The following is a 115,343-nucleotide window of genomic DNA, read 5'->3' on the forward strand; positions in this document are numbered from 1 at the left end:
TAGGTGTGGTCATCCAGAAACACCGTCAACAACTCACCGGAATGGATCAACATCGCATCCAGTTTGTTGCGTGCCAGCACCTGCTGCGCCCGTTGTTGCAACGTGGCGATATGCGCGTGATACAAGGTCTTCAGTGAATCCATTGACGTCTCTCCAGTGTCGCGAAATGGCCGCAAGTTTAGCATACCCCTTGCGCAGATGCCGAAGTCGGCGGAGCTGTGATCTTGTTAGCAAATAAACAAAGAGCAGTTTGCAAATAATTAACATCACTCCCACACTCACGATCATCTGGTATGACCAGATCACCTTTCGCGGTTTCAGGAGACGCACATGCTCTACCAAGGCGCTAACCTTACTCTTCACTGGCTGGACGATGGCATCGCCGAGCTGGTTTTTGACGCTACAGGCTCGGTCAACAAGCTCGATACGCAAACTGTCGCCAGCCTGGGCGAGGCCATTGCGGTGCTGGAGCAGCAGCCAGAACTGCGCGGCCTGCTGTTAAGCTCCGCCAAACCGGCTTTTATTGTGGGCGCGGATATCACCGAGTTCCTTTCTCTGTTTGATGCACCGACCGAAAAACTGAGCCAGTGGCTGAGTTACGCCAACAGCATCTTTAACCGTCTGGAAGATTTGCCGGTACCTACTCTGGCCGCCATTGACGGCTATGCGCTGGGTGGCGGATGCGAATGCGTACTGGCAACCGATCTGCGTATTGCTACTGCGGACGCCCGTATTGGCCTGCCGGAAACGAAACTCGGCATCATGCCAGGCTTTGGGGGCAGCGTGCGATTGCCGCGTCTGCTGGGGGCCGACAGTGCGCTGGAAATTATTGCAGCGGGCAAAGATGTCGATGGCAATGCTGCCCTGAAACTCGGTCTGGTCGATGCGGTGGTGGCTCGCGAGAAACTGCGCGAGGCGGGTATCACGATGCTCAAAGCGGCCGCCACTGATGGCAGCTGGCGTGCGCGCCGGGCACCGAAACTGGCTCCGCTGAAACTCAGCCCGATTGAAGCAGCCATGAGCTTCACGATTGCAAAAGCGATGGTGCTGCAGACCGCAGGTAAACACTATCCCGCTCCGCTGATGGCAGTAAAGACTATTGAAGCGGCGGCCAGTCTTGGCCGTGATGATGCGCTGAAACTTGAAACCGCGGCATTTGTGCCGCTGGCGCAGTCTGATGAAGCCCGCGCACTGGTCGGCATCTTCCTCAACGACCAGTACGTGAAAGGCCTGGCGAAAAAGCGCGGCAGCGAAAGCGGCGCACCGTCTCAGGCGGCGGTACTGGGCGCGGGCATTATGGGTGGCGGCATCAGCTACCAGTCTGCGTGGAAAGGCGTGCCGGTCAGAATGAAAGATATTAATTCACAGGCGTTAACGCTGGGAATGAATGAAGCCAGCAAGTTACTTAATAAGCTGCTGGAGCGCGGCAAAATCGACGGTAACAAACTGGCCCGTGTGATTGCCACTATTCAGCCCACACTGGATTACGCCGGTTTTGACCAGGCCGATGTGGTGGTGGAAGCGGTGGTTGAGAACCCGCTGATCAAAGCTAAAGTGCTGGCAGAAACCGAACAGCATCTGCGTGAAGACGCAATTCTGGCCTCCAATACCTCGACCATTCCTATCAGCCAGCTGGCGCAGGCGCTGCAACGCCCGGAAAACTTCTGTGGCATGCACTTCTTCAATCCGGTGCCGCGTATGCCGCTGGTTGAAGTGGTGCGTGGCGAGAAAACCAGTGAAGCGACGCTGAGTAAAGTGGTGGCCTGGGCCAGTAAAATGGGCAAAACGCCGATCGTGGTGAATGACTGTCCGGGCTTCTTTGTGAACCGGGTGCTGTTCCCCTACTTCGCTGCTTTCAGCCTGCTGCTGCGCGACGGCGCTGATTTTCGTCAGATTGATAAAGTGATGGAAAAACAGTTCGGCTGGCCAATGGGTCCCTCATGGCTGCTGGATGTGGTAGGCATCGATACCGCACACCACGCGCAAAGCGTCATGGCAGATGGTTTCCCGGATCGTATGAAGCATGACTATCGCGATGCGATCGACCTGCTGTTTGATGCCGGTCGTTTTGGCCAGAAAAATGGCAAAGGCTTCTGGCGCTGGGAAGAGGATAAAAAGGGCAAGCTAAAGAAAGTGCCGGATGCAGAGGTGGATACACTGCTGCAACAGGTCTGTCAGCCCGCGCGGGTCTTCAGTGACGAAGAGATTCTGAACCGCATGATGCTGCCGATGCTGAATGAAGTGGTGCGCTGCCTGGAAGAGAAGATTATCGCTTCGCCGGCAGAGGCGGATATGGCACTGGTCTATGGCCTCGGCTTCCCGCCGTTTCGTGGTGGTGCTTTCCGCTACCTCGATACCCTGGGCAACAGCAATGTGGTCGATCAGGCCCGGCGCTACAGCACGCTCGGCGGCCTGTATGCCCTGCCTGCGCTGCTGGTGCAGAAAGCCCATCAGCATGAAAGCTGGTATCCCGCCGCCAAACCGATTGATGAAGCCGCGCTGAAAAGCGCCTGAGGGCAAGAAGATGGAAAATGTGGTGATTGTTGATGCGGTACGTACGCCAATGGGACGTTCAAAAGGCGGCGCTTTTCGGAACGTGCGCGCTGAAGATCTCTCTGCGCATCTGATGCGCGAAATTCTGAGCCGCAACCCGGCGGTGAACCCGGCCTCGCTCGACGATATCGTCTGGGGCTGCGTACAGCAGACGCTGGAACAGGGATTTAATATCGCACGTAACGCCGCGCTGCTGGCCGAAATTCCGCACTCCGTACCGGCCACTACCGTCAACCGGCTGTGTGGTTCTTCCATGCAGGCGCTGCACGATGCGGCCCGCGCCATTATGGTTGGCGATGCGCAGTGCTGCCTGATTGGGGGCGTGGAGCATATGGGACACGTGCCGATGAATCATGGTGTGGACTTTCATCCCGGCCTCGGCCGCACCGTCGCTAAAGCCGCGGGCATGATGGGCTTAACCGCCGAAATGCTGGCGCGTATGCACCATATCAGCCGTGAGCAGCAGGATGCGTTTGCCCTGCGTTCGCACCAGCGCGCATGGCAGGCCACTCAGCGTGGGGATTTCGCGACAGAGATTGTCGCCACCTATGGTCACGACAGCGACGGCATTCTCAAACGCTATGATTTCGACGAGGTGATCCGCGAGGAGACCAGCGCCGAAGGACTGGCGGCGCTCAAACCCGCCTTTGATCCGGTGAATGGCACCGTCACGGCGGGAACGTCGTCGGCGCTGTCAGATGGCGCGGCCGCCATGCTGATCATGAGTGAATCACGTGCCCGTGAACTGGGGCTGACGCCACGCGCACGTATCCGCAGCATGGCAGTGGTCGGCTGTGATCCGTCAATCATGGGCTACGGACCGGTACCGGCCAGCAAACTGGCATTGAAACGCGCTGGACTGAGCGTCAGTGATATCGACGTGTTTGAGCTGAACGAGGCCTTTGCCGCGCAGACACTGCCCTGCATCAAGGACTTAGGTTTGCTGGAGCTGATGGATGAAAAGGTCAATCTGAATGGCGGCGCGATTGCTTTAGGCCATCCGCTGGGCTGCTCCGGTGCGCGCATCAGCACTACGCTGCTGAACATTATGGAACGACGCGATGCCCGATTTGGTCTCGCCACCATGTGCATCGGACTGGGTCAGGGGATCGCGACCGTATTCGAACGTCTGTAATACGTTGAGTCTTACTTTGTCAGAGTTACCCGCCGTAAACCGGCGGGTTTTTTCTGTCTGCTACAGGCTGCTACCGGGAATCAGATAAAGGCAAACGCATCGCCATACATCTGTGATTCCACTGCGCCACGCTCGGCACAAAAACGATCGCGGGCAATCTTCGCCATCTCAAAACGTCCGGCGATGTAGATCTCATGCTCGCTCAGCGTGCTGAAGTCCTGCATCACAGCCGTCAGGACCGTGCCTGAACGACCCTGCCAGCCCGCTTCGGGCTGCTCGACGACCGGGATTACCTTCAGATTCGGGTGCTTCACCGCCAGCGCATCCAGCTCGTCCATATCGTACAGATGCTTGAGTTCACGTCCGCCCCAGTAAATGGCGATATCGCGCTCTGGCTGTTCTGCCAGTGCAGTAAGCAGAATGGAACGGGCATAGGAAAAACCGGTGCCGCCTGCAATCAGTATCAGCGGTTTGGTGCTCTCTTCGCGCAACCAGGCATCACCATGGGGCATATCAACCGTGATCTGGCGGTCGTTACGGATGCGATCCATAACGGCCATGGCATAGAGGTTAAGATCGGACGCCCCGATATGCAGCTCAATGATATCTTTTTCCATTGGCGTTGAGGCCAATGAGAACGGACGCTTATCGCGTTCATCCATCACTACCATCAGATACTGTCCCGCGCGAAAACTGAATTCCGCTTCAGGGATCAGGCGAACGCGATAGACCGTGTCGGTAATCGCCTCAACTGAAGTTACTTTACAGCTTAACGTTGTCATGCGTTCCCTCTGTCGGGTCGTCTTTATGGTTGTGCTCGCCATCAACGCTGTGGCGGCTGATCAAAAATACCTAGCTCATCCCAGATAGCATCAATGCGCGCGGTGACCGCAGGATCTTTAACAATAGGGGTACCCCATTCACGCTGCGTTTCACCTGGCCACTTGTTGGTCGCATCCATCCCCATCTTCGATCCCAGCCCGGAAACAGGCGAGGCAAAATCGAGATAGTCGATGGGGGTATTTTCCACTAATACCGTATCGCGGGCCGGATCCATACGCGTGGTGATCGCCCAGATCACGTCGTTCCAGTCACGCGCATTAACGTCATCGTCACACACAATAACAAATTTGGTGTACATGAACTGCCGCAAAAACGACCAGACGCCAAACATGACACGTTTGGCATGCCCTGCGTACTGCTTTTTAATGGTCACAACCGCCAGGCGGTATGAGCAACCTTCAGGCGGCAGATAGAAGTCCACGATCTCCGGGAACTGCTTCACCAGAATCGGTACCAGCACTTCATTCAGCGCCACACCCAGCACCGCAGGTTCATCCGGTGGACGGCCAGTGTAGGTAGAGTGATAAATAGGCTTATGGCGCTGCGTAATGTGCGTCACCGTAAACACCGGGAAGCTATCTACTTCATTGTAGTAGCCAGTGTGGTCACCGTAAGGTCCTTCCGGTGCCATATCGCCCGCTTCGATATAGCCTTCCAGCACAATTTCCGCACTGGATGGCACTTCAAGATCGTTCGAGAGGCATTTCACGACTTCGGTTTTATTGCCGCGCAGCAGCCCGGCAAACGCATATTCTGACAGCGTATCCGGCACTGGCGTGACGGCACCCAGGATGGTGGCGGGATCGGCACCCAGCGCCACCGACACCGGAAAACGCTCGCCCGGATGCGCTTTCGTCCACTCCAGAAAATCGAGCGCGCCACCACGGTGCGACAGCCAGCGCATAATCAGGCGATTTTTGCCAATCACCTGCTGCCGGTAGATACCGAGATTCTGCCGCTCTTTGTGCGGCCCGCGCGTCACGGTCAGTCCCCAGGTAATCAGCGGTGCCGCGTCGCCAGGCCAGCACTTCATCACCGGAATACGCGTCAGATCGACTTCATCGCCGCTGAACACCTCTTCCTGACAGGGTGCATTGCGCACGCGTTTAGTCGGCATGTTCAGGACCTGCTTAAACTGCGGCATCTTATCGAACAGATCCCGGAAGCCTTTTGGCGGCTCCGGCTCTTTCAGGAAGGCCAGCAGTTTACCCACTTCACGCAGTGCGCTGACCTCCTCCTGGCCCATGCCCATTGCCACGCGCTTTGGCGTACCGAACAGATTGCACAGTACCGGCATGTCATACCCTTTCGGGTTTTCGAACAGCAGAGCGGGGCCACCGGCACGCAGGGTGCGGTCGGCAATTTCGGTCATTTCCAGTTCAGGGTCAATCGACTGGGTAATGCGCTTTAGCTCACCGCGCTGTTCGAGCAGCGCGAGAAAGTCTCTTAAATCATGATATTTCATGCGGCTTTAGCTTTCCGGCCAGAGTGAATCGGCCATTATAGGTCTGATTAAGCGGATATGCTGAGGTTTATACGGCAGCCTGTTAAGCTGATAGCCTTTTCCCGCCCCTGTTCTGCTGCCAGCTGCCATGTTAAGAAAAGTCTCAGTTTATTTTCTCTGCGGGACGCTTTACCCTGCCCCTGCGCTATAACTCTGGCAACAGGTTTGCTATTCTTAGCGTCCATTCAATGGGAGCAGTTATGGAATCCTGGTACTTACTCTATTGCAAACGTGGACAGCTATTGCGCGCGAAGGAGCATCTGGAGCGGCAGGAAGTGCATTGCCTGAGTCCGATGATCGCTCTGGAAAAAATCGTGCGCGGCAAACGCACCACGGTGAGTGAGCCACTCTTTCCAAACTATCTGTTTATCGAATTCGATCCGGAAGCGATTCACACCACGACGATCAGCAGCACGCGCGGTGTCAGTCACTTCGTGCGCTTCGGCACCACGCCCGCGACCGTGCCATCGGCCGTGATTGAAGCACTGGAGACCGACGTCCCACAGATTCTGCTTGATCCTGAGACCCCCCAAAGCGGCGATGAAGTGGTCATCACCGAAGGAACGTTTGAAGGGTTGCGCGCTATCTTTGCCGAACCGGATGGTGAAACACGCTCGATTCTGTTGCTTAATCTGCTCAACAAGCAGGTAATGCGCAGCGTGGATAACAAGCAGTTCCGCAAGCTTTAAGCCAGTCTGAACAACGTCCGCGCATTCTGATCGATGCGGGTCGCCAGCTCGTCGACATTCTCGCCACGCCATGTCGCCACCTGATGCACAATATGCGGTAAAAAGCAGGGTTCATTCCGGCGTGAGGTCGGGCGTGGACGCATATCGCGCGGCAGCAGATAAGGCGCATCGGTTTCCAGCAACAGACGATCGGCCGGAATCAGTGGCAGCATTTCGCGCAGCTCCAGACCACGACGCTCATCGCATACCCAGCCCGTAATCCCTACCGATAATCCCATGGCCAGACAGGCTTCCAGTTCGTCACGCGTGCCGGTGAAGCAGTGGATCACTGCACCTGGCAGTTTTGACAGCCAGGGTGCAAGCACTGCAGCGAAACGCGCATGGGCTTCACGGCAGTGAAGAAACACCGGCATATTGAGTTCCGCCGCCAGCGCCAGCTGCGCGTCAAATGCATACTCCTGCTGCTCATGCGCCGACAGATTGCGGTTGAAATCGAGTCCGCACTCACCGATAGCCACCACTTCCGGTTTTTCAGCCAGGCGACGCAGGGTGCTGGCAATTTCCGTGGACCATTCGCTGGCATGATGAGGGTGAATGCCTGCGGTGGACCAGCAGAAGTCAGGTTGAGCTTCAGCCAGTCGCTGAGCATGCTGGCTCTCCAAGGCATTCGTGCCTGTAATAAGCATCCCGGTGACGCCCGCATCACGCGCGCGTTTAACCACCTTTTGCCGGTCGGAGGCGAATTGCGTGCTGGTCAGGTTTACACCGATATCAAACATAATTTTTCCCACTGTTTATAAACAAAAACCGCCCATCAGGGCGGTTTGGCTTGATCGCTTCCCGCCTGTGCGGGTAACGCTGTCAGCATCAGGAGTCGCTGTTCTCGTCCTCATCCTGTGACCGGCGGCCTTTACCCACATAGTAACGGGAAAAGAATACGCCGACTTCAAACAGGCAGTACATCGGAATAGCGAGCAAAGTTTGGGAAAAAACATCCGGCGGTGTGAGCATCATCCCGACAACGAAAGCGCCGACCAGAATATAGGGACGTTTCTTCTTCAAATCTTCCGGGTTGGTGATTCCGGTCCAGCAGAGCAACACAATCGCCACGGGTACTTCAAACGCCACACCAAATGCCATAAACAGCGTCATGACAAAATCGAGGTATTTGGCAATATCCGTTGCGACGGTGACGCCGATGGGGGCGGTCTTGGTGAAAAAACCAAATGCCAGCGGGAAGACCACAAAGTAGGCAAAAGCGACGCCGAAATAGAACAGGAATGTGCTGGAAAAGAGCAGTGGCATAACCAGCCTGCGCTCATGCCGGTAAAGCGCCGGGGCGACAAACGCCCAGACCTGATAGAGGATAACCGGCACCGCAAGAAATACCGACACAATGATAGTCAGCTTAATTGGGGTGAAAAACGGTGAGGCCACATCGGTCGCGATCATGCTGGAACCGACCGGCATCTGGCTGATCAGGGGGGCCGCGACCAGCTGATAGATGTCATTGGCGAAGAAAACCAGCACCAGGAAAATCGCTAATACCGCGATGATGCAATTCAGTAGTCGCTTACGCAGCTCAATCAGATGACTGATGAGCGGTTGGGTATCTTCAACGGCCATTATCGTTCATCACTTGCAGAAGAGGAGGGTGCGGAAGTACGCGCAGAATCAGTCGGTCTGGCAACATCAGCAGCGGGTACCTGTGCCGGCGCACTGGCCACGGCAGAGGGTGCAGCAGAAGGTTTTACAGCCGTGCCAGAGTCTGAAACGGGAGCGGGTGCCTGTGGCGGGGCGCTGGCCTGATGTTCTGCAGTAGCCGGCGTCGCCGAAAGCTCAGCAGTGCCAGGCTCAGATGCGTTCACCGCCTCAGAATTGCGCTCAGGCGCAGGCCTGTGCTGGGCTGAATGAATGGTGTTTGCCTCGTCTTCCTCTTTTTCAATGTCGATGCTCTGACTGACCGAGCGTTTCATTGAATCCGCCGTTTTACGCAGCTCTTCCATCGACTCTTTCAGCTCAGGTGAGAGCGTGCCGCGGCTCGCTTCCTCCACCTTTTTCAGGCTATCCTGCAGCTCCTGCAGCTTGAGCTCCTGCGCGAGCTCATGTTGTACATTGGCTGCCAGCGAACGAATCGCCCTGATCCAGCCGACTACGGTTTTCACCGCAACCGGTAAACGTTGCGGGCCGAGTACAATCAGCCCGATAACGAACACCAATACCAGTTCACTAAAACCAATATCGAACACGGTTTACACCTGCTTGTCGTTCTTGGCGTCTTCTTTGGTAGCCGAAGTTTGCTGTTTATCAGCCAGCGTTTTAGCCGCGAAGTCAGCATCCTGCTCTTTCGGTTGATCCTTTTTATCGTCCTCGTCACCCATGGCTTTCTTGAAGCCACGAATCGAAGACCCTAAATCTGAACCCAGATTACGCAATTTATTGGTACCGAACAGAAGTACAACAATGACGGCAATGATTAACAATTGCCAGATACTGATACCGCCCATGATATAGCCTCTAATATTCTGTGAAAACGATGAGGTAATGCACCACAGAGAGCCCTTTTCAACCGGGCCTGAGCCAGCGACATTACCTTTTTTTAGACGGACGTGACAATCAGTTTGTCTTACGCCAGCCGATTAACCAGGAGACGATTCCCGCTGCCATCAAGACAGCCGGGAAAAAGTCCCAATCCGGTCGGGTGAGCAGCACGGCCGTTCCGCTTAACAGCAACGTTGCACCGACACCAAACAGGTAACGCGCCTGATGATGGCGGACGCGCTGCGCGTTCATATCGCCCACTAATTTATCGACACTGTGCCGTAAAAGTTTGTGCTGGCGCAGGCTGTCGTAAAAGAGTTCTGGCAACTCGGGCAGCTTCTCAGCCCAGAATGGCGCTTTCTCTTTCACCGCACGAATAATGGCAGGCAAACCGACCTGATCCTTAATCCACTCTTCCAGGAACGGCTTGGCTGTCTTCCACAGATCGAGTTGCGGATAGAGCTGACGGCCAATGCCTTCCACATAAAGCAGCGTTTTTTGCAGCAGGACCAGCTGCGGCTGCACTTCCATATTGAAGCGGCGTGCGGTGTTAAACAGGTTCAGCAGCACATGCCCAAAGGAGATTTCAGCAAGCGGTTTTTCGAAAATCGGTTCACAGACCGTACGAATCGCAAACTCGAAATCTTCAACGTTGGTATCGGGCGGTACCCAGCCTGAGTCAACGTGCAATTCCGCAACCTTACGGTAGTCACGGTTGAAGAAGGCGATAAAGTTTTCCGCCAGATAACGCTTATCTTCTTTGTTCAGCGAACCCACGATACCGCAGTCAATGCCGATATATTGCGGGTCTTCCGGACGTTCGTAGCTGACAAAGATGTTGCCCGGATGCATATCCGCATGGAAGAAACTGTCGCGGAAGACCTGGGTGAAGAAGACCTGCACGCCACGCTCAGCCAGCAGCTTCATATTTACGCCATGACGTTCCAGGGTAGCAACATCTGAAATCGGAATGCCATAGATGCGCTCCATCACCATCATGGTTTCGCTGCAATAGTCGGAATAGACCTCCGGCACATAGAGCATGCGGCTATCTTCAAAATTCCGGCGCAGTTGAATGGCGTTGGCCGCTTCACGTAACAGGTTTAGCTCATCAAGCAGGGTTTTCTCATAATCGCGCACCACCTCGACCGGACGCAGACGGCGTCCATCCGGCAGCAAACGTGGAACCCAGCGTGCCAGGCGATAGATCAGCCTCATGTCCGCTTTAATCACCGGCAAAATATCGGGGCGAATCACTTTGATCACCACTTTCTTGCCAGTCGATTTCAGCGTGGCGGTGTGAACCTGCGCAATAGATGCCGACGCCAGTGGTTTAATATCAAAATCATCAAACCAGGTTTCAATCGGCGCACCCATTGAGGCTTCAATCTGCGCTTTAGCTTTGACGCCATCGAAGGGCGCAACCCGGTCCTGCAGGATCGCCAGTTGATCGGCGATCAGCGGCGGGAAGAGATCCCGACGGGTCGACAGCATCTGGCCAAACTTGATCCAGACGGGACCCAGTTGCTCCATCGCCATGCGCATACGTGCACCGATGGGCTCATGCTGATGCAGATTCGGGATCCAGAAAACAGAGCGACGCCACAGGCGAAACAGGAAAGTGAGGCGTGTCTGAGGTATCAGTTCATCAAGGCCATAGGTCAGAAACACCTTCATGATCAGATATAATCGGCGGATCTCTCCAAAACTCATTTTGCCTCCAGCTGCGCCAGACGCGCATTAAGCGCCTCAAGCGAACGTTCCATCGCGTCGACCTCCTCAGAAAACCAGGCTAATTCCAGTGAGCCAGGCGCAACACGCCACTCTTCGGTTAAGGCCTGTCCGAGATAATCCTGGCGACGCTGCACTTCACCTTTGAAAAAACGGAATGCCTGTTGAGAGCGCTGGCTGATGCCCTGTGCGGCGATATCGCCCACCCAGGGAGCCAGGTACTCTGCCGGATCCAGCTCTGCCAGATCCATCAGCGCGGAGAATTGCTGCACTACCTGCAGATCGCCTTCAACCTGCAGTTCACCGCTGCGGATCAACGGCGTCAGCTGCTGGCGATCGCGCAGCTTCGGCAGGGTTTTCAGCGAGGTGATCACTGTGCAGTCACTGCGATCCTGCCAGTCCGCTAATACATCCAGTTGCTGTTCACTGAAGACCAGCACCAGCGGATAAGAGAACTCATTCAGGCGCAGCGTCAGCACTTTGCCATTCAGGCGCTGGCGCGCCGGTTTCAGGCCGCGATCGCGATAGAGAATACGGTTCAGCGCCGTTTCCAGGCCCGCGGTAATCAAGGGCGTCAGATTCATTACCATCTCACTCAGAACTTAAATCCACGATGCAGCGCGACAATGCCGCCGGTCATATTGGAGTAAGTGGTATTTTCAAAACCGACATCGTTCATCATCGCTTTCAGGGTCTCCTGATCGGGATGCATGCGGATCGATTCGGCCAGATAGCGATAGCTCTCTGCATCCTGCGCCACCAGCTGTCCGATACGCGGCAGAATGTGGAACGAGTAAGCGTCATACGCTTTGCTCAGCGGATCCAGTACAGGCTTAGAGAACTCCAGCACCAGCAGACGTCCGCCCGGCTTAAGGACGCGGAACATAGAGGCCAGCGCCTTCTCTTTTTCCGTGACGTTGCGCAGACCAAAGGAGATAGTAATGCAATCGAAATAGTTATCGGGGAAAGGCAGAGCTTCTGCGTTGGCCTGTACGTAACTCACATTGCCAACCACGCCCTGATTGCGCAGCTTTTCACGGCCCATCTTCAGCATGGAGCTGTTGATATCAGCCAGGACAACCTGACCCGTTTCGCCCACCAGGCGAGAGAATTTAGCGGTCAGATCGCCGGTACCGCCAGCCAGATCTAACACGCGCTGACCGCGACGTACGCCGCTGCTGTCAATGGTAAAACGCTTCCAGATACGATGAACGCCAAACGACATCAAATCGTTCATCAGGTCATATTTTGCCGCTACGGAGTGAAATACGTCCGCGACTTTGTCAGCTTTTTCGCTTTTGGCGACCGTCTGAAAGCCAAAATGGGTAGTTTCCTGCTGTGATTCATCTGCCATCGGTTTTACCTGCTCCACAAACAATACTTCCCGAAGTGTATCAGAGTCACGGAAGCCAGGCACGCTGCGCCCGTACTATTCGTGGAGGCGTCTCACACGCTGCTCACTCTCATCTGCATCCCTGTCGTCATCTGCGTCCTCATCCGCCCGATTTTCCGGCATGGCTCGTTCCGCCAGTTGCGGGTTGATGGGCCGTTTGATCTCCACGCCCAGTGCGCGAAATCCTTCCGTCTGCGCAATCAGGTTGCCGCGCCCTTCTGCCAGCTTTTTCATCGCTTCGCGATAGCTGTTCTGCGCCTTATCAAGACTGTGGCCAATGCCGCTCATGTCATCGACAAACAGCCGCATTTTGTCATAGAGCCGGGTGGCCCGATCGGCAATACGCTGCGCATTGCGGCTCTGATGCTCATAGCGCCACAGATTATTAATGGTCCGCAACGCCACCAGCAGCGTGGTAGGGCTGACCAGCATGATGTTCTGCTGCAGCGCCTCGCCAATCAGCTCAGGCTGGCGGTCAATCGCCAGCAAAAAGGCGGGTTCAACCGGAATAAACATCAAAACATAATCCAGCGATCGTAAGCCGGGCAATTGCTGATAGTCCTTTCGTCCCAGCAGGCGAATGTGTGCCCGCATGGCAGCGACATGCTCCTGAATCGCCTGCTCACGTTCAATCTCATCATCCGCATTAAAGTAACGCTCATAGGCCACCAGCGTCATTTTGGCGTCTACCACCACATCTTTGCCCTGCGGCAGACGCACGATCACATCCGGCTGCATCCTGCCCTGCTGTTCTGACTGAATGCTCACCTGGGTTTCATATTCGTAGCCTTCGCGCAGCCCGGAGGCTTCCAGTACCCGGCTCAGCACGACTTCACCCCAGTTGCCCTGGATTTTATTGTCGCCCTTCAGCGCTTTGGTCAGGTTAAGGGCCTCCTGCGCCATCTGCGCATTCAGCTGCTGTAACTGCCGGATTTCATGGGTCAGGGTGTGCCGTTCGCGCGCTTCTGCGCCGAAGCTCTCATGCACCTGACGACGAAAGCCATCAAGCTGCTCACGCAGCGGACCAATCAGCCCGTCCAGGCTCTGGCGGTTCTGTTCATCGACGCGACGGCCGCTGTTTTCGAAAATACGGTTGGCGAGGTTTTCAAACTGAGCGCTGAGGCGTTGTTCGCTGTTGGTCAGCAGTCGCTGTTTCTCTTCAGCGGCAAAACGGGTCTCTTCAAGGCGGATGGTCACTTCGCGCAACTCCGCTTCCTGCGCGCTGTTGACCTCCAGCTGATTGCGCAGTTCACGATTGAGCTGTTCACTTTCATTGCGCCAGTAATCAAGCTGTTGCAGCCGCTCATTGGCGCCGCTCAGCGCGCCGTGAAGCTGACGCAGTTCCTGCTCACGCTGCTGCGTCTGCTGCTGAAGCTGCTCGATTTGCTGCTGCTGGCGCTGTTGCGCCTCTTCCTGCAGACGGCGCTCGGTCTGGAAACTGGCGACCTGATGACCGGCCCGTAACTGTGCCAGCATCCAGCCAATCCCTAACCCGGCAAGCGCCAGACAGGCGCTGATGATGATGTGCTGATCCATGATTTCCCCGTGACTCAGGCTGCTGAGGGAAAAGGTAGAGTCGCACTGTATGAATGTCCAGACAATTTTAGCCAGACTCAGCGTCTTACAGAGCCGCCACCGTCAGCTTTCCAGCCTGCCACTCATCAATCAGGAAAAACGGCATCGGCAGCAGCCATTCACCTTTTTTAACCTGTGCCAGATAGTGCCAGGTTGTTTCGCCGGACGTGATCGCGACACGCTGTCTGCTTCCCTCCGCGGCGCTGGATTTGCCGGTCATACTGGCAAAGCCCGCATTGCTGCCAACGTGGAAATGCGGCGTATTCCAGCGTACAGGCGTATGGTCAGGCCACGGCTGGGCCTGATGAAACTGAAACAGCTCATCATGGCTCAGGAGGCTTTCACGCACCGTCGGCCACAGCGCAAGCTTAAGGAAATACTGATCGGTGAAGCGTTCGCTTCCCTGATACTGCGCAATGAAATCGCGCATCGCCTGTTCCACACCCCGGAAAACGCCGTGACAGCCGCCCCACATCCCTGCCAGCAGCAGTTCGGTATGGGAGAAGTAGTCACGCATATGGTGGAACCAATAAGGTGACACCAGCCAGGCGTTAACCGCCGCGGCTTCGCGCTCCGAGAGCAGCGAGTCAGCATCGCGCACGATAAAGCGCTTCACCGCCGGATCGTCGAGCACCAGAAAACGCCACAGGGTTGGATACACGATTTTTTCGTGAGACATATCGAACAGCTGGACGTGCGGCTGGTCAAGGCGCTGCCAGACATGCTGCGGCACGCTCTCATCCAGGTAGATGCGACAGACCCAGCCGGGATAGAGCTCAGGGGCGACTTCGACGTTTTTAATCAGGGTTTCACAGTAGCGAGGCTGATCGCCATACAGGCAGAAGGCGATGACATTCTGCTGCGGCTGACTGAGATCGACAGGCTCAGGTTGTGGAGCGGGAAACGCCATGCGCTGTCCCTGACTGAAACGCGCATCAGAACGCATCAGAGACGCCAGACCGTAACGGGCGACCTCTTCTTTTTTATTCAGCCAGCCACACACTTCGGTCAGGCCATCCAGCCAGGTTTCAGAGGCTGTAGCCTGCACAGCGGGCGGTGACTGATAAATCTTCTGGTAGATTTTGTACGCTTTATTGTGCTGACCCAGACGCAACAGACAGAGCGCGTAGTCGCTCAGCACCTGCATCTGATTTGGCATTGAGCGCAGCACCTCTTCGCAGCACTGGGCTGCCAGCGCATAGTCGCCCTGTTGCATGGCGGCACGGAAACGTTCAGCGCTGCGTTCCAGCCGGGCACTGAGTGCGGCAGGATTAGCGCCGGGGAGAGGACGTCGGACAGGAATGGTGTTGCGCATAAACACTCTCAGGTTTAACTGATGATACGCGCCGTTAACGACCAGCAGCAGGTTTTGAGTCTGGACAAAAACCTGCTGCCTGACGCGGCTTACAGCAAGCGACGCGCCGCTTCGACCACAATCTTCACTGCGTCACTTTCTGTCTGTTTCATGGTGACCGCATCCGGGATCTCTTTCTGCGTGCGGTTCACTATCACGCCCGCCACCATGCCGGCTCGCAGACCCTGGCTGGCGCACATGGTTAACAGTGTAGCGGATTCCATCTCATAGTTAAGCACGCCCATTTCCTGCCACTCTTTCATCGAACCTTTGAAGCGACTGACGACACGACCTGAGACGGTGTCGTAACGCTCCTGGCCCGGATAGAAAGTGTCAGAAGAGGCGGTGATACCGATATGGGTCTTTGCGCCACAGGCTTCTGCGGCGGCAACCAGTGCAGTAGTGCAGGCGAAATCTGCCACTGCCGGGAATTCCATCGGCGCAAAATGCAGGCTGGCACCGTCCAGGCGAACAGATGCGGTCGTCACCAGTACATCGCCAACATTGATATGTGGCTGGATCGCGCCAGTGGTTCCGACACGCAGGAAGGTGCGCACGCCGAGCTGTGCCAGCTCTTCCACGGCAATCGACGTTGAAGGACCGCCAATACCGGTTGAGCAGACCACAACGGGTTTCCCCTCAATTTTTGCCAGCCATGAGGTAAATTCACGGTGTGAGGCGAGATGCGTGGCATCGTCCATCAGTCCGGCAATTTTCTTCACACGCTCCGGATCGCCCGGCACAATCGCCAGGGTGGCGCCCTGCAGATCGGCTTTAGTCAGGCCAAGATGGAAAACGTCAGACTGTGTCATTTTTCAGACTCCTGTTAAGGGAAGGTAGCGCGCCACTCTACGCCAGCACGCCCGATAAATATGTGACAACATTCACTTAAGAAAATGAAAGTTACATTTTCCGCCAGATTAATTGTGACTGACATCACACAATCATATCTTCCTTGTCCGGATAGCCCTTCGCGAGGCTGTGTCTGGGTCAGCGCAATGTTAAAGAGGTGGATGATTTTATTCGCTGCTGATTCTGTTACCCGACACCTGGCGCGCAGGCTTAACAGCCAGGCTATAGTTACGTGATTGCGCAAATGCTTGCACGGAGAGAATAATGAAAACCAGTGATAATATGACACAAAAACCGGCGACGAGCGGCTTTGCCCCTGCCGTGCAGCCCACCGCCTCTACGACCATCATCACCGAAAGCCCGGCCATTCACTCAGGTGAAACCTCAGTGCCAAGCCAGGGCGAAAACATGCCGGCATTTTTTGCAAAGCCTCACGCAGCAGAAGGCCCGTTGCCTGTCGTCCTGGTGGTGCAGGAGATCTTTGGTGTGCATGAACACATTCGGGATATCTGCCGCCGTCTGGCACTGGAAGGCTATCTGGCGATCGCGCCCGAGCTCTATTTCCGCGAAGGCGATCCTTCTGAATATAATGATATCCCGACGCTGTTCAGCGAGCTGGTCAGCAAAGTGCCTGACACCCAGGTGCTGGCAGACCTCGATCATGCCGCTAACTGGGCGGCACGCAATGGCGGCGATATCCGTCGCATGGGCATCACCGGTTTTTGCTGGGGTGGCCGCATCAGCTGGCTCTATGCCGCGCATAACCCACAGCTGCGCGCTGCAGTTGCCTGGTATGGACGACTGACCGGTGAGCGCACGCTGAAGCAGCAGAAGCATCCTATTGATATTGCGGTCGATCTGAGTGCACCGGTGCTAGGTTTGTATGGTGGCCAGGATGATGGCATTCCACTGGAGAGCGTCGAGCAGATGCGCCAGGCGCTGCATGCCGCCAATGCGACCGCCGAGATCATCGTCTACCCCGAAGCGGGACATGCGTTTAATGCTGATTACCGTCCGAGCTACCATGCTGAATCAGCGAATGATGGCTGGCAACGCATGCTGGCCTGGTTCAGGCAGTATGGTGTGGCATCAGAATAGATGAAAACAGGGGCGCTTCTGCGCCCCTGTTTTTTGCCACCAGACCCCTTTCCTACGCCGTCTCACCACGCAGTTTCTTCGCCGCCGTCACCATATTCGCCAGCGCCTGACGTGTCTCCGTCCAGCCTCGTGTCTTCAGACCGCAGTCAGGGTTTACCCACAACCGCGCTTCCGGAATTCGTTTCGCCGCCTTCAGCAACAGCGCTTCTATCCACGCCACGCTGGGCACATTAGGCGAGTGAATATCATAGACGCCGGGGCCGATTTCATTCGGATACTCGAAATCTTCAAACGACGCCAGCAGGTCCATGTCAGATCGTGAGGTTTCAATCGTGATCACATCGGCGTCCAGGGCTGCGATGGCGTCCATAATGTCGTTGAACTCGCAATAACACATATGCGTGTGAATCTGGGTTTCATCCCGTGCGACCGCCGCATTCAACCGGAATGCTTCCACCGCCCAGTTCAGGTAGGCCGCCCACTCAGACTGATGCAGCGGCAGACCTTCACGCAGTGCCGGCTCATCAATCTGAATAATCCCGATGCCCGCCTTCTCCAGATCTTCCACTTCATCGCGCAGCGCCAGGGCGATCTGCTTCGCGATGATTTCACGTGACACATCTTCACGCGGGAATGACCAGCAGAGAATCGTCACCGGTCCGGTCAGCATCCCTTTTACCGGTTTGTCAGTCAGCGACTGGGCATAACGGGCCCATTCCACGGTGATCGCCTCCGGACGGCTGATATCGCCGATAATGACGGGCGGTTTCACACAGCGAGAACCGTAACTCTGCACCCAGCCATTCTGAGTAAAGACAAAGCCGTCCAGATGCTCGCCGAAGTACTCAACCATATCGTTACGTTCTGCTTCACCATGCACCAGCACATCCAGCCCCAGCCGTTCCTGCTCGGTAATCGCCTGTTTGATGTGCTCCGCGATGCCTGTGCGATAATGGTTACTGTCGAGACGACCCTGCTTAAAGTCGAGGCGCAGGCCGCGAATTTCCGTGGTCTGTGGAAAAGAGCCGATGGTCGTGGTGGGCCATGCAGGCAGATTGAAACGCTGACGCTGCAGCACTGCCCGTACCGGGTATGCGCTCAGGCGTTCACAGTGCTGTGGCGTGATGGCCGCCAGACGCTGGCCCACCGCCACATTATGCACACGGCGGGAGTGAGCACGGGCGCGCACCGGTGCGCTCCAGGCGTCCAGCGTCGCCGCATCATTGTTGTTAAGTGCCTGACTCAGCAGTGAGAGCTCGGTACATTTCTGCAGCGCAAAGGCGAACCAGCTTTTGACTTCATCATCCAGCCGGGTCTCGACGCCGAGGTCGATCGGGCTGTGCAGCAGCGAGCAGGAGGAGCCGATCCACACCTGTTCACGCTGGGTGATCAGCGGTTGCAGACGACTAAACCAGCGGCTCAGATCGGCACGCCAGACGTTACGTCCGTTGATCACACCAAGCGATAGCAGCCAGCTGGCGGGGAGTTGCGGATTCAGCTGCTGAATATCATCACGGCCATGGACCAGATCGACATGCAGGCCCTGCACCGGCAGCTTACGAATCACATCAATATTCTGCCCGATGCTGTCAAAGTACGTGGTCAGCAGTAGCTTGCTGTGGCCCTGCAGTGCGTCATAGGCCAGCTGAAAAGCGTCGCGCCACGTTTGCGGCAGTTCCAGCGCCAGGGCGGGTTCATCAATCTGAACCCATTCGATGCCGCGCTTTGCCAGCTCCGCCAGCACCTGCTGATAGACCGGCAGAATCGCCTCCAGCAGCGACAGACGTTCAAACGGCTCGCCTTTGACTTTACCCAGCCATAGATACGTCACCGGCCCCAGCAGCACTGGCTTGATCTTGTGGTCCAGTGCCAGCGCCTCATCGACCTCGTCCAGCAGCTGAGTCCAGGTCAGTTTAAATGTCTGGCCCTGGATAAATTCCGGCACGAGATAGTGATAGTTAGTGTTAAACCATTTGGTCATTTCTGCCGCCGCCGCAGGCTCGCCAGTCGGGGCGCGACCGCGCCCCACGCGAAACAGCGTATCCAGATCAACGGTGCCCTCCTGGTTCTGATGACGCGCAGGCACATTGCCCAGCATCAGGCTGGTGGTCAGCACATGATCATACCAGGCGAAATCGCCAACCGGCAGCAGATCGACGCCCGCCTCTTTCTGATGTTGCCAGTGTCGCGCTCGCAGTTCGCGGCCCGTCGTCATTAGCGCCTGCTGCGTGCTGTCGCCCGCCCAGTAACTCTCCAGTGCTTTTTTCAGTTCACGGTGCAGGCCAATTCGGGGAAAGCCGAGGGTATGGTTGAGGATAGTCATGTGCTGTTCTCCAGATAATCTTTCACTTTGGCTTAAATGGGCAGCCAAAGATGTTTAGCCGTCCAGATGTTTACACTGCTATACTCTGCGGGTACTGTATGTTGCTCAAGCGCAATATGTTCACTTTCGATGTGAAGGACTCTCATGATCGAACTCAAGCACCTGCGGACGCTTCAGGCTCTGCGCAATACGGGATCGCTGGCGGCAGCAGCAGCCCAGCTTCATCAGACGCAATCGGCGTTGTCTCACCAGTTCAGCGATCTGGAGCAGCGGCTGGGATTCCGCCTGTTCGTGCGTAAAAGTCAGCCCCTGCGCTTTACGCCGCAGGGCGATATTCTGCTGCAGCTGGCAGAGCAGGTGCTGCCACAGATTCAGCAGGCTTTGCAGGCCTGCCATGAGCCGCATCAAACCACGCTGCGGGTGGCGATTGAGTGTCATAGCTGCATTCAGTGGCTGACCCCGGCGCTGGATAAATTCCGTCAGAGCTGGCCGCAGGTGGTGATGGATTTTAAATCGGGCGTGACCTTTGATCCCCAACCCGCACTGCAACAGGGTGAGCTGGATGTGGTGCTGACCTCCGATATTCTGGCGCGCTCTGGCCTGTTCTACTCACCGATGTTCGATTATGAAGTGCGGCTGGTACTGGCGACGGATCACCCGCTGGCGCAGGTTGAGCAGATTTCGCCGGAAGATCTGGCGGATGAGGTGTTAATGATCTATCCGGTGCAGCGTCAGCGTCTGGATATCTGGCGCCACTTCCTGCAGCCCGCAGGCGTCAGTCCGGCCCTGAAAAGTGTGGATAACACCCTGCTGATGATTCAGATGGTTTCGGCACGGATGGGCATTGCCGCGCTGCCCCATTGGGTGGTGGAGAGTTTTGAGAAGCAGGGTCTGGTCGTGACCCGCACGCTGGGCGATGGCCTCTGGAGCCGTCTTTATGCTGCCGTACGCGAAGGGGAACAGCGTCAGCCGGTGCTGGAAGCCTTTATCCGCTTTGCGCGTCAGCACGCCTGTGAGCACCTGCCTTTTGTGCGCGATGCCGCGCTGCCCGGAGCCGTGTTACAGCGGTAATCCGACCGGCACAAACCTGCGCGAACGCGGGCAAAATCCCCTATAATGCGCAGCCTGTCGACTGACCATGAGAAGATCTCACCATGACTAACAATGATATTCTGCGCAGCGTGCGCTACATGCTCAATCTGAGCGATGCCAAAATGGTGGAGATTTTTGCGCTGGCGCAATGTGACGTACCGGTAGCGGATATTCAGGCGTGGCTGAAAAAAGATGATGATGCGGCGTTCCGTCCCTGCCCCGATGTGCTGATGGGTTATTTCCTGAATGGCCTGATCTTCTACCGTCGTGGTAAAAGCGAAGATGCTCCTGCGCCGTCGATTGAGCGCAGGATGACGAACAACATCTTCATGAGAAAGCTGCGCATCGCTTTTGATCTGAAAACCACCGACATTCCTGATGTCCTGAAGCGCGTGAATTTTACCGTCTCACAGGCTGAGATTGGCGCAATTTTCCGCAAACCTGACCATAAGAACTATCGCGAATGCGGCGACCAGATTCTGCGTAACTTCCTGAAGGGGCTGGCGATGATTCAGCGCCCTAAGAGTGAGAAGCCAGCCTGAGTTCGTGCTTTCCAGTCGGAAACGGCGGGTTGCTGCGTAAAGACGGCGTGAATCCATCCCTGGCGCCTCGACCGCCGCATTCTTGCGGCGGACGCTTTACTTCTCAACCCGCCTTCCCCTCCTTCATATTCCTTACGAAACCCTGGTTTGGCAGCGATGATGCTGTGAAGTCTTCAGGGCTGGCACGTCAGAAGAGCGAAGCGTCCGGGCCAGGGATGGCCCGGCCGATCCACAGGGATGTGAGATTTCTTCGCGATCGGACGCGCCAGCCCGGGAGGCCGCAGTCCGGCTACAGCAACGGTTTGTCCCAGCACCCAATGATTACCGGTCACTACGCCCCACCACCCAGCGCTTATGCACCCACAGCGAGGCGAGGATCACCAGCGCGCCTGCAATAAAGCTCGGCCAGTGCGGTTTCTCCTGCCAGATAGCCAGATTCACCAGCAATCCGGCGGGAACGTGCATGTTATTCATAATGCCCAGCGTGCCAGCATCGACCTGCGTCGCACCGTAGTTCCACATAAAATAGCCGAGACCGGAAGCGGCGATGCCCAGCCAGACCAGAATGCCCCACTGCAATGAGGTGGTCGGCAACTTCTGCGGATTGCCCCAGGCACACCAGGCGATCACTGCAATTAACACCGCACCCAGATAGAACCAGGAGAATGCCGTGTGCTGCGGCATAGGACGGGTCTCCTGCAAACGCTTATAGCCCACCATTCCCGCCGCAAAGCAGATGTTTGCCAGCTGTACTAATAGCAGGCCAAACCAGAAATGATCGCTGACTTTGTCATAGCGAATAATGGCTGCGCCAGCCACCGCCAGCAGGGCGCTGAAGATATAGCCGATGCGCAGCGGACGACGGCTGATCAGGTCATAAATCAGCGTCACATAGAGCGGCGTCATCACCGTAAACAGCAGGAACTCTGACACGCTAAGATAGAGGTAAGCTTCGAAGCTCAGCAGATACATCACTCCCAGCTGCAGCATCCCGACCAGCATATAAAGCAGCAGCGTTGAAGGGCGATGGCCACGCCAGCGCAGGAACGGTAAAAACACCAGCGCAGCCAGCGCCAGACGCATCAGTACAGAGAACCAGCTGTCTACCTGTCCGGCAAGGTATTCGCCAATCAGGCTGAACGAAAAGGCCCACAGAATGGTGGTAATAATCAATAAAAACACGGCGACGACCCTGAAATGAACAGGCTGTCAGTGTAAACAATGTGCCACTTTCAGGCTGTGAAATCTGGTTGACATGTGATTATAAACCAGGCAATCAGAAGGTCTGCTGGATAGACTGCTTACACTCAATGACATAACTGTCGACGTAATGGATTTTCAGCCAGATAAAATGCGCGAAATAATCCATGGCGTGATCACTTTCGCTACAGAATGTAATAAAACTGTAACAAATGTGTCATTCATCACAGTACCGTTGTGCAACTAACACTATTCTTTGCGCGAAATGGAACATTCTGTATCCATTTTGTTCTGCTCTTTTCCTGCCCCAACCTGCTGGGAATTAAAAACCATAATGTGCCCTGGAGGGCCTCACTGATGCTGAGCATTTTTAAACCTGCACCACGTCAGCCGCAGGTGGCGGAGGATCACGTTGATCCGCTCTACCGTCGCCTGCGCTGGCAAATTTTCATCGGGATCTTTTTTGGTTACGCGGCCTACTACCTGGTCAGAAAAAACTTCGCACTCGCCATGCCCTATCTGGTGGAGCAGGGTTTTTCACGCGGCGATCTCGGCTTTGCCCTGTCCGGTATTTCCATTGCTTACGGCTTTTCAAAATTCATCATGGGCTCGGTCTCTGACCGCTCAAACCCGCGCGTATTCTTACCGGCTGGCCTGATTCTGGCAGCAGCAGTGATGCTGATTATGGGATTTGTTCCCTGGGCGACGTCCAGCATCATGGTGATGTTCGTGCTGCTGTTTGTCTGCGGCTGGTTCCAGGGCATGGGCTGGCCACCCTGTGGACGTACCATGGTTCACTGGTGGTCGCAGAAGGAGCGCGGCAGGATTGTCTCGGTCTGGAACTGTGCGCATAACGTGGGCGGCGGTATTCCGCCGCTGCTGTTCCTGCTCGGCATGGCCTGGTTCAACGACTGGAAAGCAGCACTTTACATGCCAGCGTTTGGAGCGATTGCCATTGCAATTCTGGCCTTTGCGCTGATGCGCGATACGCCGCAATCCTGCGGTCTGCCGCCAGTTGAAGAGTATAAAAACGACTATCCGCCTGACTACGATGCCAGCCACGAAGAGGAGCTGACGGCAAAACAGATCTTCATGAAGTATGTGCTTCCGAATAAGCTGCTGTGGTACATCGCACTCGCCAACGTCTTTGTCTACCTGCTGCGCTACGGCATTCTCGACTGGTCGCCGACCTATCTACGCGAAGTAAAACACTTCACGCTGGATAAATCGTCGTGGGCCTACTTCCTGTATGAATATGCGGGGATTCCGGGCACGCTGCTGTGCGGCTGGATGTCAGACAAAGTCTTCCGCGGTAATCGCGGTGCGACCGGGGTGTTCTTTATGACACTGGTGACCATCGCGACCGTGGTCTACTGGCTCAACCCGGCGGGCAATCCTGGCGTCGACATGGCCTGTATGATCGTGATTGGCTTCCTGATCTACGGTCCGGTGATGCTGATTGGTCTGCACGCGCTGGAACTGGCACCGAAAAAAGCGGCGGGAACGGCCGCGGGCTTCACCGGCCTGTTTGGCTATCTGGGTGGATCGGTCGCGGCCAGCGCCATTGTCGGTTACACCGTCGATTATTTCGGTTGGGATGGCGGCTTCATGGTAATGATTGCTGGCTGTGTACTGGCAGTTATCCTGCTGTTACTGACCATGGTCAGCGAACATAAACACAAAAAGACCCTTGCCTGACGGCATGAAAAAAGGGCCGGGTAACCGGCCCTTTTTACGCTGACGGCTTAAGCCAGATAGAGCATGCGAAGCGTCTGCGGCACCGCATCATCGGCATTCGAACCAATCACCTCCAGCGCCGGCAGTGTATCTTTCAACCGCTGATGGGCATTCTGCATGATATAGCCCTTACCCGCCATGCTCAGCATCTCCACATCATTCATGCCGTCGCCAAAGGCGATGCAACTTTCCAGCGTGTGACCCAGCGTTTTCGCCACGGCTTCGAGCGCATGCCCTTTCGATACGCCGCCCGCCATCACTTCCAGACAGGTCGGCAGCGAGAAACTGACATTCACCCGATCGCCCCAGCGCGCTTCAATCGCCTGCTCCATCGGAATCAGATGCTCGGGATTTTCGCAGGTGAAGAAAACCTTGCTGATGTTATCAGTTGGCAGCAGACCCGGCTCATAGACCTGATAGTTGAACACCGACTCACGGAAATAGTCCTGTTCCGCCGGGCTTGAACGGCTGACAAACCACTCATCGTCGCGGTAAACGTGCGTCAGAATATCGCTGTGATGATATTGCAGGCCAAACAGATCGCTGGCGATATCCTCATCCAGATTATGGCTGAACACCAGCTCGCCCGCAGCGTTGTGCACGCGCGCACCGTTTGAGGTGATCATATAGGCCGGAATCGCCAGGCTGTCGCGCATCTGTCCGACATCAATATGATGACGGCCAGTGGCGAACACAAAGTGAATATCTTTCGCGACCAGTTGTTGCAGCGTTTCACGCGCAAAAGGGGTCAGACGATGTTCGGGGGAGAGCAGCGTGCCATCCAGATCGGATGCAACGATGTGATACATGAAAACCTCGGGTATTTGATTCTGCCGGCTTTAACCGGTCGGATATATAACGTCAGTGGTGCGATGAAAAGAAGTCGACCACTGCATTGAGTGCTTCAGCTCGCATCTCGTCCTTTTCAAACAGGATCTCATGACGCGCACCGTCGATCACCCGTGGCTTATTGCCCTCACACGGATGACCCGCCGCTGCCATCGCGGCGCAAAAAAGGTCCTGCGAACGATTGTCGACCACCCGATCATCGCTGGCCTGTAACAGCAGCAATGGCGTGGTGATCTTATCAACCTGACTGATAATGTTCCGACCCGCATGGACGCCTTCACGCACCCAATGGTAGGTTGGCCCGCCCACGCGAATCGCCGGATCGTCCGCATAAAAACGCAGGTTTCGCCGGTAACGTTCGGTGCTGTGCGTCAACCGGTTAATACCAAACGGATGCGCGCGCCAGCGTCCGGTGCCCAGCGCATAGCCATCGCGCATGGCCGGGCGTTTCTCCGCCCAGTCCAGGATCCGATGGGCAAGGAATGAGGGCAACGGCAAGGCAATGCCAAACATCGGTGCCACTAACGCTGCCGCATGAAATGCCTGCAGCTGGCGTGCCAGAAACAGCGTTAATATTGCGCCGCCCATCGAGTGAGCCAGCGCATAGCGCTGCTGGTAATGGCCGCTGACTATCTCTTTCAGATAGAGCGTCTCAAGATCGTCGACATAATGGGTAAATTCCGCTACGTGACCACGGTGTGTATCTTCCAGCAGGCGATCGGAACGCCCCTGACCACGATGGTCCAGAATCACCACATCAAATCCGCAGTGAAACAGATCGTACGCCAGCTCAGGATATTTTATGTAACTCTCGATGCGTCCCGGCACAATCAGGATCACACGCTTGTGTTGCGGTGATGTGAAGCGGACATAGCGCAGCGTCAGATTACCCACACCGGTAAACTCACGCTCTTCACGGCTGTGCCAGAAATCGAGCAGCGGCCCGGTGGCGAAGGCAGCAAACGCTTTTTCCCGTCGCAGCCAACTGGCTTTATGTTGATTCATTCGCCCTCCTGATGACCGGATACAGAGTCCTGCATGCCCTGCGCAGGCCATAGCGCCGCGCTTATTTCTGGCGTATTGTGTCACAATTCCGCTACTAAAGAGAGCCTGACCCATGACCATCGAATGGTGGCTGACCTACCTGCTTACTACCACAATCCTGAGCCTGTCGCCCGGTTCCGGCGCAATCAACACCATGAGTACCGGTATCAGCCACGGCTATCGCGGCACGGTAGCGTCCATCTCCGGTTTGCAGGTCGGCCTGGCACTGCATATCGTGCTGGTCGGTATCGGTCTGGGCGCGCTGTTTTCTCAGTCGCTGCTGGCATTTGAAATTCTGAAATGGGCCGGTGCAGCCTATCTGGTCTGGCTGGGTATTCAGCAATGGCGCTCCGCGGGTGGCATCGATCTGGATGCGGTCGCCAAAGCGATGCCGCGTCGTCGCCTGTTCAAACGCGCCGTACTGGTTAACCTGACCAACCCGAAAAGTATCGTCTTTCTGGCCGCCCTGTTCCCGCAGTTTATCCAGCCGCATCAGCCGCTGTTTATGCAGTATCTGGTGCTGGGCGTAACCACCGTAGTGGTCGATATCATCGTGATGATTGGCTACGCCACGCTGGCCACACGCATTGCTGGCTGGATTAAAGGCCCAAAACAGATGAAGTTAATGAACCGTATTTTCGGTGGGCTGTTTATGGCTGTGGGCGCGCTACTGGCCAGTGCCAGAAAGATCGCTTAAGACCTTATGCGCCGACACACTGAGGTCGGCGCAAACACTTCCTGTTTAATCCCTTCTTCCCAGGTGCAGCTACGGCGCAGTCAGTGGCACTGCACGCAACACCATGATGCCAGGCTTCGACCGCATATATTCCCTGAATGGCGCATCGACAACTTTGCGATTAGCAGCCAGCGAAGAGGCGTTCCTGAACCACAACCGGCCATCATGTCGGACGGCAATCCCGGCATGTGAGACATCCAGCCCCTGAGCAGTGGTGTAAACCCCAATATAATCGCCGGTCTGGATCTGCTTCAGCACCTGCAGGGTTATCGCGCGGGCCGGAATGTAAGTTATGCGACGTGGAATCACCCCCAGACCGGGCAGCCGTTCTTTTCCGCTGGTCTCACGATTCAGTTGCTTCACCACCGTCACCGCATCCGGGCTAAGCGTGCGGGTGATGTCATCGGCATTGCGCGGGCTCTCAGCGAACCAGTCCGTAAAAAAGTGGCGACGTTCCAGGTAGCTGACTTTACCACCCGCGTAGCGGGTGCGAATCAGGTTAGCTTCAAAGCTGGCACGATCGTGGCTGCGGCTCAGCGCCTGAACGTAATCAAGCAGTGTGAAACAATCTACTCCGTTGAAATTTATCACCAGCGCTTCTGGCGTATCGGGCGAGCCGATCAGCGTATCCGCCTGGTAAGGTGTCTCGAGAAAAGTGGCTGAGATCTGGTTAATCCTTTCACCCTGTGGCTGATCTGACGCCCCAGGTGCCTGCGCCAGGATAGCCGCCACACTGTCCCTTTTCGCCGGAACAGGGGCGGGGGAATGGGCAGCATCAGGCGAGGCGCAGGCGCTGATGCAGGCCGTGATTAACAGCAGTAACAGGGGTTTTACTCTCATCATCATCTCCATGAAAAATAGTCCGCCGGTACGACCATACCGGAGGTGATGTTTTCTTTAATTAACGAATGATGACTATTTATATGCGGTTGCGACAGAGAGGCATCAGCAGGCGCAGAGTGTGACAGTCGTCACACAGGCGACGTTCAGAGAGAGGCGACAGCGCGTGAAATTTCTGCCGGATGCGCAATGCGCTCTCCGGCATAAGGGCTCAACGGGAAATAATGAGGTGGATACCAAAACCGGCAAACAGGACGCCTGCCATGCCATCAACCCATTTCGCCAGTCGCTGATAGCGGGTGCGGATCCACGGCAGTGCAAAGATGGCCGCCACCAGGGTAAACCAGGCAAAGGTTTCACCGACAATCAGCAGGAACAGACCCCAGCGCTCAGCCGAACCGACATCGTCGCCGACAAATAGCGAGAAGACGCTGCCGAAGTAGATAATCGCTTTGGGATTCGACAGGTTGGTCAGCAGGCCCTTGAGAAAGCTCATTCCACGTTTCGGCAACTCAACTACCGGCTCATCCTGTTGCGGCTGTTTATGACGCTGACGTGCCGAGCACATCAGCTGCCAGCCCATCCACAGCAGATAAAGTCCCCCGCCGACCATGATGATCTGGTGCAGCCAGGCCATTTTTTCCAGAATCAGATGTAGCCCCATCAGTGCCACGCCCGCCCAGACCACGATGCCAAGCGTAATGCCCAGCACACCCATCATTGCCTCCTTGCGGGAGCGGCTGGCGGCAGTCTGTGACACAAAAAAGAAATCGGGGCCGGGGCTCATCAGCGCCACCAGATGAACCAGCGCCACGGTTGCGAATAACATCAGCATGGTTGGTGTCCTTTATTCTTCATCATCAAGATGCTCTTTGATCATCACCAGGAAAGGTTTGCCAAAGCGCTCCAGTTTGCGGTGACCCACGCCGTTGACGCTGAGCATCTCCGACGCGCTGACCGGCATCTGTTCTGCCATCTCTATCAGTGTGGCATCATTGAACACCACGTAAGGCGGAATATTCTCTTCGTCGGCGATCGCTTTACGCAGCTTACGCAGCTTGGCAAACAGTTTGCGATCGTAGTTGCCACCCTGAAACTTCGCCGGACTACTGCTTTTTGTTTTCGCGGTGATTAAACGCGGCACTGCCAGCATGAGAGGCACTTCGCCGCGCAGCACCGGGCGTGCTGCTTCGGTCAGCTGTAGCGCTGAGTGCATAGCAATATTCTGCGTCACCAGCCCCAGATGGATTAACTGGCGTAACACGCTGACCCAGTGTTCATGGCTCTGATCTTTGCCCAGCCCATAGACCGGCAGTTTGTCATGGCCCTGCTCACGGATACGCTGATTATTAGATCCGCGCAGCACCTCAACGATATAGCCCATACCAAAACGCTGGCCTACGCGGTAGATGCCGGAGAGCGCTTTTTGCGCTTCAACCAGACCGTCATAACGTTTAGGGGGATCGAGACAGATATCGCAGTTGTCACACGGCTGCTGGCGACCCTCACCAAAGTAGTTCAGCAGCACCAGACGACGGCAGGTCTGTGCTTCGGCAAACGCGCCCATCGCGTTGAGCTTGTGGCGCTCAATATCCTGCAGCGGTCCCGGCACTTTCTCTTCCAGGCATTTACGCAGCCAGGCCATATCGGCCGGGTCGTAGAGCATCATCGCTTCGGCGGGCAGGCCATCACGCCCGGCTCGTCCGGTTTCCTGATAATAGGACTCGATGTTGCGCGGAATGTCGAAGTGGACCACAAAACGGACGTTGGGCTTGTTGATGCCCATGCCAAAGGCCACCGTCGCGACCACGATTTGCAGATCATCACGCTGGAAAGCTTCCTGTACCCGGCCACGCTGTTCGCTGTCGATTCCGGCATGGTACGCCCCGACGCTGAACCCCCGGCTTTGCAGTCGCGCAGCGGTGTCTTCCACCTTCGCCCGACTGTTGCAGTAGATGATGCCGCACTTGCCGCGCTGATCCTGAACGTAACGCAGCAGCTGATCGGTGGGCTTGAATTTCTCTACCAGCGTGTAGCGGATATTGGGCCGGTCAAAGCTGCTGATCTGGATCAGCGGATCCTGCATATGCAGCAGGTTAACAATGTCGTTGCGGGTGGTTTCATCGGCGGTCGCGGTCAGCGCCATCACCGGTAATTCCGGGAAGCGCTGACGCATCTTCCCGAGCGCGCCATATTCCGGGCGGAAATCGTGGCCCCACTGAGAAATACAGTGCGCTTCATCCACCGCCAGCATCGCCGGTTGCCAGTGCGCCAGACTTTCCAGGAAATTATCCATCATCAGGCGTTCAGGGGCGATATAGAGCAGCTTAACCCGACCCGTGCGGCAGTCAGCCATCACCGCCTGCTGCTGATCGCGCGTCATGGTGGAGTTGAGATAGGCTGCCGCCACGCCATTCGCCAGCAGCTGATCAACCTGATCTTTCATCAGCGAGATCAGCGGCGACACCACCAGCGTCAGCCCCTCGCGCACCAGCGCCGGGATCTGATAGCAGAGCGATTTACCGCCGCCGGTGGGCATGACCACCAGACAATCGCGCCCGCTCAGCGCCTCATTAATGATCGTCTGCTGACCGGGACGAAAATGCTGGTAGCCGAAGGTATCCTGCAATACCTGCTGCGCCAGCGCTTCCTGATTAAGAACTGCCGAGGTTGCCACGCGATTCCTGTCTTACGTTAGGGATTAAAACAAGTCGTTAAGTGTTACACCCACACCCAGACGCGTCTGGCGATGGTTGTAATCGATCAGTGATTCACCGTAACCGCTAAATACCTGAGTATAGAAGCGGACATGCTCACTGATAGGGTAACTCCAGCCCATCGTCGCGCCGCCATAACCGCTGTTCCAGTTATAATTGCCTTCGACGCTGAAGATACTGTCGCCGAGCCGGTAGCCCACTTTGGCACGGTAGTAACCCATATATTTGGTGATATCAGGGTTATCATCGCTGCTCTCCCCTTCCGGGATGCGATACCAGGGTTTGATTTCCGCCAGGAAGTTACCGTTTTCTGCCATCAGACGTGCATAGACGCGGTTCCAGCTACGTGAGGTGGGATCGCTTCGTCCATTAGATTGGTGATTCAGACCCAGTTCGATATCACGCAGTGTCCAGCCACCCAGCGAGTAGTCGGTCGCCCAGCCCAGGAAAATCTGCGGCTCATAGTTGGTCTCACGGAAGGGCGATGACTCCGCGCTATTCGACAGCTGCCACCAGGAGCGCTGGGTGTAAGAGGCTGCCAGCACCGAGTTGTCGCCCAGAATACCGCGCCACAGTGGAAACGCCAGGCTGAGCTGGAATTTCACTTCATCTTTGCGGGCATTCTCTCCCCAGTTATAGGAAGAGATCGCCTCTTTATTAAGGTCGCTGGTATAGGTGTAGAGCAGATAGTTGTTCTCGTAAGGATAGAGAACAAACGGGTTATCATGCTTCTCCAGCAGGTTAGCAATAATGCTGCCCTGCACCTGTGGCGCGTCGTGAACCTCTTTAATCCGGGCTTCATCCGCCTGCGCCAGTGCAGGAAATATCAACATTGCCGCCAGCAAGGCGCGATGCTTACGCATATAATTCTCCGGTGAGCAGCTGCGTATCAGAATAACTGAAAGGGTGTCGTAAAAAGCAGGCCATTCTACACGCAAATGGCAGTGAGCATGAGTGCTGATTTCTTAAACTGGAAACACCCTCGCAGGCGGAATAGAATACACAACTCGTTTATGTTACGCGCCCCTCTGGCCCGATTTTTTCAGGACACATCATCATGTCATCACCCGTGCTGACACAGCAGGACGCTCGCCAGCTCGTCGGCGAAATTTTCGTTTATCACATGCCGTTTAATCAGGCACTGGGCCTGGAGCTGATGCGTCTTGATGCAGACTACGCAGAAATTAGCTTCAATAACAAAACCATGCTGGTAGGCAACCAGGCGCAGCAGATTCTGCACGGCGGCGTTATCGCGTCGGTACTGGATGTCGCGGCGGGCATGGTCTGCGTCAGTAATGCGTTAACCCGCCAGGAAAGCATCAGCGAAGCGGACCTGCGCCAGCGTCTGTCGCGCATGGGCACCATTGATATGCGTGTTGACTATCTGCGTCCCGGACGCGGCGAACGCTTCACTGCCACCAGCAGCCTGCTGCGCGCCGGTAACAAAGTCGCCGTGGCTCGCGTAGAGCTGCACAATCAACAGGGCGACTATATCGCCACGGCTACCGCCACCTATCTTATCGGCTAACCACGCCACTGAATGGATCGCATATGGATACGCAACAAACCCGGCAGGGCGTTGGCTTTGCACTGGGCGCTTACTTTATCTGGGGCATCGCGCCCGCCTATTTCAAGCTGATAAAACAGGTTCCCGCGACAGAAATCATGACGCACCGGGTGATCTGGTCTGCACTCTTTATGCTGTTACTGATTACCCTGAGCCGCAGCTGGCCGGGCGTTCGCAGCGTGCTGCGCCAGCCTAAAAAAGTGCTGATGCTGGCGCTGACGGCAGTGACTGTCGGCGGCAACTGGCTGCTGTTCATCTGGGCGGTCAACAATCAGCATATGCTGGAAGCCAGCCTCGGTTACTTTATTAACCCACTGATTAACGTGGTGTTCGGCATGCTGTTTCTGCGCGAACGTTTTCGCCGCCTGCAGTGGCTGGCCGTGCTGCTGGCAGCCGTCGGCGTGCTGGTGCAGCTGTGGCAGTTTGGATCATTACCGATTATTGCGCTGGGCCTGGCGCTGAGCTTCGCCTTCTACGGTCTGATGCGCAAAAAGATTCAGGTCGATGCGCAGAGCGGCATGTTGATTGAAACCCTGTGGCTGTTTCCGCTGGCGGCAATTTATCTGTTTGGCTTTGCCGACAGCGCCACCAGCCATTTATCCGCTAATCCGCTGAGTCTCAACCTGAAGCTGATCGCGGCCGGCATTGTCACCACCATTCCGCTGATGCTGTTTGCGGCGGCCTGCAGCCGGCTGCGCCTCTCCACCGTGGGCTTCTTCCAGTACCTCGGCCCGACGCTGATGTTTGTGCTGGCAGTGGTGTTTTACGGTGAAACCATCACGCCAGACAAGCTGGTCACTTTTGCCTTCATCTGGCTGGCGCTGCTGGTGTTTGTCTGCGATGCAGTGGCATTTTCATTCCGCTCCCGTTCCCGTGCGCGCGTAGCGTGAAATAAAGCGCGCTAAAGCCGGGCCGGTCAGCAGGATGGTAAAGAGACGCAGGGTCTGCATCGCCATCACAAACGCCATGTTGACCTGGGTTCCGGCCGCAATAATCGCCACCGTGTCCAGTCCGCCTGGACTGGTGGCGAGATAAGCCGTCATCAGATCGATATCCAGCATACGCGTCAGCATCCACGCCAGCCCGCCACACAGCAGCATCAGCCCGAAGATTGAAGCCAGCATCTGCGGCAGCGTGCGCAGTGCCAGCAGAAAGATCGGACGGGTAAAACGCAATCCCACGCTCCAGCCAATCAGTGCATAGGCCACGGCCAGCAGCCATTCCGGCACCTGTAATACCGCCATATGGCTGCTGTTCAGTGCCGCACCCGCCAGCGCGGGCAGCAGCAGCGCGCCAGAAGGAATGCGCAGTCGTGTGCCCAGCCACGCGCCCGTCAGCATCACGACCAGGGTAATAGTAAAGCCGCGATTCAGCGCGGGGAACCAGAGCGGCGAAACACTGTGGGCTTCATCGCCCAGTCCGATGCGCGCCACCAGCGCGGCCGCTGAGGCAACAAACAGCACCCGAAGATACTGCATAAAAGCAACCAGCCGGACGTCAGCTCCAAAGTCCCCCGCCATCGCCACCATGGCCGATGCACCGCCGGGCGACGACCCCCAGGCACCGGTCGGGCCAGGCAGATGACTGAAACGTACCAGCAAAAAACCGGACAAGCCGCTGGCCGCCAGCGTCAGCAGTAGCACCGCCAGCACGATCGGCCAGTCCTGAATCAGTGGTGTCAGAATCGAAGGCGACAGGCTCTGGGCAATCATGCAGCCCAGCACGGCCTGAGCAAGCAGAAAGAACCGTCTGTCAATGCGCAGCGTAGCACCCGACAGCCCCATCACCACACCCACAATCATCGGTCCCAGTAACAGCGCGGCGGGCACATGGAAATAGTGCAGCACCGCACCCAGCAATACGGAGATAAGCAGCAGCAGCGTCCACTGCGCACGCAACGAAAAAGCGTCCATAAGAAGTTAATTAATTGTAAAAACAGGAGGGTCAGAGTACGCAGAAATCGGGACGGGAGCCAGCAGAACGGGCCATCTGAGATGGCCCGTGGCTTTTTTAAAGCCAGTTTTTACGCTTGAAGTAGAGATAAGGCGCCAGTCCGGCCAGAATCATCAGGCCGATAGCCGCAGGATAACCGAAGCTCCATTTCAGTTCCGGCATAAACTCGAAGTTCATCCCGTAGCTGGAAGCGACCAGCGTTGGCGGCAGAAACACCACGGAAACCACCGAGAAGATCTTGATGATGCGGTTCTGTTCGATGTTGATAAAGCCCATCGCCGCCTGCATCAGGAAGTTGACCTTCTGGAACAGTGATTCGTTATGCGGCAGCAGCGATTCGATATCGCGCAGAATTTCCCGCGCCTGCTCCAGCTGATTGCCCGGCAACCGCGCTTTACGCACCAGGAAGTTCAGGGCACGCTGAGTATCCATCAGGCAGAGACGTACTTTCCAGCCGATATCCTCCAGTTCCGCGAGCCGCGACAGCGCCTGATCGTACTCTTCGCCCTGCTGACCTTCCATGATCACCCGGCTGAGTTTCTCCAGCGCGCTATAGATGTTTTCAATTTCGTCCGCCAGCTGTTCGATTTTGGTTTCAAACAGGTCGAGCAGCAACTCAAAGGCATTGCCGTCGATGAGGGTCTGGTTACGGGCGCGCATGCGATAGAGGCGGAATGCAGGTAGTTCACGTTCGCGCAGCGTGTAGAGGCGGCCTTCACGGATGGTGAACGCCACGGTGGAGTTACCGGCGTGGTCGTCAGCATCTTCATAGAAGAAGAAGGAGTGGATATGCAGACCGTCTTCATCTTCGAAGAAGCGTGCCGAAGCCTCGATATCTTCCAGCTCAGGCCGTGTTGCCAGGCTCTGACCCAGCTCTGATTGTACGCGGTCACGTTCGCCCTCTTCCGGCTCGATAAGATCGACCCAGACGGAGGTAGTCAGTTTGTCGTTTTCGTCTTCCAGCTCCAGTCGCGTCAGGCGGCTGTGATCCAGTTTAAATGCGCTCAGCATAGCAATACTCCCCATTGCAGACTAAATGGGACAAGGCAGTCCGCCGTTCCTCAACATGGAACGTACGGCCTGAACACGGAAACAGAGTTTCAGAGATAAATCAGTGCTGACTCGTGCGACGGAATCAAAAAGGGAGGTCGCTGATAACCGCTAAGGCTACCCGCGTAAAGAGGTAGCCTTAGATGTTATTCCTGGTATCCAGGTCATTGAGCCAGCATCGACTGGGCGTGTCCAAGGCATTGTCCTCTCATGATAATAGTGGGCGCATGTTACGCTGAGACGAAAAAGCCGTCAACCGGACGCTAAATCGTTTCCAGCTTCGCGTAAGCCGCCACTAGCCACTTGATTCCCTGCCCCTGAAACGCCACCTGCAGGCGGCTGTGCTCACCGCTGCCTTCCAGATTAATGATGGTGCCTTCGCCAAATTTCGCGTGATGAACACGCTGACCCAGCGCGAATCCGCTGTCATTTTTGGTCACCGGAGCACCCATACGCTGATGACTTACCGGACGGCTCACGCTGGCGCGCAGACGCACTTCTTCGATGCACGCTTCGGGCAGTTCGCCGATGAAACGGGAAGGCCGGTGATACACTTCCTTACCATAGAGTCGGCGGGTTTCAGCGTAGGTCAGTGTCAGCTTCAGCATGGCACGGGTCACGCCGACATAAGCCAGACGACGCTCCTCTTCCAGGCGACCGCCTTCATCCAGCGACATCTGGCTCGGGAACATCCCCTCTTCCATGCCGACGATAAAGACCTGACTGAACTCCAGCCCTTTTGCCGAGTGCAGCGTCATCAGCTGAACCGCATCCTGCCATTTGTCTGCCTGACCTTCACCCGCTTCCAGCGCCGCATGGGATAAGAAGGCCTGCAGTGGCATAAGATCTTCATCTTCATCCTGATAGCTGAACTGGCGTGTCGCCGTCACCAGTTCCTCAAGGTTTTCAATACGCGCCTGGCCTTTCTCACCTTTTTCCTGCTCATACATCAGCCACAGACCAGAATCTTTGATGACCCGGTCGGTCTGAACATGCAGCGGTAAATCGGCCGTTTCGGTAGCCAGTGAATCGACCAGCTCACAGAAGCGTTGCAGCGCAGATGCGGCACGGCCAGCCAGCGCGCGGCTTTGCAGCAGTTCGCGCGTTGCCTGCCACAGCGTCATCTGACGCTCACGTGCCGTCTGACGCACCACGTCGAGCGTACGATCGCCCACGCCACGTGTCGGGGTGTTTACCACGCGCTCGAATGCCGCGTCGTCATTGCGGTTCGCCATCAGACGCAGATAGGAGAGCGCATCTTTGATCTCCTGGCGTTCGAAGAAGCGCATGCCGCCATAAATACGGTACGGCATACTGCTTTGCAGCAGCGCCTCTTCCAGTACACGCGACTGGGCGTTGCTGCGATAGAGAATGGCGCAGTCGTTGAGCGCGCCGCCGTTCTCCATCCAGACCTTGATGCGGTTAACCACAAAGCGTGCTTCATCAAGCTCATTAAAAGCGCAATAGATAGAGATCGGTTCGCCATCGCTGCCTTCGGTCCAGAGCTCTTTACCCAGACGGCCATTGTTGTTGGCGATCAGGGCGTTGGCAGATTTCAGGATGTTATTGGTTGAGCGGTAGTTCTGCTCCAGACGGATGGTTTCCGCGCCGGGGAAGTCCTGCAGGAAGCGCTGAATATTCTCGACCTGTGCGCCGCGCCAGCCGTAGATCGACTGGTCATCATCGCCCACGATGATGACACGACCACTGTCGCCTGCCAGCATCCGAATCCAGGCGTACTGAATGTTGTTGGTATCCTGGAACTCATCCACCAGGACGTTGGTGAAACGCTCGCGGTAGTGATTAAGGATGTGCGGCTTGTTGAGCCATAGCTCATGGGCACGCAGCAGTAGCTCGGCGAAGTCGACTAAACCGGCACGGTCACAGGCTTCCTGATAGGCCTGGTAAATGCGCAGCCAGGTCTGCTCAATGGGGTTGCCGTAACTTTCAATGTGCTTTGGCCGCAGGCCTTCATCTTTTTTACCGTTGATGTACCACATGCCCTGACGTGCAGGCCACTGCTTGTCATCCAGGTTCATGGATTTAATCAGGCGCTTGAGCAGACGCAGCTGGTCTTCACTGTCGAGAATCTGGAAATCCTGCGGCAGACCGGCGTCAAGGTGGTGGGCGCGCAGTAAGCGGTGCGCCAGACCATGGAAGGTCCCGATCCACATTCCGCCCTGACTGGTGCCGATCAGATGCTCGATACGGTGACGCATCTCCGCGGCCGCTTTGTTGGTAAAGGTCACCGCCATAATCGAATAGGGTGAGCAGTTCTCCACGGACATCAGCCAGGCAATACGATGCACCAGCACCCGCGTTTTACCACTGCCCGCACCTGCCAGCACCAGCAGGTTACTGCGCGGAGCCGCAACGGCAGCGCGCTGATTGTCATTCAAACCATCGAGCAGTTCAGAAACGTCCATAAGCACCGTTTACCAGAGAAAAAGCGTTGTCGTCGCGCTGTTTATTCCACCTGCCGCAAGGCATTATCACTGCCAGTCAGGCGGCAACACAGATGCCGGAAAAAGTACGGCGGCCAGGCAGAAAAAAAGGAGACGACTGGATAAATTTACAGCCATTATAGCAGTGAGGTGAGTGATGCCAACCGCGAAATTTCGACATGCGGCAACAGGCGCGCAGCCGGGATATGCATCAGGTTGCCCTGCCGCAGGTTTATCCAGCAGGCCTGTAATCCGCAGCGCAGTGAACCCGCGACATCGGTGGTGAGGTCATCACCCACATGCAGAATATGGTGTGGTGCGATATCAAGGCGTTGCGCGGCAAGCTGATACATATCCTGCCACGGCTTAGCGCGTCCATCCGGCCCGGCCCGCAGCGTAAACTGAAAGTAATGCGCAATACCCATTTTTTCAGGGCAGGCATTACCGTTGGTGACCGCCACCAGCGGGATTTTTTCCGCCAGCACTTTCAGCGTCTGATGCGTCTCATCCGGCATCTCGACCTGACTCCGCCACGCATGGAAGACCGCCATTACGTCTGCTGCACCCGCTGTCGCTTCAGCGGCAGAGAGGCCGACATTCAGCATCGCCAGCTTTACCGAACGGCGTCGCCACTCCGAAACATCATGATAGATTTCAGGCTCACGCTGCAGCAATTCGTCACGCAACTGCTGATAATCCTGCGGCGTGAAGTCACGCAGCGCTGGATGATAGGCCTGCAAAGCGGCATGGGATTCAAGGGTGGTGCGACGGATCACCGGGTAGTTATCGTAAAGCGTGTCATCAAGGTCGAAGGTCATGGCTTTTATGGCCGACAGCGGACGATAAAACTTCATTCGTTCTTTCCTCGTTTGGCGCGGGGATGCGCAGCGTCATACACTGAAGCCAGATGCTGGAAGTCGAGATGGGTGTAGATCTGGGTCGTCGACAGATTGGCATGCCCCAGTAACTCCTGCACGGCACGCAGGTCGCCGCTGGATTCCAGCAGATGCGTGGCAAAAGAGTGTCGCAACTTATGTGGATGGATATGGCTCGCCACACCCTGTCTGATGCCCCATTCGGCAAAGCGCTTCTGCACGTTTCGTGGCGAAATGCGGTTGCCGCGCGTCGACAGAAACAGCGCATCATCCTGACCGCCGAACGTTTCACGCAGCGGCAGCCAGTGCTGGATCCAGGTGACCGCCGTGCGGCCAATCGGAACCCGGCGCTCTTTGCTGCCCTTACCCACGACCCACACTTCACCGGAATCGAGATCGACATGGCGGCAATCCATATTTACCAGTTCAGAGAGACGCAGACCGCCACCATACATCACTTCCAGCATCGCCCGGTCGCGCACCGCCAGCGGATCGTCAAGGTCGATCTCCAGCAGCTGATTCACTTCATCAACATCGATATTTTTAGGAAGATGGCGCGCTTTACGTGGCGTCATTACCCCTTTGGCAGGATTAGCGGAGAGCAAACCCTGACTCACCTGCCAGTCGAGAAAACTCCGGAGAGCGGAGAGGCGCAGCGCAAGGCTGCTGGCAGAGAGGCCGGCGCGACGGCTGCGTGCCGCCATACTGCGTACCTGCGCTGGTTCCAGTGATGTCCAGCTGCTGAGCTTCATCTCATCCGCAATCGCCAGCAGCGCGGCAAGCTGTCGCGCATAGCTGCTCTGGGTTAACGGACTAAGCTGGCGCTCCACTTTCAGGTAGCGCAGAAATCCGTCGACGGCTTCCTGCAGCGCGCTGCTCATGCGCGTTCAACCCAGCGGGAAAGCAGACCAGGCATCATCTGTGACAGGTACTGTAACAGCAGTGTCCCCATGCCCGATTGGTAGTGCTGGCTATCGCGACTGCTGAACACCAGTACGCCGAGATCGCCCTCTTCGCCTATCAGCGACATGGCAACCGAACCGATCGCTTTGGCCTGCGGCAGCAGCAGCAGCAGTTCCGGCCCATTAATATTACCAAGATAGTGATGCTGGTTGCCGAAGCGCTGAATACGCAGCGGTTCAAACGCCTGACGCGACAGGCTCAGTTGAAAGAAATCGGAGGGCGCGCCCAGCAGCCATTTATCGCTGAACAGCCGCACATTGGCACCCGCCAGGCCCAGCTCTCGCGCCCAGCGATGCAAGCGGTTAAGCATATCCTGCAGCGAGTCAGCTGCGGCCAGATGGCTTTCCAGCGAAAGCAGACGGTCAAACAGTTCGTGGTTCGCGCTGGCCTGTTCCATCAGCAGAGTGATCTCTTCTTCCAGCTGCTGGATGTGGTTGCGTTGCCGTGCCATATGCCACTCGACCAGTGAGACGCTGCCGCGCACCGGGTGCGGCACGGCCATCTGTTCAACTTCGCGGGCATTGCGAATGAAGAAATCGGGATTCTGCCGCAGATAATGACTGACGGCCTGATCGTCCAGCAGAACCGAGGTGTCAGCCTGCTCTTCGATATTTTTCATAGATGAATAAACCCATCGTAGACGTGTGTCGCAGGTCCGGTCATGTAGAGCGGCTGACCGGCACCTTTCCAGGAGATATGCAGCGTGCCGCCGGGCAGATCGACACGGACGTCAGGTGCCAGAATGCCCTGCTGAATGCCGCATGCAACGGCAGCACAGGCGCCACTGCCGCACGCCTGTGTTTCACCCGCTCCGCGTTCGTAGACGCGCAGGCGGATATGTTCGGGATTGATGATCTCCATAAAACCGACGTTGACGCGATCCGGAAAACGTTCGTGGCTCTCCAGAATCGGGCCCAGCAGTTCAACCTGGGCGGTTTTAACACTCTCCACCTGGATGACGCAGTGGGGATTACCCATCGACACCGCACCCATCATCACCGTCTGCTCGGCCACGCGCAGAAGATAAAGATTTTCGGCTTTGTTCGCGCGGAACGGCACCTGCTGAGGCTCAAAGTTGGGCTCGCCCATGTTCACGCGCACCTGATCGTCAGGTGTCACGGTCAGGACCATGCGGCCATTCTGGGTGCTGACCCGGATATCGGTTTTGTTAGTCAGCCCTTTAAGCTGAACAAAGCGGGCAAAGCAGCGCGCGCCGTTGCCGCACTGGGCTACTTCACTGCCGTCGGCGTTGAAAATGCGATAGTGGAAATCGAGATCGGGATCGTAAGGCGGTTCAACAATCAGCAGTTGATCAAAACCGATCCCCTGATGGCGATCGGCCAGTCGACGGATCAGTTCCGGTGAGAAGAAGACGTTTTGTGTCACCGCATCCACAACCATAAAATCGTTGCCGAGACCGTGCATTTTGGAGAACTGCATTTTTTGCTCCGCCGGATAAGCCATCAGATTAGTTCGCTTGTGAGCCTGAATTACCGGTAACCAGCCCACCCACATCGGCTTTAGTCGCATCCGCTTTCTGGCGTTCGGTCGGCGCTTGTTGTTTCTTCGGCTGATCCTTCGGTGGGAAGTAGAGCGGTCCTTTCAGACCACAACCTGCAAGGCTGGTTACTGCCAGTGTCATGGCCAACAGGCTTATTACTTTCTTCATTCTTTATGCTCTTCATGTCCTTTACCTGGATGCTTATCATCGCAGTTGAAGGTGGAAAAGCAACAGGAAATCCCCGCTAATAGCGTGAACCGGGTGACAAGCCAGAAAGATAGCGGCTACCTGCAGAACGCAGGCAGCCCGTCAGCATCAATGCACCTGATAGCGCGGTTGATAGTCGCCGTTGTCGTTGTCAGGCTGCGTCGTACACAGCTGCGTCAGCGTCTGACTACGGAACGGAATGACCTGGAAGCGCTCACCCGTGTTCACAATCTGATAGAACTGCGGCAGGTTGAAGTTGATAAAGCTCGACCCATAGGTAAAGCGATCGTGTGATGAAGAGTAGAAACGGCTGACGTCGCGCACCAGCTCCTCCTTGCTGCCTTCACAGTGATGATAGACCTCAACCCGATTAGTCTCATCGAGAATATAGATATTGAAGCCGCGCTCATCTGTAGTGTTTTCAAAGAAGAACTGAATAATGCCTTCGCTGGCATAGCCGTTGACCACCGGTGGCAGTGGCGTCTGGTTCGTTTCGACCTTGATCGACAATCCGTGCAGTTTGTTGTTAGAAATCGCGCCATAAAATTCCACCGCGTTTTCCAGTTTCTGCACTGAGACACTCATGCGTTCAAAGAACAGGCCCCAGGTTTCGCCTGCCATGCGCAGCGCTTTAAAGCGGCCTGGCTCCTGACGTGTGCTGGAGAGACGGAGCTCAATGCACTCTGAGACCAGCTGCTGCACGCGCGTGCGGATCAGGCCGCGCAGATGCTGGCTGTAACAGAACACTTCCACCGTATCCGGCGGTGCGGCATCCTGATGCATCTTGCCGAGAATGGTTTTCAGCCCTTCGATCATTGCCTGTTCACCGCTGAAGTGCAGTGTACGCACCTCATTCCAGGAGTTGCGATAGAGCAGATCGATGCTGCCAATCAGACACTGCTGCTGCTGGCCAAAGCTAAAGACATCCAGCTTGCGGAAGTCGAAGTGCACCACCTGATTGCGGAAGGCTGCCGTCGGGTCATGCTCAAGGTTAACAATAATCGCCAGGTGGCGTATTTCGCACGGGCTGTAGAGCGCTTTTGGAGTCGGCGAAGGCAGACGCAGCGGGAAGTGGCTGGAAACATCGTTAACCAGCTCCTGCAGACGCGCCAGATCGCAAATCTCATTGCCTTTAATATGCAGCCGGGTTTTGCGGGTCAGCAGGCCATTGAACCACGCCCACGCCACCAGCTTGTTCAGGTAGCGGTTATATTCCAGCGGCTGATGGCTGATGATCGAGTTCATATCCGGTGCCTGGTTGTAGAGATACCAGCCGGAACGGTTGGCACGGCCAGGCGGCACATGAATAAAGGTCAGATTCGGTTCAGAGAGATCGGGCGAAATCTGCGGATTTACCAGCGTCACTTTGCCCGGCAGCGCTTCAAATGCGGCATACAGTTTACGGGTCAACACACCGATATCCTGCGGGCTGGCGCTGACGCTTAAGTTATTGCGACGGGCAAAGCGGATCAGGTTGCGATAGCTCTGCATCATCGCATCCAGCAATTCGTTATGGGCTTCACGTACCCGCTCGATTTTCCACTCGGCACGGTTGTCCAGAATAGCAATCTTCTCTTCGTTCCAGCCCCACTCTTTTACCAGCTGCGATAAAATTTCACGACGCCAGCCGGTGCGATGCTGATGATCTTCGGTGCTGAGCTTTTCACACACTTTGAGATAGAAACAGCGACGCACCAGGTCAAGGCGCGGCTGATCGTCAACGCTGGTCAGGTAGTGCGTCACGCGCTCCAGCATCATGCAATAAGGATCCAGTCCAAAGCAGATGATTTCACCGTCGTGCAGGCGCTGTTTGATATCCATCGCCAGCAGCTGCGTGTTCGGGTATTCCCAGCTGTAGGCTTCCAGCAGCAGCGTTTTCAGCACGGCTTTATAAGGCGAGTCGATGCTTTTATAGAGCTGCCACAGGCTGGCACCGAAATACTCTTCGGCTGATAGCGTGCCGAGGCCGCCCAGATCGAGCCACTCATTAGGCGTCAGCACGCCTTTGGCGTACAGCGACATCACATAGTCGTCGTAATGATGCTCTTCTTCGCCAGGCACCATATTCCACAGGATGCGTTTGCCCGCCATACGAACCGCGGTACGATAAAACTCATCCAGCAGTAAAATGTGTTGGGTTGAGCCGCAATCTTCACCGCCCAGGCTGCCGCTTTCATTGTGACGGAAGCGGTTCTCATCAATCAGGAAGAAACTGACTTCCACGCCCATTGAAACGCACCACTTTTGCAGCAGCGTGCATTTGCGCTGCAGATTCAGGCGCTCTTCATTATCAAGCCAGGATTGATGGCAGACCCAGATATCGAGATCCGAGACGCTGTTCTGGCCGACCGAGGAGGTACTGCCCATGGAATAGATCGCCGTGATCGGCATTTCGCCTTTCGGCGCATCAGCGTGGCGCAGGTCGCTGTCGCCGGTAAGATCGGCCAGCAACTGGCGCTGATTTTCATCAGGCGTGTAGAAGCTGATGCCATGTGGAACGCTACCTTCAAGGTAACCCGGCATCTGAGGATGTTGATAATGTAATAAGGTTGGCAGCAGACTGTAGACGCGCTGGAAAGCGGGTCCCATGGCAGCCAGCGCACGATCAACGCGCAGCTGGTTAATTGCATCCAGTCTCTGTTTCAGTGTCTCAATGTAGAGGTACAAGACGTTTCGCCTGATTGTCCCAGTGTTTAAGCACCCTGTTTCCACGCTCTGCCGCTTATTAAAGTAAAAAAGTGGGCAGATAATTGCTGGAAACGTGATCAATCTAACACTCGCCAGATTGACCGTAAAGAAAGTTGCGCTACTTAACAGTTTAGCACGTTCTTACCAGCTTCCCGCCTTTTCAGCACTGGTTCCCACGTTATGGCTTGATAAACCGGGCCTGAAACCACGCGCAGGCCGTTTTCAATCCGTTGAAACTGACAGTATTCACCCAGAGATGATAGGATATTCAGTGAACGATAAAAATGGTTAACAGCATGTTAGACAAAATTTTCAGAATTGCTACAAGACAAAGCCCGCTCGCATTATGGCAGGCACATTATGTACAGCAACGCCTCATGAGTGCCCATCCGGGATTGCGCGTTGAGCTGGTGCCTATGGTCACGAAAGGTGACATTATCCTTGATACGCCGCTGGCAAAAGTGGGCGGCAAAGGACTGTTTGTCAAAGAGCTTGAGCTGGCGATGCAGGATGGCCGTGCCGATATGGCCGTGCACTCAATGAAGGATGTGCCGGTCAGTTTTCCTGAAGGTCTGGGCCTGGTGACCATCTGTGAGCGCGATGATCCGCGCGATGCGTTCGTTTCTCATCATTATGACTCTATTGACGCGCTGCCACAGGGTGCCATTGTTGGCACATCCAGTCTGCGTCGTCAGTGCCAGATTAGCGCGCGCCGTCCGGATCTGGTTATCCGCTCGCTGAGAGGCAACGTGGGCACCCGCCTCGGCAAGCTTGATGCCGGTGAGTATGACGCGATTATTCTTGCCGTCGCCGGGCTGAAACGTCTGGGACTGGAAGACCGCATTCGACAGGCAATGCCTGCCGAAGTTTCCCTGCCTGCCGTGGGTCAGGGTGCAGTTGGCATTGAATGCCGTCTGGACGATAGCGTCTTAATTAACCTGTTACGGGCGCTGAATCACGACGACACCGAAGTCTGTGTCAGAGCGGAACGCGCTATGAATACCCGCTTAGAGGGCGGCTGCCAGGTGCCCATCGGCAGTTTCGCGGTGCTGGAAGGCGATGACCTCTGGCTGCGCGGCATGGTCGGCGCACCGGATGGCCAGGTGATGGTCAGCGGCGAACGTCGTGGTCCACGCGCGCAGGCAGAACAGATGGGCATTTCACTGGCCGATGAGCTGCTGAATGGCGGCGCCCGTGAAATCCTGAAAGAAGTTTACCAGGGGCAGCCGCCGACATGACCATCCTGGTGACGCGCCCGGAACCCGCAGCGGCAGAGCTGGTGTCACGCCTGCATGCCCTTGGCAAACAGGCGTGGAGCCTGCCGCTGATTGAGTTTTCGCCGGGCGCGACCCTCGCCTCTCTGCCCCAGAAGCTCGCCGGACTTCGTGCTGGTGACCTCGTCTTTATCCTTTCTCAGCAGGTTATTCACTACGCACAGCACGCGATCAAAGCATGGCCTACTGAGCTGGACTATTATGCAATTGGTCGTAGCACCGCGCTGGCGTTTCACACCGTCAGCGGACAGCAGGTGACCTGGCCTCATGCTCATGAAACCAGTGAGGAATTGATCAAAATAAACACGCTTCAGCAGATTGCCGGTAAGCGTGCGTTGATCCTGCGTGGCGATCCCGGTCGCGAATTACTGGCAGAGACATTAACCCGGCGAGGTGCTGAGGTTACGTTTGCTGCCTGTTACCAGCGCTGCCAGAAGCATTATGATGGGCCAGTCGAAGGCCGCCGATGGCGCAATCGCGGTGTCTCTGTGCTGGTGGTGACCAGCGGTGAAATGTTACAACAGCTCTTTTCGCTCTTCCCCGCAGTTGATCGCGAGGAATGGCTGCTCCACTGCCGGCTGATTGTCGTCAGTGAACGTTTGGCTACCCTGGCCGCTGGATTAGGTTGGCAGGATATTCAGGTAGCCGATGGTGCCGATAACGATGCGCTGCTGCGCGCGTTACGCTGAACTTTAACAATGGGATGTGCCACATATGACGGAACAAAAAGACTCCTCCGCCATGGTTGAAGAAACCACCCCAGCGGTCGACCGCTCTCCTTCCAGCAACAGCACACCAGCGCGTAATGCGAAAAATGGTGGCATGGTGTTGGGAGCCGTTGCGATTGTCATTGCGCTGGCGATTGGTGCGGGTTTATACCTTAACGGGAAACATCAGGCTGATTTACAGGCACAAACCAATCAGAAGCTGAGCGATCAATTAAGCGCGTTGCAACAGCAGGCCAGCAGCGATAAGCAGCAGCTGACACAGCAACTGAGTGGCGCTGAAACCGCGTTGCAGACTGCCCAACAGCAGCAGAGCGCATCAGCAAAAGAGCTGGAAACCCTGCGTGAAAAAGTGGCCGTCATCTCTGGTAACGACGTGCGCAGCTGGTTATTGGCACAGGCGGACTATCTGGTGAAACTGGCGGGCCGTAAACTCTGGAGCGATCAGGATGTCACGACCGCCGCTGCACTGCTGAAAAGCGCCGATGCCAGCCTGGCCGATATGAATGATCCCAGCGTGATGAATGTGCGTCGTGCGCTGACTCAGGATATCAGCAACCTCTCTTCCGTCACGCAGGTCGACTACGACGGCGTGATCCTCAAGCTGAATCAGTTGTCGAACAACGTCGATAATCTGCGTCTGGCCGATAACGACAGCGATGATGCGCCGATGGACAGCGATGGCGGCGAACTCTCAGGTTCCGTGCGCGAATGGCGTCAGAACCTGGTGAAAAGCTGGCATAACTTTATGGATGATTTTATTACTATCCGCCGCCGCGATAACACCGCACAACCGCTGCTGGCACCGAATCAGGATGTTTACCTGCGTGAGAATATCCGCTCGCGTCTGCTGATTGCTGCTCAGGCCGTACCGCGCCATCAGGATGAGATTTATAAACAATCGATCGACACCGTGTCCGCCTGGGTGCGCGCCTGGTACGACACCAATGATGCCGCCACTAAAGCCTTCCTTGCTCAGCTGGATGAGCTGAGCCAGCAGAATATCAATATGGATCTGCCGGATAACCTGGAAAGTCAGCCATTGCTGGAACAGCTGATGCAAACCCGCGTGCGGAACCTGTTAGCGCAACCGTCTGCCGCTGCTAATCAGCAGGGAGGCTAAGCATGCTTAAGGTATTTATCCTCTTTATCCTGCTGATTGCGGGCGTCGTGCTGGGACCCATGATTGCCGGTCATCAGGGCTATGTGTTGATTCAGACCGATAACTGGAATATCGAAACCAGCGTTACCGGCCTGGTGATTATCCTCATCCTGAGCCTGCTGGTGATTCTGGCCGTGGAATGGCTGCTGCGCCGCGTGCTGCATACCGGAGCACGTACCCGTGGCTGGTTTACCGGACGTAAACGCCGCCGCGCCCAGCGTCATACCCAGTCGGCGCTGATGAAGCTGGCAGAAGGCGACCACCGTCAGGTGGAAAAACTGCTCTCTAAAGATGCCGATCACGCCGATGTGCCGGTAGCCAACTATCTGCTGGCAGCCGAAGCCGCCCAGCAGCGTGGTGATGAAATTCGTGCCAATCAGCATCTTGAGCGTGCTGCTGAGCTGTCGGAAAGCAACACCATCCCCGTGGAAATTGCCCGCGCACGTATTCAGCTGGCCCGTAACGAAGATCACGCTGCACGTCACAGCATTGACCGATTGCTGGAAGTCGCTCCGCGTCACCCTGAAGTGCTGCGCCTGGCCGAACAGGCTTATGTCCGCACTGGCGCCTGGAGTGCACTACTGGATATTCTGCCTGCTATGCAGAAGTCACAGGTTGGCGATGAACTGCATCGCGATGCATTACAGCAGCAGGCCTGGCTGGGTCTGATGAATCAGGCGATGGCAGACCAGGGCAGTGATGGCCTGAAGCGCTGGTGGAGCACGCTGAGCCGCAAGACCCGTCAGGATACGACCCTGCAGGTAGCTATGGCGGATCATCTGATTGAGTGCAACGATCACGACACCGCGCAGTCGATCGTACTGGATGGACTCAAACGTCATTATGACGATCGTCTGGTGTTGTTGATGCCTCGCATCAAAAGCGGTAATCCGGAAGCGCTGGAGAAGGCATTACGCCAGCAGATCAAACAACATGGCGCAACGCCGTTGCTGCACAGTACGCTGGGACAGTTGCTGATGCGTCATGGCGAATGGCAGCAGGCGGCTGACGCGCTGCAGCAGGCGCTGGCACAGCGTCCGGATGCCTTCGATTATGCGTGGCTGGCAGATGTGTATGATCGCCTGCATCGTCCGGAAGAGGCCGCGAAAATGCGCCGTGAAGGATTGCTGCTGACGCTGAAGAATAATCCTAACGTCTGATATTTCAGACAGGATAAAGCCGGGCTCGCCCGGCTTTTTTGTGCCTGCAATCTGCCAACCTGTTTTTGCAGGCAAAAAAAACACCTGCCATTGGCAGGTGTAAGATCAGGTCGGTAAGACAACCGGGAGGTACCTGACTCAACGTGGTGTCTGTTAACCCTGTAAGACTTACGCGATACAGGCAGGCAGACAACAGGTACCTAAAATTGGCTCTGCATCATTCCCAGGTTTATGTCGCATCAGCAAACATAAGAGGTGGAATGAGCATCTACAGCAGAAGTATTGCACAAGCCGTGCCAGGTTAAGGTTTATTTTTAAAGTTACTATAAATCAACAGCTTAAGTTGATCGCTAAATCTTTCTTCAGCGACTTACGGCAGAAAGTGTCGGTATCAGGTGACAGTAGGCATTTTCTCTGTCTCTGAATGGAGACAGCAAGGTCGGTTTCTCTGTTAACTCAACAATAACAATGACTTATTTGTCGGCAATTCACGACGCTGTCGCTCCTGCTCGTATTGCGAACGGAATCAAAGCATCGTAACTCTGGTTACAATGGATAAGCTCACAAGCTGCCCGCGCTCACCGCTGTACGGCTTCAGGGAGCATAGGCCTTCCCGATCTGACTGTGTTTTCTAAGCAGGTTCGCACTGATAGCAACGCTATCTGGCTGTGCCCGGCCCAGCCTCCTTCGGCGGTCCCTATCCTCTTTCTGCAGACGAAAAAAAACCTGTCTTTTCAGACAGGTTTCTAAAATGGTCGGCGAGAGAGGATTCGAACCTCCGACCCACTGGTCCCAAACCAGTTGCGCTACCAAGCTGCGCTACTCGCCGATTTTTTTAACTGTTTTGCCTGGTGCGAAGAGAGGGACTTGAACCCTCACGTCCGTTAAGACACTAACACCTGAAGCTAGCGCGTCTACCAATTCCGCCACCTTCGCGTTTCCCAGCAAAATCTGGGGTGGCTAATGGGACTCGAACCCACGACAACTGGAATCACAATCCAGGGCTCTACCAACTGAGCTATAGCCACCACAATACTTAATGTCACAAGTTTAAAACCTGCAGCATTTAAATCTCTACTGCCAACCGCGGTAAATCAACCACCGAAGCTCATGCGCACAAACGATATGGCGCGCCCGACAGGATTCGAACCTGAGACCTCTGCCTCCGGAGGGCAGCGCTCTATCCAGCTGAGCTACGGGCGCGTAGCGCCGTTGCGGATGTGCATACTAGAGATAAGCGCCCACTGTGTCTAGTGCTTTTTAAATAAAAAGACGCGTTTGATTACGCTTTGTGCACTTTCTCGACAAATAGTGCATTTCCTCACTCACAACGCCTAAAAATGCGGCATTTATCAGCAATATCAGAGATCGCCGCGCCAGTGGTAGCGCAAATATTTAAGCAGTTTTAATTGCCTGCGCAGGCGGCTCGGCTGTCGAATCAGACGATAGAGCCATTCCAGCCCCAGTCGCTGCCAGATTTTAGGGGCGCGCTTCACATGGCCGGTGAAAACATCGTACGTTCCGCCCACGCCCATATAGAGCGCTTCAGGCCAGTGCGCACGGCACGCCAGCATCAGCAGCTCCTGACGTGGCGATCCCAGCGCTACGGTCACCAGCTTCGCGCCGCTGGCTGCAATTCGGGCAAACAGTGCATCCTGATCGGCTGGCGCAAAATAGCCATCCTGCGCCCCGACAATATTCACATTCCACTGTCGGCGTAACTTATTACAGGTCTCATCCAGCACCTGCTGACGGCCGCCGATTAGAAACACCGGCGTCCCTTCCCGCCCGGCGCGCTCCATCAGCGCTTCCCATAAATCTGCACCCGCAATGCGCTGCACTGACGCCTGCGGATACTTTTTACGAATCGAACGCACAATGCTGATGCCATCGGCGTAGGCATATTCCGCCTGCGCCAACAGCGTGCGTAATCCCTCATCCCGCTCAGCGGTCAGGATTTTCTCCGCATTAATAGCGACTAAAATACCGCTGCGAACGCGCTGCGGCGGCATCAGAAAATTTACCGCCGACGGCATGTTTTCGAAGCCATACAAATCAACGCCGCGAATACGGTACTGCGGCGTCTCAGTTAACGTTGTCATATCTCTCGTCAGTCCAGAGGTTAATCAGAACGGGCTGTGCAAAACCCGCCTGCTGCGGTCGCGAACTAAGCCTGCGCGATCAAGAAACCAGAAAAGTAATTTAGCCATGCCCAGGCAGGCAGCAAAAATGATACAGAAAAACACCACGCGAGAACCGAACGCATCAAGACCTTCGCGAGCCAGTACGATCATGTTAAACACCGCGCCAAAACAGAAGCTTTGCAGGATGGCGCCCGTGTACCGGTTGGTTTCAAGGCAGCCACGCTGGTAGATCGCATCAAAGGCTTTAATAATCATCCCTACCGCAACGGCCCCGAGTGGAATTGCCCAGACGCCGCCCATCACCACCAGTGACCCGATTAGTGTGGGTGAAATCGCCAGACCAGAATGGTTGTTCAGCACGTCCCAGGTGAAGTAGTTCGCACTGTTTAATACCGCCAGTGGCCGATCCGGCCAGAGCCAGGATGGAATGAAAACGTAGAAATCACGCCACAGCGGTGCCAGCCCCTGAAACTCAATGCGGGCGTAGTTATCCAGCAGCAGGGCGAGATTCTCCCACGGCGAGAAAGTATCACGCGTCAGATAGAGGAAGGTATAAAACGCTTCATCACCCATTACGTCGAGGTTATAGCGGCGCAGCGCCAGCCAGAACATCCCCGCAATCGCCAGTACGCCCGCTGTTGCCAGCATCCACAATGTGATCCAGCCACGGGTAATCCCGATGAACAGGAACAGGGCAAACGCAATAATGATATTGGCGCGGGTGCCGCCCACCAGTGCGTAGGTCAGCAAACCAAAGGCAACCGTCACCACCAGGAACAGCAGCCAGTTGCGGCGCGTCGGACTCAAAAAGTAGGGAATCAGCATCGCCGGGATAAAGAAATAGAAGAAGCGCTTGAGCGCCACACCCGACACTTCGCTGGAGAAAATCTGGTTATAGGCGGTCAGACGGAACAGCAGAAAACCGTTGTGAATGAAGAACACCGTCACGGTTCCCAGCGCCACCAGCGCCAGAATTATACAGGTCAGGTGGGTTTCAACCCGATTCATCTGCAGCCAGGGCTTCGCAGGAGGCGCACTGGCAGGTTTCAGACGCACTTTATAACTGACGTAATAAATGGCGTAAAACGCCGTCGCCGACAGCAGCGCCTCCAGCAGATTCTCCACCGGCACAACCTCAACATTAAAGCGAAACACCAGCACGGAGGTCAGTGGGAAGCCGAAATAAAAGGTCAGTAAGAACAGCAGCGTGAAGAAGAGATGGAAGTTAAAACGGACGCGCTTAAACTCTCGCCAGGTCAGCGTCAGAATAAAAACCAGCGACAGCAGATAGACCACCAGCAGGCCACCAAACTGCATCAGACTCATGACAATTCCCCTTCGCTGAGCTGTAACGCTGCCCGCCAGCCTGCCAGATAAGCCGGCGCAAAAAAGGCGATTGCCTGTTTATCACAGCGCATCAGTTGACGGCGAGCCTCGGCGATCACTGCGGGCGACAGCGTGTCTTCGCTGAACAATACCGGAAGCTGCTGTTCTGCTACATCATGCCAGAACGGATTTTTGCGGGTCAGTATAAACGGCACGTTGGCCTGGATCAGCAGACAGAGTGTTCCCACCCCCTGCTGACGCTCAAACATAAAATAGCCGACATGGCAGCGCGCCAGCAGCGCTAAGTAATCATCAAAGGCCAGATTTTCCCGCATCAGATTCACCTGTCCGTTCGGGAAGAGTGCCTCTGCTGCGGACTGAATCTGGCTGATGTAAGCCTCATTGCCTGGCGGATAGCCTAGCGGCACCTCGATACGCACCTGCTCGCCAAACTGCGCGTGAATCGCTTTTAAGCCTTCGATGTGCCGGTTACTCGGATCGCCCGAGTTGCCCAGCAGCACCGTAAACGGCTCTGACGGCGCAGACTCAACGGCGGTGGCGGGCATTCGGGTCGGGAAATAAAGCAGTGAACCGGGAACGCGGCGATGACGCTGCTGGTAATGATGCAGGTCGCCACGGGTCGCGAAAACCTGTGCAACACGCCCCTGCGCTATACGACGAACCAGATAGAACAGGCGAAACTTCAGGCTGCGCGAATCTTCATAGAGATCGGCGCCCCAGACATGCCAGAAAAGCTGTGAACGGCGCAGCCTGCCGCTGAGTAATGCCAGCCAGATCCACGGATTAAACTGACCGTGACAGAAAAAACGCTGCTGACGATTTCTGGCTCGCTGCAGCAGCGCCTGCGACAGCGCTTTCTTGCTGGTGAAGCACTCGATCTGCAACGCACTGAACGGAGCAAGGCTCTCAGGCCGCTGGGTCACCACCATAAAATGACGTGGCGAAGCCACAGGCTGCTCAACGCTAAGTACATCGTTGAAAAAGCGCAGCACCGTAAGATTGTGGTGGGGGATGTCCGATCCTAAAACGTGAATTAAAGTCATTTTTTCCGGCAGTAAACAATAAAAGCGCCACAGCACAAGGTGAAGTAAGCCATATAGGTAAACATATAGGCCTGCGCCGCACCCGTCGCGCCCTGTAACGGGATCAACCAGCGTGAGAACAGGGTCAGCAACAGAAACTGGCTGATCTCAGTCAGAACATAAAAGCGCAGTGAGGCTTTGGCGATAACCAGATATCCGAAAACATAGGCACCGACTTTAAAAACATCGCCGCACAGCTGCCAGACAAAGAGATCGCGCATCCCACGAAATGCCTCAGAGAACAGCAGGCTGATGGCGAAATCCCGCAGCACCCAGACGCCAAAGCTGGCAACCGCCACGGCAGGCAGTACAAAGCGCAATGCACGGCCAATCTCACGCGCGATGTCGCGTTTATTGTCGAGCCGCGCCAGCGTCGGCAGCAGCCAGACGCTAAACGTCGCGGTAATAAACTGCAGATAGGCATCGGAAATGCTGGTGACGCCCTGCCACAATCCGACCTGCGCCCATCCTTCCTGCTCTGCCAGCAGGTTACGCATCAACACCCAAGCGACCGGCAGGGTCACGGCCGTGATCAATGCCATCAGGGTATATTTTGCCAGATTGCGTGCCAGCTCAGGATGCCATTGCGGGCGCAGCCAGCTCAGCGGCAGAGGCGCGCGACGTTTCAGCATCATCAGCGCAGGCGGCAGCAGCAAGGCTGGCACCAGCGCGAGGCCAATCAGCGCTCCCTGATAACCCCCCAGCCACCAGCAGAGTACATAGCCCGCCACGCCAGTCAGGCTGCCGAGAATCAGTGCCAGCGCATTACCGCGCGCGTCGCGGTAGCCCTTTAGCAGCGCCAGGGTAAAGTTGGCCCAGGCGATACCGAGCTGAAGAAAGGCGACGACGCGGATGACACCCTGATAGCGGTCGTGGCCAAACAGCGCGGTGCTGACCGGTGCTGCCGCCAGCAGAAACAGCAGCGCCAGCACGCCAGAAAAGCCCAGCACCATGGTCGATGCCGTGCCCACCATCGCCCGCAATTGACCGGGCTGCTGCTGATACTGCGCCACATAGGTAGTAACGCCGTTAAAAATGCCCGCGCCCGCCAGCACACCCAGCACGGTGATCAACTGACGGAAGTTCCCCGCCTGGCCGACCCCCTCAGGTCCGAAGCTGACCGCCAGCAACTTGACCACCAGCAGACCGGCCACAATTTTTACCAGCGTAGACGATGCGGTCCACACTGAGGCTCTGGCTAATGACATCAGGAAAAGAAGCTCAGCAGTGAGCTGATAACCGTGCTCTGGTTATTGTCGGACAGGTTATAAAACAGCGGCAGGCGCAGCAGACGTTCACTTTCCTGCGTGGTATAGCGGTCGTCGCCGACAAACTGCGAGAAACGCTCACCAGCTGGCGAACTGTGCAGCGGAATATAGTGGAACACCGTCAGTATCTCGGCTTCTTTCATCCAGTTGATCAGCGCCTGGCGATCGTCCTGATCGCGCAGTTTGATGTAAAACATGTGCGCATTATGTTCACAGCTGGCGGGGATCACCGGCAGGCTGATTCGACCCTGAGCCGCCAGCGGCTGGAGTGCCTCATAATAGCGCTGCCAGATGCGTAACCGCTGCTGGTTGATGCGCTCAGCGGCTTCCAGCTGCGCCCAGAGGTAGGCCGCCTGCAGATCGGCCATCAGGTAGCTCGACCCCATATCGCGCCAGGTATATTTATCGACCTGACCCCGGAAGAACTGGCTGCGGTTAGTGCCTTTTTCCCGCACAATCTCGGCGCGCTCGACCAGGCCGGCGTCGTTGATGAGTGTCGCGCCACCTTCGCCACCGGCAGTGTAGTTTTTGGTTTCGTGGAAACTGAAGCAGCCAATGTGACCGATGGTGCCAAGCGCGCGCCCTTTGTAGCGTGACATTACCCCCTGCGCTGCATCTTCAATCACAAACAGGTTATGCCTGGCCGCCAGCGCCATAATGGTGTCCATTTCACAGGCCACGCCTGCGTAATGCACCGGCACGATGGCGCGGGTTTTTTCAGTGATGGCGGCTTCGATTAGCGTTTCATCAATGTTCATAGTGTCCGGGCGCACATCGACAAACACGATGCGCGCGCCGCGCAGTACAAAGGCGTTGGCGGTTGAGACAAAGGTGTAGCTCGGCATAATGACTTCATCGCCAGGCTGCAGATCGATTAACAGCGCCGCCATCTCCAGCGAAGCGGTACATGAAGGCGTCAACAGCACTTTTTTGCTGCCAAAACGCTGCTCCATCCACTGCTGACAGCGACGGGTAAATCCGCCGTCGCCGCACAGCTTGCCGCTGTTCATCGCCGACTGCATATACTCGATTTCTGTGCCCACAATCGGGGGCGCATTAAATGGAATCATGACCTTTCCTGTAAAACCAGTAGGCAGTGCTGTCGAGCCGGGCACCGCTGCGTAAATAGAGGCGCATCGCCGTGAGATTACTGAGCTGTGTAGCAACCCGAAGCTGAGCCAGCTGTCGTACCCGCGCCCAGTCCGCCGCCGCCAGCAGCAGTCGCTGACCCAGTCCCTGGCCCTGTGCGTCAGGCAGCACGCCCAGCAGACCAATGCGGGCATCGCCGTCCACCGCGCGCAGCGACACAAATCCCTGCAGCTGACCGGTGGCGTCACTGGCTACCAGGCACTGATCGTCAAACGTTCCACGCACCGCATTCTCAATCCACTGCGCATAGAAGCGTCCGCTGGCGTCTGGCGCATACCAGGGCGCGCGAAAACGGCTCTGGCTGAAAAGCTGCGACGCTGCATCGCGCAGTAGCGGGATTTGTGCTTCACGCGCAATGCGAATCCCCGCCTGCCGCTCCGTCTCTTTAACCGCCAGCGTCAGGTCTGCTTCGCCTTCAGCCAGCTGGAACTGATGCTGTTGCAGCGTATCAATCAGCGCCGTCTCACTGGCCGCGACTTTCATCTGCATCAGCGCACAGGGATGATGCAGTGCCTGTTCCAGCGGCATATCACCCTGCGGCTCCAGCCGCACAGTCTCAACACCGAAGAATGCGCTTTCCCAGCTTAGGGGATTAATACTGACGTGGACGGGCATGTAATAAATCCAGCAGGTATTGGCCGTAGCCGGTTATTGTCAGCGCTTTACCGGCGGCACGCAGCTTGTCATCACTGAGCCAGCTGTTACGCCAGGAGCCGATCATGCCAGCCGTCTAAGCGGTAAAACGCACCAGAGCCGAGCCGATAAAACCGGCACCGCCCGTGATCAGAAAGCGCTTCATCGCCAGACACCTTTGGTGTCGACGATCCAGTTCTGCTGAACGTCGGCGGCATCCATGGCGCGGAAGCCACGGTGATCGACCAGCATCACCAGAATATCAGCCTGGGCCAGCGCCTGCTCGCAGGAGACCAGTTCGGCCCTATCCGCCAGAGCGTCCGCAAGTTGCTCAATATGGGGTTCAACCACCCAGGTTGTGCCGCTGTGCCATTCAGCAATGTTCTGCGCCACACCTACGGCCGGGCTTTCGCGCAGGTCGTCGATATTCGGTTTAAAGGCCAGGCCAAAGCAGGCGATAGTGATATCGCTGGCACGTTTGCCGGTCTGCGTCAGACAGTCCGCCAGCGCAGTTTTCACCTGGTCCAGCACCCACTGTGGCTTGGCGTCATTCACCTCACGCGCGGTGCGGATCAGGCGGGCTAATTCAGGATTCTGCGCCACGATAAACCAGGGATCAACGGCGATACAGTGGCCACCGACGCCCGGGCCAGGCTGCAGAATGTTGACGCGCGGATGGCGATTTGCCAGCGCAATCAGTTCCCAGACGTTGATGCCCTGATCGGCACAAATCAGCGACAGCTCATTGGCAAAAGCGATATTCACGTCACGGAAGCTGTTTTCCGTCAGCTTACACATCTCGGCGGTGCGGGCGTTGGTCTCAACGCATTCGCCTTTTAAAAACAGCCGGTAGAGTTCGCTGGCGCGAGCGGAACAGGCCGGCGTCATGCCGCCAATCACCCTGTCGTTGTTGATCAGCTCAACCATCACCTGGCCGGGCAGCACGCGCTCCGGGCAGTAGGCGACAAAAATATCGGGCGCCTCTCCGTGCTGCGGAAAGCGCAGGTCGGGACGCGCCGCCGCCAGCCAGTCAGCCATCTGTTCGGTACTGCCCACTGGTGAGGTTGATTCCAGGATGACCAGATCGCCCTTCTTCAGAACCGGCGCGATCGACTCCGCCGCCGCTTTCACAAAGCGAAGGTCGGGCTGATGTTCATCTTTGAAAGGCGTCGGTACGGCGATCAGAAAAGCGTCAGCGGCTTCAGGCTGCGTAGTGGCGCGCAGGTCGCCACGTGTGACAGCCGCATGCACCACCTGATCTAAATCGGGTTCCACGATGTGGATCGCGCCACGATTGATGGTTTCAACGGCACGCGCATTGATATCCACGCCCACCACTTTTTTTCCCTTTGAGGCAAAAACGGCTGCCGTCGGCAGCCCAATGTATCCCAGTCCAATCACGGAGATGGTTTCAAAACTCATAATTCGGCTCTGTTATCTTTTAAGGCTTGTAAAATTCGACCACAGGCTTTGCCATCGCCATACGGATTATGGGCGTGGCTCATAGCCTGCCAGGCAGCGTCGTCACTCAGTAATTGGCTGACACTGGCCACGATTCTGGCAATATCTGTTCCCACCAGTTTGACGGTACCGGCATCGACCGCTTCAGGCCGCTCAGTCGTGTCACGCATCACCAGAACCGGTTTACCCAGCGAAGGGGCTTCCTCCTGAATGCCACCGGAATCGGTAAGAATCAGCCAGGCGCGGTTCATCAACCAGACAAAGGGCAGATACTCCTGCGGTTCAATCAGGATAATATTCTCAATGCCGCTGAGTATCCGGTTAACCGGCTCGCTGACATTAGGGTTGAGGTGTACCGGATAGACAATCTGCGCTTCGGGATGCTGGCGGGCGATCTGCGCCAGCGCACTGCAGATACGTTCAAATCCACCGCCAAAGCTTTCTCGCCGGTGGCCGGTGACCAGCACCAGTTTCTTATCCGGATCGAGAAACGGATAGCGCGCCGCTAACTGTGCATTCAGATTGCTGTCATCCAGCACCCTGTCGCGTACCCATAGCAGCGCATCAATGACCGTATTCCCGGTCACGATGATGCGCGCATCGGGCAAATTTTCCTGCAACAGATTCTGCCGCGATTGTGAAGTTGGCGTGAAATGCAGACGGGCAAGATGGCCGGTGAGCTTACGGTTACCCTCTTCCGGCCACGGCGAGGCGAGATCGCCGGTACGCAGACCGGCCTCAACATGTCCTACGGGAATTTGCTGATAAAAAGCCGCCAGGCTCGCCGCCAGCGTTGTGGTGGTATCGCCATGCACCAGCACGATGTCCGGTTTGAAGTCGAGCAGGACAGTTTTCATGCCCTCTAAAATGCGGCAGGTAATCTCGGTCAGCCCTTGCTCAGGACGCATAATATTGAGATCGTAGTCCGGTTCCAGCTTGAACAGACGCAGCACCTGATCGAGCATTTCGCGATGCTGTGCAGTGACGCATAGCCGCGATTCAAAAGCGGGATCCTGCGACAATGCCTGAACCAGCGGCGCCATTTTAATCGCTTCGGGGCGAGTACCAAATACCGTCAGAACTTTCACACTGTTTCTCTCACTCATGCGTGTCTGACATCAGACGCGGACGACGTGCCAGCGCCACTCCTGCGCCTGTTAATGCCCCAACGGCACCCCACATAATCATCATGAACAGACGTCGCGGACTGTCACGTGATACCGGCTCTTCCGGCGTACGCAGGTAACGGTAGGTCTGGAACTTGCTGTTCAGTTTTGGCCCGGTCTGCAGCGTGGTCAGCATGGCTCTGTTCTGATCATAGCTGATATCAAAGCTCGGCCCGGTGGCGCGCAGGGTATCAAGTTGTCCCTGTAAAACAGGCTGGCCCAGCAGGAATAGATCGCTGTCCGCCAGGTTCTCACCGACTTCGCGCGTCTGTTTCTCATTGATGCCCTGCTGGCTGGCGATCTTCAATGCCTGCTCCAGCCGATGCTGCTGGCGCTCAAAGACCGCGTTAGCCACATCTTCCTGACGTTTCACCTGCGCCTGCAACTGGTCGCTACGCGCCCGCCAGGCGCCTTTTAACTCATCATTCAGATGACGCGCGGCGCGCTCACTGGCGTAGGCGATGTACTGACGCAGCAGATTGTTGGCGTCGCCAGCGGTTTCCGCTTTGAGTTTGACGTTATCAGGCAGGTTATGTGCCGCGTCAGCGGGCGTGAACAGAATATTGCCGATCATATCGTCGAGCAGCGCGGCATCGTTATGTGCATTGCCGGTTTTACGACTTTTGAAGTAATCCGTCTGCTGCCAGAACTCACGACGTGTATCCCACGAGGCGAGTTGCATGGTGAACTCCTGATAGACCTGATCCATCACCGTCGGTGACGGCGCAGCCAGGGTCAGGGCGTTGTTACGCACATCCAGATTGGTCAGGAACTGCTGCTGCGCATAGTAAGAACCCAGCATGTTCACCGTGGGACGATCGGTGATCGCTGTGGTGCTCCAGACCTGTTTCAGCAACAGTGTCACCAGCCAGGCGACCAGAGCAAATAGCAGCGCCAGCCCGACAATCCAGCGCTTGCCACGCCATAAACGGCAGCTCAGGCCGCGAATATCCAGTTCGTTGTCCACAACGTCAGAATGCATGGCAGAGGTATCCTTTAATCAGCATCGGGTTCATTTGTTTTTTGCATCGCGGTAATGACTCAGGCGACGCTTGATGCGCCGGATACGTCGCGCCACGCGCCACGCATGTTTCAGGCAGTAGCCATAAACCATAAAGGCGCCCAGGAACAGCAGCAGCATCACCCACTCCGGGATGAACGCCAGATACTCACCCAGCACACCGATACCGGCAAGGATGGCCGCCGCCACGGTGATCAGCACAAAGGCCTGACGCGAGGTAAAGCCGGCGCGCATAATCAGATGGTGGATGTGCTGGCGGTCAGCCGAGAACGGACTCATGCCTTTACGCAGGCGACGATACATAATCGCCACCATATCCATCAGCGGAATGGCGATAAGCCACAGGGCGGTAACGGGCGTAATGGGATGGCTCAGACCCTGCGTTGTTTCCAGCAGAATCCAGATAATGGTGAACCCGATCATGGTACTGCCGGCATCGCCCATAAAGACTTTGAAGCGACGGCCAAGGAAACCGAGGTTAAGCAGAATATAAGGAAGCGTGGCGGCAATCATCGCAAAACACCACATCGCAAGGCTGGTCTGGCCGTCGAAGTAGAGGATGATACCCATAGCGGCAAAGGTGACAGAGGAGAGTCCGCCCAGCAGACCATCGATCCCATCCACCATATTAAAGGCGTTGATCGCGGCCCAGACGGCAAATAGCGTCAGCACATAGCCAAAGGGTCCGACAATAAGCTCGAACGGGCCGGCGATAAAGCCCAGGCTAAGCAGATAGAGTTTTGCGCCAAACATCATCACCAGGGCAACAATGGCCTGTACTACCGCGCGGAATTTGACGCTGATGTCGAAGCGGTCGTCCAGTGCACCAACCAGCACCAGAACACCGGCGCAGCCCAGATAAAGCAGCGCATGTGGCAGGTAATAGTTGGTAATGGCAAACGTGAAGCAGATACCTGCGAACACAGAAATGCCGCCCACCAACGGAATGGCGCCATGATGGCGTTTACGTGAGTTAGGCTTATCAACTAAACCAATTTTTTTAGCTGCTTTTCGAGCAAAAAAGAGGAAAGCCAGGGAAAAAAGAAAAATTAAACCAAGCTCAGTACTCATAGTGAGTAAATTCACGTTAAACGCTCTCAGCTAACATCCCGCACAACAATACGCGAAAAAACGCGCCGATCGCTGTGTCGGATTCCGAATTCTGCATAAAGAGACAGACGAATGGTCAAAAATTCGCCATCACTACCACAGTCATTATAAATGCTCCTGCCAGTGTTCAATCCTATAGCTCACAAATGAAAAACGCCACGTTGAGACGTGGCGTAAGGTCGATTTTCTACACATTTGAACTAAAAAAGCCGAATCTGTGGTCCGGCCTGGCAGTATCGGATTATGAACGCTTCATCATGTCGAAGAATTCATCGTTGGTTTTGGTCATCGCCAGCTTGTTGATGAGGAATTCCATTGCGTCGATTTCGCCCATTGGGTGAATGATTTTACGCAGGATCCACATCTTCTGCAGCTCTTCCTGGGAAGTAAGCAGCTCTTCTTTACGTGTACCGGAGCGATTGTAGTCAATCGCAGGGAAGACACGTTTTTCAGCAATTTTACGGGCGAGATGCAGTTCCATGTTACCGGTACCTTTAAACTCTTCGTAAATGACTTCATCCATCTTCGAACCGGTATCAACCAGCGCGGTCGCGATGATGGTCAGGCTACCGCCCTCTTCCACGTTACGTGCAGCACCAAAGAAACGCTTTGGACGATGCAGTGCGTTGGCATCCACACCACCGGTCAGGACTTTACCTGAAGCAGGAACTACGGTGTTGTAGGCACGCGCCAGACGTGTGATTGAGTCGAGCAGGATGATGACGTCTTTCTTGTGTTCAACCAGACGCTTGGCTTTCTCGATCACCATTTCAGCAACCTGAACGTGGCGTGAAGCTGGCTCATCGAAGGTTGAGGCGATAACTTCACCTTTCACCAGACGCTGCATCTCCGTTACTTCTTCCGGGCGCTCATCGATCAGCAGCACCATCAAAGTACAATCCGGATAGTTGTATGCCAGGCTCTGCGCAATGTTCTGCAGCAGCATGGTTTTACCGGCTTTCGGCGGTGCAACGATCAGACCACGCTGACCACGACCGATCGGCGAAGCCAGATCCAGTACGCGAGCGGTTAAATCTTCCGTTGAGCCATTACCCCGCTCCATACGCAGACGTTTATTTGCGTGCAGCGGCGTGAGGTTTTCGAACAGAATCTTATTACGCGCGTTTTCCGGCTTGTCGTAGTTAACTTCGTTAACTTTCAGCAGCGCAAAATAACGTTCACCTTCTTTTGGTGGACGGATTTTGCCAGAGATGGTGTCACCCGTGCGGAGGTTGAAGCGGCGGATTTGGCTGGGAGAAACGTAGATATCATCAGGGCCGGCGAGGTAGGAGCTGTCTCCGGAACGGAGGAATCCAAATCCATCCTGAAGAATCTCCAGCACGCCATCACCGAAGATGTCTTCGCCGCTTTTCGCGTGCTGCTTCAGGATTGAAAAGATAATGTCCTGCTTACGCATGCGAGCCTGATTTTCCAGCCCCATATTTTCGCCGAGAGTAATCAGCTCAGCAACCGGCGTATTCTTTAATTCGGTAAGATTCATAGTGATGGGTTCTTAAACTCGGGGTAATACTCGGAATGTTTGTCGTGAGTGGTATGGCAACTAATCCATGCCGTTAATGGCTCTTTTCGGCTCTTCCCGACGATCATCGTATGGAATGGCGATCGGTATGCAGGGAGATGTCCGAATGTGATGCCAGAGTTGGAGCTAACCGTAAGATTGCTGAACCGTTCTATCTTTATAAGGTACAGGGCGACAGGGTTCAACAAGGGAAAACTTTAGATGCTAACTACAAGGTAAGTTCGTAATGCAGTGTTGGTAACTTAGCACGCCTGAAAGTGAACGTCCAGCAGCAGGAGATAAATTCACCACTGCCAGACGTTCAGTCCTGAATTACGCCAGATTGGCGTTCAGGAACTCTTTCAGCTGGCCTTTAGACAGCGCGCCCACTTTGGTCGCGGCGACTTCGCCATTTTTAAACAGCAGCAGCGTCGGGATACCACGAATGCCATACTTCGGTGCCGTGCCTGGGTTATCATCAATATTCAGCTTAGCGATGGTCAGCTTGCCATCATACTCTTCTGCAACTTCATCAAGGATTGGCGCGATCATTTTGCAAGGACCACACCATTCAGCCCAGAAATCTACCAGTGTAACGCCGTCGGCTTTCAGCACGTCGGTGTCGAAACTGTCATCAGTCAGATGAACGATTTTATCGCTGCTCATGTTTTACTCCACAAGATTATGCCTGGCGAATTGGCGTAAAATATACCAATGTTGGTTGACTTTATTTCATCGGATACGCTTTCGTAAAGCGATAGTAAGCTGATATTCTACCACACTATGAGCAAAACACACTTAACTGAACAGAAGTTTTCCGACTTCGCCCTGCACCCAAAAGTGGTGGAAGCCCTTGATACTAAAGGCTTTCAATACTGCACGCCGATTCAGGCGTTAGCTCTGCCTTTTACGCTTTCAGGGCGTGATGTCGCAGGCCAGGCGCAAACCGGTACCGGCAAAACGATGGCGTTTCTGACGTCAACGTTTCATCATCTACTCTCTCATCCTGCGGCGGAAGGTCGTCAGGTTAACCAGCCAAGGGCATTAATTCTTGCGCCGACGCGTGAACTTGCTGTGCAGATTCATGCAGATGCAGAACCCCTTACCGCCTCAACCGGCCTGAAACTGGGTCTCGCCTATGGCGGAGACGGTTATGACAAACAGCTGAAAGTGCTGGAGCAGGGCGTTGATATTCTGGTGGCTACCACCGGTCGCCTGATTGACTACGCGAAGCAGAATCACGTAAACCTCGGTGCCATTCAGGTCATGGTGCTGGACGAAGCCGATCGCATGTTCGATCTCGGCTTTATTAAAGATATCCGCTGGCTGTTCCGTCGCATGCCGCCGGCCACTCAGCGTCTGAGCATGCTGTTCTCAGCGACTCTCTCCTACCGCGTGCGTGAACTGGCGTTTGAGCACATGAACAGTGCTGAATATGTGGAAGTGGAACCGGAGCAAAAAACCGGCCATCGCATTCAGGAAGAGCTTTTCTACCCGTCTAACGAAGAGAAAATGCGCCTGCTCCAGACCCTGCTGGAAGAGGAGTGGCCCGATCGCGCCATTATCTTCGCCAACACTAAGCACCGCTGTGAAGATGTCTGGGGCCACCTGGCTGCAGATGGACACCGTGTCGGCCTGCTGACTGGCGACGTTGCTCAGAAGAAGCGCCTGCGCATTCTGGATGACTTCACCAAGGGTGATGTGGATATTCTGGTCGCGACGGATGTTGCGGCTCGCGGTCTGCATATCCCGGCTGTGACCCACGTCTTTAACTACGATCTGCCAGATGACTGTGAAGATTATGTTCACCGTATTGGTCGTACTGGTCGTGCGGGTGCCAGCGGACACTCAATCAGCCTGGCCTGTGAAGAGTACGCGCTGAACCTGCCTTCGATTGAAGAGTATATTGGCCACAGCATTCCGGTCAGCAAGTACAGCAGCGAAGCGTTGTTAACCGATTTACCGCCACCTAAGCGCCTGCAACGCAGCCGTACCGGCAGTGGCCCGCGTCGCGGGGGAAATAACGCCAATCGTCGCGGTGCTCCACGCAATAACAACCGTAAACGTTCAGGTTAGGGCACCATGCTAAGCGCATCGTCACTTTATGCAGCGATTGATTTAGGATCTAACAGCTTTCATATGTTGGTGGTGCGCGAGGTCTCTGGCAGTATTCAGACCGTCGCAAAAATTAAGCGCAAGGTTCGCCTTGCTGCCGGTCTGGATAAAAATAACCTGTTGTCAGCCGATGCGATGTCGCGTGGCTGGCATTGCCTCAGACTCTTCTCTGAACAACTGCAGGATATCCCCCCCGATCAGATTCGCGTAGTGGCGACCGCTACGCTGCGTCTGGCTGCCAATGCGCAGACCTTCCTCGACACGGCTCAACAGATTCTCGGCTGTACTATCAACGTCATCAGCGGTGAAGAAGAGGCGCGCCTGATTTATCAGGGCGTGGCCCATACCACCGGCGGTTCCGACCAGCGTTTAGTGGTTGATATCGGCGGCGGCAGTACCGAGCTGGCCACCGGCGATGGTTCGCATGCGTCGGTGTTGTTCAGCCTGTCGATGGGCTGTGTGACATGGCTGGAGCGCTTCTTCAGCGATCGACACCTGGGAAAAGAGAATTTTGAGCAGGCCGAACAGGCGGCGCGTGAGATGATCCAGCCCATTGCAGCGCAACTGCGTGAGCAGGGCTGGCAGGCCTGTGTCGGTGCATCAGGCACGGTTCAGGCGCTGCAGGAGATCATGGTGGCGCAGGGCATGGATGAGCGCATCACGCTGAATAAACTGCAGCAGCTGAAGCAACGCGCCATCCAGTGCGGCAAACTGGAAGAGCTGGAAATCGAAGGGCTGACGCTGGAACGGGCACTGGTGTTCCCCAGCGGCCTGTCGATCCTGATTGCCATCTTCCAGGAGCTCAGCATTGATAGCATGACGCTGGCGGGCGGCGCACTGCGGGAAGGACTGGTCTACGGCATGCTGCATCTGCCCATCGACCGCGATATCCGGACCCGCACGCTGCACAACGTCCAGCGCCGTTTCAGCATCGATGTTGAGCAGGCAGACCGCGTGCGTCAGCTGGCAGAAAGTTTCTTCCGTCAGGTTTCTACACCGTGGAAGCTGGATCAGCGCTGTCGTGAGCTGCTGCTCAGCGCCTGCGCGATCCACGAAATCGGCCTGAGCGTTGACTTCCGTCATGCGCCACAGCACGCGGCGTATCTGGTACGTCACCTCGACCTTCCCGGTTTCACACCGGCGCAGAAGAAGCTGCTGGCCTGCTTGCTGCAAAACCAGAGCGGCAGCATCGACCTGGCATTGCTGACTCAGCAAAACGCCCTGCCGCCGCGTCTGGCGGAACGGATGTGCCGTCTGCTGCGACTGGCGATTATTTTCTCCACCCGCCGTCGCGATGACACTCTGCCTGCTGTGCGGCTACAGGCAGACGACGATGCCCTGCATCTGACCCTGCCCGCAGGCTGGCTGGAGGCGCATCCACTGCGCAGTGAACTGCTGGAGCAGGAAAGCCACTATCAATCTTACGTCCACTGGTTATTAACGCTGTCGTAATCTCGTAACCATACCCGCCTGAGGCGAATCTCCTTCGCCTCACGCCACATTTAACTCTTTTTCGCCTTATCCAGCATCGCTCTCAGCCCCGCCACCCGACTCTGCCCGGTTTTCATGCGCTCTTCCGCACTGACCACTTTGCGTTCGGTTTCCCATTGCAGGTCGTCCTGCGGCAGTTCCAGCAGAAAACGACTCGGTTCTGGCCGGACTAACTCGCCATATTGCCGGCGTTCGCGACACAGGGTAAAGGTCAGCTCTTTCTGCGCCCTTGTGATCCCCACGTAAGCCAGGCGACGCTCCTCTTCGATATTGTTCTCATCGATGCTGCTCTGATGCGGCAGGAGTCCCTCTTCCATGCCCACCAGGAACACATAGGGGAACTCCAGCCCTTTGGAAGCGTGCAGCGTCATCAGTTGCACCTGATCCAGCTCTTCATCGCTTTCACCGCGCTCCATCATGTCGCGCAGGGTAAAGCGCGTCACCACCTGCGCCAGCGTCATCGGCTCATCAATATCACTGCCTTCCAGCATTTCGGTCATCCACTGAAACAGCGTGTTGACGTTCTTCATCCGCATTTCGGCAGCTTTTGGACTGCCGGAGGTTTCGAACAGCCAGCTTTCGTAATCGATGCCGCGAATCAAATCGCGTACCGCGTTCACCGGCTCCCGTTCGGTGAGCTGGATAATCTCATTCAGCCAATGGGTGAAGCGCTGCAGATGCTCCAGACCACGGCCGCTCAGCGTCTGCCCCAGGCCGACATCGAAACTGGCGTTGAACAGGCTTTTGCTGCGCAGATTGGCCCACTCACCTAGCTTCTGCAACGTAGCCGGGCCAATTTCGCGGCGTGGTGTATTGATGATACGCAGAAACGCGCTGTCATCTTCAGGATTGGTCAGCACGCGCAGATAGGCGAGCAGATCCTTGATCTCCGGCCGGGAGAAGAACGAGGTGCCACCAGAGATGCGATAAGGGATACGGTTCTGCATCAGAAACTTTTCAAAGGTTCGTGACTGATGGTTGCCGCGATAGAGAATCGCGTAATCTTTGTACTGTGTTTTGTTGATAAAGTGATGCGCGATCAGTTCGCCGGTCACCCGCTCCGCTTCGTGCTCTTCGCTGTTAGCGGTCAGCACTTTCAGTTCGCTGCCCTGCCCCAGCTCGGAAAACAGGCGTTTTTCAAAGACGTGCGGGTTATTCGCAATCAGGATATTCGCCGCTTTCAGTATGCGCTGCGAAGAGCGGTAGTTCTGCTCCAGCTTCACCACCTCCAGCGCCGGGAAATCCTGGTTCAGCAACACCAGATTCTGCGGCCGCGCGCCGCGCCAGGAGTAGATGGACTGATCATCGTCGCCGACCACTGTAAAGCGCGCACGTGCGCCAACCAGCAGTTTGACCAGCTCATACTGGCTGGTGTTGGTGTCCTGATATTCATCCACCAGCAGATAGCGGATACGCTGCTGCCAGCGTTCGCGCACCTCCTGATTACGCTGCAGCAGCAGCGTCGGCAGCAGGATGAGGTCGTCGAAATCAAGCACATTGCATGACTTAAGATGCTGGCTGTAGAGGGCATAGCAGTGGGCAAAAATAGCATCCTGCTGCGAGCGTGCCAGCGCGGCGGCACCCTGCGGATCGATCAGATCATTTTTCCAGTTTGAGATGGTGGAGATGAGCTGCTGTAGCAGCGTCTTATCCTCTTCCAGCCACTCTTTTGTCAGCTCTTTCAGCAGAGCGAGCTGATCCTGATCGTCGAACAGGGAGAAGTTAGACTTCATGCCCAGCGCCGCCGTTTCGCGTTTGATGATCTCCAGTCCCAGCGTATGGAAAGTCGAGATCAGCAGGCCGCGTGCCTCTTTGCGGCCCAGCGTCTGCGCCACACGCTCTTTCATTTCTCGCGAAGCCTTATTGGTAAAGGTCACTGCAGCAATATGGCGCGCCTGATAGCCGCATTCACGAATCAGGTGGGCAATTTTATTGGTAATCACGCGGGTTTTGCCCGATCCCGCGCCCGCCAGCACCAGACAGGGACCGGTAACAAATTCGACGGCACGTTGTTGGCTGGGGTTTAAACGCATAAAAGAAATCGCCTGATTGAATCAAAAGAAAGGGGTTTATACTGGGCGGCAATTATACACAACCGAGATACCAACATGGCGAAAACCGCGGCGGCTTTACACATCCTGGTCAAAGAGGAAGCGCTGGCAAAAGAGATTCTGGCGAAACTGACGAAAGGCGGCAATTTTCAGGAGCTGGCAAAGAAGCACTCAACCTGTCCTTCCGGCCGTAAAGGGGGCGATCTGGGCGAGTTCCGTCAGGGACAGATGGTGCCGGCCTTTGATAAAGCGGTCTTTACCTGCCCGCTGCTGACGCCCTACGGGCCGGTAAAGACCGGCTTTGGTTATCACATTATCAAGGTGCTCTACCGCAACTAGTTACTTCTTCTGCTTCATCTGCTGCAGGACGTTGCTGCACTGGTTGTCTTCATTATCGCTTGGCGAGATCAGTGCCAGCAGCGCCGCTGCCGGACCCACAACCGCGCCCAGCGCCACGGCAGCGGCACCACGCGCCAGCAGCGGTCCCGCTTTCACGCCCGCATCAGGATTTTTAAAGGTGCCACGCACATAGAGCGGCGAACGCAGCGTCACAATGCGGATGCCTTTACTCTCCGGATTCACCGACAGATCCAGCCGCTCACTGGCGAAGTTTGCGTTGCCGGACACATTGATAATCGCGTTCTCGGTATCAAACACAAACAGGTTAGGCGTTGCCACACCATTCTGCAGCTTGAGATCGGTGGCGGCGCAGTTGATGCGCACCTGGTCATCGCCAAACAGTTTGCCCACCACGTAGTTACCGACGTTGAGTCCGGCAATCTCCATCAGGCTGCGGCTGATCAGACCATCATTCATCAGCAGCTTAAGTTGCCCGTTACTGGTCGCCAGCAGATCGGCCACGGAGTTACCGGTGCCGGTAAAGCTGGCATCGCCGTTAAGCTGGCCGCGGCTGTTCTTCATCGCCTCCACCTTCGGGAAGAGCTGACGCAGCTGCAGCTTACGGACATGAAGATCAACCCGACCACGCATCGGCGAGTGATCGCCCTCCAGCCGGATAGTGCTGTTGAGATTGCCGCCCGCCACACCAAAGCGCAGCGGGTCCAGCAGCAGATCGCCGTTTTTCAGCTGTAAGTGGGTATAGAGATCGCTTAACGGCAGTGAATTACTGTGTTCAATCCGTTTGCCGCTGAACTTCACGTCGGCGTCCATCACGTCCCAGTTTTTGGTCTCGAACTTATCGTGCGGCAGCACGCGGTCGGCGGGCTGATTCGATTTCTCACCGCGACGGGCTTTGGCCTGCGCGGTTTTATCACTGCCTTTGCCGGAGTTCACGCCAATCAGCGGCCCCAGATCGGCCATACGCAGCTGCTCAGAGGCTAGCTCGCCACTGAGTGTCGGGCGAGGTTTGACCTGACTGTAGATCAGCGAACCATGAATATCGCTGTCGCCGATGTGCCCATTGAATTTCTCATAGCGGTAGACAGCGCCCTTTTCGCCACTGAATTTAGCAATCAGATGGCCGTCGGTTTCATAGGGCGGTGTGTCAGGCAACAGGACGCCGGTCAGGCCATAGAGATTCGCCAGCGTATCCCCCGAGAAGCGCAGTCGCACGTTAAGCCCGCCGAGATTCATCGGGTCCTGCAGACCGCCGGTCACCTGAACGCGCGTGGTGCCGTTGCGCACATCGGCCTGAATCGGAAACGGGGTGTTCTGACTGCGTAGTGAGAGCATGCCGCCAATCTTACCGTCGCCGCTGAGTGACTCATTGTTATAAGTGCCTTTCGCCTGCCAGCCAAAGACGAAGTCGCCTGCGCCCTTCTGCTGGTCATTGCCTCCGGCAATCTGCGTATAGGGCACCGGTTTGCCCAGCGGATTGACCTGCACCGTGACATCGGCATGGTTAATGGCGTCGCGATAACGGATTTGTCCCTGATCAAACAGAATATTATCCAGACGGAAGGACCAGGCAGACGGCGCGGCACTCTTCTCATCTTTGCCGCTATCGGCAAGCGTAAAGGTCCAGTTATTCTTTTTATCGGCGGTCTGGATCAGTCGGGCATCAGGACGCTGCAACTTAATCCACGGGATGAAGAGTTCTTTGTGCAGCAGCGACAGCGGCGACAGGGTGGCGTCGACACGCTGCAGATGCACCATGGTGACGTCAGAAATGTCAGGCGGATTACCCAGCATAATATCTTCCGCATGGATCTGCGGCCACGGCACCCAGCGCCGCCAGCCAGCCTCGTCGCGATTTCGTGCCCAGTCGATGCCCAGATCCCCGCGTATCGCAAAGGGACGGTTTAACTCGGTTGAGACTTTCTGATTGATGGTGGGCTTCAGGCGATTCCAGTCAAAGGTCGCGATGATGACGATAATCACCACGATCAACAACACCAGAATTCCTGCTATCCAACTGACTATTTTTCCAGTACGCGACATTACGCTTTCTCCTTGCACATTCACGGTCTGCGTTAAAGATAGTCGAGACCGCGCGCAACGGCATCAGGGAAGCTGGAGAGTGAGATGATTCAATTCGGAAAAGGGGATCGGACGCGAAAAGTAGTAGCCCTGCGCAGCAACAGCGGGCGATGCTTTGACCTGCTGCCACTGCGCTTCCGTCTCCACGCCTTCAACAATGACGCCATGGCAATATCGATTGATCAGCGCCAGCAGCATGGAAAAAAGGTCGCGCCCTTCATGGGTCGTGCCCAGCATGATAAACAGGTCGCGCGACAGCTTGATGTAATCATATTTCAGTTCAGTCAGCGCCGAAAAATTCGCCATACCCGAACCGAAGTCATCCAGCCACAGCGGTCCCAGTTCAGGTATTTTTGCCACCTTCTCTTCCAGCGGCAGCGCCTGATGCTCGGTGAGTTCAAAGCGTATCCAGGGCAGCCGGGCAATAAGCTGGCGAATAGCAGGTCGATGCTGAATGGCGAGCAGTGAGGGACCGTCAATGTTGACCGAGGCGACGACATCATTGCGTTCAAAAAACGCAGTCCATTCTGCGAGCAGTTCAAGCTGCTCATACACGACGTTCAGGCGCTGAGCAATGTCGAGTCCGGCAAACCAGGCTTCAGGCGAGAGATTCCGCTCTGGCGCCATGGGATGATAAACGGCGGTCAGCAGTTCAATGGCGAGTAACCGACCGGTTACCCGATAGATCGGCTGAAACCGATAGCGTCGATGACATTGCTGCCAGAAGAGCGAGGTTTCCGGCGGAAGATTAAGGTCGGTTGAAGACGGCAGCCATTGGCTAAAGCTCTCCATCACTATGCTATTTTCCTGGTTGGTAACAGGCCCCCAAACGGGTGGCTGCAGCGATTATCAAAAGTGTCTGTGATAAAGAGATGAACGGCCTGGCGATATGAAGCGGCGAGTTTATCAGCCGTTCCGCTAACATAATCGGCTAAACAGGCCGATGTTAGCCGCTCTTATCAGCCAGAATGGGGCCGTTTCCGACCTTAAGTTAAATTAAAACAGCGTTTTAAAAACATTTGACGTCTGCCATACCAGACGCGAGACTAGGGCGATATTTCACTACAGGTCTGAAACCATGACGCAGAAGAAAATCGCCATCATTGGCGAATGCATGATTGAGCTGTCCGAAAAAGGTGAGAACATTAAACGTGGCTTTGGCGGCGATACACTCAACACCGCCGTTTATCTCGCCCGCCAGGTTGATGAGCAGCAATTGCGGGTCGATTATGTCACTGCGCTGGGGACGGATTCGTTCAGCGATCAGATGATCGCGGCCTGGCAGCAGGAGAAGGTGAATACGGATCTGATTCAGCGCCTCGATAATAAGATGCCGGGCCTGTATGTGATTGAAACGGATGACGATGGCGAGCGTACTTTCTGGTACTGGCGCAGTGATGCTGCCGCGCGTTACTGGCTGGATAGCCCGCAATCTGCGGACATAGCCGAACAGCTGTCGCACTACGATTATCTCTATCTTAGCGGGATCAGTCTGGCGATTCTGCCGCCTGCCAGCCGTGAGAAGCTGATGGCGCTACTGGCCCGTTGCCGGTCAAATGGCGGCAAGGTGATTTTTGATAACAATTACCGCCCGCGTTTATGGGCCGATCGGGCCACTGCGCAGGCTGCTTATCGCGCGATGCTGAACTGTACCGATATCGCCTTCCTGACCCTGGATGATGAGCATCTGCTGTGGGGCGAAGAGCCGCTGGAAGAGGTTATCGCCCGTACCCGTCAGGCCGGTGCCAGCGAAATCGTGATTAAGCGTGGTGCCGACTCCTGTCTGGTGGCCACCGGCGACACGCCGCTGATTGATGTACCTGCGGTGCGTCTGGCGAAAGAGAAAGTGATCGATACCACCGCTGCCGGTGATTCATTCAGTGCCGGGTATCTGGCGCGCCGTCTGACTGGCGCCTCAGCTGAGTCTGCTGCACAGCGCGGACACCTGACGGCCAGCACCGTGATTCAGCATCGCGGCGCGATTATTCCGGCAGAGGCGATGCCTGACTGACAGGCAGAGCGGCAATACAGGCACTGATAATGCCGATGCCATAAAAATGCGCCCCTAGGCGCATTTTTTTTGCTGGCAACCTGTGGCTGGTTCGCTGTCCGGACAAGACGGGCAACTCAGGAATGGCTGATGATGAGACTGGCCCTTAAGTCTCTCAAGCAAGGCGGCTGTAACCCTGGCGCTAAAATCATTATGTCGCCTTAACAGCAGACAGCGTGATATCCGGTAAATTGCGACGAGTAAAGCGGACCGTGCCAGCCATTTACCTTAAGCTGCAAAATAGTAATTAATAACGGACTTCATGCGGCAATCCTCTTTAACCTCGCTTATAATTTAATGATTAAAATTAATCATTTATACAAACAGATCCATCACCAGGCATAGTCCGAATATGGTCAGATTTGCCTTTTTCGGATGGACGACCGCCTGAAAAAAGACCATCTTTTAATCAAAAGACAGCAGGACGCTGTTCTCTCCGGCCGCGAACAAAACAATTAAAATATTCCCCGCATCAGGATCTATTTATGCACACAGAGATTATTAATATCTGGCCACACGGTGATGCGCCAGGCGCCAGCGATTCGCGCGCAGAGCCGCAGATCGTCGATATGGCAAAAGAGTATGAGCCTTACGATCGCGCAGCAACCGGCGTACGTTGCCCGGAGATGGCGATCTGGCATCCGATTGAATCAAACGGGATCACCCTGCTGGTTGCACCAGGCGGTGGCTATCAGCGCGTGATGATCGATCGTGAAGGCAGCGCCCTGGCGACCTTCTTTACGTCGATGGGTTATACGCTGGCGGTCATGACTTATCGACTGCCCTATGACGGGCATCACGAAGGTCCCGATGCGCCGCTGGCTGATGCACAGCGCGCAGTTCGCGTTCTGCGTGATCGTGCACAGCGTGGTCTGAACGGTAAATACATTGTGATGATGGGCTTTTCGGCGGGTGGCCACGTGGCGGCCAGTCTGGGGACCCGTTTCGCAGAGAAACTTTATCCGGTGCAGGATGGCGCAGAGAACTTCTCGCCGCGTCCGGATGCGATGATACTGGTCTATCCGCTGATCAGCATGCGTGATGGCATTGCCCATGAAGGTGCCAGAACCCGCCTGCTGGGTGCGTGGCCGGATCAGAAAACCATTGAAGCCTATTCAATGGAAACCCGGGTTCATCCGCTGGTGCCACCGACACTGCTGATCCACGCCGCTGACGATGATGATGTCTCAGTGAATCACAGCATGGCGTTTTTTGGTGCGCTGCGTGAGCATAAGGTTCCGGCAGAGGTACATTTCTATCAGAAAGGGGGGCACGGATTTGGTATCCGTGGCGTAGCAGATTTGCCCCTCGCCAGCTGGCCGATGTTAGTGACCGAGTGGCTCAGGGCAAAAACCTGATATTACGCAGCTGGCGGAACGTCTTTGACGTTACTATCCGGCGGACTGGCTTCAGTGCTGGTCGCCGGTGCCGCTGGCGGTGACATCACTTTATCCCAGCTGTTTTGCAGGCTCTTCACGTTGGTTTCCGCTTCGCCTTCCGGCTGGATCAGAACCATCATCAGTTCCTGCGTCAGTTGCTGGCGCAGCTCCTGGTTCAACTGTTCACGGGTCAGGCCGGCCAGGAAAGTCTGACGCAGCTTCTGATACTGCTCAGGCGCAATATCGACCACGGCGTTCTGCTGAGATCGCAGGCGCTGGCTCATCAGCACGTCGGTATCAGTGCGGGCATAGGTGGTAAACAGCTTATTCAGCTCCAGCAGCTTCTGCGCCATCAGCGCATCAAATTCCTCCTGCGGAATGCCTTTATCACGCACGTTCGCCAGCTCGCGCGCCACCAGGTTCATATTCTGCGCCAGATTGTCGTTGCGCCCGTCCATGTTGATCGAGCACTGCGCACGCTGATAGAGCACACGGCAATCAAATCCGACCTGTATGCCCTGTGCCTTGCTGTCGCTGAGCGCACGCTGAACATGCCAGAACAGGGCTTCACGGGCCAGGTCGCCCTGCCAGTAACGTTGCAGATTCTGGGAGTCACGAATCGGCTGCCACGGCGTATCCCACACCAGTGAGAGACGATCCTGCGTCATGTTGCTGCTGACCAGATTCACCGGCTCGTGCGGCAGCGGCGACAGAGTCGGCAGTGGCGCAGGCGTTTCACGCTTGCCGGTTAATGCCGAGAAGGTTTTGTTGATCTGCTCAGAGAGGTTGCGGCTGTCGACATTCCCTACCACGTAGAGCGTCATCGCATCCGGGGTGTACCACTGATGATAAAAATCGTTGAGCTGAGTTAAATCGACGGGTGCGCGCGGTTGTGCTGCGGGATCGTGCGCCAGCAGCGCAGAACCTTTCAGGCGGTAGCGCCACCAGACATCCTGAGAATCTTTCGGCCAGGTCGCGACCGGATCGGAGGCTGTCAGCGCGGTATTGACCACCTGTTCAGTGATAGCCATATTGCCCGCCGTGGCCGCCAGCCAGTTCAGCGCCTCTTTCAGCAACTCGGGGCGGTTATTCGGCAGACTCAGATTATATTGGGTGGAATCATAGGAGGTGATGACCGGCGGCAGCGGGTGCTGAGGATCCATCGCCTGTTGCCATAAAGCACGCTGTTGATTGTTATCGAGCGCGGTGTTGTGCACCATCGCCAGGCGCGGCAGCAGATGGCTGAAGCCGGTCTGCTGCGAACTCTCCACCAGCGAACCGGTGTTCACCACCAGCCGCAGTTCAATGCGGTCGCTTGGACGTTGCGGTGTGGCCAGTAACTGCCAGTTAAATCCATTATCCAGCTTGCCTTCCTGCCAGGCCGGATCGGGTTGCAGCGTTTCTGCCTGGAGACCAAAGCTGCCTGCCAGCACTAATCCACCAACCAAAAGTCGAATTCTGGTGCCCTGCATGTGAACCCCTACTCAAATAATTCAAATATCGTTATCACTGGCGCATATTGCCGCTGTTATTAACGAATCGGCTGGCGCCGAATCGCGCTGTTATCCAACAACAAAGTGTTTGACCACAGGAAGCGCAGGATGTCGCGTAACGAAGTGAAAAACGTCAAAAAAACAAGTGGGGTTTATTATGCAAATGCCCGCTGTCAGGGCAAGCGACAGCGGGCATTTGTGGGAATTTAAGTGAAATTCAATGATTAAATTGAAGATTCAGACGCTTTATTCTCCTTATTCCGGCCTGCCAGCGTATCAGTCAGCTGTTTGTGATCCAACTGGTCGACCCACTTCGCCACCACCACGGTCGCCACACCGTTACCGATCAGGTTGGTCAGCGCACGGGCTTCGGACATAAAGCGGTCAATACCGAGAATCAGCGCCAGACCCGCCACCGGCAGATGTCCCACCGCAGAGAGCGTCGCCGCCAGCACGATGAATCCGCTTCCGGTTACGCCCGCCGCCCCTTTGGAAGAGAGCAGCAGCACCACCAGCAGCGTAATCTGATGGAAGATATCCATGTGTGCATTGGTCGCCTGAGCGATAAATACCGCCGCCATGGTCAGGTAAATCGAGGTGCCGTCGAGGTTAAAGGAGTAACCGGTGGGAATCACCAGCCCGACTACCGACTTTTTGCAGCCCAGCTTCTCCATCTTATCCAGCATGCGTGGCAGCGCAGACTCAGATGAGGACGTCCCCAGCACAATCAGCAGCTCTTCTTTGATATAGGCGATGAACTTAAAGATGCTGAACCCGGCGAACAGACGCGCAATCAGCCCCAGCACAACCACCACAAACAGAATACAGGTGATATAGAAGCAGATGATCAACTGGCCGAGCTGCACCAGTGAACCCACGCCATACTTACCAATAGTGAAAGCCATTGCGCCAAATGCCCCGATCGGTGCCAGACGCATGATCATATTGATAATGCCGAAAACTACTTGTGAGAAGCTTTCAATCACGTTGAAAATCAGCGTGCCGGTTTTGCCCAGACGATGCAGGGCAAAACCAAACAGAATGGCAAACAGCAGTACCTGCAGAATGTTGCCGCTGGCAAAGGCGCCAATCACGCTGTTAGGAATAATATCCAGCAGGAAAGCGACGACACCCTGTTGCTCTGCCTGCTGGGCGTACATCGCCACAGCTTTGGCATCCAGCGTGGCAGGATCAACGTTCATCCCGGCACCTGGCTGCACCACGTTCACTACGATCAGGCCGATAATCAGCGCGATGGTACTGACAATTTCAAAATAGAGCAGCGCAACCGCGCCGGTCCGTCCTACCGCTTTCATGCTTTCCATGCCAGCGATGCCGGTGACCACGGTACAGAAAATTACCGGGGCGATAATCATCTTGATTAACTTAACAAAGGCATCTCCCAGAGGCTTCATCTGGGTCCCTAACTCCGGGTAAAAATGGCCTAACAAAACGCCGATGCCAATCGCCATCAGCACCTGGAAATAAAGGCTTTTAAAAAGTGAGGTTTTCATAAACAGGTGTCCACTAACGCCGTGAGGTGATGTTGTCGGATTCGTTATTGTGACGGTCAGGCAACACAGGCAGCGCCTGACAGTAACCCGAAAATAACACTCTGTTTACGTGATTAATACAGGGTGACAAACGCCCAGGAAACCCTGGGATCGTATTTCTGAACTGAAACGCTTCAGCACGGGGTTTTGTAACTAAAATTCTCGCAAAATCAATGAATCAGGCAATTATTGCGGCAGTGAGGAGTTTTCAATCCACATCTGATTGAATCGGGCCAGAGGCAGGGCTTCAGCATAGAGATAACCCTGTCCGATAGCGATACCACGCGCCACCAGCCAGTCGCGCTGCTCCGCAGTTTCAACGCCTTCGGCAATCACTTCCAGATGGATAATCTCGGCGATGGCCGCCACGATGCGGACCATGGTGTCGTCATGCGGCAGCGCCGCCACAAAGCTGCGATCCATCTTTAGCTTGTTCACCGGCAATGCTTTCAGCTGATGCAGATAGTTCAGGTTGGAGTAACCCATGCCAAAGTCATCCAGCGCCACAGCGACACCGGTCTGCTGCAACAGTCGCAATATCGACATCGCCTGTTCCGCATTTTCAAGCTGAGCCGTCTCTGTCACTTCCAGCACCAGCGTATCGGGTGCGATGCGATGGCGCGTCAGCAGGGATTGCAGATGGGAGACCACGCCAGTATCACGGAGTTGTACAGCGGACATATTTACACTCAGCGGCAGCATAATGCCCTGTCGCTGCCAGCCTGCCAGAATGCGGCACGCCTCTTCAAATACCCATCGGCCAATCGCGCTGATCACGCCAATCTCTTCGGCGCCGGCAATGAACTCTTCGGTCAGACCATAACTGCCATCTGGCTGGCGCATACGCAACAGCGCTTCCGCGCCGGTTAACGTGCCGGTGCGCATATCGACCTGCGGTTGCAGATAAAGCGCGAACTGCTCATCGTGCAGCCCCTGCAGAATGTCATGTTCCTGTGTCAGACGTTTCTGCGCACGCTCGGTCAGCGCGGCGTCAAAGAACAGGATCTGATTTTTGCCCTGATGACGGGCCGACATCATCGCCGAGGTCGCGCGGTCAAGCAGCTCATTCGCACTCAGCGGCCGATCGTCGCGCAATGCCAGACCGATGCTGAGGTTAGGGCGCAGTTGCAGCTGATGCAGATTAACCGGCTGATTCAGGCGAATCATCATATTGCGCGCCAGACGCAGCGCGCGAAACGGATTACTGGCACGCTTCATTAACAGGACAAAGTCGCTGGTCCCGGTCTGCGCCAGAAGAGTATGGTCATCCAGGGTATGACGAATCTTCTCCACCAGCGTCAGCATCAGCGTATCGCGCTGCTCATCGCTCAGTACGCCGTTAGCTTCCTGCAGAGTTTCAATACGAATCACCATCAGGCCCAGTGGCTGTTCAGGATGACACATGAACTGTTCGACCAGCGCCAGAAACAGGGTACGGTTGGGCAGATCGGTGACAGGAAAATGGGTGGTCAGCCGGCTCATCTCGTCATGTATCGACTCCAGCACCTGCTGATTGCGGTTGTAGCTGCGCACCAGCATGCCGATTTCGTCATCGCGGTGGCTCTGCGGCAGCGAAAGTTTGTGCGTCAGAATCGACTGCGGCGGCAGCTCCTGTAGCTCACGGGAGAGATTGCGCAGCGGATGTACCACCAGCCGGTTAATACACCAGCTAATCGCCACAGACAGAATCAGCGCCAGCAGCAGATAGGTGATAATCATGGTCGAGAGCGTGCTGAGGATAAACTGGTAGACGCGCGTCGAGTTAGCCTGCAACACCAGATAGGCCAGTGGCTTCGGCATCCCGGTGTTTTCGACGGAATAGAGCGGCAGAGTAATCTGCACCGGCAGCTCAAACAGGCGGGCGACCAGACGCGGCACCGGTTTTTCCACCTCGAAGTCGGCATGCAGTGCCTGGAACGCATTCGGTAGCACCACATCGGCGCGCGATAAAATACCGGCCGGTTTCAGCGAGTGAAGAATGCGTTCGGCCTGAGAAATATCGGCGCGCAGCACGGCTTCCGACAACGGCTGGCGGACGGTATGCGCGATATTCTCCATCTGCTGGGCGTAGTCAATCCTGCGCTGCTGCACAAAATGAAACAGTTGGATGACGATAAAGATGCTGATGGTGATAACCGCAACCAGCGAAACTGTCGCCATCTGCTTTATCGTAAGTGACCGGCTTACGCGCAAAAATTCTCTCCTGACGATGAAAAAAGCCCAGATAGCAGACAGTACAATGCCCGCCAGTATATCTCATAAACTGACTTTTTTACCGTCTGAAAAGTCCGGCTTTTTCCCGGTCGGGATTATTTAAAATCTGCGTAAGGCACCAGCGGCTGTGGCGGCATGTCCAGATCCCCTTCCCAGCCTCCGGCTGCATAGCGCACATAGAGCAGACCGTGGCTCGGGGTATAATCTTTCGCCTGCTGAATATCAACACCTGCCCCAACAAACCAGCCCGATGTCAGCCGCCGCTCAACCACCGCCTGTAGCGTGTAGCCGATACCCCCGCCGGCGCTGCTGGCAGAAGAGGGATTGCTGGCAAGTGCGAAGCCAGGATTGACCGGATAACGCTGCTGCGCATCTGTTTTCGAATGTGACCACGAAACTGAACCGCCCAAATCAAATGACCAGTTCTCTGTACGCTGCCGCCAGGTGACCGGCACAGCAAAGGAGAGATATTGCTGCGGACTGTAGTAGCCGCCCTGGCCGAAGGTGTAATCGCTGAGATCCTTCTGATAGTGCCAGAGCATGCTGTTCAGCCCGACGGTCGCACGGCGGTTATCGCTGTTGATCAGCTTGTAGTAATAGCCGCCCATCAGGCGTTCGCGGCTGTTATCGGCAACATTTTTACCGGTTATCTGATGCGCACTGATGTCGCCCCAGACGCCATGCGCCCCGCCCTGATCGTAACTCAGCCCGATGCTGCCGCCCGTAGCCACCACGCCGCCCCAGCTTTTACCCCCGCTGGCTGCCGGATCGCGCGTCCCGGCATAGGAAAGCAGCGAACTGGCAATCGGCCTGCGTGAGGCGGTCAGCGTCACACCCAGCTGTTTCACGTCGGTTTTCCAGCTCAGGCCGCCTGTCCAGTTAGTGACTTCGAAACCCAGCGGCGTAGTGCCGAGGTCGGCAGACCAGATCGCATTATGCCAGCCAGCGGCCAGCGCCGTGCCTTTGTCTCGCTGGTGAGTCTGAGAATTACAGCCGCCGGAATTCGCATCGTCACAGCTGCCAAACTGTTCGTCGAAGCTGCCATTACGGGTGGTAAAGGTTCCTGCGGAGACGTCAACCTGGTCGAGCCGGAAAAAGCCGCGCCCACTGGCAAACGGATGTTCCGCCTGCAGCATGGTGGTGTGCGCCGTAAAATCAGAGATGCCGCCCGTGCCGCTGTTGCGTGAATAGTCCTGCTGCACCGTCAGTGTGGTTTGCTGCTGACGGTAGAGATCGGCCGTGTCGCTGCGCAGGCTGCGTTTCAGCCAGTCATCCTGCGGATCGCTGCGGGTGGCGCGGCTGATATTGCCACTGCTATCCATACCGCTGGCCGTCATCGCCTGACGATAATCGGCCAGCGCCTGTTCAGGCTGCTGCTGCACACGCTCAAGCCGTGCCGCATCACGAAACACCAGTGCCTTGTCCTGTGAAGGCGGCAGCGAGGCGGCGCGCTGTTTCAGATCGGTAAACAGCACCGCAGCCCGCGTGGTTTCACCCACCGCCTGCCACGCCAGCGCAGCACGGCGATCTGCATTCACAGTCGCCTGCACCGGCGGTTGTTGCGCCAGAGCCAGTCGTGCTTCGCTGTTGCGCTGCAGGGCTACCAGCGCATCAATCCGTCCCAGTGCCGCATCGCCGTTGCCCGGCTCACGCGACAGCACCTGCTGATAGCTCGTCAGCGCCTGCTGCGCATCACCACGTGCCAGTGCCCAGTCGGCCAGCGTCAGGTCGCGTCGGCTGGAAACCGGCTGCTGATCAAGCAACGTCACCGCCGCCTGCTCCTGACCTGCGGCACGCAGTACCTCGGCCTGCGCAAAGATCTGATTCTGATTCAGACGATCAGCCAGCTGGTGCATATCGCTGCTCCACTGCGCGTCAGGCAGACGGTGCAGCGTGGCCATAGCCTCGCTGTCGTTATCGTTGCCCGAGAACCAGAGTGCGGTCGCGTAAAGTGCAGTCGCGTCCTGCGGATGCTGCTGAAGGACCGCGCGCATCACTGCATTCGCCTGCGGCACGTCACCACTATTACGCAACGCGCCAGCCAGCCGGTAACTGAGCCAGACGTCATCTGGTGCCAGATCCCGTGCCTGGCGATATTTATCTGCGGCCTGCGACCAGCGAGCCTGCTGCGCCAGTGCATCCGCCTCAGCGCGCAGGCTATCGCTGCGCAGCGTCCGGATGGTGTCGGCCAGCGCGCGCTGTTGTGCGACGGGTAAGGTATTAATAAATTCCAGCTCGCGGGCGGGTGACGCCGCCTGATAAAGCCCGGCCAGCCGACGCACTGCGGTGATGTTCGTGCCATCAAGCCGTCGCGCATTCTGCCAGAACTGTTCAGCCGCGGTCGTATCTTTGCGCGCCATCGCCACATCGCCCAGGCCAATCAGGGCATAGCTGTCGCTACTGTCATACTTTTGCGCTGCGCGATAGTGCTGTTCTGCACCCTCAATGTCCTGCTTCGCCAGCGCTTTATCACCCTGCTCTATCGCCAGCCAGTAGCGATTGCTCTGCAGCAGCGACTGCCATTTGCCGATCAGTGTGCTCTGCTGACCCGCTTTGATGGCGCGTTCCAGCCAGATAATCGCCGCTTCGCGGTGACCCGCGCGGGCCTGGGTCTGCCCCATTGCACCCATTAATTCGGGATCATCGGGATTGGCTTTCAGCGCCCGATCAAGGGTGACCATTGCGTTGTTAACATTGCCTGCGTCAACCAGCGCCAGGGCACGCGTCCGTTCGCGGTAAGCGGGATCGGCCAGCATCGTCTGCTGCTTCGATAGCGCCTCCGTGCCCTGCTGATAGGCATCACCCTCGGTGAAAACGGCCAGATAAGCCTTTAGCTGTGCCACGCTGCTATCGCTGACTGGCTGATCCCTGATCTGCTGCAGCCAGAGATCGGCGGCGGCGGCACGCCCGCCATTGCTGTTTGCCAGCTTTTTCAGTTGAGCGATGGCCTTTTCTGGCTGCTGTTGCGTAAACGCCATACGGGCAATCTGTAGCTCAACCCCGATATTGCCCGGATAGCGTTGTTCCAGAGCCTGAAGCTGCTGATAAGCCCTATCCTCCTGACCGGGAAGACGCGCCAGCAGCCGCCAGTACTCCAGAGCGGTGTTCGGATCGGGAAAGACGCCGTTGAACAGCGCATCGTAGGCACTTTTCGCCTCCGTCAGGCGGCCAGACGTGGCCAGCAGGCGCGCCTGCTGCAACTGCTGCCGTCCATCGGATGACGTCAGCGCCAGGCCGACGGCTGATTCACGCGTCTCTGCCGAGTCTGGTGCGACCTTTTTCAGTTGATCCAGCAGCAACTGCGCGCCGGGAATATCGCCCTGGTGCAGCGCCAGCCGCAGACGCGCTGCCAGCACCTGCGGATTATCGGGATCGATCTTCTCAAGCCGATAGAGCGATTGCTGTACCAGATCGTATTTATTGGTCGACTCGCCGGTGCGGACCTGCGCCAGCAGCCACTCGACCGGCGAGACTTCTGGTCCGTCAGTCGGTGCGGCCAGCCCCGGCAGCGCACTTAGCGCACCGAGCAGCATGCCCGCCCGCAGCACCTGAGCGTTATTCATCTTCATCCAGTAAACGACGACGGGTAATAATTCGCATCAGACGCCAGGTCATCAGCGCGAACAGCACCACCACAAAGAGTGCGCAGAGTGCCAGCCAGAAGGGATGGGTCGAGAGTAGCGACCAGAGACGCTCCCACCACGGCAGATGACCGACGTAGTAGCTCTCGCCAACCCGCAGACTGTTAACTCCTGACTCGCGGATAATCGCGGTGGAGCCAGACATTGCGCCACGCTTATTGCTGTCACTCATTGCCTCGTTGAGCAGTTGCCAGCCACGCGGCGTGCCATCCGCGAGCAGTGCAACCACGCTGCGCTGATCGTAAAACGGTGACTGGAAGCCGATCACCGTTGCCAGCGGGCCGCGGGAGCTGATGGCAACGGTGCTTTCTGCCGTCTGATCGCGACCACTTTGCGGATTCATCGGCGGCGTGATCCGTCGCACAGGTTCTTTCAGCCAGCTGGCGGTGGCGTCGACCAGCGCCGGGATCCGCTGTTCATCCTGAAGATCGTTGGGGATGACACCGATCATCAGCAGATCCACATCCTGCGTCTTCGCCGTGGCCCAGTCATCGGTCAACTGAACGCGCAGTGCCGGATAGCCGGTCTGTGCGCCACTATTGCCCATCGCATTCAACAATGTGCTGACCTGCTGGACGTCTGGTTTTGGCGGCATCAGCACCAGAGTTTGCGCCAGATCGGCATAACGGCTGAACGGGAAGCCCGCATTTGCCCAGGCACGCAGTGACGGCATTTCGATGTAGTGGCGATAGCCAGAAAAATCGATGCTGGAACTGTCGTCCACCACCACATGATGGCCGACCGGCGTCACGGTTTCACAACGCCCGTCAGCGTTGCCACCAATAAAGGTGTTGGCATAGTCAAAATCGAAGCGCAGCTGGTTCACCACACCCAGACGTAAAGCCGGAATCAGCAGTTCATGGTTTTTGTCCAGCATTCCCTGAATCAGGGGAATATGCAGCAACTGCTGACCGGCCGTGTTTTTAGGCGGTAGCGGATAATCCTGGATGAACTGATTATTCAGGTTCACCGCCAGCCGTGAGCCATCCGACTGGAAAGGCGCGGTATAGCGATAGCTCAGATCCATGTCAATGCCGCGCGCGCGAACCAGAAAAAGATCGGGCGGCAGATTCAGCGTCAGGCTGATGGGATTAGGCTGTACACCATCAGACTGCAACTGATTCTCATACTGCGTCAGCTCAGCAAAAGTAGTGCGACGATCGGTTCTTACCCAGTTGGGTGCATCATACGCCTGGCGTGGGGAGAGCAGCTTAACGCTGTCGATGGTTGAGATATCACCGCGCAGCAACAACTCACCCTGCGCAATGCCCTGTACCGCTGTCAGTAAATCGTCGTCGTTGCGTCCCAGGATCAGCAGCATTTTTTCATAGGGACTGTCAGGCTGACTTATTATCTCCACGGTCGGCTTCACGACCGGCGGCAAATCTTTCAGGAAATCCGGGCGCGCATCGTTGGTGGCAAACACCACGGCATGCTGCTGTTGCGGCAGCTGATTGTAGAGCACCGGAAAGCGCTGTCCGCGCCAGGCGGCTTTGCTGCCGAACCAGGAGGCAAGAATCGCTGCAGCCCGCTGTTGCTTTATATCCGGCTGGGCGGCAAACACCATCGGCAGGGTCAACGGTCGCGTATCGCGTGTATCAAAAAAGGGTTCAGGAAAATGGGAAAGGTCATTTTTCAGCGGCAGTTTTTGCAGCGTCAGATCGATGCCGCTCTCTTTGCCGATATCGAGCCAGATTGTGCTGTTGGCCGGATTTTCGCAGATATTGGCGTAGTGGCCGACCAGCTCAAAGCGCACGCGGTTAAAGTCGGCAATATAGCGAGGATCGATCGCCAGCTGCGTTTTAATCTCTTTACCCGGCTGGTCCGGCGTGATGGTGATCAGACCGATCAGCTCATCGTTGAGATAAACCTTCAGCTGCGACAGCACAGGTAGCAGCGCAGGCGAGGGCCGGTAGGTGAGATTAAGCAGCGCACGCGTCACCACCTCATCGCTACGCACCCCAAACTCGATCTGCCCGCTGGTACGCGTTCCGCTCAGCGTCATGCTGCCCGGCGGCGGTGCCAGCTTAACAAAACTCAGCTGACTGTTACGCAGCGGCGCAGCAGGCTGCTGCGGCAAAGATTGCACTGCGGTTTCTCCGGGGATACTGACCGGCATATTTTCCTGTGCCAGGGCGCAGCTCAGTGTTGTGGAACCCAACAGCAGCGCAGCGACCCACCTGTTTACTCTCGTTATCGTCATATCATCAACTCAATGCGTTTTTTGAAGCTGGCACACGTCCGATGCCTTGCGGCAACAGCGAAGCCAGCCAGCTCACCCCAGCGGTAAGCAGGTTAAACAGCCGACGTAACTGCGGCGGGCCATATTCCGCCAGGCGCAGGTAACCTTTGAAACCGAGAATCATGATATCGGCGAGACTTTGCACCGGTTTATCTTCCGGAAAACCGTCCTGCCACAGCGCCCAGGTATCAGCGCGGGCGAAGGTACACTGGATAAATTCAATATGCTGCTGGGTGGTCAGCTGATGGAGACGGACGCCAGCCCGATGGCCAAAGACACGCTGCACCTGACAGGGGAAGCTGAACTCCTGCTGTCCACGCCGCAGCAGCAGCCACACTTTTTCATTCTCCCGCAGGGCGTCCGGTTCGCGCAGCTCCAGCCCGACGCCGCCATCCGAGTAGTCACGCAGCGTACAGGGCAACATATGGCCATCTTCGCGTGCGATGGCAGCCGGCATGGCGATCTCTACGCGGTGCGCCTCGCGGATCTGCCGTGCTTCAACCGAAACCGCCACCGCACCACCAAGAATAATCATGTTGTAGAGCACCCAGATCAGGCTTACGCAGACGGTCAGTATCTCGTTGGCCGGACCATGCTGCATGCGCCAGAACGCCATCAACACGCCCGCCACATTGAGCAGCACCAGCAACATATAGGGCTTGGTTATCACCCAGTCCAGATGCTGCTCCTCTACCAGTCCGCCTTTTGCGGTGACGTTAAACTTACCCTTGTGAGGATTGAACAGCGCCACGGTGGTCGGGCGGGCGATATACCAGGCCAGCACCGTCTCGTAAACTTCGCTCCAGAAAGAGTGACGCCAGCGCCCCTGAATACGCGAGTTGGTGAGGCTGGTATGCAGCATGTGAGGTAAAACATAGATGGCGATCGCCAGCGCAGGCGCATAGATGATGTAGGCATGGCAGAGTAAAAACGCCAGCGGTGCCAGCAGGAAGATCAGCCGCGGAATGCCGGACAAAAAGTGCAGCATGGCATTGGCATAACAGAGCCGCTGCACCCACTTCAACCCTTTACCAAACAACGGGTTATCAAGGCGGAAAATCTGCACCATCCCGCGTGCCCAGCGAATACGCTGTCCGATATGCGCTGACAGGCTTTCGGTCGCCAGCCCGGCCGCCTGAGGAATGCGAATGTAGGCCGAGGTGTAGCCACGCCGGTGCAGACGCAGCGAGGTATGGGCATCTTCAGTTACGGTTTCTACGGCAATACCACCAATCTCTTCCAGCGCGGTGCGGCGCAGAATGGCGCAGGAGCCGCAGAAGAAGGTGGCGTCCCAGGTATCGTTACCGTCCTGCACCAGCCCGTAAAAGAGCGAACCTTCGTTCGGCGTCCGGCGAAACCGCCCGAGATTGCGCTCAAACGGATCGGGTGAAAAGAAGTGATGCGGCGTCTGCAGCATCGCCAGCCGGGGATCTTTGATAAACCAGCCCATGGCCATCTGTAAAAAAGCGCGTGTCGGCACATGGTCGCAGTCAAAGATCGACACGAAGTCGCTGCGGCAGTACTTTTTCAGCGCGTGGTTGATGTTGCCCGCCTTGGCATGTTCGTTAGAGGGACGCACCACATAGTGAATGCCGATGCTGGTGGCAAACTCGCGGAATTCCGGTCGGTTGCCGTCGTCGAGCAGATAGATATTCAGGCGATCTTTTGGCCAGTCGATACCCAGCGCAGCATAAAGTGTCGGTCTGACAACGCTGAGCGGTTCGTTATAGGTCGGCACCAGCAGGTCCACCGATGGCCACTGCGAACGGTCAGCCGGCATAGAGACGGGCTGCCGGTTAAGCGGCCACAGCGTCTGGAAATAGCCCAGCACCAGTACCACCCAGGCGTAGGTCTCTGCTGCAATGAGCAGCAGCCCAAAGATCAGGCTCAGCGGATCGTCCCAGTTCAGCGTCGAGGTATAGCGCCACCAGAGGTAGCGGCATGACACGGTCAGGGACAGCACGATCAGCATCATGGTAGGAAAACGACCCGGGATGCGCCGGACCAGCATCGCCAGCCCCCAGAGCAGTACGACAAAAATAAACTGCGTCATCAGACCAAAGGGCTGGCTGATACAGATCAGCGCCAGCACGGAGGCAAAGAGAGCCATCACGACAAAGAGGCTGCGTCGCATCAGCGGCGACAGGCGCTTCAGTCGCTGTTCGAAACGCGTATCAATGCTCCGGGTTTGCGAGCGGGCAATAACATTGTCCAGCCAGCGATAGCCGTGCTGGCGCCAGCCAGAAAGTGCGCTCAGGCCTTTCACGCCATCGCGGGCGCCTGCCTGGGGTAGCCGGATCACCATCAGCCAGAGTGTCTGAATCAGATAACGTAAGATATCCAGCGGACGCGGACGTTCCGGTGAGATGTGCGGATAGAGGCGGCGGCGCTGCTGAATCACGCTCTGCCAGCCCGGGCTTTCGAAGCGCAGCAGCATCAGGCCCAGAACAGACCAGAAAAGATGAAGTGCACTGGCGAAGCGGGAAGCGCCATTGCCTCGCGCGGTGGTATAGCCCCGATGCAGCGATTGCCAGGCGGGCGCAGTTAACAGCCAGCGCAACGGATTCAAGAACTCACTCCCTTCAGATTGAGCAGCAGCCAGTTAGCCAGCGTGATGATCTCCTCGCTGGCTAACGCATGTGGCCGGTATTCACCGACAGGCTGCTTCATCATCAGCGCTTCTGCCAGCGCCTCATCGCGATGGATCAGTAGCGGTATCAGCTGCGTCAGTGACGCCATCCAGAGCTGATGCAGATCCTGCTGCAGACGGCTGTTGGCGTTAAACTGATTGATAACAAAGCGGGTTCGTGCCGGAAAGCAGTGCTGACTAAGGCGCAAATGACAATTGGCGTCTGGCTGGGTGACGCACAGTATGCCGTCCAGCTGCGGATAGAGTGTTTCATGCCACGGCAGAGAGTCGGCAGGCAGATCAAAAATAATCCACTGATAGCGTGCCTGCAGGTCCGGCAATGCGTGGAGCAGCGGTGCGGCGACCGCTTCATTCTGACGGGTAATAGTCAAAGAATGCTGATGAGAAAGCACACCATGCGGCAGCAAATCAGGCCCATGGGGATAGCGCAGCGCGCTGTGCTGCCAGTCACCCCCTTCGCACAATGCTTTCATCCAGCCATTCTCCTGCTGAGCGGGCAGATTGAAATGCACGCCGAGCTGACTGATCGGCGAGCCATCGATCAGCAACACCCGCTCGCCGAGCGCCGCCAGCGCCCAGCCCACGCCGGCACAAAGAGACGTCGTACCGACACCGCCCCGCACGCCCTGAAGTGCTATCAGCGGCATCAGTGAGATTGCTCAGGCTGGGTGGGGACCGTTTCCGCTATCAGCGGCCAGCGCGACACAATCTCTTTCAGGCGTTCTTCGCGCGCAATGTCGACATAGCGAAAAGCGTGCAAAGAAAAGGCATCACGCAAAGCACTAATATCATCCTGACGATCGCCATCATCAGCCTCAGGGATATGAAGATTTTGGTTTTTCATTATTGTTCGCCAAAGATAAAACAATGTCAGACTCAGAATAGCCGTCTGTGCGTAAAAAAGAGGTTGAAAAACCTTTTCCAGAAACGCTGCATTTGCCGGACGTTGTGAGCCATTCTGTCATTAGCAATGTTTAAATTTCTCAGGTTACATCCTGGCCTGTCTATAATAAGCTAGCCTGGACTGGAAAAATAACGAATTCAATATGAAAAATTCTTTTTCGCTAGGGCTGTTGCATGTTCAGCCTGAATTAACGGCATTGCAAACGCCTGGCTGTTATTGGGTGACGTGTGCACGGCAGGATGACGCCCGCACGTTTATTCGCCAGGTGATTTCACATCAGCAGGCCGTCACGCTGATCAGCGCTGATCAACCGCCTCGTGATCTCCTGACGCCTGACCCGATCGGCGGCCCCGACCGTATACCGCTGTTTTCTCTTTCCAAAAGCAAACGAAGCCTTTTGCAGCTGGAAAGTGATTTTCTGCGCACGCTCGGCAGTAAAAATGGACTGGTGATATTTAACAGCAGCGCGGCGCAGTGGGATAAGCTTGATGACGCCGAATTAACCCGGTGGATAAAGGGTATGCGCCGCACGCTGCATAAAAGAAAACTCACGCTTTTAATCATCACCTCCGGCACCACCATAATAAATCTGAGTAATAATCTTCAGCGTTATTTTCGTCAGCTGGATGGCGTTGCGCATTTGAGCTTTCAGCAGGACAGCTGGCAATATCGAATTAACTGGTGGTATGCCGCAGAACGCCTGCTCGCCGATCGTGCAATACGTCTCGGCTATGAAGAGGATCGTTTCTTTACCTTAAATGAAAAGCAGGAACCGTTGAGCCTTAATGACGAACAACATTATCTCGCGGACAAAGTCGTGCTTGAGGGCGCACCACCGCTTTCACGCCAGTGGCAACTGTTTGATGATAATGAGCAGGTCTGGTTCCGCGCACAACAGGCCAATGCCGCGACGGTGATTTTCAGTCTGACCCGCAGCGACTACATCAGCGAACTGGCGAAGATGGTGCACAGCCTGCGTCGTGCTCGCGGCAACGGAATGAAAATTGTGGTACGTGAAATGGGTGCCAGCCTGCGCTATAGCGACGAGCGCCTGCTGCTGGCCTGCGGAGTCAACACCATTGTGCCGGCTAACGCAGCCATGTCGCGCTTTCTGACCACACTGGAAGGTCTTCAGGGACAGGTGTTTAACCGTCGCGTTCCCGCCAGTCTTGAGGCGTTAACCGCCTCGCTGCAGCCGCTGCATGAGAAAGGCTACCTGCGGCTTGACGCCTTCTGTCAGTCAGTCAGCCAGTTGATCAGTAATACCTTACTGCCGGAAAATGATAAGGGCCTGCTGGTGGCATTGCGGCCAGTGCCGCAGCTCAAACCCCAGCAGATTCTGACGCTCTGTAAGCCGCGCCGCTTCGGCGACCTGGTCACGGTGCTGGAAGATCGCGTCATACTTTTTCTCTCTTCCTGCCGCTATAACGATCTTGATAAGGCATTGAAATATATATTTTCACTGCCTCACGATGAGCTGTTTGCAAACCGGATGGTCTGGTTCGAGGATAATCAGATTCTTGCGGAAGTCAGCAATATCAAAAAACTGACGCCGATGGCGATTCAGGACCTGATGCCAGCCCCGGAGATGACGCGCGCCGCCATTGAGAGCCGGAGCGAAACGCTGGCACGCTCAGCACCACTGCCCATCATTTTATTGCCGGAGAATAAAGCCTGATGAATCTGATGGACTGGGTACAGATTGCGCTACTGATCCTTCTTATCCTGCTGTTTTTAAAGCCGTTATATCGTCAATGGTTACCGCGTCGCTGGAACGGCATCATGAATCGCCTGTTGCCTGCACGCGCGCTTAAATCGGAAGGCCACTGGCAGCGAAAATCCTCTGAAACGGATGCAAAAAATTAATGAATAGTGATCAACCTGTGGCGGCCTCCTCTTCCAGCTTCTGGTCTTCCTGGCGCGGACTGGGTGGCTGGAATTTTTACTTTTTAGTGAAGTTCGCCCTGCTTTGGTACGGCTATCTCAACTTTCACGCCCTGAGCAACCTGGTGTTTCTCGCCTGGCTGCTCTTACCGCTGCCGTCGTTACGTCTGCATCGCCTTCGCCACTGGGCCTCAATCCCTATTGGTTTCGCACTGTTATGGCATGACACCTGGCTGCCGGGACTCAGCAGCATCCTCAGCCAGGGCGATCAGCTGGCGGGCTTCTCCGCCGCCTATCTTCTCGATCTGGCAGACCGGTTTATCAACTGGCAAATGGTGGGCGCGCTCTTTGTCCTGCTGGTTCTCTATCTTTTTGTTGCGCAGTGGGTTCGTATCACGGTGCTGGTTTCGTTGATGCTCATCTGGCTCAACGTGCTGACCATCGCGGGTCCGGCAATGTCGCTGCTGCCGACCCGCGCAGCCACTCCGCAGGTGGTCCTGAATCAGACGCCCGCCGCTGCCAACAGCCAGGCCGCTCCCGTGCCGGACGGACTCGATCAGTCAGCCGCGCCCACCAGTGCCAGCCTGACCGCCTGGCTCAGCCGTTTTTATGAGAGTGAGCGCAAGCGTGTTACCCATTTCCCTGACAGCCTGCCTGCCGATTCGCAGCCGTTCGACATTCTGGTTATCAACATCTGTTCACTCGCCTGGTCGGATATGGATGCCTCGCAGCTGCGTAATCATCCCCTGTGGCAGCACTTTGACATTATGCTGACGAACTATAACTCCGCCACCAGTTACAGCGGGCCGGCGGGGATTCGTCTGCTGCGTGCCAGCTGCGGTCAGACCTCACACAGCGACCTCTACAAACCCACCGATTCACGCTGCTATCTGTTTGATAATCTGGCGAAACTGGGCTTTAAAGAGCAGCTGATGATGGATCACACCGGGGTGTTTGGTAATTATCTCAAAGAGTTGCGCGAAGGCGGGGATATTCAGGCACCGCTGATGTCGCAGGCGGGCATTGCGCCGGAACTGACCTCATTCGACGGCTCGCCAGTGCTCAACGATGCTCAGCTGATGCAGCGCTGGCTCGACGATCGCAGCAAAAGCAGCGATGCCCGCAGCGCCACCTTCTATAACCTGATCCCGCTGCACGACGGCACCCGTGAAATGGGCAGCACTAAAACCGCCCCGTGGAAGCCGCGCGCTCAGTTGCTGTTTGATCAGATCGACGCCTTCCTCACTCAGCTGGAGAAGTCGGGCCGTCGGGTGATGGTGCTGGTGGTGCCGGAGCATGGTGCAGCATTGCAGGGTGACAAGATGCAGATGTCGGGTCTGCGCGACATTCCCAGCCCTGACATCACGCATGTGCCGGTAGGGATTAAGTTTGTTGGCATGAAAGCCCCGCATCAGGGACAGCCTCTGAATATAGATGCACCGACCAGCCTGTTGGCAATCTCAGAAATTGTCTCCCGCGTGGTGGATGGGCAGGTCTTTAATGCGCCGAATGTGAATATGTCGGTGCTGACGGACAAGCTGCCCCAGACGCCAGTGGTGTCGGAAAACGACGGTGCTGTGGTGATGATGTATCAGGGCAAGCCCTGGATCAGGCTCAACGGCGGCGACTGGGTGCGCTATCCGGAGTAACGCATCACCGCCGGAAAGCAGAAGTGCGGGTCAGGCGCCGCTTAGCGCCTGACCCATTTTTATCGTGTTACTGTCGGCAGCAGGATAGCGGCCAGCGCCGCCGTTCTGCCTGTTATCAGCGCTTCTCCTGAAACGCCTGCCAGGTCAGCAGCTGCAGACTGGCAGAAAAGTAGTTCTGATCCGCAGCCAGCTTATCACTCAGATAGCCGGTCTCATTCAGCGTCAGGTCACGCACCGCCAGCAGACCGCCCTCAAGATGATAAGGAGCAGGCGCATTTGCCAGCACATCGAACCAGGCGGGGGTCAGCATACGGCTGTAACCCTGCCAGACGCGCTGAAACGGCACCAGCGCCAGACTGTGCGGGTCATACCACCAGATGTTCAGCGGTACGCGAATCGCGTCGTAACTGAAGCGGTTTGAGTAGCCTACCGCGGGTGCAACCGAACCGTCGGCATTCAGCGCAACCCAGTCCAGCGGCAGACCGGTTTTGCCAAAGCTCAGCTTACCCAGCAGATCAAAACCATCATTAATCAGCTTATCCCAGACCTGCAGATGACTGCGCTCGCCAAACTCCCGCCACGCCTGAAACAGGAAATAGGAGGGGTTAAGCACCACATAGCTGGTTTTATTAAAACCCTGCGCGCCCGGCAGCAGGACGGTATGGCCGCCAAAGCTCGTGACATCCCGCTTGATGATCGCGCGCTGAATACGGTCAGACGCCTGCTGGTAGCTCTCCACCTGCCATTTCTGAGCAGCACGCTGTAGCGCCCAGGCCAGCAGCACATCACCATCCGAGGCGTTATTTTTGTCGGCAACCGGGTTATCACTGCCTGGCACATAGCGCCAGTAAAAGAGATCGGTCTGTGGATTTTGCAGCTGGGTGCGCGTCCACTGCCACAGCCGATCGAAGGTGGCACGATCGTTGTTGGCCACCGCCAGCAACATGCCATAACCCTGACCTTCGGTGTGACTGACATTGTTATTGGCGGTGTCCGTGATCCGCCCTTCCGCGGTCAAAAAGCGGCTTTTAAACGTGTCCCAGCCGCTGGCACTCGCCTGCGCGCTGCAGGCCAGCAGTAAAACAGAGCAGATCCAGCCCATCCAGAATGGCTTACGTTTCATTTTCGATCCTATTGATATCGATAGTGCAGCGTGCTGCCATCGTTGAGTTCAAGCGTCACCGGCACAATCCTGCTGCCGCCCTGGCCCTGTAACCAGCCTGAGAAAAGTCCGGCCATGACTGCACCAAACGCTGCCTGCCAGTCAGCTGGAGATTGGATATTGTCGCCCGCAGGTAAGGCGTGATACGCAATCAGGAGCGCCGTCTCTTCTGGCTGAAGCTGCACAAAGCCCCAGTTAAACCGCGCCAGCTGCAGATTGGCTTCACGCTCCAGATCCTGCACGGTGCGCGACTCTGGCAAAGGATAGCGGGTCGCCAGCGATTCCCCCATCTTATAGAGAAAGGCTTCCGCCTCCTGCTGACCGGCGTTGGCGATCATTCCGTCAATCAGTACGCTGACGAGGTCAAACCAGCCCGGCTGATAAGGATGTAATACCCCCGAATGCTCACTCATTACTTCTCTCCGAACAGGTAACGGACATAGAGCTGCGCGCTGCTTTCGTTGTAGTCACCAAAGGTGTCATAACCCAGCTGGCCGCCAATCGTTACATCGTTATTGAGTTTGTAGTCCGCCCCGGCGTGCAGGTTGTAGCCGATGCCATTTTTGCTGCCACCAGAGTAGTAAGCGTCTTTCACGTTGCCGCTGGCGGCAAGGGATTCCAGCTCTGACTGCAGGCTGGCATTCGCAGGGAAGTACGCGCTCTTATCCTGACTGTAGGTCTGATAACCAGCCGCACCGCCAATATTCACTTTTAAATCGTCAAATTTGCGTGAGAACTCTATCGGGAACGAGACCGACGCGTAGTTCTGCGGGCTGAAGTAGCCGCCTTGTCCGTAACTGAAGTAGCTGAGGTTCTTCGAGAAGTCCATCCACGCCAGGCTTATGCCCACTTTCAGCTCGCGGTCGTCCGTGTGGAATGGACGGACATAGGCGCCTGCGGTCGCCTGCAGGTTGTTGTTGCTGGCCACATTCTCGCCCGTGTAGCTGTAAGCCCCTCCCCCCACATAGAACCCTGCATCGCCATTGTCATAGCTTAACAGGCCATTAGCGCCATTCTTCGTAACACGCCCCCAGCGTTTGCCGCTGGCTTTATCTTCTGCGCCGACGTAAGAGAGCAGGCTGTCAGTAATCGCGCGACGCTCACCGGTCAGGATCAGCGTCAGGAAGTCGGTGAGTTTCGGTGACCACTGCACGCCACCAACCAGCGTACTGAGATCCTGGCCCAGCGGCGTACTGCCGATATCCACTTTATAACTGTCGCCCTTCAGCGCCAGATTCAGCTCCACGCCAGAAGCGGTTTGTGAATCGGTGGTGGCATTGGGCAGAGCATTCACCGTCGCACCGCCTGCGGCCACGACTCTGCCCTGACTCAGCGCATTGGTGCCGAAACGACGCCAGGCATCGGCAGCGCCACTGCCTGCCGTGAGCGAGACCGGCGTGGCGGTAAAGTCGACGCGCGCCGTTCCAAACGGCACGGTAGAGAAGGTCAGCGGGGCTTTCGCTTCAGTCAGCTTACTTAACCCGGCATCGCCATCACGACTGCGCACCTGCACCCTACCCTGACTCCAGGTGCCGGTTTTCTCCTGCAGCGAATCCATCATGGTATCGACGTCGTGCATAACCTGTGACTGCTGAGAAACGAGTTCGCTGCCCGCAGCCGGTTTGCCCTGCGTTGTCACGTCCGTTGCAATACCCGCTGGTGCTGCCTGCCACGGCAGCACAGTACCGTAACTGGAGGGTGAACGTCCCACCGGCGAGGTGTTGCGATTGATAAATGGATTATCCGCCAGTGCCAGGCCGCCCACAGTTGGCACGCTGCCGGGCTGCGCGCCCTGCAGGCCAATCAGCTGCCCACGTGCAGAACGCAGATACGTCATCGCCTGTGAATGCTCGCCATTGGCTTCCGCTACCCGTGCCAGCAGCAGCAGTCGATCCGGCGTCTGCGTCGTGGTGTTGAGGCCGCGACTCAGCGCATTGGCGCGCTGCACATTGTTCTGCGCCAGCGCAACGTTAATGGCCCCGACGCGCGCATCCTGCGTCGGCGTATCCTGAGTCATCAGGTAGTCATAGACGACGCCCGCATCCCGGTTCATCTTGCCGTCCTGGTAAAGACGGGCCATCGCGAACATCAAATCGCGGTTCTGCGGATCCTGCTGCAGCGCGCCTATCAGCTTGTCATACGCCACCGCGTACTGACGTTGCTGCCGCAGGCGGTCCACTTCATTAATCAGATAGCCGTTGCGGATACCGGCCAGTTGCGTCGGGGTACTGCGCGCCTGCAGTTCCGGGTTACTGAGGAAGCGCTGCGCCTCACTGCCAAGGCCCGCCTGATTCAGCACCGCCATCTGTGCGGCATAATCGCCCGCATTGCCCTGCACGCCGCGTTGCAGGTTAGTCCGCACCACCGAAACCGCGCTGGTGAGATCGCCCGCCTGCGCCAGCTTCTGCGCCAGGTTTCCGGCATCAACCGGGTTGGTCGGTGGCGTGACCGTGAGCGCTTTCAGGGTATTGGCAGCGGCGGCCGTCGCACCCTGTGCCAGGTACTGATCGGCGGTGCTCATCTGCAGATTAAAATTAACCCGCTGCGCCAGTTCACGCATCGCCGCCGTTTTCGCATTAGCGGGAATGCGTGCCAGCAACGCGCTGGCCTGCTGCCAGCCGCCACTTTCGCTGGCATTGAGCGCACCAGCATAAAGCTCACTGGTGCTGGCCGCACTGCGCATCACTGGCTGCATCACGTTAGCCGCCAGCAGCGTGTCACCCTGCTGACGATAGAGCCGGGCTAAATCGAGCCGCAGCCAGCCATCCGAGGGATAGCGCTGAATGCCCTGCTGCAGCGTCGCGATGGCAGCGGCGTTATTACCGGCTGCCAGCTGACGCTTCGCCTGCTGACGCAGCGCATCGGCTTCATTGGCGCGTGGCGTGACGCTCTGGCGCACGCTGTCCGGCAGTGCTCCCAGCAGCGTACTGGCTTCGGCACTCCGACTCTGCTGGCGCAGAACATAGAACAGCCCTTCTTTGGCGCTGCGGTTATCCGCATCGCTTTGCAGAATGGTGCGATAAATTTGCTCTGCCTGCTGTGGTTGATTGGTACGGCGCAGCACGTCGGCGCGGAACAGTCTGGCGGCCAGCCCTTTTTCGCCATCAGCCTGCACCAGCGGTTCACTTAAGGTCAGCGCCTGCGCTGTGTCTCCGCTTTTCAGCGCCTGCTGGGCGCTGGCCAGTTGTGCATAAAAGCGCGCATCGTCCGCCTGCTGCTGACGCGATGACCCCTGATCGCCGCCGAGCTGAGCAGACCGCTGCAGATAATCTGCCGCTTCCTGATAACGTCCGGCTCGCTGGGCTACATAGCCCATACCCGCTAACGCATCAGCATCCTGCGGATTCGCGCCCAGCACTTTTTCAAAGCTGGACTGCGCACCGCCGACGTCACCGCTGTTGAGCGCACTGAATCCGGCCCCTTTTTCTGCGCCACCCACGTTTTTACGGTAGTAGTCGATCACCGCAGAGTCCTGCGGATGACGCTGCTGCCAGGTCTGATAGCGTGCCGCATCTGACGGCTGTGGACCAAGCCATAGTAGCGCCTGGCGCAGTGAGCGATCGGCATCCTGATTACCACTCGCCAGCGAACTCAGCACCTCAATGCCTTCGCGACGGGTCGGTTCCTGATAGGTCAGCGCTTTACCCAGCGCCAGCCGCGCGCCGGTGTCCTGCGGATGCTGAGCCGCAAACTGGCGCAGTGCCTCAACCGCCTGCGGCAGCAGCGTCCGGTCCCCCGCCATAGTGAGATAATATTCTGCCGCGACGCTCGGTGGCGGCTCATTGCCGGTGAAGGTATTGCGCCAGGTCTGTAACGCCGCCGGAATATTGCCGCTGCGCGCCTGCTGACGCGCCAGGGAAAGCTGCGCCTGCGGAATGGTCTGCATCTGGCGCGCGTTATCCAGTTCGCCGAGGTGCGGATCGTTGGGGGAGACCTGACTAAGCCGGGCGCGATACTGCGCTGCCGCAGCGGTGTCGCCACCCTGCTGTGAATAGAGCGCCAGCAGGTAAAGCGCCTGGCTGTTGCCGGGTTCAACCATCAGCACCTTTTGCAGCGAGGCTTTCGCCAGATCATCATGCGCTTTCTGATGCCAGTAAGAGGCCTGATCGAACAGCGCCTGCAACGCCGGATTGGTGCTTTCAGCCGCCAGCAGCGGCTGTGACAGAGCCAGCGCGCTGCCCAGCAGCAGCGCCTTACGGATACCGGCACTCAACAGATTGGTTTTCATTGTTATTATCCTTACTTCCTGCCGGAATCACGATCTTGCTTTGGGTTCAGACGCCGCCACGCATGACGCTTCAGCATCACCCAGACCGCACTGCCCACCAGCGCAGAGAGCAGCATCGCCGCTACTGCCAGCAGCACCGAATGCTGGTTGGCATACCACATCACCATCATGTACCAGGGCATTTCGCCGCTCGGGAACTGCGCGCCGACGCGGAAACTGCGGATGCCGTTTTCATCCGTAATAATCGCGGTATCGCCACGAATACCGGCGTTAATCTGCGCCGAACTCAAATCGTTATGCAGTCGCAGCAGCTGATCGTCGCTGGTTGCCACCGTCATCACGACCAGTCGATCGTGATTCCACGGCGATCGGTAGCTGAGGAAGCCTCGCCACGCTTCGTTGGAGGAGAAGTAACGATCGGCATCCAGTTGCTGAAGGCTCCAGTCGCCGGTCAGCCAGCCGCGTATTTTTTCCAGCGTGTCAGGCTCTTTCACACCTAAGGTGCTGCTGGTGGCGTCATACGGTGAGGACGCCAGCATCGCCTGATTAAAGGCGCTGTTGCCGGTGGTGCTGACCGCCAGCACATCGCTCTGCTTTAAGCGCGCCAGATGGGTGCCACCATTCGGCAGACCAAACAGCACCTGATTCTGCGTCAGCGCCACGCCGGTCGCGGTTCCGGCCCGCGCCGCCAGATCCAGCAGTGTTGAAAGTTCGGCATTACCGGGCGTTTCCGGCAGCAGCAGCGTTGTCTGGCCGAAGTCAGCCAGCCGTGAGAAGGGGAACGAAGCACCCACAAAGTAAGCGAGGTTCGGCAGCATGCTGAAGTGGCGGGTATGGCTGAGATCGATCCACGAGTCCTCTTCAATCCGGCTCTTGATGTTGTTGTTCAGGAGCACACCGCAGGGCGCATCGGCCCGGGGTTTGATATTGAAGTAGAGCGCCAGCTGGTTGTCGCCATAGATCAGATAGGGTTCGAGATTCAGCTGATACTGCTCCTGACGCGCATCACCGCCCAGACGGTGCCAGGCGCTCTCCAGCAGGCCAACTTTGTTCACCGTCAGGTTGCGCAGAAAAGTGCCGTTGAGCATGACGTTAAGGAACGAGTTGTCCTCATCAATCCAGCTTTCGGACGGGAAGCGATAATGCAGATTAACCGGCACCGTGTCGCCATCCCACAGGAACAGGTCAGGCGCGGCGCGGAAGTTAACACGCAGGGCATCATGCCAGATGCCGCTACTGGTCAGACTCTGATCTTTACGCAGCAGTTCGCTCAGGCGAACCGGGCGGTCAGTGTTAATCCAGCGCGGGGCATCGTAAGGCTTGCGGTTGCTAAGGGTCTGTACAGGGACCTGCAGCTGGCTCTCATCGGTGGTAAATGGCTGCGTCAGACGGTTCGCCGCCTGACGCAGCTGGTCGTCATTGTTGCCACTGACCAGCAGGAGCTTGTAAACCGGGTTATTGGGATTATCCACCACCTGCAACATCGGGCCGTTACTGGCCGGGAACGTCAGGGTGCCGATCCGATCGCCAGGATGACCAAACAGGATGCCGTTGTTTTCCGGCAGTTCGCCGCGCACCACCGGAAAACGGATGCCGCGATAATCACTCTGAATGCCGAGCCAGGAAGCGACCAGTGCCGCCGCGCTGACCGCATCGGGTGAGAGGTTACTGACAAAGCCCATCGTGATAGTGGACGCCGTCATTCGCTGAGGATCCAGGAAGGGACGGGGGAAATTACGCAGGCTGGTACCGATATTGAGTTTCTGCCCCTCCAGGTGCAGCGAGGTATTCGGCAGGATGGTGACCTGATACTGCTGCGCACTCTCTTTCTCGCACAGCAATTTGTCCGCATCGTTAATTTTAAAACTCAGATTGTTACTGGACACCACCATCGCCGCAGGAATATCCAGCTCATAGTCACTGACGTCACTGTCAGTCGCACCCAGCGGCAGCGTGCCGAGCGGCTGGCCATTCAGCATCAGCTGCAGCGACGTATTGCGTGCCGCCAGTGCGGCTGAGACGCGCAGCGTCAGATTAAGCCGTGCATTGGTAATGACTTCATCGCCTGGCAGCGTAAAGATGATGCCCGACTGTAGCTGCCCACCGGTGAGCGTAATACCGCGCGACTGCCCCATCTGGGCCACTGAAACCACGCTGCTGATGGGCTGATTGATCGCCGCCGCGATCGGCAACTGCGGTTCGGCAACCGGCGCAGTCGCCTGGCCTGGCGCGTAGGGCAGCGCACTGGCGGCCGCTTCCAGCGCCGGATCGGCACTGCCCAGGCCTTGCGGCAGTGGCACTGCGGACAGCGCGCTGCTGTCCTGAGTCACGGATCCGCTGCTCGTCACGGGTGCGGCGGTCGAAGCAGAGGCAGGCGCCTCTCCGGTCGCGGATGTTGCCTCATTGATCGCTGAAGATGGCTGAGCCGGTGATGCCGCCTCGCTACCTGGGCTGTAAGAGGGATTGACCGGCGGTGGCGTGGTATCCGGTGATGCACTCTGCGGCACCGAAGCCGGTGCAGTTTCTGTCGGCGATGTCGCAGGGGCCGGGTTTACAGCCGATGGCACTGACTGCGTTGTAGCCTCTCCACCGCTGACCGGTGCCGCCACCGGATCTGAACCTGTAGCCGGTGTAAAATCCTTATTTCCAGGTGCCGCAGATTGCGTCGCAGATTCCGCATCGCTGGCCGGAGCCTCGTTAATTACCGGCGCACTGGCTGCGGCTCCGGCTGACGGCGTGGCTGGAACGGCTTCCGGTGGCGTCGGAGCAGAACTGTTTACCGGTGCACTGACAGCAGCCCCGACAGGCTGCGAGGTGGGCGCGGCATCAGACGGCGTCGGCGCTGAACTGTTTACCGGCGCGGTACTGCTGTTATCAATCGCAGCCGGCGTTTCTGCACCAGCGGGCGTCAGCCATAACGCTGCGGTCAGTGAACTGGCCAGCAAAGTTTGCGTCAGGATCTTCATGCCGCGCTATCCTCTTTCGCCGCCGCGGCAAGCGGGTCGACTTTTTTACGTTTATCATGGCGGCCTTTCCAGGTCAGCCAGAACAGCTCAAATACGGTACGGATAATGGTGCCCAGCGAAATCAGCGGGTTGTCCTGCTTATATTCCGGCTGAATCCAGGCATCCGCACGCGCCAGTACCACACGTACCAGTTCGCGGCGACGCGCCAGCGGCATCGCCTCAAAACGCAGACGGATGCTCTCCTCATCACCGGAAATCTTACTCACAGGAATGGTGATCGCGCCGGATTTCAGCAGCAGATCGATCTCTTCAATCTCATCTGTTTCATGACGTCCATCCGGCGCGTCGAGTTGCGCACCGCCCATCGAAAGGTTGCTGGTCTGGGTGCGTGATGAAATACCGCTGGCGTAGTGAATAATCGCCGGGATTTGCACATCAACGCGGATGGTTTTACGCACCTGCTTGGTTTCGCGGGCCACGGCAATCGCCGCCATCAGAATGATCAGACTGAAGATCGCCCAGCCAACGTTGAGCGCGATAACGTAGGGATCGACACCAAAATAGTCATGCATCACGGCACGTACCACGCCCGCCACAATGCCGATGGTCAGCAGCAGCGCCACAATCACGTGCGGACGCACGATGTGGAAATCGAAGAAGCCCTGATCCAGCACGCCGCCTTTATCGGTGACGTTGAACTTGCCATGTTTGGGCGACAGCAGGGTCAGGATGGTCGGGATCACCAGATGGAAGCACATTACCGTCTCATAAATTTCACCCCAGAAGGTGTAACGGAAACGGCCATTCATGCGTGAGTTTACGTAGAGCGACATCACCAGGTGCGGCAGCACGTAGGCAAAAATCAGCGACGCCGACGAATGAATAATATTCAGGTTAAACAACAGGTAAGCCAGCGGCGCGGTCAGGAAGGCGACGCGTGGAAGCCCGAACTGGAAGTGCAGCATGGCGTTGAGATAGCAAAGACGCTGCTGCCACTTCAGGCCACGACCAAACAGCGGGTTATCGACGCGGAAAATCTGCGTCATGCCGCGTGCCCAGCGGGTACGCTGAATGATATGCAGACCCAGACGTTCGGTCGCCAGACCGGCAGCCAGCGGGATCGACAGGAAGGCTGAACCCCAGCCCAGGCGCTGCATTTTCAGGGCGGTATGCGCATCTTCAGTGACGGTTTCAACGGCAAAGCCGCCTATTTCTTCCAGCGCGGAACGACGGATCACCGCACAGGAGCCACAGAAGAAGGTGGCGTTCCAGTTGTCGTTACCCTGCTGCACCGGGCCATAAAACAGCGAGCCTTCGTTTGGAATGCTGCGCGCAGCGCGCAGGTTACGCTCAAAGGGATCGGGAGAATAGAAGTAGTGCGGCGTCTGCAGCAGTGCCAGTTTCGGATCTTTCAGGAACGGCCCTACTGTCGCCTGCAGGAAGGTGCGGGTCGCCACATGGTCACAGTCAAAGATGCAAATCAGTTCACCTTTGGTGATTTTCATCGCATGGTTAAGGTTACCGGCTTTGGCATGTTTGTTATCGTCACGGGTGATATAGCCTACCCCGACATCCGCCGCAAAGCGGGCAAATTCGCTGCGCTTGCCATCATCCAGCAGATAGACCCTGACTTTGTCGCGTGGATAGTCAATACACTGCGCCGCCAGTACGGTGTCGCGCACCACATCCAGACTTTCATTATAAGACGGCACATAAATATCGACCGTCGGCCACAGACGGGTATCGTCCGGCAAAGGTTCAATCGTGCGCTTTAATGGCCAGGTGGTTTGCAGGAAGCCAAGAATTAAGATCAGCCAGACGTAAAGCTCCGCCAGATATAAGCCAATCCCTAAAATAGCCTCAACTTCAGAATTAAAGTGCAGCGTCTCAGTGGTACGCCACCAGATATAGCGGCTGGACATCAGTGCAGAGAGAATCACCATCACCACAGTTATTTTGCGGCTTTTGCTAAAACCCAATAAAAACATCATGCCAATGCTGATCAGACCAAAAATATACTGTTTCTGGCTGTCCATCGGCGTAATGATAATTACCGCAGCAACGGGTGCAAGCACCAGCAGCAGCAGGTAAAACCCGATTTTACTCATGATTCACCCTGAGAAGAGCTATGTAAGTCAGTCGCCTGGCAGAGCCTGCCGACTAATAGTGGTGTGTGCGGATAGGGGCCTGAACTTCGCCATTACCCACAGTGATATTCAGAATGCTGCTGACACGCTTCGCGATCAGTTCAATATCAAATGCCGCCGCAGAGGCAGGACTGAAATCGTAAACAGACTGCTGGGAAGCATTGGCTTCACCCACGCTTTCATCACGGTGAACCACGCCCAGTAAGTTATCGCCCAGACGCTGCTGCATAAACGCGGTGACATCGCGATTAATATTCCGGCGGTTGTCACACTGATTGAGGATAAAAAAGTGACCCTGCTTATTATTAAGCGGTTTACCGGTCATCCGGTTCTCTTCTATCTGCGGTAATAACGACACTGACGCGGTATCCGCTAACATCACCACTAAATGCATATCGGCCAGCGCCGTCATTGCTTTAAGGGCGGGGCCTGGGCCAGGCGGGAAATCAGCCACAATCACCAGTCCGGGATAATTGAGCACCGTATCCAGACCACGCTTAATAAAATGGGGATCTTTCATCAGGTTTTCTTCGAACCGTTCACGTTGGGGCTCGGTGACGTCGCCATAAGGCAGGACAAAAATATTGCCGCCGGTGGTGAGAATCGACTGACTCCAGTCCGCCTGCTCATCTGATCGCGCCACAAATCCACGGCCATCATGAAGTGGCACGCCAAAGTGAAGACGCAGTGCATTTTGCACATCAAAATCGATGGCCAGAACTTTGCTACCGGAACGCGCCAGACTCCAGGCCAGATTCGCCGCCAGCGTGGTTTTTCCCACACCTCCCTTCGGCGAGCACACACAAACTAACGGCATAGCGCAATCTTCTCCAGTAGCGGTTTGAGTAAGGTTTCTTTCGGCAGAGTCATATCACGCGAACGGAACAGCGCACCAAACCGCCCTGGATCAGAATGGGAGGCGGTGGGCGGAATAACCGGCTGGAGATCCGCCACCGTGGCGGGCCGGACGGGCTCAGCACGCGGTGAAGGCGCCGCCACGGTTTGTCGTGGCGACGGCGGAAAAAGTGACGAAGGGCCACGTTCAGCCGGACTGGCTGCTGGCAGGTTGCTGCCTGACAGGCTATCGAGAATCGACGTGCGGGCAGCCATTGCCGGTTGCACACTGAGTGTAACGTGTCGTGCCGGTGCCTCAGGCGGTGGAGAGGTGAACTCATCACCGCGCAGTGGCTGAGGTTGCGGCAGGTCAATGCGCTGCCCGCTACCTAATGACGTCTGTTGTTCCTCTTTCGCCAACTGGCGAATCAATGCCCATTTACTGTGTTCCGCCGCTTCCTGCGTCTGGCCAGACATATCTTTAAAGTCGATGTCGAGCGTTTGCGTTTTCTCTTTAAAACGCTGCAAATCATCGTAATTATTCTTCATTGGTCGTGGCCTGCAACAAGGGGCGAATTTTCCAGGAATATAGCACATCCCCTTAATGTGAGTCAGAAAAATCTGATTACAAAAAAAGCACATTCAATAAAATAACTTAATCATAAAGATTCATTAAGGGCATAATTACGTCAGTATTGAGACATTACCCCTTATAATTAATAAGTGATGTTTAAGTTAAATTGGTAAGCACTGTTTTAATAATTTTTCAGAAAATGCCGCCCTGACAGCGCCTGGTACAGCCAGTCCGGCGACTATAAAAAAGGTTCAGAAAAAATAAAGCGGCTGCACGCAGAGATAATCGCTTAACACTGCGATAAGAGAGGGATGATATTTAACTTTTTCAGCAGCAAATATCGCCAGCAAAAAAACAGGTTAAGCCTGATAACGAAAGAAAACGGGGAATAACACGAAAACGATGACTGACCCGCCAGCAGTGCGGGTTGCAGCTGAATTGAGATAAAAAAAGGCTCCAGAAAGGAGCCCTGAGCTGGGGGGCAGGTGATTGCTTAGCTGACTTTTTCTGCCACACCGACTGGCTGATTCTCATCCTGATCGACCGCGAAACAGGCAATTTGCTGCCCGCCGTAGTTTTTCAGCTTCGGCTGCAACTGCACGCAGGTGCTAAAACGCCGGTGGCAGCGCGCATTAAAGGCGCAGCCCGGTGGCGGATTGAGCGGACTGGGCAGCTCGCCGGTCAGCTTAATGCGCTCGCGACGGTCATCAGGATTAAGACGCGGCGTCGCTGACAGTAAAGCCTGCGTATAAGGATGACGCGGATTGGCGAAAATCGCCTCTTTGCTGCCCTTCTCGACACAACGGCCGAGGTACATCACCATCACCTCATCGGCAATGTGTTCCACCACCGACAAATCATGCGAGATAAAGACGTATGAAAGTCCCATATCCTGCTGCAGATCCATCATCAGGTTCAGCACCTGAGCACGCACTGACACGTCGAGCGCTGAAACAGGCTCATCGGCTATCAGTACGTCCGGATCGAGCATCAGCCCACGCGCGATAGCGATACGCTGACGCTGGCCGCCTGAGAACATGTGCGGATAGCGGTCGTAATGCTCAGTTTTCAGGCCGACTTTCGCCATCATCTCCAGCGTCTTCTCGCGGCGTTCCGCGCGGGTCAGCTGGGTATTGATCACCAGTGGCTCTTCCAGAATCTGGCTCACTTTTTTACGCGGATTGAGTGAGCCATACGGGTTCTGGAACACGATCTGGATTTTCTGGCGACGCAGCTTCTGCGCCTGGGGATCGTGTTTCAGCAGATCCTGGCCGTGCCAGTAGAGCTGCCCTTCGGTCGGGGTTTCAATCATGGTGAGCAGGCGACCCAGCGTAGATTTACCACAGCCTGACTCGCCAACAACCGCCAGCGTTTTGCCGCGTTCCAGATCAAAAGAGACGCCATCCAGCGCTTTGACCAGACGTTCCTGACCAAACAGCCCCTTTTTCACCGGGTAGTGCTTCTTCAGATCAATCGCCTGTAACAGGAACTGATCTTTCTTGATTTCATGACTCATAAGTGGGTCTCCCGGCATCGTCCAGCGGATAGTGACACTTGGACTGGCGTCCTGGAATAGTGCGCAGTTCGGGTTCTTCCTGACGACAAAGGTCAGTTGCATAAGGACAGCGTGGATTTAGCAGACAGCCAACCGGGCGATCATACTTGCCCGGCACCACGCCCGGCAGTGAAGCCAGACGGGCTTTATCCGCTGCAAACTCCGGCAGCGCGCGCAGCAACGCCTGCGTATAGGGATGGCGCGGCGCTTTAAAGATATCGGTCGCTTTGCCGCTCTCCACTACCTGACCGGCATACATCACGATAATGTGGTGCGCCGCCTCTGCCACTAACGCCAGATCGTGCGTAATCAGGATCAGCGCCATGTTCTCCTGCCGCTGTAACTCCAGCAGCAGTTCGATGATCTGCGCCTGGATAGTCACGTCGAGTGCCGTCGTTGGCTCATCGGCGATCAGCAGCTTTGGCCGGCAGGCAATTGCCATCGCAATCATCACTCGCTGGCTCATGCCACCCGACAGCTGGTGCGGATAGACATCAAGACGTGACGCAGGATCAGGAATACCGACCTGATTCAGTAGATCGATTGCCCGCTGACGCCGGGTGCGTTTATTGCCGCCCTGATGCACCTTGATTGCTTCCATGATCTGGAAACCCACGGTGTAGCAGGGATTCAGGCTGGTCATCGGGTCCTGAAAAATCATCGCCACTTCAGCGCCCACCAGCTGGCGGCGCTCGCGTTCGGAGATGTGTTGCAGGTCGCGCTGGTTAAACTCCAGCTTTTCAGCCATCACTTTGCCGGGGAAATCGATCAGGCCCATGATTGCCAGTGAACTCACTGATTTACCGGATCCGGACTCGCCCACAATACCGACAACCTGGCCCTGCTCAACCTGATAACTGATGCGGTCAACCGCACGGAACGGTGCTTTATCGTCGCCGAAATGCACCGATAGTTTGTCTACATTTAATAACGCCATCTCGGTGCCTCTTTACTGCTTGAGTTTCGGGTCGAGGGCATCACGCAAACCATCGCCCATGAGGTTAAATGCCAGCACGGTAAGCAGAATGACCAATCCAGGGAAGGTCACCACCCACCAGGCACTTTGCGCATACTGCAGAACGTCGGAGAGCATGGTGCCCCACTCCGGCGTTGGCGGTTGCGCACCCATACCGAGAAAGCCCAACGCCGCCATATCGAGAATGGCGTTGGAGAAACCTAATGACGCCTGCACGATCAGCGGTGCAAGGCAGTTAGGCAGAATATTCACGAACATCTGGCGCAGCATACCGGCGCCGGCCACGCCGGAAGCGGTCACATAGTCGCGGTTCACTTCCACCAGCACCGCCGCGCGGGTCAGACGGATATAGTGCGGCAGTGCCACAAAGGTCAGCGCGATGGAGGCGTTAACGATCGAGGGGCCAAAGATAGCAACCAGCACCAGCGCCAGCAGCAGACTTGGCAGCGCCAGCATGATATCGACCACACGCATGATGATGGCATCGACCACGCCGCCGAGATAACCGGCCAGCAGGCCAAATATCACGCCGAAAATCAGTGACAGCACCACCACCAGACAACCCACCAGCAGCGACAGGCGCGCACCGTACATCAGACGCGACAGCACATCGCGGCCCACGTCGTCGGTGCCCAGAATGTAGCTCCAGTTACCGCCTTCCTGCCAGACCGGCGGATGCAGCAGCGCATCGCGGAACTGCTCAGCAGGTGCATGCGGGGCCAGCACATCGGCAAAAATGGCGCACAGCAACACAATGATGATGTAGACCAGGCCCACGACGGCGCCTTTGTTACGTTTGAAGTAGTGCCAGAATTCCTGAAACGGGGTCATCGGCTTGGGTGCAACGGTAACGCTGCCGGGATCAACAACAGACATGATGCCCCCTTATTTCTTGTGACGTATGCGCGGGTTAACCACGCCATACAGCAGATCAACCAGCAGGTTGACCACAATAATCAGTACTGCTGTCAGCAGCACCCCGCCCTGCACCACCGGATAGTCACGGCGCTGCAACGCTTCAATCAGCCAGCGGCCCAGACCCGGCCACGAGAAGATGGTTTCGGTCAGAATCGCTCCAGCCAGCAACGTGCCGACCTGCAGGCCGATCACCGTCACCACCGGCAGCATGGCGTTTCGCAACGCATGCACGACGATGACGCGCATCCGCGTCAGGCCTTTGGCGCGCGCCGTACGGATGTAATCTTCACCCAGTACTTCGAGCATCGCCGATCGCGTCATACGCACAATCACCGCCAGCGGAATGGTGCCCAGCACGATGGCAGGCAGAATCATGTGCATCACCGCATCGTGGAAGTCGCCCGGCTCACCCCAGAAGAAGGTGTCGATCAGCATAAAGCCGGTCAGCGGCATGGTGTCATCCAGGAAGACGGTGTCGCCGACCCGCCCGGAAACCGGTGTCAGGTTGAACTGAACCGAGACCAGCATAATCAGCATGATGCCCCACCAGAAGATCGGCATGGAGTAGCCGGTCAGCGAGATACCCACAGCAGTGTGATCGAAAATTGACCCGCGCTTCACCGCCGCCAGAACCCCAACCGGGATGCCAATGGCGACGGCAAAAATCATGGCGCAGATGCCGAGTTCCAGCGTCGCTTTGAAACGCGGAACAAACTCATCCCAGACCGGGATGCGACTCTTGAGTGAAATGCCCAGGTCGCCATGTAATACGCCGTTAATGTAGTGCAGGTACTGTTTCCACAGCGGCTGATCCAGACCTAACAGCGCCATTAACTGTGCATGGCGTTCAGGAGAAATACCGCGTTCGCCCGCCATGATCAGTACCGGATCGCCGGGAATCATGTGAACAAATGCGAAGGTGAGTAATGTAATGCCGATAAACGTTGGGATGACAAGGCCCAGACGTCGGAGTATGAACTGCAGCATAATCCGGGTTCTCTCTTGTCCGCGCGACCGTCGCCGCGAGGGTAGTTATTGCTTACATCTGACGATCGGGTAGGCCCGACCGCGACGCAGACAGGCCGCGCCTCTACCGTTTCCAGTAAAACAGGGAGAAAAAGCCGGGGCGACGCGCAGCCGCCCCGGAAAAGGCGACAATTATTCTTTAATGTCTACCTGAGCAAAGTAGTGTCCGCCCAGCGGATCGACTTTATACCCGGAGACTTTCTTGCTGACCGGTTCGTATACCGTTGAGTGCGCGATCATCAGCGCCGGTACCTGGTCATGCATTACAACCTGTGCCTGTTTGTAGTACTCAATGCGCTTCGCCTGATCGGCAGTAGCACGTGCTGGCTGGATCTGGTCCTCGAAGGATTTATCACACCAGCGTGAGTAGTTAGAGCCATCTTTAGCCGCTGAACAGCTGAACAGGGTGGCCAGGAAGTTATCTGGATCCCCATTGTCGCCGGTCCAGCCCATCATGACGGTCTGGTGCTCGCCTGCTTTGGCGCGCTTCAGATATTCGCCCCACTCGTAGGTCACGATTTTGGCTTTCACGCCAATCTTCGCCCAGTCGCTCTGGATCATCTCAGCCATGCGGCGTGCATTCGGGTTGTAAGGACGCTGAACCGGCATCGCCCACAGATCAATTGAGAAACCCTCCGCCATGCCCGCTTCTTTCAGCAGCGCTTTGGCTTTCTCAGGATCGTAAGCGTAGTCTTTCACTTCGTCGTTATAGCCCCACATCGTTGGTGGGATCAGGTTTTTAGCAGGCTGACCTGCACCCTGATAAACGGCTTCGATAATTGCCTTTTTGTTGACCGCCATAGTCAGTGCCTGACGCACTTTCAGGTTATCCAGTGGTTTTTTCTCAACGTTGTACGACAGATAGCCGACGTTCAGGCCCGCCTGCTCATACAGGTTGATATTTTTGTCCTGCTTCATACGCGCGATGTCAGCCGGGTTTGGATACGGCATTACCTGACATTCGCCCTTCTGCAGCTTGGCGTAACGCACCGACGCGTCCGGGGTGATGGAGAAGACTAAGCGATCGATTTTTGGTTTGGTGCCCCAGTAATTCGGGTTAGCTTTGTAAAGGATGCGCGAATCTTTCTGGTATTGCAGCAGCTGGAACGGACCCGTACCGACCGGGTTCAGGTCGACGTTTTGCGGGGTGCCCGCTTTCAGCATGTTGTCTGCGTACTCTTTAGACAGAATCGAGGCGAAATCCATGCCGAGGTCGGCGAGGAACGGCGATTCAGGACGGGTCAGCACGAAGCGAACGGTGTTGTCGTCCACTTTCTCAATTTTGCTGATCAGCTTAGGCATGTCCATGCCTTCGAAATATTCATAGCTGCCGCCGGAGACGCCGTGATAGGCGTTGTTTTTATCCAGCTGGCGCTCAAAGGTAAACACCACATCATCCGCGTTGAAGTCGCGCGTCGGTTTGAAATCTTTGGTGGTCTGCCACTTCACGCCTTTACGCAGGTGGAAGGTGTAGGTCTTACCGTCTTCACTGACATCCCACTTCTCTGCCAGTGCAGCGTGCAGTTCGGTGGTGCCGATAGTGAACTCAACCAGTCGGTTGTAGATCTGACGTGAGCTGGCATCGTAGGTGGTGCCCGAGGTGAACAACTGCGGGTTAAAGCCTTCCGGAGAACCTTCAGAACAGTAAACGAGGGTTTTTGCCTGAACACCGGCGGCGACAGTCATAGCAATCAGGCTCAGACCGACCTTCAGCATCCCGGATTTAGCCAGGGAGTTGATCATGCTTTTGCTCCATTGTGATGTGATGTTGTGTGTATTGCCTGACCTCTGATTTTTTTATGCGGTTCAGGCGTACCACCGAACAGGTGGTTAACACGCGCGACGTTTTTTTGTTTTTCCCGATGCAGATGATGCATTCAGAAAATTCCGTAACTGCGTGTTTATTGACGCATCAATTTGTCAACAGTTGCAAAGAACGTCAATACAACTGTTAGTTATTTACACAGAGTGTGAGGGATAGCATGCAACGGTAATAAAAACTCTTTCAGCTCAAAAGCCATACAATGCACAGCGCCACTGGCCTGAATTCCGTGGATTATGCTGGATTGCCGTTCTATCACTAGTGATTCTCACCGCTAAAAAACTTAAAGCTTTTACCGGCAAATGTTGAATAACTGAACGATTCACCGTGCGTTATGACGTTCACCCAGAGGAATATGCTGGCAAAGAAGCATAAGAAATCAGCATGTTGCCGCTTTCGGTCATAAGAAGAATGTGTCGCGAATTATGATCGCATCTCTTCTGTGGCAAGGCCTGACAGCGTAAACGCAGTGATAATCACGGGGGTAATCGAAATGCACAACGAATGGAATTTACTGGAACTTTCTGGAAGGTATCGGGGCGGGCAACAAAAGATGGCAAGCGAGAGTGGCATTAAGATCGAGATCGCTTTGGGAACACGAACAGATCGGAAAGGCGCTTAAACCATCCCTGGCATGCTCAGCGCGGCTCATCCCTGGCCCGTGATGCTTTGCTGCAGGCGTATGCTCCCCGAAGCTTGCACAGCGCTAATTCTTTGCCTGCAAATCACTTTTCTTCAGACGAAAAAAAACCTGTCTTTTCAGACAGGTTTCTTAAATATGGTCGGCGAGAGAGGATTACCCTGCTCTTCGAGCAGCGCCCTTCGGGCCGTTGCTGAAGCAAAGTTGTCTCGCTGCGCTCGGCTCAAACCTCCTCTGTCGGTTCTCATCCTCTTTTTCTACAGACGAAAAAAAACCTGTCTTTTCAGACAGGTTTCTTAAATATGGTCGGCGAGAGAGGATTCGAACCTCCGACCCACTGGTCCCAAACCAGTTGCGCTACCAAGCTGCGCTACTCGCCGATGGGGGCGCATGTTACTGCTACCCCCGATCAGCGTCAACCGCTTTTTATGTTTTTGCCCTCAATCGCCTGGAAAGCATGCGGTTACCGGAAATTAACCGCCTGCCCTGCCCTTTTTGCTCACTATTACAGCGCTTTAGCCTGGTCTTTAGCGGGTGCCTGACACCAGTTATTGGCCGGGTTAATGCCGCCATCTGGCGAGGTATAACCCAGACAGCCCAGGATGGTATCGTACAACTCAACGTGGCGATGAGTCCGGCCTACACGCTGCTGTGCCTGCAGACGCTCAAAGTTGCTGCGGTTCTGACTGTCTTCCAGATACTTATCTGACGCCCAGACCATCATCGGTACGCGGAACTGCTCAGGCGGAGCCATCTCACGCGGCGTGCCGTGCAGGTGCATATTCTCACTAATCGACTCACCGTGGTCGGCAGCATAGAAAACGATCGCCTTTTTATCACGCAGCTGATCCAGTACGCTATCCAGCATACTATCGACATACAGCACCGAGTTGTCATAAGCGTTGATCAACTGCGCTTTACTGCAGGTCTCATCGACGCCCATACACTCCGGCTGATACTTCGCGAAGCTGCGCGGATAACGCTGTGAGTAGAGGTAGTGCGACCCTTTGGTGTGCAACACGATCAGGTGCTTACCTTTCGGAAAACGATCCAGTGACGCTTTCATCTCTGGCACCAGCAGCATGTCATCCACCGATTTGCCCTGATTACGCTTCTCTGAACCAATCTGCTCACGGAAGGCAAAGTTGTTGGCATTGATGTTGTCGTAGAACCAGACTTCGCTCTGCATCGCAAACAGCTCAGAGGTGAAGCCCAGCTCTCTCATCACCGCAAACACGTTCTGCTCTTTCAGCGTGCGGCCAGGGTTATCCATGGTGCCGCCTTCGCGCACGAACATGCAACGCAGCGACAGCTTGGTCGCGGTATCACAGGACTCGCCCCGGAACGCCACCAGGTTCTTCTCTTTCGACAGCTTTGGCGTTGTATCACGCTCGTAGCCGAGCATCCCCATGTGATCCCAGCGGGTGGTCTCGCCAATCACAAACACCACATAGGTGTCGTCCAGTCCGGCAGGGGCAACGTAGGTAAACTTCTTCGCCGGATCCAGCAGTTCCTCGCTATTCAGCGACTCATCCATGCGGGTCCAGGCAAACAGGCCCACAGCCGCCAGCCAGTTCGAAGGCAGATAAGAGTGTGCCACCACACCGCCATAGCTCGGCAGATCAATGTTGGTGATCTCTTCATTATGCTTCTGCAGCTTGTCCAGAAAACGAATCGGCAGCCAGACCAGCGCCACGCAAAGCAGCATGATCACGGTTGGCTTGAGACGCTGTCCCGGCGTACGCAACTGTTCATTCAGCGTCATGCTCAGCTTATTACACCAGATCATCAGTAGCGGCAGCGCGCTGACCAGCACCATCCACAGAATAAAATGGTAGCCAATCACTTCTTTAGAGAGATCAGTGTCGGTGGTCATTACCGAAGCGACAATGCCGTAGCCAATCACGACGTTAAAAAACGCCATGTAATAGGCAGCAGCAACAGAAATAAGCACTATCAGTGTGGCCAGCACGCGATAAAACCATTTTCCACCCAGCGACAGCAGCCGCATCAGGAAGAAAGTCAGCAGCACAATGGCCACCACTTCCGTCACGGCAGTCAGCCAGTTCGTTATCGTAGAGTGCTTAAGAAAACCATCGAATCGACGATAGAAAATCGGTAAATTCAATAAGATACCGAGATAGAGCGCCAGCAATAGCGATAACTTTTGCTGAGTCAGGGTTTTAATGTAATTCATGAAAAAAGGTGTTTCTCCGGTGTGAAGCGCTTGACCAAATCTTTTATGTGACTGCCGAAACGCGGCAGAGTTCGCTGAATAAGCGGACCGGACAAGATGAAGGAAAATTCTGAACGGATTTACAGGCTATAACGCGAGGTGGCTCAGTAAAACATGGGTGGGTTTCATAGACCAGATAATAATCGTTGTCGATCTGATTAGCACATTTTTTGTACGTAGCGGGAAGTATGACCGGACATGCTGACGCAGTGAGGCGGGAGTGAAAAGATTTAATAACAGGCAAAAGTGCGGGCCTGATGATTTCAGGCCCGCAGCATACTTAACGAATGATGTTCAGCGTGACGTCGATGTTGTTGCGGGTCGCGTTTGAGTAAGGACACACGATATGCGCCGCATCAACCAGCTTCTGCGCGTCGGCTTCGTCCATTCCTGGCAGATGAATGTTCAGCGTCGCTTCGATACCAAAACCATCAGGGATCGGGCCGATACCCACTTCGCCTTCGATCCAGGCGTCTTTCGGCATAGCGATTTTGTCGCGGCCGGCAACAAACTTCATCGCACCGATGAAGCAGGCAGAGTAGCCCGCAGCAAACAGCTGCTCAGGGTTAGTCACTTCGCCGCCTGCACCGCCCATCTCTTTTGGCACGCCCAGTTTCACGTCCAGTACACCGTCAGAAGAGGTTGCACGGCCATCACGACCACCGGTTGCTTTGGCTTTGGCGCGGTAAACCACTTGTTCTAAAGACATGACATTTCTCCGTTACGCTATTTAATCGCCCGCTACTTATTTAAACGTAATCAGGCGGTGAGGATCAACGGGTGCAGCGCACCCGTCAGCAATATTTATCGTGACTGATTCAGGTTATCCCGTAACCCATCCAGCTGTAATTTTAGTGCCAGCAGGGCGTCATCGTCACAGGCTGTAGCACATTTAACCGCTTCAGGAATCGCTTCGGCCTTAACGCGTAGCGCACGGCCAGACTCGGTCAGCGTCACAGCCACCTGACGTTCATCCTGACGGGTCCGCTGTCGGTTAATCAGACCTGCGCTTTCCAGCCGCTTCAGCAGTGGCGTTAATGTGGCAGAGTCTAAAAAAAGCTGCTCGCCAATCTCTGACACCGTAACATCATCCTTCTGCCACAAGACCAGCATCACCAGATATTGCGGATAGGTAATGTCGAGCTGGCTCAGCAACTGGCGATAGACTTTATTCATCGCCAGATTGGCAGAATAAAGCGCAAAGCAGAGTTGCTGATCGACCAACAGTGGCATCGGTTTCACTTTTTTGTCATCTTGATCAGAGTTCATAGGAGTTAATATAGATAGCGCGCTAGATAATTGCAAGCAAACTTTTAGTCAGGGGAGAAAAGCATGCAGGATTCACTGGAAGAACAGGCGCGTCGCTTCGCCACCGAGGCACATGCCAGTGCCGGACAGCGCCGCAAATATACCGATGAGCCTTATATTGTTCATCCGGCAGCAGTGGTGGAACTGGTGCGCAGCGTCAGCCATGACGATGCATTGTTAGCGGCAGCCTGGCTGCATGATACCGTAGAAGATACCTCGACTACCCGGCATGATATCGAAGCCCACTTTGGCGCGCGCGTGGCCAGCCTGGTAGAGATGCTGACCGACAGCACACCCGCAGCGGCAAAAAATCGGGCGGCCCGTAAACTGGCGCACTTCCGCCATACGGCCAGCGCCAGTCCTGAGGCCCAGACCATCAAACTGGCGGACATCATCGACAACACCCGCGCGATTGTGCGTTTTGATCCTGACTTTGCGCGGGTTTATCTGGTGGAAAAGCAGATACAGATTGAGTTGCTGAAGCAGGGCGATGCACAGTTGTGGCAGCAGGCTTCGACAATCATTGAAAGCGGGCTTGCTCAGCTGCGGGAGCCGCCCTACAGCGTGCCGGAGAGCTGGTTTGTCAAACAGGCCGCTAAATACAGCGAAAGACACGCATAAAAAAACCCGCCAATGGCGGGTTCTTTTCGGGATGTCTGGTTACTCAAGCAACTGGCGTCCCAGATAAGGGTTCGCCTGTAATAACTTCATCAGTTTCTGCGCCGTCGCGGAAGGACGGGTACGCCGGGCTTCCCAGCTTTTCACGGAAGAAACGCTCACGCCCATTACTTTTGCAAACTCATCAACCTGCATGCCTGTCATCTCACGCAGACGCTGCGGCTCTGGCTGGGCGGGTTGCTGACGCTGAATAAGTAACTCGGCAGCGCGATCATCACGTGTCAAAACAATCTGCTCAAGGCTGCTGAGCAATTCAAACATCGGGTCTTTTAATTCCATAGAGAACTCCTTAAAAACTCGCTATGAAGCACGTGAAAGTAGAGAGGTACGAGCCTGAAGTCAGGACTCTGAAACCGGGCCTGTTCAGGCTGGATCCCACAAGGGTTTGTTTTTGTTATGAGAAAAACCATTACGGGACTCAGCCTGCGGTGCATTGCTTTAAAGATGTCAGTTCAATGCAACAAATGCCGGGAGACTAAGTATGGATAGAGACCTGACTATTTGCCGCGCAATTTATAATTATTTTTTTAACTATCGTTAACCGGAAAAGTTCCAGCACCTCTAACCTGCTGAGGCAGTTGATTTTTGTCCTTACATAGCGGGCAAAAAAATCAAATGATGTTTGCTATTTATGTGGATGCCATCAAGCTTTTTGCTGGCAGATTCTCATTTCTGTGAGCACTACACCTGTTCAGGTAGTG

At 56.0% G+C, this 115,343-nt stretch carries 93 protein-coding genes, 5 tRNA genes, 1 other RNA gene and 1 pseudogene (1 of these 100 cut by a window edge); 23 read left to right on the forward strand and 77 right to left on the reverse strand.

The features are described 5' to 3' along the window. On the reverse strand, positions 1 to 143 hold the 5' portion of the coding sequence (gene pepQ / locus ACR8BF_RS17815; RefSeq protein WP_434745353.1) for a Xaa-Pro dipeptidase. Its footprint begins 1,189 nt before the window's first position; the window shows 143 of its 1,332 coding nt (coding positions 1–143); the start codon lies at positions 141 to 143; the stop codon falls past the left edge of the window. 187 nt (positions 144 to 330) lie between these two features. Here pepQ and fadB point away from each other — a divergent pair, with 187 nt between their 5' ends. Both fadB and fadA read left to right on the forward strand, forming a co-directional pair. Further along, positions 331 to 2,514 (forward strand): fatty acid oxidation complex subunit alpha FadB, encoded by a 2,184-nt coding sequence (gene fadB, locus ACR8BF_RS17820; protein WP_434745354.1) that lies wholly within the window; start codon positions 331 to 333, stop codon positions 2,512 to 2,514. A gap of 10 nt (positions 2,515 to 2,524) precedes the next feature. After that, positions 2,525 to 3,688, forward strand: coding sequence for an acetyl-CoA C-acyltransferase FadA (gene fadA, locus ACR8BF_RS17825; RefSeq protein ID WP_013359720.1), 1,164 nt, complete (start codon positions 2,525 to 2,527; stop codon positions 3,686 to 3,688). A gap of 80 nt (positions 3,689 to 3,768) precedes the next feature. Here fadA and fre read toward each other — a convergent pair whose 3' ends face one another. Both fre and ubiD read right to left on the reverse strand, forming a co-directional pair. Continuing rightward, the gene (gene fre, locus ACR8BF_RS17830) at positions 3,769 to 4,470 is read right to left on the reverse strand and encodes an NAD(P)H-flavin reductase (protein ID WP_008926461.1); all 702 of its coding nucleotides are present in this window, start codon (positions 4,468 to 4,470) and stop codon (positions 3,769 to 3,771) included. A 41-nt stretch (positions 4,471 to 4,511) separates the two neighbouring features. Beyond that, positions 4,512 to 5,996 (reverse strand): 4-hydroxy-3-polyprenylbenzoate decarboxylase, encoded by a 1,485-nt coding sequence (ubiD, locus tag ACR8BF_RS17835; RefSeq protein ID WP_313536711.1) that lies wholly within the window; start codon positions 5,994 to 5,996, stop codon positions 4,512 to 4,514. Between the two features lie 239 nt (positions 5,997 to 6,235). On the opposite strand from ubiD, the gene rfaH reads away from it, so the two are divergent. Beyond that, the gene (gene rfaH, locus ACR8BF_RS17840) at positions 6,236 to 6,724 is read left to right on the forward strand and encodes a transcription/translation regulatory transformer protein RfaH (protein WP_008926459.1); all 489 of its coding nucleotides are present in this window, start codon (positions 6,236 to 6,238) and stop codon (positions 6,722 to 6,724) included. Here rfaH and tatD read toward each other — a convergent pair. The 10 genes from tatD to udp form a co-directional block, all read right to left on the reverse strand. Then, positions 6,721 to 7,503: a 3'-5' ssDNA/RNA exonuclease TatD gene (tatD, locus tag ACR8BF_RS17845; RefSeq protein ID WP_179899045.1), complete on the reverse strand. Its 783-nt coding sequence runs from the start codon at positions 7,501 to 7,503 to the stop codon at positions 6,721 to 6,723. The genes rfaH and tatD overlap by 4 nt on opposite strands. Before the next feature lie 88 nt (positions 7,504 to 7,591). Then, positions 7,592 to 8,350 carry a Sec-independent protein translocase subunit TatC gene (gene tatC / locus ACR8BF_RS17850; protein WP_179899044.1) on the reverse strand — a complete coding sequence of 253 codons (759 nt, stop codon included), beginning with the start codon at positions 8,348 to 8,350 and terminating at the stop codon, positions 7,592 to 7,594. After that, a complete protein-coding gene (tatB, locus tag ACR8BF_RS17855; RefSeq protein ID WP_434745355.1) occupies positions 8,350 to 8,973 on the reverse strand; it encodes a Sec-independent protein translocase protein TatB in 624 nt (207 codons plus the stop codon). The genes tatC and tatB overlap by 1 nt, the downstream gene beginning before the upstream one ends. A gap of 3 nt (positions 8,974 to 8,976) precedes the next feature. After that, on the reverse strand, positions 8,977 to 9,231 hold the full coding sequence (gene tatA, locus ACR8BF_RS17860; protein WP_136196620.1) for a Sec-independent protein translocase subunit TatA: 255 nt from the start codon (positions 9,229 to 9,231) through the stop codon (positions 8,977 to 8,979). Positions 9,232 to 9,340: 109 nt separating this feature from the next. Then, complete coding sequence (gene ubiB / locus ACR8BF_RS17865; protein WP_179899042.1) at positions 9,341 to 10,978, reverse strand: ubiquinone biosynthesis regulatory protein kinase UbiB; 1,638 nt, start codon at positions 10,976 to 10,978, stop codon at positions 9,341 to 9,343. After that, positions 10,975 to 11,580, reverse strand: a complete 606-nt coding sequence (gene ubiJ / locus ACR8BF_RS17870; protein ID WP_313536719.1) for a ubiquinone biosynthesis protein UbiJ — start codon at positions 11,578 to 11,580, stop codon at positions 10,975 to 10,977. Before ubiJ ends, ubiB begins: the two co-directional genes overlap by 4 nt. An 11-nt stretch (positions 11,581 to 11,591) precedes the next feature. Continuing rightward, a complete protein-coding gene (gene ubiE, locus ACR8BF_RS17875) occupies positions 11,592 to 12,350 on the reverse strand; it encodes a bifunctional demethylmenaquinone methyltransferase/2-methoxy-6-polyprenyl-1,4-benzoquinol methylase UbiE (RefSeq protein WP_008926452.1) in 759 nt (252 codons plus the stop codon). A 75-nt stretch (positions 12,351 to 12,425) separates the two neighbouring features. Continuing rightward, positions 12,426 to 13,925 carry a DNA recombination protein RmuC gene (gene rmuC, locus ACR8BF_RS17880; protein ID WP_313701304.1) on the reverse strand — a complete coding sequence of 500 codons (1,500 nt, stop codon included), beginning with the start codon at positions 13,923 to 13,925 and terminating at the stop codon, positions 12,426 to 12,428. Between the two features lie 85 nt (positions 13,926 to 14,010). Beyond that, the gene (locus ACR8BF_RS17885) at positions 14,011 to 15,279 is read right to left on the reverse strand and encodes a tetratricopeptide repeat protein (protein WP_313536723.1); all 1,269 of its coding nucleotides are present in this window, start codon (positions 15,277 to 15,279) and stop codon (positions 14,011 to 14,013) included. An 89-nt stretch (positions 15,280 to 15,368) separates the two neighbouring features. Beyond that, a complete protein-coding gene (gene udp, locus ACR8BF_RS17890) occupies positions 15,369 to 16,130 on the reverse strand; it encodes a uridine phosphorylase (protein WP_313701300.1) in 762 nt (253 codons plus the stop codon). 304 nt (positions 16,131 to 16,434) lie between these two features. Between udp and ACR8BF_RS17895 the strand changes: the two genes are divergently transcribed. Then, on the forward strand, positions 16,435 to 17,268 hold the full coding sequence (locus ACR8BF_RS17895) for a dienelactone hydrolase family protein (RefSeq protein WP_179899037.1): 834 nt from the start codon (positions 16,435 to 16,437) through the stop codon (positions 17,266 to 17,268). Between the two features lie 52 nt (positions 17,269 to 17,320). Here ACR8BF_RS17895 and metE read toward each other — a convergent pair whose 3' ends face one another. After that, positions 17,321 to 19,591 (reverse strand): 5-methyltetrahydropteroyltriglutamate--homocysteine S-methyltransferase, encoded by a 2,271-nt coding sequence (gene metE / locus ACR8BF_RS17900; protein ID WP_434745356.1) that lies wholly within the window; start codon positions 19,589 to 19,591, stop codon positions 17,321 to 17,323. Positions 19,592 to 19,735: 144 nt separating this feature from the next. On the opposite strand from metE, the gene metR reads away from it, so the two are divergent. Further along, the gene (gene metR, locus ACR8BF_RS17905; RefSeq protein ID WP_003854400.1) at positions 19,736 to 20,662 is read left to right on the forward strand and encodes an HTH-type transcriptional regulator MetR; all 927 of its coding nucleotides are present in this window, start codon (positions 19,736 to 19,738) and stop codon (positions 20,660 to 20,662) included. An 83-nt stretch (positions 20,663 to 20,745) separates the two neighbouring features. Further along, positions 20,746 to 21,225, forward strand: a complete 480-nt coding sequence (locus tag ACR8BF_RS17910) for a DUF1456 family protein (protein WP_179899034.1) — start codon at positions 20,746 to 20,748, stop codon at positions 21,223 to 21,225. A gap of 321 nt (positions 21,226 to 21,546) precedes the next feature. Here the strand turns inward: ACR8BF_RS17910 and ACR8BF_RS17915 are convergent, their stop codons facing one another. Continuing rightward, entirely contained in the window at positions 21,547 to 22,407 is an 861-nt protein-coding gene (locus ACR8BF_RS17915; protein ID WP_179899033.1) for a carboxylate/amino acid/amine transporter, read from the reverse strand. Between the two features lie 375 nt (positions 22,408 to 22,782). On the opposite strand from ACR8BF_RS17915, the gene glpT reads away from it, so the two are divergent. Further along, positions 22,783 to 24,123 carry a glycerol-3-phosphate transporter gene (glpT, locus tag ACR8BF_RS17920; protein ID WP_313536732.1) on the forward strand — a complete coding sequence of 447 codons (1,341 nt, stop codon included), beginning with the start codon at positions 22,783 to 22,785 and terminating at the stop codon, positions 24,121 to 24,123. A 47-nt stretch (positions 24,124 to 24,170) separates the two neighbouring features. Here the strand turns inward: glpT and yigL are convergent, their stop codons facing one another. Both yigL and pldB read right to left on the reverse strand, forming a co-directional pair. Beyond that, on the reverse strand, positions 24,171 to 24,971 hold the full coding sequence (yigL, locus tag ACR8BF_RS17925) for a sugar/pyridoxal phosphate phosphatase YigL (RefSeq protein ID WP_313536734.1): 801 nt from the start codon (positions 24,969 to 24,971) through the stop codon (positions 24,171 to 24,173). Positions 24,972 to 25,023: 52 nt separating this feature from the next. After that, the gene (pldB, locus tag ACR8BF_RS17930; protein ID WP_434745357.1) at positions 25,024 to 26,016 is read right to left on the reverse strand and encodes a lysophospholipase L2; all 993 of its coding nucleotides are present in this window, start codon (positions 26,014 to 26,016) and stop codon (positions 25,024 to 25,026) included. 112 nt (positions 26,017 to 26,128) lie between these two features. Here pldB and rhtB point away from each other — a divergent pair, with 112 nt between their 5' ends. Continuing rightward, positions 26,129 to 26,752, forward strand: a complete 624-nt coding sequence (gene rhtB, locus ACR8BF_RS17935; protein WP_003854387.1) for a homoserine/homoserine lactone efflux protein — start codon at positions 26,129 to 26,131, stop codon at positions 26,750 to 26,752. Between the two features lie 69 nt (positions 26,753 to 26,821). Here the strand turns inward: rhtB and ACR8BF_RS17940 are convergent, their stop codons facing one another. The 4 genes from ACR8BF_RS17940 to pldA all read right to left on the reverse strand — a co-directional run bounded on the left by ACR8BF_RS17940 (position 26,822) and on the right by pldA (position 31,211). Then, entirely contained in the window at positions 26,822 to 27,631 is an 810-nt protein-coding gene (locus tag ACR8BF_RS17940) for a DUF1460 domain-containing protein (RefSeq protein ID WP_434745358.1), read from the reverse strand. A gap of 211 nt (positions 27,632 to 27,842) precedes the next feature. Further along, positions 27,843 to 28,466, reverse strand: a complete 624-nt coding sequence (rhtC, locus tag ACR8BF_RS17945; RefSeq protein ID WP_179899028.1) for a threonine export protein RhtC — start codon at positions 28,464 to 28,466, stop codon at positions 27,843 to 27,845. A 12-nt stretch (positions 28,467 to 28,478) separates the two neighbouring features. Then, entirely contained in the window at positions 28,479 to 30,308 is a 1,830-nt protein-coding gene (recQ, locus tag ACR8BF_RS17950; protein WP_313536740.1) for an ATP-dependent DNA helicase RecQ, read from the reverse strand. A 24-nt stretch (positions 30,309 to 30,332) separates the two neighbouring features. After that, complete coding sequence (gene pldA, locus ACR8BF_RS17955) at positions 30,333 to 31,211, reverse strand: phospholipase A (RefSeq protein ID WP_136196090.1); 879 nt, start codon at positions 31,209 to 31,211, stop codon at positions 30,333 to 30,335. Between the two features lie 194 nt (positions 31,212 to 31,405). Here pldA and ACR8BF_RS17960 point away from each other — a divergent pair, with 194 nt between their 5' ends. Both ACR8BF_RS17960 and rarD read left to right on the forward strand, forming a co-directional pair. Then, positions 31,406 to 31,876: a thioesterase family protein gene (locus tag ACR8BF_RS17960; RefSeq protein ID WP_010257304.1), complete on the forward strand. Its 471-nt coding sequence runs from the start codon at positions 31,406 to 31,408 to the stop codon at positions 31,874 to 31,876. 23 nt (positions 31,877 to 31,899) lie between these two features. Continuing rightward, a complete protein-coding gene (gene rarD, locus ACR8BF_RS17965; RefSeq protein WP_434745359.1) occupies positions 31,900 to 32,805 on the forward strand; it encodes an EamA family transporter RarD in 906 nt (301 codons plus the stop codon). Here rarD and ACR8BF_RS17970 read toward each other — a convergent pair. The 10 genes from ACR8BF_RS17970 to ACR8BF_RS18015 all read right to left on the reverse strand — a co-directional run bounded on the left by ACR8BF_RS17970 (position 32,770) and on the right by ACR8BF_RS18015 (position 43,575). Next, positions 32,770 to 33,828 carry an AbrB family transcriptional regulator gene (locus tag ACR8BF_RS17970; RefSeq protein ID WP_434745360.1) on the reverse strand — a complete coding sequence of 353 codons (1,059 nt, stop codon included), beginning with the start codon at positions 33,826 to 33,828 and terminating at the stop codon, positions 32,770 to 32,772. The genes rarD and ACR8BF_RS17970 overlap by 36 nt on opposite strands. Before the next feature lie 97 nt (positions 33,829 to 33,925). Next, positions 33,926 to 34,879 carry a magnesium/cobalt transporter CorA gene (corA, locus tag ACR8BF_RS17975; protein ID WP_003854370.1) on the reverse strand — a complete coding sequence of 318 codons (954 nt, stop codon included), beginning with the start codon at positions 34,877 to 34,879 and terminating at the stop codon, positions 33,926 to 33,928. Positions 34,880 to 35,057: 178 nt separating this feature from the next. Continuing rightward, positions 35,058 to 35,114: a YsgD/CorL family protein gene (gene ysgD, locus ACR8BF_RS17980; RefSeq protein ID WP_369690086.1), complete on the reverse strand. Its 57-nt coding sequence runs from the start codon at positions 35,112 to 35,114 to the stop codon at positions 35,058 to 35,060. A 67-nt stretch (positions 35,115 to 35,181) separates the two neighbouring features. Then, entirely contained in the window at positions 35,182 to 37,344 is a 2,163-nt protein-coding gene (uvrD, locus tag ACR8BF_RS17985) for a DNA helicase II (RefSeq protein WP_179899022.1), read from the reverse strand. A 155-nt stretch (positions 37,345 to 37,499) separates the two neighbouring features. Next, a complete protein-coding gene (gene yigB, locus ACR8BF_RS17990; protein WP_434745361.1) occupies positions 37,500 to 38,216 on the reverse strand; it encodes a 5-amino-6-(5-phospho-D-ribitylamino)uracil phosphatase YigB in 717 nt (238 codons plus the stop codon). After that, positions 38,213 to 39,118 carry a tyrosine recombinase XerC gene (gene xerC, locus ACR8BF_RS17995; RefSeq protein WP_314985452.1) on the reverse strand — a complete coding sequence of 302 codons (906 nt, stop codon included), beginning with the start codon at positions 39,116 to 39,118 and terminating at the stop codon, positions 38,213 to 38,215. The genes yigB and xerC overlap by 4 nt, the downstream gene beginning before the upstream one ends. After that, positions 39,115 to 39,819 carry a DUF484 domain-containing protein gene (locus ACR8BF_RS18000; protein WP_179899019.1) on the reverse strand — a complete coding sequence of 235 codons (705 nt, stop codon included), beginning with the start codon at positions 39,817 to 39,819 and terminating at the stop codon, positions 39,115 to 39,117. Before ACR8BF_RS18000 ends, xerC begins: the two co-directional genes overlap by 4 nt. Further along, positions 39,816 to 40,640, reverse strand: coding sequence for a diaminopimelate epimerase (gene dapF, locus ACR8BF_RS18005; protein ID WP_179899018.1), 825 nt, complete (start codon positions 40,638 to 40,640; stop codon positions 39,816 to 39,818). Before dapF ends, ACR8BF_RS18000 begins: the two co-directional genes overlap by 4 nt. 28 nt (positions 40,641 to 40,668) lie before the next feature. Continuing rightward, the gene (gene lptM / locus ACR8BF_RS18010; RefSeq protein ID WP_179899017.1) at positions 40,669 to 40,869 is read right to left on the reverse strand and encodes an LPS translocon maturation chaperone LptM; all 201 of its coding nucleotides are present in this window, start codon (positions 40,867 to 40,869) and stop codon (positions 40,669 to 40,671) included. 147 nt (positions 40,870 to 41,016) lie between these two features. Then, the gene (locus ACR8BF_RS18015) at positions 41,017 to 43,575 is read right to left on the reverse strand and encodes a class I adenylate cyclase (protein ID WP_179899016.1); all 2,559 of its coding nucleotides are present in this window, start codon (positions 43,573 to 43,575) and stop codon (positions 41,017 to 41,019) included. Between the two features lie 317 nt (positions 43,576 to 43,892). Here ACR8BF_RS18015 and hemC point away from each other — a divergent pair, with 317 nt between their 5' ends. From hemC to hemY, 4 genes are read left to right on the forward strand one after another with little or no spacing between them, the layout of a single operon-like run. Beyond that, positions 43,893 to 44,834, forward strand: a complete 942-nt coding sequence (gene hemC / locus ACR8BF_RS18020) for a hydroxymethylbilane synthase (RefSeq protein WP_179899015.1) — start codon at positions 43,893 to 43,895, stop codon at positions 44,832 to 44,834. Further along, on the forward strand, positions 44,831 to 45,559 hold the full coding sequence (hemD, locus tag ACR8BF_RS18025) for a uroporphyrinogen-III synthase (RefSeq protein ID WP_434745362.1): 729 nt from the start codon (positions 44,831 to 44,833) through the stop codon (positions 45,557 to 45,559). Before hemC ends, hemD begins: the two co-directional genes overlap by 4 nt. 25 nt (positions 45,560 to 45,584) lie before the next feature. Further along, positions 45,585 to 46,718: a uroporphyrinogen-III C-methyltransferase gene (hemX, locus tag ACR8BF_RS18030; RefSeq protein WP_292985036.1), complete on the forward strand. Its 1,134-nt coding sequence runs from the start codon at positions 45,585 to 45,587 to the stop codon at positions 46,716 to 46,718. Between the two features lie 2 nt (positions 46,719 to 46,720). Then, the gene (hemY, locus tag ACR8BF_RS18035) at positions 46,721 to 47,917 is read left to right on the forward strand and encodes a protoheme IX biogenesis protein HemY (protein WP_179899012.1); all 1,197 of its coding nucleotides are present in this window, start codon (positions 46,721 to 46,723) and stop codon (positions 47,915 to 47,917) included. 752 nt (positions 47,918 to 48,669) lie between these two features. Here hemY and ACR8BF_RS18040 read toward each other — a convergent pair. From ACR8BF_RS18040 to trxA, 17 genes and pseudogenes are all read right to left on the reverse strand, one after another. Further along, positions 48,670 to 48,746 (reverse strand) — tRNA-Pro (locus ACR8BF_RS18040). A gap of 20 nt (positions 48,747 to 48,766) precedes the next feature. Further along, positions 48,767 to 48,853, reverse strand: a tRNA-Leu gene (locus ACR8BF_RS18045). Between the two features lie 16 nt (positions 48,854 to 48,869). After that, positions 48,870 to 48,945: transfer RNA gene (locus ACR8BF_RS18050), tRNA-His, on the reverse strand. Positions 48,946 to 49,043: 98 nt separating this feature from the next. After that, positions 49,044 to 49,120, reverse strand: a tRNA-Arg gene (locus ACR8BF_RS18055). A 158-nt stretch (positions 49,121 to 49,278) separates the two neighbouring features. Continuing rightward, positions 49,279 to 50,019: a lipopolysaccharide N-acetylmannosaminouronosyltransferase gene (wecG, locus tag ACR8BF_RS18060; RefSeq protein WP_313701275.1), complete on the reverse strand. Its 741-nt coding sequence runs from the start codon at positions 50,017 to 50,019 to the stop codon at positions 49,279 to 49,281. A gap of 24 nt (positions 50,020 to 50,043) precedes the next feature. Further along, the gene (gene wzyE / locus ACR8BF_RS18065; protein ID WP_434745363.1) at positions 50,044 to 51,387 is read right to left on the reverse strand and encodes an ECA oligosaccharide polymerase; all 1,344 of its coding nucleotides are present in this window, start codon (positions 51,385 to 51,387) and stop codon (positions 50,044 to 50,046) included. Continuing rightward, a complete protein-coding gene (locus ACR8BF_RS18070) occupies positions 51,384 to 52,451 on the reverse strand; it encodes a TDP-N-acetylfucosamine:lipid II N-acetylfucosaminyltransferase (protein ID WP_434745364.1) in 1,068 nt (355 codons plus the stop codon). The genes wzyE and ACR8BF_RS18070 overlap by 4 nt, the downstream gene beginning before the upstream one ends. Further along, the gene (wzxE, locus tag ACR8BF_RS18075) at positions 52,448 to 53,698 is read right to left on the reverse strand and encodes a lipid III flippase WzxE (RefSeq protein ID WP_313701269.1); all 1,251 of its coding nucleotides are present in this window, start codon (positions 53,696 to 53,698) and stop codon (positions 52,448 to 52,450) included. Before wzxE ends, ACR8BF_RS18070 begins: the two co-directional genes overlap by 4 nt. Then, positions 53,698 to 54,828, reverse strand: coding sequence for a dTDP-4-amino-4,6-dideoxygalactose transaminase (gene rffA / locus ACR8BF_RS18080; protein ID WP_179899007.1), 1,131 nt, complete (start codon positions 54,826 to 54,828; stop codon positions 53,698 to 53,700). Before rffA ends, wzxE begins: the two co-directional genes overlap by 1 nt. Further along, positions 54,815 to 55,522 carry a dTDP-4-amino-4,6-dideoxy-D-galactose acyltransferase gene (rffC, locus tag ACR8BF_RS18085; RefSeq protein WP_179899006.1) on the reverse strand — a complete coding sequence of 236 codons (708 nt, stop codon included), beginning with the start codon at positions 55,520 to 55,522 and terminating at the stop codon, positions 54,815 to 54,817. Before rffC ends, rffA begins: the two co-directional genes overlap by 14 nt. Further along, a pseudogene (locus ACR8BF_RS18090) lies at positions 55,500 to 55,619 on the reverse strand (glucose-1-phosphate thymidylyltransferase 2 RmlA2); the annotation flags it as partial. The pseudogene ACR8BF_RS18090 and the gene rffC, both read right to left, overlap by 23 nt. An 83-nt stretch (positions 55,620 to 55,702) precedes the next feature. Beyond that, positions 55,703 to 56,962 (reverse strand): UDP-N-acetyl-D-mannosamine dehydrogenase, encoded by a 1,260-nt coding sequence (wecC, locus tag ACR8BF_RS18095; protein ID WP_434745365.1) that lies wholly within the window; start codon positions 56,960 to 56,962, stop codon positions 55,703 to 55,705. Next, positions 56,959 to 58,089 carry a non-hydrolyzing UDP-N-acetylglucosamine 2-epimerase gene (gene wecB / locus ACR8BF_RS18100; protein WP_292985190.1) on the reverse strand — a complete coding sequence of 377 codons (1,131 nt, stop codon included), beginning with the start codon at positions 58,087 to 58,089 and terminating at the stop codon, positions 56,959 to 56,961. The genes wecC and wecB overlap by 4 nt, the downstream gene beginning before the upstream one ends. Positions 58,090 to 58,099: 10 nt before the next feature. Next, complete coding sequence (gene wzzE / locus ACR8BF_RS18105) at positions 58,100 to 59,149, reverse strand: ECA polysaccharide chain length modulation protein (protein ID WP_179899003.1); 1,050 nt, start codon at positions 59,147 to 59,149, stop codon at positions 58,100 to 58,102. Between the two features lie 30 nt (positions 59,150 to 59,179). After that, on the reverse strand, positions 59,180 to 60,259 hold the full coding sequence (gene wecA, locus ACR8BF_RS18110) for a UDP-N-acetylglucosamine--undecaprenyl-phosphate N-acetylglucosaminephosphotransferase (RefSeq protein WP_179899002.1): 1,080 nt from the start codon (positions 60,257 to 60,259) through the stop codon (positions 59,180 to 59,182). Between the two features lie 280 nt (positions 60,260 to 60,539). Continuing rightward, positions 60,540 to 61,799, reverse strand: coding sequence for a transcription termination factor Rho (gene rho, locus ACR8BF_RS18115; protein ID WP_099257334.1), 1,260 nt, complete (start codon positions 61,797 to 61,799; stop codon positions 60,540 to 60,542). A gap of 351 nt (positions 61,800 to 62,150) precedes the next feature. Next, the gene (gene trxA, locus ACR8BF_RS18120) at positions 62,151 to 62,483 is read right to left on the reverse strand and encodes a thioredoxin TrxA (protein ID WP_003851963.1); all 333 of its coding nucleotides are present in this window, start codon (positions 62,481 to 62,483) and stop codon (positions 62,151 to 62,153) included. A 117-nt stretch (positions 62,484 to 62,600) separates the two neighbouring features. On the opposite strand from trxA, the gene rhlB reads away from it, so the two are divergent. After that, a complete protein-coding gene (gene rhlB, locus ACR8BF_RS18125) occupies positions 62,601 to 63,893 on the forward strand; it encodes an ATP-dependent RNA helicase RhlB (RefSeq protein ID WP_090966423.1) in 1,293 nt (430 codons plus the stop codon). Between the two features lie 6 nt (positions 63,894 to 63,899). Further along, positions 63,900 to 65,384, forward strand: a complete 1,485-nt coding sequence (gppA, locus tag ACR8BF_RS18130) for a guanosine-5'-triphosphate,3'-diphosphate diphosphatase (RefSeq protein ID WP_434745366.1) — start codon at positions 63,900 to 63,902, stop codon at positions 65,382 to 65,384. Positions 65,385 to 65,434: 50 nt separating this feature from the next. Here gppA and rep read toward each other — a convergent pair whose 3' ends face one another. After that, on the reverse strand, positions 65,435 to 67,456 hold the full coding sequence (rep, locus tag ACR8BF_RS18135) for a DNA helicase Rep (RefSeq protein WP_434745367.1): 2,022 nt from the start codon (positions 67,454 to 67,456) through the stop codon (positions 65,435 to 65,437). Positions 67,457 to 67,531: 75 nt separating this feature from the next. On the opposite strand from rep, the gene ppiC reads away from it, so the two are divergent. Beyond that, positions 67,532 to 67,813: a peptidylprolyl isomerase PpiC gene (gene ppiC, locus ACR8BF_RS18140; protein WP_179898999.1), complete on the forward strand. Its 282-nt coding sequence runs from the start codon at positions 67,532 to 67,534 to the stop codon at positions 67,811 to 67,813. Here ppiC and ACR8BF_RS18145 read toward each other — a convergent pair whose 3' ends face one another. Both ACR8BF_RS18145 and pdeH read right to left on the reverse strand, forming a co-directional pair. Further along, the gene (locus tag ACR8BF_RS18145; RefSeq protein WP_292985110.1) at positions 67,814 to 69,874 is read right to left on the reverse strand and encodes an AsmA family protein; all 2,061 of its coding nucleotides are present in this window, start codon (positions 69,872 to 69,874) and stop codon (positions 67,814 to 67,816) included. It abuts the gene before it with no gap. A 63-nt stretch (positions 69,875 to 69,937) separates the two neighbouring features. Further along, on the reverse strand, positions 69,938 to 70,711 hold the full coding sequence (gene pdeH, locus ACR8BF_RS18150; protein WP_179899058.1) for a cyclic-guanylate-specific phosphodiesterase: 774 nt from the start codon (positions 70,709 to 70,711) through the stop codon (positions 69,938 to 69,940). A 280-nt stretch (positions 70,712 to 70,991) separates the two neighbouring features. On the opposite strand from pdeH, the gene ACR8BF_RS18155 reads away from it, so the two are divergent. Beyond that, on the forward strand, positions 70,992 to 71,924 hold the full coding sequence (locus ACR8BF_RS18155; protein ID WP_179898997.1) for a sugar kinase: 933 nt from the start codon (positions 70,992 to 70,994) through the stop codon (positions 71,922 to 71,924). A gap of 524 nt (positions 71,925 to 72,448) precedes the next feature. Beyond that, positions 72,449 to 73,321, forward strand: a complete 873-nt coding sequence (locus tag ACR8BF_RS18160; RefSeq protein ID WP_179898996.1) for an alpha/beta hydrolase — start codon at positions 72,449 to 72,451, stop codon at positions 73,319 to 73,321. Between the two features lie 2 nt (positions 73,322 to 73,323). Here the strand turns inward: ACR8BF_RS18160 and ACR8BF_RS18165 are convergent, their stop codons facing one another. The 8 genes from ACR8BF_RS18165 to bcsR form a co-directional block, all read right to left on the reverse strand. Next, positions 73,324 to 74,814 carry a M16 family metallopeptidase gene (locus tag ACR8BF_RS18165; RefSeq protein WP_179898995.1) on the reverse strand — a complete coding sequence of 497 codons (1,491 nt, stop codon included), beginning with the start codon at positions 74,812 to 74,814 and terminating at the stop codon, positions 73,324 to 73,326. A 245-nt stretch (positions 74,815 to 75,059) separates the two neighbouring features. Then, the gene (locus ACR8BF_RS18170) at positions 75,060 to 76,349 is read right to left on the reverse strand and encodes a dicarboxylate/amino acid:cation symporter (protein WP_313701250.1); all 1,290 of its coding nucleotides are present in this window, start codon (positions 76,347 to 76,349) and stop codon (positions 75,060 to 75,062) included. Between the two features lie 225 nt (positions 76,350 to 76,574). Continuing rightward, on the reverse strand, positions 76,575 to 78,581 hold the full coding sequence (gene hmsP / locus ACR8BF_RS18175) for a biofilm formation regulator HmsP (protein ID WP_434745368.1): 2,007 nt from the start codon (positions 78,579 to 78,581) through the stop codon (positions 76,575 to 76,577). A gap of 116 nt (positions 78,582 to 78,697) precedes the next feature. Then, the gene (bcsC, locus tag ACR8BF_RS18180) at positions 78,698 to 82,165 is read right to left on the reverse strand and encodes a cellulose synthase complex outer membrane protein BcsC (RefSeq protein ID WP_434745369.1); all 3,468 of its coding nucleotides are present in this window, start codon (positions 82,163 to 82,165) and stop codon (positions 78,698 to 78,700) included. Beyond that, on the reverse strand, positions 82,158 to 84,446 hold the full coding sequence (gene bcsB, locus ACR8BF_RS18185; protein ID WP_434745370.1) for a cellulose biosynthesis cyclic di-GMP-binding regulatory protein BcsB: 2,289 nt from the start codon (positions 84,444 to 84,446) through the stop codon (positions 82,158 to 82,160). Before bcsB (ACR8BF_RS18185) ends, bcsC begins: the two co-directional genes overlap by 8 nt. Before the next feature lie 4 nt (positions 84,447 to 84,450). Then, positions 84,451 to 87,054 (reverse strand): UDP-forming cellulose synthase catalytic subunit, encoded by a 2,604-nt coding sequence (bcsA, locus tag ACR8BF_RS18190; RefSeq protein WP_434745371.1) that lies wholly within the window; start codon positions 87,052 to 87,054, stop codon positions 84,451 to 84,453. Continuing rightward, entirely contained in the window at positions 87,051 to 87,782 is a 732-nt protein-coding gene (gene bcsQ, locus ACR8BF_RS18195) for a cellulose biosynthesis protein BcsQ (RefSeq protein ID WP_434745372.1), read from the reverse strand. The genes bcsA (ACR8BF_RS18190) and bcsQ (ACR8BF_RS18195) overlap by 4 nt, the downstream gene beginning before the upstream one ends. Next, positions 87,782 to 87,979 (reverse strand): cellulose biosynthesis protein BcsR, encoded by a 198-nt coding sequence (bcsR, locus tag ACR8BF_RS18200; RefSeq protein ID WP_434745373.1) that lies wholly within the window; start codon positions 87,977 to 87,979, stop codon positions 87,782 to 87,784. Before bcsR ends, bcsQ (ACR8BF_RS18195) begins: the two co-directional genes overlap by 1 nt. A gap of 202 nt (positions 87,980 to 88,181) precedes the next feature. On the opposite strand from bcsR, the gene bcsE reads away from it, so the two are divergent. From bcsE to bcsG, 3 genes are read left to right on the forward strand one after another with little or no spacing between them, the layout of a single operon-like run. Next, positions 88,182 to 89,717: a cellulose biosynthesis protein BcsE gene (gene bcsE / locus ACR8BF_RS18205; RefSeq protein ID WP_434745374.1), complete on the forward strand. Its 1,536-nt coding sequence runs from the start codon at positions 88,182 to 88,184 to the stop codon at positions 89,715 to 89,717. Then, the gene (gene bcsF / locus ACR8BF_RS18210; protein WP_434745375.1) at positions 89,717 to 89,905 is read left to right on the forward strand and encodes a cellulose biosynthesis protein BcsF; all 189 of its coding nucleotides are present in this window, start codon (positions 89,717 to 89,719) and stop codon (positions 89,903 to 89,905) included. Before bcsE ends, bcsF begins: the two co-directional genes overlap by 1 nt. Then, positions 89,905 to 91,572, forward strand: a complete 1,668-nt coding sequence (bcsG, locus tag ACR8BF_RS18215) for a cellulose biosynthesis protein BcsG (RefSeq protein WP_434745376.1) — start codon at positions 89,905 to 89,907, stop codon at positions 91,570 to 91,572. The genes bcsF and bcsG overlap by 1 nt, the downstream gene beginning before the upstream one ends. A 115-nt stretch (positions 91,573 to 91,687) precedes the next feature. Here bcsG and ACR8BF_RS18220 read toward each other — a convergent pair whose 3' ends face one another. From ACR8BF_RS18220 to ACR8BF_RS18300, 17 genes are all read right to left on the reverse strand, one after another. Then, entirely contained in the window at positions 91,688 to 92,695 is a 1,008-nt protein-coding gene (locus ACR8BF_RS18220) for a glycosyl hydrolase family 8 (protein WP_313701239.1), read from the reverse strand. An 8-nt stretch (positions 92,696 to 92,703) separates the two neighbouring features. Continuing rightward, positions 92,704 to 93,147, reverse strand: coding sequence for a cellulose biosynthesis protein BcsD (gene bcsD / locus ACR8BF_RS18225; RefSeq protein ID WP_434745377.1), 444 nt, complete (start codon positions 93,145 to 93,147; stop codon positions 92,704 to 92,706). Continuing rightward, positions 93,147 to 96,962: a cellulose synthase subunit BcsC-related outer membrane protein gene (locus ACR8BF_RS18230; protein ID WP_434745378.1), complete on the reverse strand. Its 3,816-nt coding sequence runs from the start codon at positions 96,960 to 96,962 to the stop codon at positions 93,147 to 93,149. Before ACR8BF_RS18230 ends, bcsD begins: the two co-directional genes overlap by 1 nt. An 11-nt stretch (positions 96,963 to 96,973) precedes the next feature. Then, positions 96,974 to 99,928: a cellulose biosynthesis cyclic di-GMP-binding regulatory protein BcsB gene (gene bcsB / locus ACR8BF_RS18235; RefSeq protein WP_434745379.1), complete on the reverse strand. Its 2,955-nt coding sequence runs from the start codon at positions 99,926 to 99,928 to the stop codon at positions 96,974 to 96,976. Then, positions 99,925 to 102,036, reverse strand: a complete 2,112-nt coding sequence (gene bcsA / locus ACR8BF_RS18240) for a UDP-forming cellulose synthase catalytic subunit (protein WP_434745380.1) — start codon at positions 102,034 to 102,036, stop codon at positions 99,925 to 99,927. The genes bcsB (ACR8BF_RS18235) and bcsA (ACR8BF_RS18240) overlap by 4 nt, the downstream gene beginning before the upstream one ends. Before the next feature lie 52 nt (positions 102,037 to 102,088). Further along, positions 102,089 to 102,892, reverse strand: coding sequence for a cellulose biosynthesis protein BcsQ (gene bcsQ, locus ACR8BF_RS18245; RefSeq protein ID WP_179898979.1), 804 nt, complete (start codon positions 102,890 to 102,892; stop codon positions 102,089 to 102,091). Beyond that, on the reverse strand, positions 102,883 to 103,458 hold the full coding sequence (gene bcsO / locus ACR8BF_RS18250) for a cellulose biosynthesis protein BcsO (protein ID WP_434745381.1): 576 nt from the start codon (positions 103,456 to 103,458) through the stop codon (positions 102,883 to 102,885). Before bcsO ends, bcsQ (ACR8BF_RS18245) begins: the two co-directional genes overlap by 10 nt. 518 nt (positions 103,459 to 103,976) lie before the next feature. Further along, complete coding sequence (dppF, locus tag ACR8BF_RS18255; protein WP_179898977.1) at positions 103,977 to 104,999, reverse strand: dipeptide ABC transporter ATP-binding subunit DppF; 1,023 nt, start codon at positions 104,997 to 104,999, stop codon at positions 103,977 to 103,979. Next, positions 104,989 to 105,975, reverse strand: coding sequence for a dipeptide ABC transporter ATP-binding protein (dppD, locus tag ACR8BF_RS18260; RefSeq protein ID WP_003851998.1), 987 nt, complete (start codon positions 105,973 to 105,975; stop codon positions 104,989 to 104,991). The genes dppF and dppD overlap by 11 nt, the downstream gene beginning before the upstream one ends. A 12-nt stretch (positions 105,976 to 105,987) precedes the next feature. Further along, the gene (gene dppC, locus ACR8BF_RS18265; RefSeq protein WP_013359639.1) at positions 105,988 to 106,890 is read right to left on the reverse strand and encodes a dipeptide ABC transporter permease DppC; all 903 of its coding nucleotides are present in this window, start codon (positions 106,888 to 106,890) and stop codon (positions 105,988 to 105,990) included. Positions 106,891 to 106,899: 9 nt separating this feature from the next. Continuing rightward, positions 106,900 to 107,919 (reverse strand): dipeptide ABC transporter permease DppB, encoded by a 1,020-nt coding sequence (dppB, locus tag ACR8BF_RS18270; RefSeq protein WP_136197060.1) that lies wholly within the window; start codon positions 107,917 to 107,919, stop codon positions 106,900 to 106,902. Between the two features lie 171 nt (positions 107,920 to 108,090). Then, positions 108,091 to 109,701 carry a dipeptide ABC transporter periplasmic-binding protein DppA gene (gene dppA, locus ACR8BF_RS18275; protein WP_179898976.1) on the reverse strand — a complete coding sequence of 537 codons (1,611 nt, stop codon included), beginning with the start codon at positions 109,699 to 109,701 and terminating at the stop codon, positions 108,091 to 108,093. Positions 109,702 to 110,559: 858 nt separating this feature from the next. Next, positions 110,560 to 110,689, reverse strand: a non-coding RNA gene (locus tag ACR8BF_RS18280) — RtT sRNA. 34 nt (positions 110,690 to 110,723) lie between these two features. Beyond that, positions 110,724 to 110,800, reverse strand: a tRNA-Pro gene (locus tag ACR8BF_RS18285). A gap of 125 nt (positions 110,801 to 110,925) precedes the next feature. Continuing rightward, the gene (eptB, locus tag ACR8BF_RS18290) at positions 110,926 to 112,617 is read right to left on the reverse strand and encodes a kdo(2)-lipid A phosphoethanolamine 7''-transferase (RefSeq protein ID WP_292985156.1); all 1,692 of its coding nucleotides are present in this window, start codon (positions 112,615 to 112,617) and stop codon (positions 110,926 to 110,928) included. 319 nt (positions 112,618 to 112,936) lie between these two features. Further along, positions 112,937 to 113,365, reverse strand: coding sequence for an organic hydroperoxide resistance protein (locus ACR8BF_RS18295; RefSeq protein ID WP_179898974.1), 429 nt, complete (start codon positions 113,363 to 113,365; stop codon positions 112,937 to 112,939). A 95-nt stretch (positions 113,366 to 113,460) separates the two neighbouring features. Then, on the reverse strand, positions 113,461 to 113,925 hold the full coding sequence (locus tag ACR8BF_RS18300; RefSeq protein ID WP_292985159.1) for a MarR family winged helix-turn-helix transcriptional regulator: 465 nt from the start codon (positions 113,923 to 113,925) through the stop codon (positions 113,461 to 113,463). Positions 113,926 to 113,988: 63 nt separating this feature from the next. On the opposite strand from ACR8BF_RS18300, the gene ACR8BF_RS18305 reads away from it, so the two are divergent. After that, the gene (locus tag ACR8BF_RS18305) at positions 113,989 to 114,585 is read left to right on the forward strand and encodes an HD domain-containing protein (protein WP_179898972.1); all 597 of its coding nucleotides are present in this window, start codon (positions 113,989 to 113,991) and stop codon (positions 114,583 to 114,585) included. Between the two features lie 39 nt (positions 114,586 to 114,624). Here the strand turns inward: ACR8BF_RS18305 and ACR8BF_RS18310 are convergent, their stop codons facing one another. Beyond that, a complete protein-coding gene (locus ACR8BF_RS18310; protein WP_003848045.1) occupies positions 114,625 to 114,921 on the reverse strand; it encodes an HTH-type transcriptional regulator in 297 nt (98 codons plus the stop codon). Positions 114,922 to 115,343: the final 422 nt, after the last annotated feature.

Origin of the sequence: Candidatus Pantoea rara (assembly GCF_051136265.1) — a bacterium.
Taxonomy (GTDB): domain Bacteria; phylum Pseudomonadota; class Gammaproteobacteria; order Enterobacterales; family Enterobacteriaceae; genus Pantoea; species Pantoea rara.

Coding starts and splice junctions, on each gene's coding strand:
- fadB (WP_434745354.1), top strand. CDS start 331: ATGCTCTACCAAGGCGCTAACCTTACTCTTCACTGGCTGGACGATGGC.
- fadA (WP_013359720.1), top strand. CDS start 2,525: ATGGAAAATGTGGTGATTGTTGATGCGGTACGTACGCCAATGGGACGT.
- fre (WP_008926461.1), bottom strand. CDS start 4,470: ATGACAACGTTAAGCTGTAAAGTAACTTCAGTTGAGGCGATTACCGAC.
- ubiD (WP_313536711.1), bottom strand. CDS start 5,996: ATGAAATATCATGATTTAAGAGACTTTCTCGCGCTGCTCGAACAGCGC.
- rfaH (WP_008926459.1), top strand. CDS start 6,236: ATGGAATCCTGGTACTTACTCTATTGCAAACGTGGACAGCTATTGCGC.
- tatD (WP_179899045.1), bottom strand. CDS start 7,503: ATGTTTGATATCGGTGTAAACCTGACCAGCACGCAATTCGCCTCCGAC.
- tatC (WP_179899044.1), bottom strand. CDS start 8,350: ATGGCCGTTGAAGATACCCAACCGCTCATCAGTCATCTGATTGAGCTG.
- tatA (WP_136196620.1), bottom strand. CDS start 9,231: ATGGGCGGTATCAGTATCTGGCAATTGTTAATCATTGCCGTCATTGTT.
- ubiB (WP_179899042.1), bottom strand. CDS start 10,978: ATGAGTTTTGGAGAGATCCGCCGATTATATCTGATCATGAAGGTGTTT.
- ubiJ (WP_313536719.1), bottom strand. CDS start 11,580: ATGAATCTGACGCCCTTGATTACCGCGGGCCTGGAAACGGCGCTGAAC.
- ubiE (WP_008926452.1), bottom strand. CDS start 12,350: ATGGCAGATGAATCACAGCAGGAAACTACCCATTTTGGCTTTCAGACG.
- rmuC (WP_313701304.1), bottom strand. CDS start 13,925: ATGGATCAGCACATCATCATCAGCGCCTGTCTGGCGCTTGCCGGGTTA.
- ACR8BF_RS17885 (WP_313536723.1), bottom strand. CDS start 15,279: ATGCGCAACACCATTCCTGTCCGACGTCCTCTCCCCGGCGCTAATCCT.
- udp (WP_313701300.1), bottom strand. CDS start 16,130: ATGACACAGTCTGACGTTTTCCATCTTGGCCTGACTAAAGCCGATCTG.
- ACR8BF_RS17895 (WP_179899037.1), top strand. CDS start 16,435: ATGAAAACCAGTGATAATATGACACAAAAACCGGCGACGAGCGGCTTT.
- metE (WP_434745356.1), bottom strand. CDS start 19,591: ATGACTATCCTCAACCATACCCTCGGCTTTCCCCGAATTGGCCTGCAC.
- metR (WP_003854400.1), top strand. CDS start 19,736: ATGATCGAACTCAAGCACCTGCGGACGCTTCAGGCTCTGCGCAATACG.
- ACR8BF_RS17910 (WP_179899034.1), top strand. CDS start 20,746: ATGACTAACAATGATATTCTGCGCAGCGTGCGCTACATGCTCAATCTG.
- glpT (WP_313536732.1), top strand. CDS start 22,783: ATGCTGAGCATTTTTAAACCTGCACCACGTCAGCCGCAGGTGGCGGAG.
- yigL (WP_313536734.1), bottom strand. CDS start 24,971: ATGTATCACATCGTTGCATCCGATCTGGATGGCACGCTGCTCTCCCCC.
- pldB (WP_434745357.1), bottom strand. CDS start 26,016: ATGAATCAACATAAAGCCAGTTGGCTGCGACGGGAAAAAGCGTTTGCT.
- rhtB (WP_003854387.1), top strand. CDS start 26,129: ATGACCATCGAATGGTGGCTGACCTACCTGCTTACTACCACAATCCTG.
- ACR8BF_RS17940 (WP_434745358.1), bottom strand. CDS start 27,631: ATGAGAGTAAAACCCCTGTTACTGCTGTTAATCACGGCCTGCATCAGC.
- rhtC (WP_179899028.1), bottom strand. CDS start 28,466: ATGCTGATGTTATTCGCAACCGTGGCGCTGGTTCATCTGGTGGCGCTG.
- pldA (WP_136196090.1), bottom strand. CDS start 31,211: ATGCGTAAGCATCGCGCCTTGCTGGCGGCAATGTTGATATTTCCTGCA.
- ACR8BF_RS17960 (WP_010257304.1), top strand. CDS start 31,406: ATGTCATCACCCGTGCTGACACAGCAGGACGCTCGCCAGCTCGTCGGC.
- rarD (WP_434745359.1), top strand. CDS start 31,900: ATGGATACGCAACAAACCCGGCAGGGCGTTGGCTTTGCACTGGGCGCT.
- ACR8BF_RS17970 (WP_434745360.1), bottom strand. CDS start 33,828: ATGGACGCTTTTTCGTTGCGTGCGCAGTGGACGCTGCTGCTGCTTATC.
- corA (WP_003854370.1), bottom strand. CDS start 34,879: ATGCTGAGCGCATTTAAACTGGATCACAGCCGCCTGACGCGACTGGAG.
- uvrD (WP_179899022.1), bottom strand. CDS start 37,344: ATGGACGTTTCTGAACTGCTCGATGGTTTGAATGACAATCAGCGCGCT.
- yigB (WP_434745361.1), bottom strand. CDS start 38,216: ATGAAGTTTTATCGTCCGCTGTCGGCCATAAAAGCCATGACCTTCGAC.
- xerC (WP_314985452.1), bottom strand. CDS start 39,118: ATGAGCAGCGCGCTGCAGGAAGCCGTCGACGGATTTCTGCGCTACCTG.
- ACR8BF_RS18000 (WP_179899019.1), bottom strand. CDS start 39,819: ATGAAAAATATCGAAGAGCAGGCTGACACCTCGGTTCTGCTGGACGAT.
- dapF (WP_179899018.1), bottom strand. CDS start 40,640: ATGCAGTTCTCCAAAATGCACGGTCTCGGCAACGATTTTATGGTTGTG.
- lptM (WP_179899017.1), bottom strand. CDS start 40,869: ATGAAGAAAGTAATAAGCCTGTTGGCCATGACACTGGCAGTAACCAGC.
- hemC (WP_179899015.1), top strand. CDS start 43,893: ATGTTAGACAAAATTTTCAGAATTGCTACAAGACAAAGCCCGCTCGCA.
- hemD (WP_434745362.1), top strand. CDS start 44,831: ATGACCATCCTGGTGACGCGCCCGGAACCCGCAGCGGCAGAGCTGGTG.
- hemX (WP_292985036.1), top strand. CDS start 45,585: ATGACGGAACAAAAAGACTCCTCCGCCATGGTTGAAGAAACCACCCCA.
- hemY (WP_179899012.1), top strand. CDS start 46,721: ATGCTTAAGGTATTTATCCTCTTTATCCTGCTGATTGCGGGCGTCGTG.
- wecG (WP_313701275.1), bottom strand. CDS start 50,019: ATGACAACGTTAACTGAGACGCCGCAGTACCGTATTCGCGGCGTTGAT.
- wzyE (WP_434745363.1), bottom strand. CDS start 51,387: ATGAGTCTGATGCAGTTTGGTGGCCTGCTGGTGGTCTATCTGCTGTCG.
- ACR8BF_RS18070 (WP_434745364.1), bottom strand. CDS start 52,451: ATGACTTTAATTCACGTTTTAGGATCGGACATCCCCCACCACAATCTT.
- wzxE (WP_313701269.1), bottom strand. CDS start 53,698: ATGTCATTAGCCAGAGCCTCAGTGTGGACCGCATCGTCTACGCTGGTA.
- rffA (WP_179899007.1), bottom strand. CDS start 54,828: ATGATTCCATTTAATGCGCCCCCGATTGTGGGCACAGAAATCGAGTAT.
- rffC (WP_179899006.1), bottom strand. CDS start 55,522: ATGCCCGTCCACGTCAGTATTAATCCCCTAAGCTGGGAAAGCGCATTC.
- wecC (WP_434745365.1), bottom strand. CDS start 56,962: ATGAGTTTTGAAACCATCTCCGTGATTGGACTGGGATACATTGGGCTG.
- wzzE (WP_179899003.1), bottom strand. CDS start 59,149: ATGCATTCTGACGTTGTGGACAACGAACTGGATATTCGCGGCCTGAGC.
- wecA (WP_179899002.1), bottom strand. CDS start 60,259: ATGAGTACTGAGCTTGGTTTAATTTTTCTTTTTTCCCTGGCTTTCCTC.
- rho (WP_099257334.1), bottom strand. CDS start 61,799: ATGAATCTTACCGAATTAAAGAATACGCCGGTTGCTGAGCTGATTACT.
- trxA (WP_003851963.1), bottom strand. CDS start 62,483: ATGAGCAGCGATAAAATCGTTCATCTGACTGATGACAGTTTCGACACC.
- rhlB (WP_090966423.1), top strand. CDS start 62,601: ATGAGCAAAACACACTTAACTGAACAGAAGTTTTCCGACTTCGCCCTG.
- gppA (WP_434745366.1), top strand. CDS start 63,900: ATGCTAAGCGCATCGTCACTTTATGCAGCGATTGATTTAGGATCTAAC.
- rep (WP_434745367.1), bottom strand. CDS start 67,456: ATGCGTTTAAACCCCAGCCAACAACGTGCCGTCGAATTTGTTACCGGT.
- ppiC (WP_179898999.1), top strand. CDS start 67,532: ATGGCGAAAACCGCGGCGGCTTTACACATCCTGGTCAAAGAGGAAGCG.
- ACR8BF_RS18145 (WP_292985110.1), bottom strand. CDS start 69,874: ATGTCGCGTACTGGAAAAATAGTCAGTTGGATAGCAGGAATTCTGGTG.
- ACR8BF_RS18155 (WP_179898997.1), top strand. CDS start 70,992: ATGACGCAGAAGAAAATCGCCATCATTGGCGAATGCATGATTGAGCTG.
- ACR8BF_RS18160 (WP_179898996.1), top strand. CDS start 72,449: ATGCACACAGAGATTATTAATATCTGGCCACACGGTGATGCGCCAGGC.
- ACR8BF_RS18165 (WP_179898995.1), bottom strand. CDS start 74,814: ATGCAGGGCACCAGAATTCGACTTTTGGTTGGTGGATTAGTGCTGGCA.
- ACR8BF_RS18170 (WP_313701250.1), bottom strand. CDS start 76,349: ATGAAAACCTCACTTTTTAAAAGCCTTTATTTCCAGGTGCTGATGGCG.
- bcsC (WP_434745369.1), bottom strand. CDS start 82,165: ATGAATAACGCTCAGGTGCTGCGGGCGGGCATGCTGCTCGGTGCGCTA.
- bcsB (WP_434745370.1), bottom strand. CDS start 84,446: ATGACGATAACGAGAGTAAACAGGTGGGTCGCTGCGCTGCTGTTGGGT.
- bcsQ (WP_434745372.1), bottom strand. CDS start 87,782: ATGCCGCTGATAGCACTTCAGGGCGTGCGGGGCGGTGTCGGTACGACG.
- bcsR (WP_434745373.1), bottom strand. CDS start 87,979: ATGAAAAACCAAAATCTTCATATCCCTGAGGCTGATGATGGCGATCGT.
- bcsE (WP_434745374.1), top strand. CDS start 88,182: ATGAAAAATTCTTTTTCGCTAGGGCTGTTGCATGTTCAGCCTGAATTA.
- bcsF (WP_434745375.1), top strand. CDS start 89,717: ATGAATCTGATGGACTGGGTACAGATTGCGCTACTGATCCTTCTTATC.
- bcsG (WP_434745376.1), top strand. CDS start 89,905: ATGAATAGTGATCAACCTGTGGCGGCCTCCTCTTCCAGCTTCTGGTCT.
- ACR8BF_RS18220 (WP_313701239.1), bottom strand. CDS start 92,695: ATGAAACGTAAGCCATTCTGGATGGGCTGGATCTGCTCTGTTTTACTG.
- bcsD (WP_434745377.1), bottom strand. CDS start 93,147: ATGAGTGAGCATTCGGGGGTATTACATCCTTATCAGCCGGGCTGGTTT.
- ACR8BF_RS18230 (WP_434745378.1), bottom strand. CDS start 96,962: ATGAAAACCAATCTGTTGAGTGCCGGTATCCGTAAGGCGCTGCTGCTG.
- bcsB (WP_434745379.1), bottom strand. CDS start 99,928: ATGAAGATCCTGACGCAAACTTTGCTGGCCAGTTCACTGACCGCAGCG.
- bcsA (WP_434745380.1), bottom strand. CDS start 102,036: ATGAGTAAAATCGGGTTTTACCTGCTGCTGCTGGTGCTTGCACCCGTT.
- bcsQ (WP_179898979.1), bottom strand. CDS start 102,892: ATGCCGTTAGTTTGTGTGTGCTCGCCGAAGGGAGGTGTGGGAAAAACC.
- bcsO (WP_434745381.1), bottom strand. CDS start 103,458: ATGAAGAATAATTACGATGATTTGCAGCGTTTTAAAGAGAAAACGCAA.
- dppF (WP_179898977.1), bottom strand. CDS start 104,999: ATGAGTCATGAAATCAAGAAAGATCAGTTCCTGTTACAGGCGATTGAT.
- dppD (WP_003851998.1), bottom strand. CDS start 105,975: ATGGCGTTATTAAATGTAGACAAACTATCGGTGCATTTCGGCGACGAT.
- dppC (WP_013359639.1), bottom strand. CDS start 106,890: ATGTCTGTTGTTGATCCCGGCAGCGTTACCGTTGCACCCAAGCCGATG.
- dppB (WP_136197060.1), bottom strand. CDS start 107,919: ATGCTGCAGTTCATACTCCGACGTCTGGGCCTTGTCATCCCAACGTTT.
- dppA (WP_179898976.1), bottom strand. CDS start 109,701: ATGATCAACTCCCTGGCTAAATCCGGGATGCTGAAGGTCGGTCTGAGC.
- eptB (WP_292985156.1), bottom strand. CDS start 112,617: ATGAATTACATTAAAACCCTGACTCAGCAAAAGTTATCGCTATTGCTG.
- ACR8BF_RS18295 (WP_179898974.1), bottom strand. CDS start 113,365: ATGTCTTTAGAACAAGTGGTTTACCGCGCCAAAGCCAAAGCAACCGGT.
- ACR8BF_RS18300 (WP_292985159.1), bottom strand. CDS start 113,925: ATGAACTCTGATCAAGATGACAAAAAAGTGAAACCGATGCCACTGTTG.
- ACR8BF_RS18305 (WP_179898972.1), top strand. CDS start 113,989: ATGCAGGATTCACTGGAAGAACAGGCGCGTCGCTTCGCCACCGAGGCA.
- ACR8BF_RS18310 (WP_003848045.1), bottom strand. CDS start 114,921: ATGGAATTAAAAGACCCGATGTTTGAATTGCTCAGCAGCCTTGAGCAG.